101 protein-coding genes (1 of these 101 only partly in view) are annotated in these 115,343 nt (G+C 39.0%); 69 read left to right on the top strand and 32 right to left on the bottom strand.

Going from position 1 to position 115,343, the window contains the following annotated elements; translation table 11 throughout:
* On the bottom strand, positions 1–398 hold the beginning of the coding sequence (gene pcaU, locus F959_RS11445; RefSeq protein WP_004880314.1) for an IclR family transcriptional regulator PcaU. 427 nt of this gene lie to the left of the window's left edge; the window shows 398 of its 825 coding nt (coding positions 1–398); its start codon is at positions 396–398; its stop codon lies beyond the left edge, outside the window.
* A 248-nt stretch (positions 399–646) separates the two neighbouring features.
* On the opposite strand from pcaU, the gene F959_RS11440 reads away from it, so the two are divergent.
* The 18 genes from F959_RS11440 (at position 647) to F959_RS11355 (ending at position 20,765) form a co-directional block, all read left to right on the top strand.
* On the top strand, positions 647–1,330 hold the full coding sequence (locus F959_RS11440; RefSeq protein ID WP_004880311.1) for a 3-oxoacid CoA-transferase subunit A: 684 nt from the start codon (positions 647–649) through the stop codon (positions 1,328–1,330).
* Positions 1,331–1,340: 10 nt separating this feature from the next.
* Positions 1,341–1,994 carry a 3-oxoacid CoA-transferase subunit B gene (locus F959_RS11435; protein ID WP_004880309.1) on the top strand — a complete coding sequence of 218 codons (654 nt, stop codon included), beginning with the start codon at positions 1,341–1,343 and terminating at the stop codon, positions 1,992–1,994.
* Positions 1,995–2,405: 411 nt separating this feature from the next.
* A complete protein-coding gene (gene pcaF, locus F959_RS11430; RefSeq protein WP_004880307.1) occupies positions 2,406–3,614 on the top strand; it encodes a 3-oxoadipyl-CoA thiolase in 1,209 nt (402 codons plus the stop codon).
* Positions 3,615–3,622: 8 nt separating this feature from the next.
* The gene (gene pcaB, locus F959_RS11425; RefSeq protein WP_004880306.1) at positions 3,623–4,978 is read left to right on the top strand and encodes a 3-carboxy-cis,cis-muconate cycloisomerase; all 1,356 of its coding nucleotides are present in this window, start codon (positions 3,623–3,625) and stop codon (positions 4,976–4,978) included.
* Positions 4,975–5,760: a 3-oxoadipate enol-lactonase gene (gene pcaD / locus F959_RS11420; protein WP_004880305.1), complete on the top strand. Its 786-nt coding sequence runs from the start codon at positions 4,975–4,977 to the stop codon at positions 5,758–5,760. The genes pcaB and pcaD overlap by 4 nt, the downstream gene beginning before the upstream one ends.
* A gap of 41 nt (positions 5,761–5,801) precedes the next feature.
* The gene (locus tag F959_RS11415; RefSeq protein ID WP_004880304.1) at positions 5,802–7,154 is read left to right on the top strand and encodes a 4-hydroxybenzoate transporter PcaK; all 1,353 of its coding nucleotides are present in this window, start codon (positions 5,802–5,804) and stop codon (positions 7,152–7,154) included.
* A 31-nt stretch (positions 7,155–7,185) separates the two neighbouring features.
* Positions 7,186–7,599, top strand: a complete 414-nt coding sequence (gene pcaC, locus F959_RS11410) for a 4-carboxymuconolactone decarboxylase (RefSeq protein WP_004880303.1) — start codon at positions 7,186–7,188, stop codon at positions 7,597–7,599.
* 10 nt (positions 7,600–7,609) lie between these two features.
* The gene (pcaH, locus tag F959_RS11405) at positions 7,610–8,335 is read left to right on the top strand and encodes a protocatechuate 3,4-dioxygenase subunit beta (protein WP_004880302.1); all 726 of its coding nucleotides are present in this window, start codon (positions 7,610–7,612) and stop codon (positions 8,333–8,335) included.
* 12 nt (positions 8,336–8,347) lie between these two features.
* Entirely contained in the window at positions 8,348–8,977 is a 630-nt protein-coding gene (gene pcaG / locus F959_RS11400) for a protocatechuate 3,4-dioxygenase subunit alpha (protein WP_004880301.1), read from the top strand.
* Between the two features lie 69 nt (positions 8,978–9,046).
* Positions 9,047–9,880, top strand: a complete 834-nt coding sequence (gene aroD, locus F959_RS11395; RefSeq protein ID WP_162098222.1) for a type I 3-dehydroquinate dehydratase — start codon at positions 9,047–9,049, stop codon at positions 9,878–9,880.
* A 20-nt stretch (positions 9,881–9,900) separates the two neighbouring features.
* Complete coding sequence (locus tag F959_RS11390) at positions 9,901–11,361, top strand: right-handed parallel beta-helix repeat-containing protein (RefSeq protein WP_004880299.1); 1,461 nt, start codon at positions 9,901–9,903, stop codon at positions 11,359–11,361.
* 19 nt (positions 11,362–11,380) lie between these two features.
* On the top strand, positions 11,381–12,709 hold the full coding sequence (locus tag F959_RS11385) for a carbohydrate porin (protein ID WP_004880298.1): 1,329 nt from the start codon (positions 11,381–11,383) through the stop codon (positions 12,707–12,709).
* Between the two features lie 16 nt (positions 12,710–12,725).
* Entirely contained in the window at positions 12,726–15,149 is a 2,424-nt protein-coding gene (locus F959_RS11380) for a glucose/quinate/shikimate family membrane-bound PQQ-dependent dehydrogenase (RefSeq protein WP_004880297.1), read from the top strand.
* 202 nt (positions 15,150–15,351) lie between these two features.
* Entirely contained in the window at positions 15,352–15,852 is a 501-nt protein-coding gene (uraD, locus tag F959_RS11375; RefSeq protein WP_004880296.1) for a 2-oxo-4-hydroxy-4-carboxy-5-ureidoimidazoline decarboxylase, read from the top strand.
* Positions 15,852–16,187 carry a hydroxyisourate hydrolase gene (gene uraH / locus F959_RS11370; protein ID WP_004880295.1) on the top strand — a complete coding sequence of 112 codons (336 nt, stop codon included), beginning with the start codon at positions 15,852–15,854 and terminating at the stop codon, positions 16,185–16,187. The genes uraD and uraH overlap by 1 nt, the downstream gene beginning before the upstream one ends.
* A gap of 52 nt (positions 16,188–16,239) precedes the next feature.
* Positions 16,240–17,613 (top strand): nucleobase:cation symporter-2 family protein, encoded by a 1,374-nt coding sequence (locus tag F959_RS11365; RefSeq protein ID WP_004880293.1) that lies wholly within the window; start codon positions 16,240–16,242, stop codon positions 17,611–17,613.
* 191 nt (positions 17,614–17,804) lie between these two features.
* On the top strand, positions 17,805–19,100 hold the full coding sequence (locus F959_RS11360; RefSeq protein ID WP_004880291.1) for a hypothetical protein: 1,296 nt from the start codon (positions 17,805–17,807) through the stop codon (positions 19,098–19,100).
* A gap of 123 nt (positions 19,101–19,223) precedes the next feature.
* Positions 19,224–20,765, top strand: coding sequence for an RNA-directed DNA polymerase (locus tag F959_RS11355; RefSeq protein ID WP_227499172.1), 1,542 nt, complete (start codon positions 19,224–19,226; stop codon positions 20,763–20,765).
* A gap of 113 nt (positions 20,766–20,878) precedes the next feature.
* Here F959_RS11355 and hpxO read toward each other — a convergent pair whose 3' ends face one another.
* Both hpxO and F959_RS11345 read right to left on the bottom strand, forming a co-directional pair.
* Positions 20,879–22,036 carry an FAD-dependent urate hydroxylase HpxO gene (gene hpxO, locus F959_RS11350; protein WP_004880287.1) on the bottom strand — a complete coding sequence of 386 codons (1,158 nt, stop codon included), beginning with the start codon at positions 22,034–22,036 and terminating at the stop codon, positions 20,879–20,881.
* Positions 22,037–22,262: 226 nt separating this feature from the next.
* A complete protein-coding gene (locus F959_RS11345; protein WP_004880285.1) occupies positions 22,263–22,973 on the bottom strand; it encodes a FadR/GntR family transcriptional regulator in 711 nt (236 codons plus the stop codon).
* Positions 22,974–23,133: 160 nt separating this feature from the next.
* Here F959_RS11345 and alc point away from each other — a divergent pair, with 160 nt between their 5' ends.
* Together alc and F959_RS11335 are read left to right on the top strand one after the other, a co-directional pair.
* Complete coding sequence (alc, locus tag F959_RS11340; protein WP_004880283.1) at positions 23,134–24,138, top strand: allantoicase; 1,005 nt, start codon at positions 23,134–23,136, stop codon at positions 24,136–24,138.
* A 66-nt stretch (positions 24,139–24,204) separates the two neighbouring features.
* Positions 24,205–24,741, top strand: a complete 537-nt coding sequence (locus F959_RS11335) for an ureidoglycolate lyase (RefSeq protein ID WP_004880281.1) — start codon at positions 24,205–24,207, stop codon at positions 24,739–24,741.
* A 12-nt stretch (positions 24,742–24,753) separates the two neighbouring features.
* Here the strand turns inward: F959_RS11335 and F959_RS11330 are convergent, their stop codons facing one another.
* A complete protein-coding gene (locus tag F959_RS11330) occupies positions 24,754–25,767 on the bottom strand; it encodes an isopenicillin N synthase family dioxygenase (RefSeq protein WP_004880280.1) in 1,014 nt (337 codons plus the stop codon).
* Between the two features lie 673 nt (positions 25,768–26,440).
* Here F959_RS11330 and F959_RS11325 point away from each other — a divergent pair.
* Genes F959_RS11325 through F959_RS11310 form a run of 4 tightly spaced genes read left to right on the top strand, consistent with a single transcriptional unit; the run spans position 26,441 to position 30,521 of the window.
* On the top strand, positions 26,441–27,421 hold the full coding sequence (locus F959_RS11325) for an ABC transporter substrate-binding protein (protein ID WP_004880278.1): 981 nt from the start codon (positions 26,441–26,443) through the stop codon (positions 27,419–27,421).
* Between the two features lie 52 nt (positions 27,422–27,473).
* The gene (locus tag F959_RS11320; RefSeq protein ID WP_004880276.1) at positions 27,474–28,295 is read left to right on the top strand and encodes an ABC transporter ATP-binding protein; all 822 of its coding nucleotides are present in this window, start codon (positions 27,474–27,476) and stop codon (positions 28,293–28,295) included.
* Complete coding sequence (locus F959_RS11315) at positions 28,288–29,082, top strand: ABC transporter permease (protein ID WP_004880274.1); 795 nt, start codon at positions 28,288–28,290, stop codon at positions 29,080–29,082. The genes F959_RS11320 and F959_RS11315 overlap by 8 nt, the downstream gene beginning before the upstream one ends.
* Entirely contained in the window at positions 29,079–30,521 is a 1,443-nt protein-coding gene (locus F959_RS11310; protein WP_004880272.1) for an amidohydrolase family protein, read from the top strand. The genes F959_RS11315 and F959_RS11310 overlap by 4 nt, the downstream gene beginning before the upstream one ends.
* Positions 30,522–30,967: 446 nt before the next feature.
* Here F959_RS11310 and puuE read toward each other — a convergent pair whose 3' ends face one another.
* Both puuE and F959_RS11300 read right to left on the bottom strand, forming a co-directional pair.
* Positions 30,968–31,918, bottom strand: coding sequence for an allantoinase PuuE (gene puuE, locus F959_RS11305; RefSeq protein ID WP_004880270.1), 951 nt, complete (start codon positions 31,916–31,918; stop codon positions 30,968–30,970).
* A 133-nt stretch (positions 31,919–32,051) separates the two neighbouring features.
* Positions 32,052–32,981: a LysR family transcriptional regulator gene (locus tag F959_RS11300; RefSeq protein ID WP_004880267.1), complete on the bottom strand. Its 930-nt coding sequence runs from the start codon at positions 32,979–32,981 to the stop codon at positions 32,052–32,054.
* A gap of 178 nt (positions 32,982–33,159) precedes the next feature.
* Between F959_RS11300 and F959_RS11295 the strand changes: the two genes are divergently transcribed.
* From F959_RS11295 to F959_RS11255, 9 genes are all read left to right on the top strand, one after another.
* Positions 33,160–34,215, top strand: coding sequence for an aromatic ring-hydroxylating oxygenase subunit alpha (locus F959_RS11295; protein ID WP_004880264.1), 1,056 nt, complete (start codon positions 33,160–33,162; stop codon positions 34,213–34,215).
* A 200-nt stretch (positions 34,216–34,415) separates the two neighbouring features.
* Positions 34,416–35,168 (top strand): histidine utilization repressor, encoded by a 753-nt coding sequence (gene hutC, locus F959_RS11290; RefSeq protein WP_004880263.1) that lies wholly within the window; start codon positions 34,416–34,418, stop codon positions 35,166–35,168.
* On the top strand, positions 35,165–35,746 hold the full coding sequence (locus F959_RS11285; protein ID WP_004880261.1) for a HutD/Ves family protein: 582 nt from the start codon (positions 35,165–35,167) through the stop codon (positions 35,744–35,746). The genes hutC and F959_RS11285 overlap by 4 nt, the downstream gene beginning before the upstream one ends.
* Positions 35,747–35,994: 248 nt before the next feature.
* Positions 35,995–37,662: a urocanate hydratase gene (gene hutU, locus F959_RS11280; RefSeq protein ID WP_017196716.1), complete on the top strand. Its 1,668-nt coding sequence runs from the start codon at positions 35,995–35,997 to the stop codon at positions 37,660–37,662.
* A gap of 87 nt (positions 37,663–37,749) precedes the next feature.
* A complete protein-coding gene (hutH, locus tag F959_RS11275; RefSeq protein ID WP_004880255.1) occupies positions 37,750–39,282 on the top strand; it encodes a histidine ammonia-lyase in 1,533 nt (510 codons plus the stop codon).
* 74 nt (positions 39,283–39,356) lie between these two features.
* On the top strand, positions 39,357–40,769 hold the full coding sequence (locus tag F959_RS11270) for an amino acid permease (RefSeq protein WP_004880253.1): 1,413 nt from the start codon (positions 39,357–39,359) through the stop codon (positions 40,767–40,769).
* A 52-nt stretch (positions 40,770–40,821) separates the two neighbouring features.
* Complete coding sequence (gene hutI, locus F959_RS11265) at positions 40,822–42,027, top strand: imidazolonepropionase (protein WP_004880252.1); 1,206 nt, start codon at positions 40,822–40,824, stop codon at positions 42,025–42,027.
* A 31-nt stretch (positions 42,028–42,058) separates the two neighbouring features.
* The gene (gene hutG, locus F959_RS11260) at positions 42,059–42,979 is read left to right on the top strand and encodes a formimidoylglutamase (protein WP_004880250.1); all 921 of its coding nucleotides are present in this window, start codon (positions 42,059–42,061) and stop codon (positions 42,977–42,979) included.
* A gap of 48 nt (positions 42,980–43,027) precedes the next feature.
* Complete coding sequence (locus tag F959_RS11255; protein ID WP_004880248.1) at positions 43,028–44,299, top strand: Glu/Leu/Phe/Val family dehydrogenase; 1,272 nt, start codon at positions 43,028–43,030, stop codon at positions 44,297–44,299.
* A 62-nt stretch (positions 44,300–44,361) separates the two neighbouring features.
* Here F959_RS11255 and F959_RS11250 read toward each other — a convergent pair whose 3' ends face one another.
* Positions 44,362–45,189 (bottom strand): SDR family oxidoreductase, encoded by an 828-nt coding sequence (locus F959_RS11250; RefSeq protein WP_004880246.1) that lies wholly within the window; start codon positions 45,187–45,189, stop codon positions 44,362–44,364.
* Positions 45,190–45,224: 35 nt separating this feature from the next.
* Complete coding sequence (locus F959_RS11245; protein WP_004880244.1) at positions 45,225–45,941, bottom strand: enoyl-CoA hydratase/isomerase family protein; 717 nt, start codon at positions 45,939–45,941, stop codon at positions 45,225–45,227.
* Between the two features lie 117 nt (positions 45,942–46,058).
* Here F959_RS11245 and F959_RS11240 point away from each other — a divergent pair, with 117 nt between their 5' ends.
* Positions 46,059–47,117, top strand: a complete 1,059-nt coding sequence (locus F959_RS11240; RefSeq protein WP_004880241.1) for an AraC family transcriptional regulator — start codon at positions 46,059–46,061, stop codon at positions 47,115–47,117.
* A 280-nt stretch (positions 47,118–47,397) separates the two neighbouring features.
* On the opposite strand, the gene F959_RS11235 is transcribed toward F959_RS11240, so the two are convergent.
* A complete protein-coding gene (locus tag F959_RS11235) occupies positions 47,398–48,813 on the bottom strand; it encodes an aminotransferase-like domain-containing protein (RefSeq protein WP_004880239.1) in 1,416 nt (471 codons plus the stop codon).
* Positions 48,814–49,036: 223 nt separating this feature from the next.
* Here F959_RS11235 and F959_RS11230 point away from each other — a divergent pair, with 223 nt between their 5' ends.
* Positions 49,037–49,855: a hypothetical protein gene (locus F959_RS11230; RefSeq protein ID WP_017196715.1), complete on the top strand. Its 819-nt coding sequence runs from the start codon at positions 49,037–49,039 to the stop codon at positions 49,853–49,855.
* 40 nt (positions 49,856–49,895) lie between these two features.
* Complete coding sequence (locus F959_RS16765; protein ID WP_004880235.1) at positions 49,896–50,063, top strand: cbb3-type cytochrome oxidase assembly protein; 168 nt, start codon at positions 49,896–49,898, stop codon at positions 50,061–50,063.
* Positions 50,064–50,139: 76 nt separating this feature from the next.
* Here the strand turns inward: F959_RS16765 and F959_RS11225 are convergent, their stop codons facing one another.
* Positions 50,140–51,144, bottom strand: coding sequence for a helix-turn-helix domain-containing protein (locus tag F959_RS11225; protein WP_004880232.1), 1,005 nt, complete (start codon positions 51,142–51,144; stop codon positions 50,140–50,142).
* A gap of 165 nt (positions 51,145–51,309) precedes the next feature.
* Between F959_RS11225 and F959_RS11220 the strand changes: the two genes are divergently transcribed.
* From F959_RS11220 to F959_RS11195, 6 genes are all read left to right on the top strand, one after another.
* Positions 51,310–52,308 carry a putative solute-binding protein gene (locus tag F959_RS11220; protein WP_004880230.1) on the top strand — a complete coding sequence of 333 codons (999 nt, stop codon included), beginning with the start codon at positions 51,310–51,312 and terminating at the stop codon, positions 52,306–52,308.
* 71 nt (positions 52,309–52,379) lie between these two features.
* A complete protein-coding gene (locus F959_RS11215; RefSeq protein WP_004880228.1) occupies positions 52,380–53,291 on the top strand; it encodes a metal-dependent hydrolase in 912 nt (303 codons plus the stop codon).
* Between the two features lie 141 nt (positions 53,292–53,432).
* Positions 53,433–54,440: a putative solute-binding protein gene (locus F959_RS11210; protein ID WP_004880225.1), complete on the top strand. Its 1,008-nt coding sequence runs from the start codon at positions 53,433–53,435 to the stop codon at positions 54,438–54,440.
* Positions 54,441–54,649: 209 nt separating this feature from the next.
* On the top strand, positions 54,650–57,058 hold the full coding sequence (locus F959_RS11205; protein WP_004880222.1) for an FdhF/YdeP family oxidoreductase: 2,409 nt from the start codon (positions 54,650–54,652) through the stop codon (positions 57,056–57,058).
* Positions 57,059–57,110: 52 nt separating this feature from the next.
* On the top strand, positions 57,111–57,899 hold the full coding sequence (gene fdhD, locus F959_RS11200; RefSeq protein ID WP_004880221.1) for a formate dehydrogenase accessory sulfurtransferase FdhD: 789 nt from the start codon (positions 57,111–57,113) through the stop codon (positions 57,897–57,899).
* An 85-nt stretch (positions 57,900–57,984) separates the two neighbouring features.
* Positions 57,985–58,926 carry a Dyp-type peroxidase gene (locus F959_RS11195; protein WP_004880219.1) on the top strand — a complete coding sequence of 314 codons (942 nt, stop codon included), beginning with the start codon at positions 57,985–57,987 and terminating at the stop codon, positions 58,924–58,926.
* Positions 58,927–58,971: 45 nt separating this feature from the next.
* On the opposite strand, the gene F959_RS11190 is transcribed toward F959_RS11195, so the two are convergent.
* Both F959_RS11190 and F959_RS11185 read right to left on the bottom strand, forming a co-directional pair.
* Positions 58,972–59,367, bottom strand: coding sequence for an acyl-CoA thioesterase (locus tag F959_RS11190; protein ID WP_004880215.1), 396 nt, complete (start codon positions 59,365–59,367; stop codon positions 58,972–58,974).
* A 13-nt stretch (positions 59,368–59,380) separates the two neighbouring features.
* A complete protein-coding gene (locus F959_RS11185; protein WP_004880214.1) occupies positions 59,381–60,019 on the bottom strand; it encodes a TetR/AcrR family transcriptional regulator in 639 nt (212 codons plus the stop codon).
* A 488-nt stretch (positions 60,020–60,507) separates the two neighbouring features.
* Between F959_RS11185 and F959_RS11180 the strand changes: the two genes are divergently transcribed.
* The 8 genes from F959_RS11180 (at position 60,508) to F959_RS11145 (ending at position 70,666) form a co-directional block, all read left to right on the top strand.
* Positions 60,508–61,467, top strand: coding sequence for a metal-dependent hydrolase (locus F959_RS11180; RefSeq protein WP_004880212.1), 960 nt, complete (start codon positions 60,508–60,510; stop codon positions 61,465–61,467).
* Between the two features lie 306 nt (positions 61,468–61,773).
* Positions 61,774–62,748: a metal-dependent hydrolase gene (locus tag F959_RS11175; RefSeq protein ID WP_004880208.1), complete on the top strand. Its 975-nt coding sequence runs from the start codon at positions 61,774–61,776 to the stop codon at positions 62,746–62,748.
* 38 nt (positions 62,749–62,786) lie between these two features.
* Positions 62,787–63,611, top strand: coding sequence for an SDR family NAD(P)-dependent oxidoreductase (locus F959_RS11170; protein WP_004880207.1), 825 nt, complete (start codon positions 62,787–62,789; stop codon positions 63,609–63,611).
* Positions 63,612–63,878: 267 nt separating this feature from the next.
* Positions 63,879–65,399, top strand: coding sequence for a flavin-containing monooxygenase (locus F959_RS11165; protein ID WP_004880205.1), 1,521 nt, complete (start codon positions 63,879–63,881; stop codon positions 65,397–65,399).
* A gap of 98 nt (positions 65,400–65,497) precedes the next feature.
* Positions 65,498–66,373 carry a class I SAM-dependent methyltransferase gene (locus F959_RS11160; protein ID WP_004880203.1) on the top strand — a complete coding sequence of 292 codons (876 nt, stop codon included), beginning with the start codon at positions 65,498–65,500 and terminating at the stop codon, positions 66,371–66,373.
* A gap of 206 nt (positions 66,374–66,579) precedes the next feature.
* Complete coding sequence (locus F959_RS11155; protein ID WP_004880201.1) at positions 66,580–67,347, top strand: LamB/YcsF family protein; 768 nt, start codon at positions 66,580–66,582, stop codon at positions 67,345–67,347.
* A gap of 12 nt (positions 67,348–67,359) precedes the next feature.
* Complete coding sequence (locus tag F959_RS11150) at positions 67,360–68,949, top strand: 5-oxoprolinase subunit B/C family protein (RefSeq protein ID WP_004880200.1); 1,590 nt, start codon at positions 67,360–67,362, stop codon at positions 68,947–68,949.
* On the top strand, positions 68,939–70,666 hold the full coding sequence (locus F959_RS11145) for an acetyl/propionyl/methylcrotonyl-CoA carboxylase subunit alpha (RefSeq protein ID WP_004880199.1): 1,728 nt from the start codon (positions 68,939–68,941) through the stop codon (positions 70,664–70,666). Before F959_RS11150 ends, F959_RS11145 begins: the two co-directional genes overlap by 11 nt.
* Before the next feature lie 47 nt (positions 70,667–70,713).
* Here F959_RS11145 and F959_RS11140 read toward each other — a convergent pair whose 3' ends face one another.
* Together F959_RS11140 and crp are read right to left on the bottom strand one after the other, a co-directional pair.
* Positions 70,714–71,487 (bottom strand): M48 family metallopeptidase, encoded by a 774-nt coding sequence (locus F959_RS11140; protein WP_004880198.1) that lies wholly within the window; start codon positions 71,485–71,487, stop codon positions 70,714–70,716.
* 212 nt (positions 71,488–71,699) lie between these two features.
* Complete coding sequence (crp, locus tag F959_RS11135) at positions 71,700–72,407, bottom strand: cAMP-activated global transcriptional regulator CRP (RefSeq protein ID WP_004880197.1); 708 nt, start codon at positions 72,405–72,407, stop codon at positions 71,700–71,702.
* A 148-nt stretch (positions 72,408–72,555) separates the two neighbouring features.
* Here crp and F959_RS11130 point away from each other — a divergent pair, with 148 nt between their 5' ends.
* Positions 72,556–72,978: an OsmC family protein gene (locus F959_RS11130; protein ID WP_004880196.1), complete on the top strand. Its 423-nt coding sequence runs from the start codon at positions 72,556–72,558 to the stop codon at positions 72,976–72,978.
* A gap of 61 nt (positions 72,979–73,039) precedes the next feature.
* Here the strand turns inward: F959_RS11130 and F959_RS11125 are convergent, their stop codons facing one another.
* Positions 73,040–73,840, bottom strand: coding sequence for a M23 family metallopeptidase (locus F959_RS11125; RefSeq protein WP_029424855.1), 801 nt, complete (start codon positions 73,838–73,840; stop codon positions 73,040–73,042).
* 265 nt (positions 73,841–74,105) lie between these two features.
* On the opposite strand from F959_RS11125, the gene clpB reads away from it, so the two are divergent.
* Together clpB and F959_RS11115 are read left to right on the top strand one after the other, a co-directional pair.
* Positions 74,106–76,685: an ATP-dependent chaperone ClpB gene (gene clpB / locus F959_RS11120; protein WP_004880193.1), complete on the top strand. Its 2,580-nt coding sequence runs from the start codon at positions 74,106–74,108 to the stop codon at positions 76,683–76,685.
* A 169-nt stretch (positions 76,686–76,854) separates the two neighbouring features.
* Positions 76,855–77,274: a hypothetical protein gene (locus F959_RS11115; protein WP_004880191.1), complete on the top strand. Its 420-nt coding sequence runs from the start codon at positions 76,855–76,857 to the stop codon at positions 77,272–77,274.
* A 14-nt stretch (positions 77,275–77,288) separates the two neighbouring features.
* Here the strand turns inward: F959_RS11115 and rlmKL are convergent, their stop codons facing one another.
* The gene (rlmKL, locus tag F959_RS11110; protein ID WP_004880188.1) at positions 77,289–79,496 is read right to left on the bottom strand and encodes a bifunctional 23S rRNA (guanine(2069)-N(7))-methyltransferase RlmK/23S rRNA (guanine(2445)-N(2))-methyltransferase RlmL; all 2,208 of its coding nucleotides are present in this window, start codon (positions 79,494–79,496) and stop codon (positions 77,289–77,291) included.
* 284 nt (positions 79,497–79,780) lie between these two features.
* Here rlmKL and F959_RS11105 point away from each other — a divergent pair, with 284 nt between their 5' ends.
* The 5 genes from F959_RS11105 to F959_RS11085 all read left to right on the top strand — a co-directional run bounded on the left by F959_RS11105 (position 79,781) and on the right by F959_RS11085 (position 84,372).
* On the top strand, positions 79,781–80,152 hold the full coding sequence (locus tag F959_RS11105) for a hypothetical protein (protein ID WP_004880186.1): 372 nt from the start codon (positions 79,781–79,783) through the stop codon (positions 80,150–80,152).
* Between the two features lie 218 nt (positions 80,153–80,370).
* The gene (locus F959_RS11100; RefSeq protein ID WP_004880184.1) at positions 80,371–81,387 is read left to right on the top strand and encodes an aspartate carbamoyltransferase catalytic subunit; all 1,017 of its coding nucleotides are present in this window, start codon (positions 80,371–80,373) and stop codon (positions 81,385–81,387) included.
* A 12-nt stretch (positions 81,388–81,399) separates the two neighbouring features.
* On the top strand, positions 81,400–82,632 hold the full coding sequence (locus tag F959_RS11095) for a dihydroorotase (protein ID WP_004880180.1): 1,233 nt from the start codon (positions 81,400–81,402) through the stop codon (positions 82,630–82,632).
* Between the two features lie 198 nt (positions 82,633–82,830).
* Positions 82,831–83,448, top strand: coding sequence for a hypothetical protein (locus F959_RS11090; protein ID WP_004880178.1), 618 nt, complete (start codon positions 82,831–82,833; stop codon positions 83,446–83,448).
* A 144-nt stretch (positions 83,449–83,592) separates the two neighbouring features.
* Positions 83,593–84,372: a Rossmann-like and DUF2520 domain-containing protein gene (locus F959_RS11085; protein WP_004880176.1), complete on the top strand. Its 780-nt coding sequence runs from the start codon at positions 83,593–83,595 to the stop codon at positions 84,370–84,372.
* Between the two features lies 1 nt (position 84,373).
* On the opposite strand, the gene trmB is transcribed toward F959_RS11085, so the two are convergent.
* Positions 84,374–85,090, bottom strand: coding sequence for a tRNA (guanosine(46)-N7)-methyltransferase TrmB (trmB, locus tag F959_RS11080; RefSeq protein WP_004880173.1), 717 nt, complete (start codon positions 85,088–85,090; stop codon positions 84,374–84,376).
* A gap of 184 nt (positions 85,091–85,274) precedes the next feature.
* Here trmB and F959_RS11075 point away from each other — a divergent pair, with 184 nt between their 5' ends.
* Positions 85,275–87,713 (top strand): ExeM/NucH family extracellular endonuclease, encoded by a 2,439-nt coding sequence (locus tag F959_RS11075; protein ID WP_017196737.1) that lies wholly within the window; start codon positions 85,275–85,277, stop codon positions 87,711–87,713.
* Positions 87,714–87,926: 213 nt separating this feature from the next.
* On the top strand, positions 87,927–88,538 hold the full coding sequence (locus F959_RS11070; RefSeq protein WP_004880171.1) for a glutathione binding-like protein: 612 nt from the start codon (positions 87,927–87,929) through the stop codon (positions 88,536–88,538).
* 60 nt (positions 88,539–88,598) lie between these two features.
* On the opposite strand, the gene F959_RS11065 is transcribed toward F959_RS11070, so the two are convergent.
* On the bottom strand, positions 88,599–88,943 hold the full coding sequence (locus F959_RS11065; protein WP_004880170.1) for a hypothetical protein: 345 nt from the start codon (positions 88,941–88,943) through the stop codon (positions 88,599–88,601).
* A gap of 161 nt (positions 88,944–89,104) precedes the next feature.
* On the bottom strand, positions 89,105–90,670 hold the full coding sequence (gene ahpF / locus F959_RS11060) for an alkyl hydroperoxide reductase subunit F (protein WP_004880169.1): 1,566 nt from the start codon (positions 90,668–90,670) through the stop codon (positions 89,105–89,107).
* A 232-nt stretch (positions 90,671–90,902) separates the two neighbouring features.
* Here ahpF and F959_RS11055 point away from each other — a divergent pair, with 232 nt between their 5' ends.
* The gene (locus F959_RS11055) at positions 90,903–91,121 is read left to right on the top strand and encodes a DUF1653 domain-containing protein (RefSeq protein WP_004880168.1); all 219 of its coding nucleotides are present in this window, start codon (positions 90,903–90,905) and stop codon (positions 91,119–91,121) included.
* 39 nt (positions 91,122–91,160) lie between these two features.
* Positions 91,161–91,748 carry an O-methyltransferase gene (locus tag F959_RS11050; protein ID WP_004880166.1) on the top strand — a complete coding sequence of 196 codons (588 nt, stop codon included), beginning with the start codon at positions 91,161–91,163 and terminating at the stop codon, positions 91,746–91,748.
* On the opposite strand, the gene F959_RS11045 is transcribed toward F959_RS11050, so the two are convergent.
* Positions 91,741–92,772: a helix-turn-helix domain-containing protein gene (locus F959_RS11045; protein WP_004880165.1), complete on the bottom strand. Its 1,032-nt coding sequence runs from the start codon at positions 92,770–92,772 to the stop codon at positions 91,741–91,743. The genes F959_RS11050 and F959_RS11045 overlap by 8 nt on opposite strands.
* A 122-nt stretch (positions 92,773–92,894) precedes the next feature.
* Here F959_RS11045 and F959_RS11040 point away from each other — a divergent pair, with 122 nt between their 5' ends.
* Positions 92,895–94,091: an alkane 1-monooxygenase gene (locus F959_RS11040; RefSeq protein ID WP_004880163.1), complete on the top strand. Its 1,197-nt coding sequence runs from the start codon at positions 92,895–92,897 to the stop codon at positions 94,089–94,091.
* A gap of 16 nt (positions 94,092–94,107) precedes the next feature.
* Here F959_RS11040 and F959_RS11035 read toward each other — a convergent pair whose 3' ends face one another.
* Positions 94,108–94,341 carry a KTSC domain-containing protein gene (locus F959_RS11035; RefSeq protein WP_004880161.1) on the bottom strand — a complete coding sequence of 78 codons (234 nt, stop codon included), beginning with the start codon at positions 94,339–94,341 and terminating at the stop codon, positions 94,108–94,110.
* Positions 94,342–94,594: 253 nt separating this feature from the next.
* On the bottom strand, positions 94,595–95,158 hold the full coding sequence (ahpC, locus tag F959_RS11030) for an alkyl hydroperoxide reductase subunit C (RefSeq protein WP_004880160.1): 564 nt from the start codon (positions 95,156–95,158) through the stop codon (positions 94,595–94,597).
* 590 nt (positions 95,159–95,748) lie between these two features.
* On the opposite strand from ahpC, the gene F959_RS11025 reads away from it, so the two are divergent.
* The 3 genes from F959_RS11025 (at position 95,749) to F959_RS11015 (ending at position 102,017) form a co-directional block, all read left to right on the top strand.
* Entirely contained in the window at positions 95,749–96,909 is a 1,161-nt protein-coding gene (locus F959_RS11025) for a sterol desaturase family protein (RefSeq protein WP_004880158.1), read from the top strand.
* A gap of 100 nt (positions 96,910–97,009) precedes the next feature.
* Positions 97,010–100,864 (top strand): ATP-dependent RNA helicase HrpA, encoded by a 3,855-nt coding sequence (gene hrpA / locus F959_RS11020; protein ID WP_004880157.1) that lies wholly within the window; start codon positions 97,010–97,012, stop codon positions 100,862–100,864.
* A 46-nt stretch (positions 100,865–100,910) separates the two neighbouring features.
* Entirely contained in the window at positions 100,911–102,017 is a 1,107-nt protein-coding gene (locus F959_RS11015) for a beta-ketoacyl-ACP synthase III (protein ID WP_004880155.1), read from the top strand.
* 52 nt (positions 102,018–102,069) lie between these two features.
* On the opposite strand, the gene F959_RS11010 is transcribed toward F959_RS11015, so the two are convergent.
* Together F959_RS11010 and lipA are read right to left on the bottom strand one after the other, a co-directional pair.
* A complete protein-coding gene (locus F959_RS11010; protein ID WP_004880151.1) occupies positions 102,070–103,773 on the bottom strand; it encodes a DUF4394 domain-containing protein in 1,704 nt (567 codons plus the stop codon).
* Between the two features lie 346 nt (positions 103,774–104,119).
* Positions 104,120–105,133: a lipoyl synthase gene (lipA, locus tag F959_RS11005; protein WP_004880149.1), complete on the bottom strand. Its 1,014-nt coding sequence runs from the start codon at positions 105,131–105,133 to the stop codon at positions 104,120–104,122.
* A gap of 191 nt (positions 105,134–105,324) precedes the next feature.
* Here lipA and sthA point away from each other — a divergent pair, with 191 nt between their 5' ends.
* Both sthA and F959_RS10995 read left to right on the top strand, forming a co-directional pair.
* A complete protein-coding gene (gene sthA / locus F959_RS11000; protein ID WP_004880147.1) occupies positions 105,325–106,740 on the top strand; it encodes a Si-specific NAD(P)(+) transhydrogenase in 1,416 nt (471 codons plus the stop codon).
* A gap of 80 nt (positions 106,741–106,820) precedes the next feature.
* On the top strand, positions 106,821–107,291 hold the full coding sequence (locus tag F959_RS10995; protein ID WP_004880146.1) for a DUF3465 domain-containing protein: 471 nt from the start codon (positions 106,821–106,823) through the stop codon (positions 107,289–107,291).
* Positions 107,292–107,330: 39 nt separating this feature from the next.
* On the opposite strand, the gene F959_RS10990 is transcribed toward F959_RS10995, so the two are convergent.
* The 8 genes from F959_RS10990 to F959_RS10955 all read right to left on the bottom strand — a co-directional run bounded on the left by F959_RS10990 (position 107,331) and on the right by F959_RS10955 (position 114,371).
* Positions 107,331–107,783 carry an Mpo1 family 2-hydroxy fatty acid dioxygenase gene (locus F959_RS10990; protein WP_004880144.1) on the bottom strand — a complete coding sequence of 151 codons (453 nt, stop codon included), beginning with the start codon at positions 107,781–107,783 and terminating at the stop codon, positions 107,331–107,333.
* Between the two features lie 148 nt (positions 107,784–107,931).
* Positions 107,932–108,543 carry a septal ring lytic transglycosylase RlpA family protein gene (locus F959_RS10985; protein WP_004880143.1) on the bottom strand — a complete coding sequence of 204 codons (612 nt, stop codon included), beginning with the start codon at positions 108,541–108,543 and terminating at the stop codon, positions 107,932–107,934.
* Between the two features lie 288 nt (positions 108,544–108,831).
* Entirely contained in the window at positions 108,832–109,833 is a 1,002-nt protein-coding gene (gene mltB, locus F959_RS10980) for a lytic murein transglycosylase B (protein WP_004880141.1), read from the bottom strand.
* A gap of 19 nt (positions 109,834–109,852) precedes the next feature.
* Positions 109,853–110,995, bottom strand: a complete 1,143-nt coding sequence (rodA, locus tag F959_RS10975; RefSeq protein ID WP_004880139.1) for a rod shape-determining protein RodA — start codon at positions 110,993–110,995, stop codon at positions 109,853–109,855.
* A 165-nt stretch (positions 110,996–111,160) separates the two neighbouring features.
* Positions 111,161–111,820, bottom strand: a complete 660-nt coding sequence (locus F959_RS10970) for a hypothetical protein (protein WP_004880138.1) — start codon at positions 111,818–111,820, stop codon at positions 111,161–111,163.
* Between the two features lie 33 nt (positions 111,821–111,853).
* Positions 111,854–112,669 carry an NADPH-dependent 7-cyano-7-deazaguanine reductase QueF gene (gene queF, locus F959_RS10965; protein ID WP_004880135.1) on the bottom strand — a complete coding sequence of 272 codons (816 nt, stop codon included), beginning with the start codon at positions 112,667–112,669 and terminating at the stop codon, positions 111,854–111,856.
* A complete protein-coding gene (locus F959_RS10960; RefSeq protein WP_004880132.1) occupies positions 112,666–113,439 on the bottom strand; it encodes an ABC transporter permease in 774 nt (257 codons plus the stop codon). The genes queF and F959_RS10960 overlap by 4 nt, the downstream gene beginning before the upstream one ends.
* On the bottom strand, positions 113,436–114,371 hold the full coding sequence (locus tag F959_RS10955; protein ID WP_004880131.1) for an ABC transporter ATP-binding protein: 936 nt from the start codon (positions 114,369–114,371) through the stop codon (positions 113,436–113,438). Before F959_RS10955 ends, F959_RS10960 begins: the two co-directional genes overlap by 4 nt.
* 377 nt (positions 114,372–114,748) lie before the next feature.
* Between F959_RS10955 and F959_RS10950 the strand changes: the two genes are divergently transcribed.
* Positions 114,749–115,021: a hypothetical protein gene (locus F959_RS10950; protein WP_004880128.1), complete on the top strand. Its 273-nt coding sequence runs from the start codon at positions 114,749–114,751 to the stop codon at positions 115,019–115,021.
* Positions 115,022–115,343 lie beyond the last annotated feature (322 nt).

Below are 115,343 nucleotides of genomic sequence, written 5' to 3'. Positions count from 1 at the left end.
GTAATTGCTTCATAACCATCTAAAACCATAACTGAATAGATGAGTGAGGTTTGATTAGTAAGTAGATTTAATAAAGGCTGGCAAATTTTTGGTAGTGGAGAGCCATCTAAATAAGCACCTGAAAATTTTAGAATTTTAGGGGTTAAATAATAATAATGGCCATCAAAATCCAAATAACCTAAATATTCCAAGGTCAGTAAATGCCGTCTTGCAGCCGCACGTGTCATGCCTGTTTTTTCAGCGGCAGTGCTCATGTTTAAGCGATGTCGTTCAGGTCCAAAACATTCCAAAATCGCCAAGCCTTTTGAGATTCCTGCAATAAAGTCTTCATGACGAATCGTTTTTTTATTTTCAGAATGATGAATCAATTTTGGCTCTTTATTCTGATCATTTTCCATAATGTGCTCTTTCATTCAAAAAATCATTTTCTAAAATTTATTCTAATCTAAACACGACTGTTTTACTTGGATAATGTTCGATCATCGAACATAAAAAATAATAATCGAACAAAATGAACTTTGTGCTGTAGAACTCTAACGAAAACTTATCAAGAATAAATATTAGAAATCCGAACAAAATACTCAGCTTAGTTTCATCGGTTTTCAGGATGAAAAATTGAGTAATTCATAGTACAGGAAGTAGTCAGATGATTGATAAGAGTAACACCTCATTGACCGAGGTTCTATCCCAAATCCAAGATGGCTCAACCATCATGATAGGCGGTTTTGGAACAGCAGGACAACCCGCTGAACTTATCGATGGTCTGATTGAACTGGGCGTAAAAGAGCTTGTGATTGTCAATAACAATGCAGGCAATGGCGATTATGGTTTAGCCAAACTGCTAAAAACAGGTGCAGTCCGTAAAATCATTTGCTCTTTCCCTCGTCAGTCTGATTCATGGGTGTTCGATGAACTCTACCATGCAGGTAAGATCGAATTAGAACTCGTCCCACAAGGCAATCTCGCTTGCCGTATCCAAGCCGCAGGCATGGGTTTAGGTGCCGTATTCACCCCAACGGGTTTCGGTACGTTATTGGCGGAAGGCAAAGAAACTCGTCATATCGATGGCAAAGACTATGTACTGGAATACCCAATCAAAGCCGACTTTGCTTTGATCAAAGCTTATCAAGGCGATCGTTGGGGCAATCTGGTTTTCAATAAATCTGCACGTAACTTTGGACCGATCATGGCGATGGCTGCGGATGTCACCATCGCTCAAGTCTCTGAAGTGGTTGAACTGGGTCAGCTTGATCCTGAGCACATCATTACCCCAGGCATCTTTGTCCAACATGTAGTTGCCGTTGAAGCCACTTCACCTGTATCAGCATAAGGAGAACAACATGAGCTATCAAAAACTCAACCGTGACCAGATTGCTGAACGTGTTGCACAAGATATTCCTGATGGAGCTTATGTCAATTTAGGCATTGGTTTACCGACCAAGATTTCAAAATACTTACCAGCCGATAAAGATGTGTTTCTGCATTCTGAAAATGGTTTGTTGGCCTTTGGCCCCCCTCCAGCCAAAGGTGAAGAAGATCCTGAACTGATTAATGCAGGTAAAGAATACGTGACTATGCTGACTGGTGGGTGCTTTTTCCATCATGGCGATTCATTTGCCATGATGCGCGGTGGACATTTGGATATTGCGGTACTCGGTGCATTCCAAGTTGCAGCCAACGGTGATCTTGCCAATTGGCACACAGGTGCAGCCGATGCCATTCCTGCTGTAGGTGGTGCAATGGATTTAGCTGTTGGTGCTAAGAAAGTCTTTATCACGACTGATCATGTCACCAAACAAGGTGAGCCAAAAATCGTTGAAGAACTCACTTATCCAGCAACAGGATTGAAATGTGTCGATCGTATTTATACCGATCTGTGTGTGATTGATGTGACCACAGAAGGTTTAAAGGTGATTGAAAAAGTGGATGGTCTGAGCTTTGAAGAATTACAAGCTTTGACAGGTGCTCAGTTGATTGATGCGACGCAGGGATAATGTTGACCAGCCACTAATTACGGGTTAAAGCGAAAGTTTTTTGTATAGGCATTGCCTTACTTTTTAAGGATAACAAGTAACAAAAATCCTTTGTTACTCAGACACAACATCCGTGTTGTGCTGAGTAACGAGGCGACATCCATGTCGCCACCGTGAAATATGGATTGGAATGGTTTAAATGCAGTTTTTTACTCACTTATATTTAGATTTTTTCCAGTAACTAACTATCGTGACAGGCGACATGGATGTCGTCCGTTGGACAGGGAGGCAAGGAAGCCTCCTCTGTTCAACAATGGGTTTTGTCACTTTTGCCCTGTCAAAAGTGAGGCATTACTTACGCAAAGGAAGGATGACTGAACCCGCAATTTGTGGCAGTGGTCACAACAGATTGAAATATGGAAGTGTAAGACTATGAAAAACGCTTATATCATTGATGCCATCCGTACTCCATTTGGTCGTTATGCAGGTGGTTTAGCGCCTATACGTGCAGATGATCTTGGTGCGATACCAATCCAAGCCCTAATACAACGAAATCCAACGGTGGATTGGCAACAAGTAGATGATGTGATTTACGGCTGTGCCAATCAAGCGGGTGAAGACAATCGTAACGTGGGGCGTATGTCTGCATTATTGGCTGGCTTACCTTATCAAGTGCCTGCTACTACAGTGAATCGTTTATGTGGCTCATCTTTAGATGCGATTGCCATGGCAGCGCGTGCGATCAAAGCCAATGAAGCAAACCTGATCATTGCAGGTGGTGTGGAAAGCATGAGCCGTGCCCCATACGTGATGGGTAAATCTGAGAGCGCATTTGGACGTAGTCAAAAGATTGAAGACACCACCATGGGTTGGCGTTTTATCAATCCAAAACTCAAACAAATGTATGGTGTAGACACCATGCCACAAACGGCTGAAAACGTGGCAGAACAATTCAATATCAATCGTGCCGATCAAGACCAGTTTGCCTTGGTGAGCCAACAACGTACTGCAGCAGCGCAAGCCAAAGGCTTTTTTAAACAAGAGATCGTGCCCGTTATCATTCCTCAGCGTAAGGGTGATGCGATTGTGGTGGATAGCGATGAACATCCACGCGCATCAACCACGATTGAAGCCTTAACTAAACTCAAAGGTGTGGTAAAGACCGATGGAACCGTTACAGCAGGTAATGCATCAGGGATCAATGATGGTGCAGCAGCACTCTTGATTGCCTCAGATGAAGCGGTTGCTGAATATCAACTGAAACCACGCGCCAAAATTATTGCCGCCACTACAGTGGGTGTTGAACCACGCATTATGGGATTTGCGCCTGCACCTGCAATTAAGAAATTACTGCAACAGACCAATCTGACACTAGGGCAGATGGATGTGATTGAGTTAAACGAAGCCTTTGCAGCTCAGGCATTAGCGGTAACTCGTGATTTAGGTTTAGCAGATGATGATGCACGTATCAATCCGAATGGTGGTGCGATTGCTTTAGGTCATCCGTTAGGAGCGTCAGGCGCACGCTTAGTCACCACCGCATTGAACCAGCTTGAGCAGATTCAAGGACAGTATGCATTGTGTTCGATGTGTATTGGTGTAGGGCAAGGCATTGCGCTCATTATTCAACGTGTTGAGTGAGGTTTGATATGAGCCAGTTATATGCCAGCTTGTTTTATCAGCCTGAAGTCACGGACATTTTTAGTGATCGTGCTTTGTTGAACTACATGATTCAAGTTGAAGTTGCTTTAGCAAAAACTCAGGCGCAGGTTGAAGTCATTCCGATATCTGCTGCAACGATCATCGAGCAAGTTGCAAAAAATGCATTAGAAGCTATTGATTTTGATGATTTAGCCGTTGCGTCAGGTTTGGCTGGAAATATTGCAATTCCTTTTGTGAAGCAATTTACAGCAATCGTAAAACAACAAGATCAAGATGCTTCTCGATATGTGCATTGGGGTGCGACTAGCCAAGATATTATTGATACAGCGATGATTTTGCAGTGCCGTGATGCATTGCTATTGATCGAAAAACAATTGCAATTTGCTTATCGCATTTCGATTAAACAGGCACAGCAATATCGTAATCAAGTCATGATCGGGCGTACATGGTTGCAGCAGGCATTACCTATTACTTTGGGTCATAAATTTGCGCGTTGGGCAGCAGCATTTAAACGTGATTTAGATCGCTTACAAGCTATGAAATCTAGAGTTCTAACAGCTCAGTTAGGTGGCGCAGTGGGTTCATTGGCCTCTTTAGGAAATCAAGGCTCGGCAGTCGTTCAAGCTTTTGCAGCTGAGTTAAATCTAACTGTTCCTGAATGTACGTGGCACGGTGAGCGTGATCGTATAACTGAAATGGCTGCCACGCTCACAATCATTGTTGGGAATACAGGAAAAATGGCTAAAGATTGGTCATTGCTGATGCAAACAGAAATTGCAGAAGTATATGAGCCGACAGCGAAAGGGCGTGGTGGTTCATCGACAATGCCTCACAAACGAAATCCTGTTGCAGCAGCTTCAGTTCTTGCAGCTGCAAATCGCATACCAGCACTGATGGCTAGTGTTTATCAAAGTATGGTGCAAGAGCACGAGCGAGCTCTAGGTGCTTGGCACGCGGAATGGTTGGCAATTCCTGAAATTTTTCAGTTATGTGCAGGTGCATTAGAGCGGACTACTGACGTGCTTGAAAATATGCAAGTCAATCCTGATGCCATGCAGCGCAACCTTGAATGTACCAATGGATTGATTATGGCTGAAGCGGTGATGATGGCACTTGCAACTAAAATCGGGCGATTGAATGCGCACCAACTAGTTGAGCAAGCTTGTCAGCAAGCCGTTAATCAGCAACAGCATTTAAAAATCACATTATCCGAGATGGATGAAGTCAACGTACATTTGAGTCCAAGTGAACTGAATGAGATTTTCAAACCTGAAACTTACTTGGGCAATATCCAATTACAGATTGATGCAGTACTAAAAGCAGCACAAGGAGATTCGGCATGATGATCAAAATAAGCAATCGTCAAGGCCATCAATTGGCTGTTCAAACATCGGGTTTGCAAGATGGACCTGTACTCATGTTCTCAAATTCTTTGGGTACTGATCATGGGATGTGGCAAGCACAAGTTGCAGCTTTTGCTGAGCATTATCAAGTCATTTCTTATGATACGCGTGGGCATGGTGGTAGCGATGTAATTGCCGATACAACTTTGCAAAATCTTGCTGAAGATGTGGTGGATATTTTAGATGCCTTAACAATTGAAAAAGCCCATTTTTGTGGAATTTCAATGGGTGGCATCACAGCGCTTGAATTAGCGATCCATCATGCTGAGCGTTTTCATAGTATTACCGTTGCGAACTCTGCTGCCAAAATTGGTACAGCCGACGCATGGAATATGCGGGCAGATAGTGTTGAACAAACAGGTCTAGCAGACATCGTGAAAACGACACATACCCGTTGGTTTAGTGAACATTTTGATTATGTACATGATGTTCTGGCTCAAAAAACAATTCAGAGCTTAGCGGTTACACCAGCACAGGGATATGCCAACTCTTGTAGAGCATTGGCAAATGCAGATGTGCAATCACAGCTGAGCTTGATTCAAATCCCAACTTTAATTATCGCAGGTCAATTTGATCCTGTTACTACGGTTCATGATGCAGAGTTCATGCATCAGTCTATTGCAAACAGTCAACTTGAAATCTTGGCAGCGTCTCATTTGTCCAATATTGAACAACCCCAAGTTTTCAATCAGGCATTGGCTAAGTTTATTCAAAAAATATAACCGCAAAGGTTAGAAAGGAATTCGCCTACAAGGAGGCAACTATGGCACAGGAATTTGCTGCCCCAAAAAACAGTATGGATGCACAGGCACTGATTAATGATGCACCAGTAAGCAAGTATCAATGGATGATTGCAATCATTTGTTTTCTCATTGTATTTGTAGATGGAATCGATACTGCTGCGATGGGTTTTATTGCACCAGCATTAGCACAGGATTGGGGAATTGATCGTTCTCAACTCGGTCCTGTAATGAGCGCTGCACTTGGCGGGATGATCATTGGTGCATTGGTTTCAGGCCCAACTGCGGATCGTTTTGGTCGCAAAATCGTTTTAACGATTTCAATGTTGATCTTTGGTGGTTTTACTTTGGCGTCTGCTTTTGCAACTGATCTGAATAGTTTAGTTATATTGCGCTTCTTAACGGGTATTGGTTTAGGCGCTGCAATGCCAAATGCAACCACATTATTCTCAGAGTATTGCCCGCAACGAATCCGTTCTTTGCTCGTCACTTGTATGTTCTGTGGTTATAACCTTGGCATGGCGATTGGTGGCTTCATTAGCAGCTGGTTAATTCCAACATTTGGATGGCACAGTCTATTTTTGGTCGGGGGAGTTTCTCCATTAATCCTCATGATATTGGTGATTGTACTTTTGCCAGAATCATATCGTTTCCTAATCGTCAAAGGTAAAGACTCTCAGAAAGTACGTAACATTCTGAATCATATTGCACCTGAAAAAGTACAGCGTGCTGAAAGCTTCCATATTCCAGAAGAGCAATCTGCTGTTGCAGAAAAGAAAAATGTATTTGGCATGCTGTTTTCTAAGCAATATGCCAAAGGCACAGTTTTGTTGTGGTCAACTTATTTCATGGGATTAGTGGTGATTTACCTACTCACCAGTTGGTTGCCAACTTTGATGCGTGAAACAGGTGCGACTATGGAGCGTGCAGCATTTATTGGTGGCTTATTCCAATTTGGTGGCGTGTTGAGTGCCTTGTTTATTGGTTGGGCAATGGATCGCTTTAATCCAAATCGCATTATTTCAGGTTTCTATTTTATTGCTGGATTGTTTGCAGTGGCGGTTGGGCAAAGCCTTAGTAATCCAACATTATTGGCCATTCTCGTATTGTGCGCAGGTATTGCAATCAATGGTGCGCAATCGTCTATGCCTGCCTTAAGTGCTCGCTTTTATCCTACTCAATGCCGTGCAACAGGCGTGGCATGGATGACAGGTATTGGTCGCTTTGGAGCAGTATTTGGAGCTTGGATTGGCGCAGTTTTATTAGGTAATGATTGGTCATTTACCGCGATTTTAAGCCTCTTAATGATCCCTGCAACAGCAGCTGCGGTCGCAATCTTTGTGAAATCTTTAGTTGCTCATACAGATGCAACCTAACTTTAAATCTTTCGATATCAGGACAACGCCAATGAATGATGAGCAGCGTTATCAACAAGGACTCAAAGTCCGTACAGAAGTACTTGGTGAAAAACATGTCGGTCGTTCTTTAGAGAACCTGAATGATTTTAATCAAGATTTCCAGAATTTTATTAGTCGTTTCGCTTGGGGGGAAGTGTGGTCACGTGAAGGTTTACCACGCCACACCCGTAGTTTAGTCACCATCGCCATTTTATTGGCTTTGGGACGAGAAGATGAATTGAGAATGCATTTACGTGCTTGTTTTAACAACGGGGTGACCAAGGATGAGCTTAAAGAACTGATTTTACATAGTTCATTGTATGCAGGCTTACCAGCCGCAAATGCGGCCATGCATATGGCTGAAGAAGTGTTCAAAGAGCTTGGAATAGATGTGCAACCCATTTCAGTACAAGCAAAAGATTAAGGAGACAGTCATGTTAAATCACACATTGGGTGCATATCCGCAACGCGATACAGAGGATCATCCGCCAGCATATACACCGGGCTATAAAACCAGTGTATTACGCTCGCCAAAGAATGCATTGATTTCGATTAATGAAACATTGACTGAGGTGACTTCACCGCATTTTGAGCCAAGTATTTTTGGGCCTAAAGACAATGATTTGATTTTGAATTATGCCAAAGAAGGTCTGCCGATTGGTGAGCGGATTATTGTTCATGGCTACGTGCGTGATCAGTTTGGTCGCCCTGTAAAAAATGCCTTATTAGAAGTTTGGCAGGCCAATGCATCGGGTCGCTATCGTCATCCAAATGACAAGTTTATTGGTGCAATGGACCCGAACTTTGGTGGGTGTGGTCGTACATTAACTGATGAAAATGGATTCTATATTTTCCGTACCATTAAGCCCGGCCCATATCCTTGGCGTAACCGTATCAATGAATGGCGTCCTGCACATATCCATTTTTCTCTTATAGCTGATGGTTGGGCACAACGTTTGATTTCGCAGTTCTATTTTGAAGGCGATACCTTAATTGACTCATGCCCAATTTTAAAAACCATTCCATCTGAGGATCAACGCCGTGCTTTGATCGCGTTGGAAGACAAAAATAATTTCATTGAATCAGATAGCCGTTGCTACCGCTTTGATATTCATCTTCGTGGTCGTCGTGCGACTTATTTTGAAAATGATTTGACTTAATGGAGTGACAGAATGAACGCGTGGAATTTTCAGGAACTTAAAGAAACACCATCACAGACAGGTGGTCCTTATGTTCATATCGGTTTATTACCTCAACAAGCCAATATCGAAGTCTTTGAACATAACTTCAATAATCAGTTGGTAAATGAGCAAACTCAAGGTGAGCGTATTCGTCTTGAAGGTCAAGTGTTTGATGGACTTGGTTTGCCATTAAGAGATGTATTACTGGAAATCTGGCAAGCAGATGCCAATGGGGTTTATCCAAGTCAGGCTGATACGCAAGCAAAAACTGCTGATCCAAATTTTCATGGATGGGGACGCACAGGCGCAAATTTTGAAACTGGTTTCTGGAGTTTTAACACCGTAAAACCGGGTTCAGTTTCAGGACGTAAAGGTACGATCCAAGCACCGCATATCGCAGTGGCTTTATTTGCTCGTGGTATTAACATTGGTTTGCATACGCGTATTTATTTTGAAGATGAAGCAGATGCCAATGCGAACGATCCTGTTTTAAATAGCATCGAGTGGGCCACACGTCGCCAAACACTGATTGCAAAACGCACAGAAGCAGATGGTGAAATTGTTTATCGCTTTGATATCCGTATTCAAGGTGAAGATGAAACTGTGTTTTTTGATATTTAAGAGTTAATAACGAAAGATTGCTTTGTCTTGGGAAAGACGGGCAATCCATTAAGGATGATGAAGATGAAAATGAAAACACTGGCAGCGTTTACGCTGCTTGTAAGCCCTTTTTTTGCGGTTCAAATGACACAGGCACAAGAAAATACGCATAGCCCAGTTCAATTGGCTGAGTTGGCGAAATCCCCTGTTAAAACAATTGTACCGATCACAGCGAAAACGAAAGAACAGGCTTTGGCACAAGCAAAAGTGATTGCGGCAAATCCAGATGTAGATTTGGCTGAGTTTCGTATCGATTTACTTGATTTTGCGAATGAAAATAAACAAGTGATTGCATTGGGTCAGGAGCTAAAACAGATTCTAGGCAATAAGCCTATGATTGCGACGATTCGTACGCATAACGAAGGTGGCAAGCTAACGATTAGCGATGTTGATTATGGAAAAACTTACCAAGCTTATTTAAAACATCCTTTTATGGACATGTTGGATGTTGAAATGTTTCGTGACCAACAGATTGTCAAAAATATCGTGAAATTGGCGCATGATAAAAATGTACTGATCGTCATGTCGAATCATGATTTCCAAAAAACACCAAGTGAAGATGAGATCGTTAAACGCTTATTAAAACAAGATGAACTTGGGGCAGATATTTTAAAAATCGCAGTTATGCCACAAAGCAAACAAGATGTCTTCACTTTGATGAATGCAACTTTAAAAGTGAGCGAGTTGTCCAAGAAACCACTGCTCACAATGTCAATGGGAAGACTTGGAACGATTTCCCGAATTGCAACAGCAAATATGGGCGGTAGCTTTAGTTTTGGCATGATTGGCGAAGCTTCAGCACCAGGTCAAATTGATGTAACTCAACTAAAGCAGTTTTTAAAAACGGTTCAACCGACACAATAATTGAAAAGGATTTGTTAGACATGAAATTGATTTCTTTACGTTTAAGTACTTTGGCGATGGGTTTGGCTATATCTGGTTTGGCTACAGCAGAAACGTATGTGGTTGATCGTTATCAAGATGATTCTGAAAAAGGCTCATTACGTTGGGCGATAGAGCAGGCAAATACTCAGCCGACTGTAAGCAGTGAAATTTTGATCCAAGCGGTAGGAAAAGCACCTTATGCAATTAAGGTCAATAGTCCGCTTCCAGAAATTAAAGCACCCGTAAAAATTATTGGTACACAGTGGGCCAAAACTGGTGAGCATATCGCGATTGATGGTTCAAACTATATTAAAGGCACAGGAGTAGAAGCTTGTCCGGGAGCAGTTGCAGGGCAATTTGGTACTAATGTTCGAACGACAACTTTACCGGGAATTGTTTTACGTGACATTAACGGTGTAACTATCCAAGGTTTAGAGATTCGTCATTTCTGTATTGGTATTTTGATGAATCGTGCGAGTAATAACCTCATTCAAAACAACCGCATTATGCATAACTATGGTGGTGCAGGAGTAATGCTGACGGGTGATGATGGCAAAGGCAATCCAACTGCAACGACGACCAATAACAATAAAGTGCTCGATAACTATTTCCAAGACAATGGTGATGGGCTTGAGTTAACACGTGGTGCGGCATTTAACTTAGTCGCAAATAATCATTTTATTTCAACTTCAGCAAACCCAGAGCCGTCACAAGGCATAGAAATTCTTTGGGGGAATGATAATGCCGTGGTTGGGAATAAATTTGAGAATTATTCAGATGGTTTACAAATCAACTGGGGTAAACGTAACTATATCGCCTACAACGAACTCACCAATAACTCAAATGGTTTTAACTTGACGGGTGATGGCAATATTTTGGATAGCAACAAAGTGCATGGCAATCGTATAGGAATCGCCATTCGTTCAGAAAAAGATGCAAATGCACATATCACACTGACTAAAAATCTAATTTGGGATAACGCCAAAGATATTAAACGCTGTGAGGCAGGTGGGAGTTGTGTTCCAAATCAACGTTTAGGCGCGATAGTTTTTGATGTTCCGGGCTTAGAACATGCACATTTTGTGGGTTCTCGTGGGCATGGTGTGAAGATTGATCCTGCAAATTTACAGAAAACTTGCCAACAGCCAAATGAGCAAGGCTGTAATGCGCAGCCCAACCAAGCAATTCAAGCACCGAAATTGAGTTTCTCGAAAGGACAAGTGAATGTGGTTGTAAAAGGGCAACCAAACCAGCGTTATCAAGTTGAATTATTTGGCAATCGTTTAGCGAGTTCAAATGAGGCAGAAATTTACATAGGTTCAATCGTTGCTACGACTAATGCACAAGGCGAAGCGAATGTTTCATGGAAACCAACAACAAAAGTAGCATCTCTAACTGCAAATGTAACGGATCAACTCGGTGCAACATCTGAACTTAGTACAGCGCTAAAAATGAAATAAGAAAGCACGGAGGCTTTTTATGAACTCAAATAAGTTATTGATTAAATTAAGCTGTTTGGCAGTTGCTATCTGTACAGCGCAAAGCAGCTTTGCGAATGAACCGTGGTCACAAGATCGTCAATGGCTACTTGGTGATTGGAATGGTCAACGCCAACAACTTGAACAAGAGGGTTATAAGTTTACTGCATCGATTATGAGCCAAGGGGCGACCAATCTAGATGGCGGATATAACGATACCAACACATTTAAAAATGCAGCACAGTTAGCGTTAGGTGCAAATTTTGATTTAGAAAAAATTGCAGGATGGAAAGATACAACAGCCAATATTGTCATTACAAAACGTGATGGTAATGCGCTGACTCTTGAGCAGATTAAAGACCCACGCTCAAGTGCATTAGGTAACTCACAAGAAATTTATGGTCGAGGCAAAATCTGGCGTTTAACTCAAGCATGGGTAAAAAAAGGTTTTGCTGATAATACGGTTCAATTCAAGATTGGACGTATGGGCATGTCTGATGACTTTAATAGTTCGCAATGTGAATTCCAAAATCTACTGCTATGCGGTGGTCAGCTTGGAAAATCAATAGGAGCTATTTGGTACAACTGGCCTGTAGGGATTTGGGGAACCAATATCAAGTATCAGTTTTCCCCTGAATGGACGCTTGGAGTCGGTGTCTATGAAGTAAATCCTGACAATGTAAAAACCGAAAAAGACAGTGACGGTTTTAATTTGGATATGGATAACGTGAAAGGCGCAACGATTCCAGTAGAGCTAGTGTGGCGACCTAAACTTACGATATTTAATGGTTTGCCGGGAGAATATAAGGTTGGTGCGTTGTATTCGACTGCTGAAGCAAATGATATTGCGACGACCGATAAAGTCCATGATGGCAAGCATAGTTTTTGGTTGAATACTCAGCAGCAACTCACGCAGAAAGGCGACGATGCAAAACGCGGTTTATACGCCAGTTTTAATGTCGTTGTGAATGATAAAGCCACTACGGCAGTTCAAAGCACTCAGCAACTCGCACTTTGGTACAAAGGGGCTTTTGATAGTCGTCCACATGATTCGATTGGTTTTGGTATTGCCAATTATTTAGTCAATGACCGTTATAAAGATCGTCAAATCGCAACGAATACGAGTCGTGGTTATGACGAATATGATGCATTCGCAACAGATTATGTCCCAGTTCAACGAGATGAACTCAATGTTGAGCTGAACTATAGCTATCAATGGTCACCAGCAGTCATGTTAAGACCAAACCTACAATATATTCATCAACCCGCGGGTGTAAAAGAGGTGGATGATGCTTGGGTTGCTGGATTGAGCATGCGAGTGAATTTCTAATATAGGAGTATGACGTATGTCTGAATCTTCAAGCTCACATACCATACTGAAGATATGGTGTCTGATTTTAGGCTTAGTATTACTGCTCACAGGACTGTTTTTTACAGTCGGTGGCGCTAAGCTAGTAACATTAGGGGGATCATGGTATTTCGTGATCTCTGGTGTATTTACGTTAGCATCAGCAATTTTCATTTTTAAAAAGGAAGCAGTTGGCGTTTGGCTATTCAGCTTAGTGTTCATCGGTACGATTATTTGGTCACTTCTTGATGCGGGTTGGGAATTTTGGCCCTTATTTTCACGGTTGATGTTCCCAGCGGGTTTATTTGCGGCATTGATGTTTACATTACCTTCGATTCGTCGTTATCAAATTCAACCGAGTGCTGATTTAGCTGCTTATGGCTTAGGTGTACTGACTGTTCTAGGCATGTGTGTCGGTCTCTACCAAATGTTCCAACCTCATGCGACTGTTTCAGCTTCAGGTCAGGAACTACCATTAGTTCCAGTTAAAACAGACATGATGCAGACCAATTGGCAGCATTATGGACAGGATTCGGGCGGTAGTCGCTTTGCCGCATTAGATCAAATTTCTCGAGATAATGTTCATCAGTTAAAAGAAGTATGGCGTTTTCGTACAGGTGATTTTACGACGGGTACAGGCAATGGTGCAGAAGATCAAATGACACCTTTACAAGTCGGCAATAAGATTTTCTTGTGTACACCACATAACAATATTTTTGCTTTAGAGGCTGACTCTGGCAAGCAATTGTGGAAAGCAGAAGTTAATTCAAAAGCGGATGCGTGGGAACGTTGTCGTGGTGTTGCTTATTTTGATTCGACTCAACCTTTAGCCCAGCCAACATTAGCTGGTGCGACACCCGTTAAAACGGTTGCAACAGATACAACATGTTTAAGACGTGTGTATACCAATACACCAGATGGGCGATTAATCGCAGTAAATGCGGATACAGGTGAACGCTGCAAAGACTTCGGTGTAAACGGTACGGTGGACTTACTCAAAGGTTTAGGCGAGGGTACTAAAGCACCTCGTTTTGAAGTAACTTCAGCGCCAACGATTGCGGGAACAGTGCTCGTCGTTGGAAGCCGAATTGCAGATAACTTCGCAGCAGATATGCCGGGTGGAGTGATTCGTGCATACGATGTCATTACAGGTGAATTGCGTTGGGTATTTGATCCACGAAATCCTGATCCAAATTACATGCTTAAAGACGGTGAAACATACAAACGTAGTTCGGCGAACTCTTGGGCAGCGATGTCATATGATTCGCAAATGAATACCGTGTTTTTACCGATGGGTAGCTCATCTGTCGATGTTTGGGGTGGCAATCGTCAACCTTTAGATCATAAATACAATTCATCTGTTTTAGCTTTAGATGCGACAACAGGTAAAGAAAAATGGGTTTATCAAACGGTTCATAATGACTTATGGGATTTTGATTTACCGATGCAGCCAAGTTTGGTGAACTTCCCGATGAAAGATGGCAGCAATAAATCTGCTGTTGTAATTGGAACTAAATCAGGTCAATTCTTTGTCTTAGACCGCTTAACAGGTCAGCCTTTGACAAAAGTGATTGAACAACCTGTCAAGCCAGCGGATATCGAAGGTGAACAATATAGCCCAACGCAACCTCGATCAGTTGAAATGCCACAAATTGGTAATGCAACTTTGACTGAGTCTGATATGTGGGGTGCGACACCTTTTGATCAACTGATGTGTCGTATCAATTTTAAATCGATGCGTTACGAAGGCTTATATACTGCACCTGGTAAAGATAAATCTTTGAGTTTCCCAGGCTCCTTGGGTGGTATGAATTGGGGCAGTATTGCGTTTGATCCAAGTCATCAATACATGTTTGTGAATGACATGCGTTTAGGCTTATGGATTCAATTAATTGAACAGACACCTGAAGATTTAGCGCTTGAAGCTAATGGTGGTGAGAAAGTGAATACAGGTATGGGTGCAGTACCAATGAAAGGTACACCATATAAAGTTAACAAAGATCGCTTCTGGTCTAAGTTGAATATTCCATGTCAAAAACCGCCGTATGGAACAATGACTGCAATCGATATGAAAACACGTCAAATTGCATGGCAAGTTCCAATGGGTACTGTAGAAGATACTGGTCCGATGGGAATCAAAATGGGGCTTAAAGCACCAATTGGGATGCCAACGATCGGTGGGCCGATGGCAACGCAAGGTGGTTTAGTCTTCTTTGCTGCGACACAAGATTACTATTTACGTGCCTTAGATTCATCTACAGGTAAAGTCTTATGGAAGTCTCGTTTACCGGTGGGTAGCCAAGCTACACCGATTAGTTATGTTTCCCCTAAATCAGGGAAGCAATATGTATTGATTACCGCTGGTGGTGCACGTCAATCGCCAGATCATGGTGATTATGTGATTGCTTATAGCTTACATTAAGCATTTAATTGATCCGTTCTAAAGCCTGCAAAAGCTTACTTTTGCAGGCTTTTTTATTTAAATCATGCAAGCCATGTATTTTATAAAATCTCATAATCGATAATCAAAAAGATGAAACCAAACTAGAAAATTGGCATATTCATTGCTTAATATAAATACATCTGGTCAGACCAGTCAGACAATGCAATAAATTGGAGCAAAAATGGACTTGGAACAATTCAATCAATTGGATACAGCGCATGCCGAAGCGGTATTAAGCCCATGTGTCCATATTCATTCATGGATTGAGCATTTAGTTCAGCATCGTCCATATTCAACTCGTGATGCATTGTATCAGACTGCCAAAATTCAAGCTCAAACATGGCAATGGTCAGAGATAGCAAATGCTTTAGCGCAGCACCCTCGGATCGGTGAGAAAAAAGCAGCGAGTGCATTGTCTGAAAAAGAACAACGCTTTTCAGCCAAAGAGCAAGGACAACTTGGGGCAGATGAAGACCTTCAACAAGCACTGTATCAGGGCAATTTAGATTACGAATCTAAATTTGGACATATATTTTTAATTCGTGCGGCAGGGCGAACTGGCGCAGAAATGTTAGCTGAGTTACAACGCCGTTTAAACAATAGTGTGGTGCAGGAACAGCAAGAAGTTCAGCAACAATTGGCTGAGATTGCACTTATTCGCTTAGAACAGGAGATTCAATAATGGCTGGTATTAGTACGCACATTCTAAATGCTTCACTCGGAAAACCAGCAGTTGGAGTTACTGTCAAATTATTTCGAGAAGTAGAGCAACAATACGTGCTATCTGATGAGCAACAGACGGATGCTGATGGACGTATTAAAGCATTTGAGTTTGAGTCTTTTACGCAAGGGAATTACCAGCTGATTTTTGAAATTTCAGACTATTTTCAATCGTTAAATACAGAGAGTTTTTATCCGAGAGTGTGCATTGATTTTAAAGTACTTGATATACAACAACATTATCACGTACCGCTATTAATCAGCCCTTTTTCTTATTCAACCTACCGTGGCAGCTAATTTAGAAATTAACCGATGTAGACATGATTAATCTTATTTGAGGAATAACTTCATGCATCAAGACAAAGTGCACAGTGATGTCGATATGGATGTTTCAGCAGAACATCAATATTTGGGGATGAACAAAAATATCATCTATGGTTTGCAACATGTGTTGACCATGTATGGCGGAATTATCGCTCCACCACTGATTATTGGCGCAGCCGCAGGTTTAGACGGTTCGGAAATCGCATTATTAGTTGCTGCAGCACTGTTCGTCGGGGGAATTGCCACAGTTTTACAAACCATTGGTTTTAAACATTTCGGGGCGAAATTACCCATTGTGCAAGGTGTCTCGTTTGCAGGGGTTGCCACGATTCTTGCCATTGTCAGTACGGGTGGTGGGTTACCATCTGCATTTGGTGCCGTCATTGTGGCTTCGATTATCGGATTATTTCTAACTCCTTTTTTTGCCAAAATCATTCGATTCTTTCCGCCAGTCGTGACGGGTTGTGTGATTACCATGATCGGTATATCGCTTACACCTGTAGCGATTCGTTGGATTATGGGGGGAAATCCAAAGGCAGAAAACTGGGGCGATCCAGCAAATGTCGGACTTGCTGTTATGACTTTGGCAATCGTGATCATCTTTAGTATGTTACGCAGCCAAATTCTACGTCGACTGGCAATTTTAATTGCTATCGTATTGGGTACGATTCTGGCTTATTTCGCTGGCTTTGCAGATTTTTCAAAAGTTGCATCAGGTTCTATTTTTGCTTTACCTAGCTTTTTCCATTTTGGTTCTCCAGTTTTTGAATTCTCTGCAATTCTATCTATGACTATCGTGACTTTAGTCATCATGACGGAAACAACAGCGGATATTATTGCGATCGGAGAGATCGTGGGCACTAAAGTTGATTCAAAACGTATCGGCGATGGTTTGCGTGCAGATATGTTGTCGAGTGCAGTTTCACCGATCTTTGGTTCATTTATGCAAACCGCATTTGCCCAAAATGTAGGGCTGGTTGCGATTACAGGCATCAAAAGTCGTTTTGTAGTTGCAACTGCAGGTGGAATCTTAATCGTGTTGGGATTATTGCCAATCGTAGGTCGTTTAGTGGCTTCGATACCAATGCCCGTGTTAGGTGGCGCTGGAATCGTATTATTTGGCACAGTGGCGGCGAGTGGTATTCGTACTTTGGCGAAAGTTGATTACAACGACCACAAGAACTTAATTATTGTGGCGACTTCGTTGGCTATCGGGATGATTCCAATCGTAAATCATGAGTTCTATGCACAGTTTCCGATTTGGGTACAAACACTTCTTCATTCAGGCATTAGCTCCGCTTGCCTCACCGCAATTTTCTTAAATATTGTGTTTAACCACTTACCGTTTACCAAGAAGTCTTCGGAAGTTGCAACATTACCTGTAAATTCAGGTCATTAATTTCAACCTTAACGACCTCAGTTTTTAACAAGCAACGTTTTTAATTTTAATCATCAACCATTTAAAAATCGCTTATTCAATTTTGAATAGGTCTTGGGGAGCTTTTGACTTCAAAAAAGTTAAAAGTTGGGTTTTTGACAACTTAAAAAATGGATTGAGTTGATTTTTAAATGCATCATTCGGGGAACTTTATGAAAAATTTTACTTTGAAATCTGCAACTTTGCTGATTGCAATGGGGAGTATGAATCAGGTTTGGGCTGCGGATACCAGCTTAAATGGACTCTTTAATTTAGGACAGGACTGTAAAGTCCAAGATAATTCAGTGCAATCCGTACAAGCAATGTTGGGATGTGGAACGCTACATGGTGTAGTGAAATCGACCTATTACTCGTTAAATAATGGTTATTTTGTCAATAATTTGAACCAAGATACGGTCGCCATTGGTGGTTATGTTCGATATGAAACAGCGCCATTTCTCGGTGTACAAGCAGCGGTTGGTTATGACTTACAACGTCGTTTAGATGATAAAAATCAAAATGATGAAGTTGACGAGTTAAAAGAAGATCGTGATGGTTTAGCTGAAGCATATTTGACTTGGAAAAATGATCTTGCGCGAGTCACCATTGGTAATCAACGTTTGAATTTACCGTTTATGGGAGATTATGCAGACCGTCGTGTTTTGATGTATTTATACCAAGCCGCAGATGTTCAGGTCGGCAATAATACTGACTTTTTACGTCTAACCAAGGTGAATAAATACAAAAGCTATGGCGAAGATGAATTTACTAAGACATCTCGTCAAAACTCAAATATCGAAACAGATGGTTTATGGTCATTTGGTTTGGGTAAAAGTTTTGATTTAGCCAGTGATAAAAAATTAAAGGCGCAGCTTTGGTATCAAGATTATGATGATTACACGCGTTTGATCTATACCCAAGCCGATCTATCTTTTCCCAAATTAAATTATTCGCCAGAGTTTTCTGTGCAATATATTTCAGGTAAAGATCAAGGCAAAGCATTGGCAGGTGAGGTGAATAGTCAAATTTTTGGTGCACAAGCTGCGTTGAAAGTATTGTCTAAAGCGAGTTTGAAAGTGGCCTATAACTACATCAAACCAGACAGCGAAAGTTATTTAAATGGTGCTTTATTAACGCCGTACGCAACCAAAACTTCTTCAGGGGAAATCTTCGCACAACCATTTTTTACCAGCACACAAGATCTCGGTGCAGGAAATGCATTTATGCTTTCACTTGAAGGTAAAGTAACTGATCAAGTAATCGCAGGGGCACGTTATTCATTTATGGATTTGAAAGAAAAAGAGAATGTAGCAAGTCGAAATCAATCTGAATATATGATTTTTGGGATCTATAATTTTACAGGTGCTTTAAAAGGTTTCAGTGTGAGTAATTTCTTTGGTATCCAAACTTCACCACGTTATGAAAAAGACTTTTTACAAAACCGCTTTACAATGAGTTATAAGTTTTAATTTTTCTGAAATAATAAGAGCCTATTTCAGCTATGAAATGGGCTTTTAGAATTATTAGAAAAGTTAAATTGATTATATTTCTATTAGATTTATTCGAAATTTGATATTTTAAGAACAAATAAATTGAAACAGATTATTTTTATGAGTTCTTTGAGAAGCGAATCAGTTCTTAATTTAGATCATATTGAGGCTAGAAAATTTTTTCTAAAACAAGAAAGTTATTGTAATATTGACTTTCCTAAGTATATATGCTTTGAAAAGCTATTAACTAAAGTCAATAAAATATTAATTGGAAAAAATTTAAAGGATATGCAATCTAAAAATCCTAGAGATTATGATGATGTAAATTACTCTATATTGAATAATAAAGATGGAAGATATGCATGGAGACCATTACAACTTATCCACCCTGCATTGTATGTATCACTTGTACATAAGATAACAGAAGAAGATGTGTGGGATGAGATAAAAGGAAGATTTAACTTTTTTAGAAAAAATGAAAAAATCCAATGCCTAAGTATACCTGTACAATCTTTATCAAATAAAGTAGATAAAGCAGAGCAAATATTAAATTGGTGGCAGGAGATTGAACAGCATTCAATAGAGCAATCTTTAGATTATGAGTATATGTTAGAAACGGACTTAACTGATTGCTATAGCTCTATTTATACTCATTCAATTGCATGGGCATTGCATAAGAAAGAAGTTGCAAAAGCTAAGAGGTTAGACAAAACCTTAATAGGTAATATTATTGATGGTCATATTCAAGACATGCGTCATGGTCAAACCAATGGTATACCTCAGGGTTCTGTATTAATGGATTTTATAGCAGAGATTGTTTTAGGTTTTGCTGATAGTGAGTTAACCGATCGAATTAAAAAAGATGGTAAAGAAATAAAAGATTATTCAATTTTACGTTATAGAGATGATTACCGTATTTTTGTAAATAATCCACAGGATGGTGAAAAAATTGTCAAGTTTTTGACTGAAATAATGATTGATTTAGGTTTGAAATTAAATCAGTCTAAGACAAGGTCAAATGACAATGTTATTTATTCTTCTATAAAGTTAGATAAATTATCATGGATAAAGAAAAAACAGATTGATAAGAATATACAGAAACATTTATTAATTATATATGATCATGCACTTGAATTTCCAAACTCAGGGAGCCTTAGCGCAGCATTAAATTATTTTCATAGTAGACTTGTTAGAACAAAAGTGATACATCAACCTTTAGTGTTGATTTCAATAATCATAGATATTGCATATAAAAACCCCCGTACTTATTCAATAAGTGTCGCAATTTTAAGTCTATTAATTAGTTTCATCAATGATAAAAAAGAAAAGAAAATGTTAATTTTAAAGATACAGGCTAAATTTTCTAAGATTCCAAATACTGGTCACATGGAAATATGGATTCAGAGAGCAACATTACCTATTGATCAGAATATTTCTTATAACGAGCCAATTTGTGATTTAGTTCTAGGAAAGAATAGTATCAAATTATGGAATAATGATTGGATAAGATCACCCAAACTAAAAAAAGCTATGGATGCAATAGCAATCATAGATAACAATGAAGTTAAACGACTAAAACCACTTATTTTAAAAGAAGAAGTCGACTTGTTTGCTTCCAATATATCTTATGATGATGGATATTGAGGTGAAACAGTGAGTAGTTTCTACTTGCGATGGAGTTTTAGTGAAAATGATATTTTAGAATTATTTAGACAAAAAAAGCCCCCATTGAAGGGGGGAGTTAAAACTTGTAGCTATCAATCTAAAGGATTTCCCACAATATTGCTAATAATTCCTTGCATGATGTGTGATCCTTGTTCTGTATAGAGTGATTGATACCATTCTTCAGTCACTTTTTGATCTTTCATATGTGTTACATCGCAACGTTTACGCGCACGTAGTACCATTTCTTTTGTGCGATCATTACGTTTATTTTGATAACGCTCAAGCGCATCATCCAATCCGAAAGTATTTATCTGCAAAGCGCGTGCCAAGTAGATCGCATCTTCCATCGCTTGGCAACCACCTTGACCAATATCAGGGGTGGTACTGTGTGCTGCATCGCCTAATAACACCACGCGACCTTTATAAAAATTCATAAAAGGTTCAATGTCATGAATTTCGACACGATTGGTTCTTTGTTCATCTAAGCAATCAATCAATTGATGCACAGGTGCGCACCAGTCTTGAAAATGCTTTTTCAATTCAGTTTTATATTGATCACGTTGGTTAGGTAAACCGACCTCTATGGGTACATCAAAGAAGAAATAGAATCGATTTTCCGCGACAGGCATGAGAGATACACGTTTTCCTTCACCTACATAAGTTGTCCATTGTTGTGCTGGAGCAATAGCCTCATCAATTTCAACCAAACCATTCCAGTTTACATAGCCTGCGTAGCGGCGTTCCACTTGATAGCCAAGAACAAATTTACGTGTAATTGAATGTGTGCCATCTGCACCAATTAAAAGATCAGCTTTGACTTGAGAACCATCGTGAAAATGCAAACAGACATGATCAGCATGATCTTCAATTGCCGTCATTTTCATACCGAGTTTGATATCTTCCAGACCAAATTGCTGCATCAATAATTGTTGTAAATCAGCACGAGCAACAGGGTAGGCTCGTTGCCCAACTTCTTTATAGAGAGGAGTTAAGCTGAATTGAGTCATGGTGTGCTGATTCAGTCCATCAACATAGGCAAGAGACTCCATCTCTCCGCCCAATGCTTGAATCTGATCAGTCAACCCTAAATAGTTAAGGCACTTTACACCATTTGACCAAAGTGAAATCGCAGCTCCAACAGGTAGAATCTCAGCAGCTTGTTCGTAGATCGTGACTTGATGACCAAACTTTTTTAAAGCGATACCAGCCGTTAAACCGCCCATACCTGCACCAACAATCGCAATATTCATTTTTAGACCCTAAATATTTTATCAATTCATCAAAAATTTCTAAGGAGTATTAAGCGAGAAGCGTGCCAATTTTATAAACTGGTTTTACTGGTCATACCAGTAGTTTTGCATCATTAGAATGCAAGATAGGGTGAGGCGCAATATCATTGTTCAGAAGATGAAATAAAGTGGTGCAACTTGTGCTGATCTTATCGGTTGGATATATTCAAAGTTAATTTGTGTACCTTTAGCTATCATGTCGAGAAAAATAAACACCAGCTCTTTGTGCAGCACCAATAATATGTACACGCATGGCTTTTTCAGCAGCAGGTGCGTCTTGTTGGAAAAGTGCTTGCAATATCAAATCATGTTCTTGAATGGTCTTGAATGCTAAGTTTGGTTGAACAAATGGAAGAATTTGACTCTTTTTAATCCATTCAGTATGCATTTTAAGAGTTTGAATAATAGATTGATTGTGACTCAACTCGATCACATGTTGATGAAACGCATAGTCAAATTCAGAAGCGGCTTGCCAGTCCTGTTCTTTGATTGCATGTGCTAGATTTTCATAATATTGCTGCAATATTGTTTTATCTTGTTCAGTTAAATATTCACATGCAAGTAGGGCACAAAAGCCTTCAAGTACATAGCGTAATTGATAAAAGTCTTTTAATGAAACTCGATGTTCTCCATCCCATTGTTCAGCCGCTTGGCTATGTTGTGAGATGACATAAACGCCTTTACCTGCTTTGATTTCTAAGAGACCTAAGGCTGCAAGACGAGTCAGGGCTTCACGTAAAGAGGCGCGGCTTATGCCGAGTTGTGCCGCTAAATCACGTTGCGAGGGCAAGGCTGATCCAATCGCATAGCTGCCTTGTTGAATGCGTTGATGAATCACTTCCACAGCTTGCTCAGTCACCTGAGATGATTTTCCATTGAGCACAGCTTGTGGGTTCATTGGCGACGCATCCAAAAATAATAAACAGTTTGATTCTACACAAAAATTACGATTTTTTTAGTGACTAAATTAAAAATTAGGAATATTTTTATAACAGGTCAGACCAGTTGGACTGGATTTTGCATAATTGAATTGAAGTAAAAATATTTAGGATTGATCAATGACGGTGCATATAGCGAAAACAGTAACTTTACCAGATCATTTACAGGGTTTAACGAATTTGGCTGATACCCGAATTGGTGCAACCATTGTGTCTTGTTCAGATGATTTTTTCGCAGAAGCCAAAAGAATGCTTCAAACTGAACCAGCCAAATTCATCGAAGGTAAATATGATGACAATGGTAAATGGATGGATGGTTGGGAAACCCGACGTAAACGCGAAGCAGGCTATGACTGGTGTGTTGTCCGTTTAGGAGTTACTGGAACAGTCTCTGGTTTTGACATTGATACTTCATTTTTCACAGGAAATTATCCTGCATCGGCGTCAATTGAAGGATGTTATGCACCAGATGAGCAACTCGATCAAGTGGAGTGGATTTCATTATTAGAAAACTCAGTATTGTCACCCGATCATCATCATTTTTTTAAGTGTCATCCTCAAAAGATTACGCATATCCGTATCAATATTTTCCCAGACGGGGGAATTGCCCGTTTACGTGTCTATGGAAATGTTGTTTTAGAGCATGTAGATACGACTCAGCAAATGGATCTAATTGGATTGAAAAATGGTGGGAGAGTTGTTGCATATAGCGATGCACATTTTGGTCATCCCAATAACTTATTAAGTCCTGAGCGTGGCATCAATATGGGGGATGGCTGGGAAACCAAGCGTCGCCGTGAACCTGGATTTGATTGGTGCATTATTGCTTTAGGGCAGGCAGGGCATGTTGAAAAAATTGAAGTTGATACCGCTTATTTTAAAGGGAATTATCCTGCATTTTGTTCAATCCAAGCTGCATATGTTGAAGATGCGACTGATGCTCAACTGATTCCTCAAAGTATGTTTTGGTCTTTTTTATTGGAGCAGCAACCTTTATCCATGGATGCAATCCATGAATATCTTGCAGAAGTTTTGCAGCATCAAAAAGTGAATTATATCCGTGTAAATATGATTCCTGATGGTGGGATTAGTCGCATTCGTTTATGGGGTAAGGTCGGTATTTAAGCAGCATGGTGTCGGGCGTATTTACTGCGCCCTGATATTGGCTTAGCGATTTAGGATGTTCTAGTAATGAATAAAACCATGATTCCAATACAACCTTTAACCCAAGAGACATTTGCAGCATTTGGCGATGTGATTGAAACTACAGGGCGAGATTTTTTTCCAATTAATCAAGGTTTAACAGAGCGCTATCATGCATTGTCTATTGCACAAGTGTCTGGCGATAATGTTGCTGTGGGGATCAGTGTTTTCCATAATTTGGCGGCAACAACGCTTCCTTTTAGTATTGAAATGTTGGAACGGCATCCTTATGGTTCACAGTCTTTTATTCCATTACAACAACAGAAATTTGTGATTGTGGTGGCATTGCCATTTAATGAAACACAACCTGATGAACAACAGATTTATGCCTTTTTATCCAATGGTCGGCAAGGTGTTACTTACCACCAAGGGGTTTGGCATCATCCACTCATTACTTTAGAAGCTAAAAGTGATTTTTTAGTGGTGGATCGTATCGGTGAGGGCAAAAATTGTGATGTACACCATTTGACTCAGTCATATTCGATTATTGAACAGCAGCTGCAGTCAGAGATAGTGAGTCTCTGACCGCAAATTTACTCAGTATTTTCCTTCAAAATTTGCACTAATTCTTTGTTTTAAATATTCCTTAGCTGTGATCACAGGGTATTTCTTTTTAGGACTTTCAATCACCACATCTTCATTGGCTTGGCAAAAGAATGCCAAACTATATCGTGGACCCTGATATTCATGAGCTTCAGGATTTTTTACACGATGGAAATTAGATGGCAATTGATCATCGCTCCAACGCATCAGCATATCGCCAATATTACAGGTAATCACATCATCTCTTGGTTCAATGCTGGTCCATTGTTGTTGTTCCATATCTTTACCAGGACAGACTTGCAAGCCGCCTTGACCTTTGCGCTGGAACAATAAAGTTAAGCAATCAAAATCAGTGTGTGCACCTGCACGCCATAAACCAAGTTGATCTTTAATGGCTGGATCGATTGCATAGTAGTGCAACATCCGCAGAGTACTTTGATATGTTTCTTGGTCTGGATCATGTGCAAGCGCAAAGAAATTATCTGCAAAGCCAAGTTTGTAGGCGAAGCAAGATAATATTTTCATACCGACTTGCCAGCAAGATTTTTCAAACTCAAGCATGGTTGTTTTAAATGTCGGTAATTCATGTTCGCTTGGATATAAGCCTGCCATGCGAGGACGAGTGATTTGATAAGATTCTTTTTGATCAGGCGTACTGGTTGATGGTCGGATTTGCGCTTTACTTTCCCAGCCTGCATTACGGTTCAATGGGTATTGTGCTTTGATATGTTCAGGAAGATTGAAAAAGTTTTCAGTCATTTCAAAGGCATTTTTGATTTGATCTAAATCAATGCCATGATTTGAAACTTGAAAAAAACCAATATCTGTTGCGGCTGACCAGAGCTGATCTGCTATGTCATACTTACGTTGTTCGAAGTCAGATAAATCAATCACGCGAACTTCACGTTCAAATGTTTCTTGACCTAAAGCGCCCATGCGAGATTCTTTCTGGAGTTCTTCGAGGCTGTAGTTATTTTCTTCAGCTAAGTTGGTCATGTTTGCATTCATATTTCACCTCAATTTTTGGATAGACCATGACCCAATCAAATTGAATGGAAGGTGACTGGGTCATTATTTCAAAAAAGAGCAACACTTTCTAAATCAATAGAAAGTGAGCTTATTTCTGAGCAATGACCCACATATATTTTTAGATATATGCTGAACGCTTCTACTCTGACAAATCTATATAAGCATTTTCTATACCAATGTTTATAAATAAGTCATGAACGAGATTGCTATGTAAAAAGTCTTAGATTTTCGACTGTTTAGCTAAAAATAAATCAATAGGTTTGGTGGCTAATTTAATATTTGATTCTTTTTTGCGCATGGTATGGACTTAAAATGGTGCATTTTATTTTTTTATCTAAAATAATTCAGAATAAAGCGCAGATGTTAGTGAAGAATGAATAGCTAACATTAATATGCAATCTAGTCTGTTAATCTATCTATATGAAAAATATCTATTAAATAAATACTGGCATGGTGTTTGCTAAATCATAAGTGAGTATAAGCGGTTAGTGTGTATTACACATGGGACATTGCTCTACAGCGTTAGCTGTTCCTCTTTTGGGGACAAAGTCATTATTTGGCTTTGAGAGAATCTGTGTGCTTTTATACATTTGGTTTTGATTCCCCTAAAAGAATAGCGAAATGAGTTCATACATATTTAGGGGTCTTACTTATGAAAATTCAGCACTATGTAGGCAAAGGACGATTAACTGTCATTGCAAGCGCATTATTATTCAGTTCATTTACTCAAGCTGCCGATAAATTGGTTCTACAAACCACATGGTATGCACAAGCTGAACAAGGTGGTTACTATCAAGCTTTAGCACAAGGGATTTATAAAAAATATGGTCTAGATGTCGATATTAAAATCGGCGGGCCACAAGTCAACAATATGACTTTATTACTCTCAAAACGTGCAGACATTATTATTAATTACGATTTACAAGTTCTTAAAGGAATTGAAAGCAATTTTCCAATCAAAGCGATTGCTGCACCATTTCAATTTGATCCACAAGGCATACTCACACATAGCGATGTTAAATCTTTAGCAGATCTAAAAGGAAAAACGATTCTTGTCTCGACGAGCGGTCAAGCAAGCTGGTGGCCTTGGTTGAAAGGTAAATATCATTTAAATGCAGCTCAAGCACGTCCGTATACATTTAACATGCAACCATTCCTTGCAGGGAAAAATGTCGCGCAACAAGCCTACGCGACTTCAGAAGTGTTACAAGCGAAAAAAGCTGAACCTTCAAGTAATTTCTTCTTATTTGCCGATGCTGGTTATCCTGCTTATGGCGGTATTTTGGTTACACGCAATGATGTGGTTCAAGCAAAGCCAGATGTGCTGCGCCGTTTTGTTCAAGCCTCGATGGAGGGTTGGAAAAATTATTTAGCAGATCCGAAATTAGGAAATGCAGTAATTAAAAAAGAAAATCCAAATATGAATGATGAGCTACTGGCTTTTGCTGTAGATCAAATGCGTAAACGCAATTTAATTAACGGTGGCGATGCAAAAAAAATGGGTGTTGGTGTGATGACCGATGCCCGTTGGAAAGCAACACGTGACTTTATGGTGGGTGCAGGTTTACTCAATGCCAAAACCAATTGGAAATCGGCTTATACAACACAGTTCGTTAATACTGCGAAGAAATAAGCTGTTTTGAATCGGTTAAGAAAATAGGGCATTTGCACGAAGGGGAAACCATATGAATTCAGCTTTATCTGTTGATATTCCAGTCAAAGAATCATCAAATTTCGTAACGCCAATGATTATGGTCAGAGGCGCAGAAAAAACTTATCCAAATGGCACACATGCATTACAACGTTTAGACCTCAATATTGCGCGTGGTGAAATTGTCTCTTTACTTGGGCCATCGGGGTGCGGCAAAAGTACCTTATTAAAAATGTTTGCCGACCTTGAGCAGCCTTCTGCGGGTCATGTACGTTGGAACGGCAAGGCTGATATTCAGTCACAATGCAAAATGGCAATGGTATTTCAGGAAGCCACTTTAATGCCGTGGTCAAATATTGAAGATAATGTACGTTTACCTTTGGATTTAAGGCAAGTTGCCAAATCAGAAAGTACGCCCAAAGTCCACGAAGCTTTAAAAGCTGTAGGTTTGGATAAATTTGCCAAAGCCTATCCAAGAGAACTATCTGGCGGTATGCAAATGCGTGCTTCACTTGCAAGAGCATTGGTTACAGAACCTGATTTATTGCTGATGGATGAACCCTTTGGCGCATTAGATGAGTTTACGCGGCATAAATTAGATAGTGACATTCGCAAACTTTGGTCAGAGCGTGATCTAACGGTCGTGTTCGTTACCCATAGTATTTATGAAGCGGTCTATTTGTCTTCACGTGTGATTGTGATGGGTGCACGCCCAGGGCGAGTGGTTGCAGATCTACCTGTGGATGGACCGTATCAGCGCGATGAATCCTTTAGAACCTCTGAAGGCTTTATCAAACAATGCTCTCATCTTTCTGAATTATTAGCCGAAGCAAGTGGAGGACATGATCATGATTAAACCTTTATTGCAAAATCCTGCGATCCAGCGTATTGCTGCGCCACTGAGTTTAGGTTTGTTGCTACTTCTAGTTTGGCAACTGAGTTTTCAACAGATGAATATTCCTGTTTATATCGTGCCGAAACCGAGTGACATTGCAATGAGCATGATCAATCAATCTGGTTTGCTATTTGGTAGTTTATGGGTCACTTTGAAAATTACGATGTTGGCGTTTGCGTGTGCAGTCATCATTGGAACTTTGGTTGCTTTTGTATTTGTACAAAGTCGTGTGCTTGAGGCATGTTTTATGCCGTATGCAATTTTATTTCAGGTTACGCCGATTGTTGCAATTGCACCACTAGTAATTATTTGGATTCAAAATACAACTCTGGCACTGGTTGTGTGCGCCATGTTAGTGGCAATTTTTCCAATTTTAACCAATACAACTCTCGGGTTACGCAGCGTAAATAAAGGCTTGCTTAATTTATTTCAGATTAATAAAGCAAGCCGTTGGCAAATTTTAATGCGCTTACGTGTACCAAATGCATTGCCTTATTTCTTTGGTGGTTTACGAATTTCCTGTGGTTTGGCTTTGATCGGTGCAGTGGTATCTGAGTTTGTTGCAGGAGCAGGTGGTACTAGTGCTGGCTTGGCGTATCAAATTTTACAAGCGGGTTTCCAGTTAGATTTACCATTAATGTTTGCCGCTTTATTTTTAATTACTTGTACAGGTCTAGGATTATTTGTCGTCATGTCTTTGTTGAGTCGTATTTTCTTAAATAAATGGCATGAGAGTGAACAAGTATGATGAACCACAGTTATTTAATTAAAAATGCCCATGCGATTTTGACAGGTTTATCCGCGAATGCCGCGCGGTCTTCTGCCACTGATATTCGTATTCAAGATGGTAAAATTAAGGAAATAGGTCAGCTTAGGCAACAACCACATGAACAGGTGGTGAGTGCAAAAGATTGCGTTATTTATCCAGCGTGGGTTAATACACACCATCATTTGTTCCAATCTTTATTGAAAGGTGAGCCGCAAGGCTTAAATCAAAGTTTAACAGCTTGGCTTGCCAGCACCCCATATCGTTTTCGTGGTGCGTTTGATGAAGAAACATTTAGAGTTGCGGTTCGTATTGGCTTAATTGAACTATTACGTTCAGGCTGTGCAACAGTCGCCGATCATCATTATTTATATTGGCCAAAAATGCCGTTTGATGGCGCTGCGATCTTATTTGATGAAGCCGAAAAGCTAGGCATGCGTTTTGTGTTGTGTCGAGGTGGTGCAACGCTCACGCGTGGTTTAGAAAGTGAATTACCACAGGCGTTGCGCCCTGAAAAGTTCGATGACTATATGGCGGATATTGAGCGCTTAGTGCATTTATATCATCAACCAGATGCTTATGCTTTTCGTAAAATTGTGATGGCACCGACATCAACTTTACACTCAACAACAGCTCAACAGTTTCGGGAAAGTGCCAAGATCGCGCGTCAACTAGGTATCCGAATGCATAGTCATTTATCTGAAACAGTAGATTATCTGGATGCGGCAAAAGCCAAATTTAACATGACGCCTGTGCAATATTGTGCCGAAAATGATTGGGTGGGCGATGATGTTTGGTTTGCGCATCTCGTGAAGCTATTACCTGAAGAAATTCAAATCTTGGGGCAAACTCATACAGGTATTGCACATTGCCCACAAAGTAATGCGCGTTTGGGTAGTGGTATTGCTGATTTAGTGACTTTAGAAAAAGCTGGCATGACCATTTCGATTGGTGTTGATGGAGCAGCATCAAATGAGGCTGCTGATATGTTGTCAGAAACACATGCAGCGTGGTTATTGCAACGTGCTCGAAAAGGGATGTTGGCTGTCCCACAGTACGAGGGTGGGCAATTTGAAGGCGGGGCTGATGCTGCGACTATTGAAGATATTGTACGTTGGGGCACAGTTGGAGGCGCTAAAATCTTAGGCTTAGATCAAGTGGGTACGATTGAAGTAGGTCAACAAGCTGATTTAGTGCTGTATCGTTTAGATGATCCTCGTTATTTTGGCTTGCATGATATGGCAATTGCTCCTGTTGCGAGTGGTGGTCGGGCACATATCCAAGCAATGTTTATCGCAGGGAAAATGGTGATGGAAAATGATCAAATTCCTGATTTAGATATGATGGAATTGGCTGGTCAAGCTAAGGATGCAGTAAAACTCTTGCAACAGAGGAGTGTGGGAATGGCGAAAATAGCCTAAGCAGTTATGTAATATTACTAGGCTATGATTTACTTTAGGGTCTGTTGACATTTCAGCCATGCATTGCGTTATAGGTTAAAACGACACAAACAAGGCATGAAACGTAGGCAATGGCATCCCCCTTGTCAAGTTTCATAACGAAGTTTGAGGAAGTTTTAGCCATAACCCTGAGCAAGAGCAAAGCACTGCTTTGATCGCAGCGCAAGGCGAAGCTCGAGGACAGGGGTATTTTTTGCCACTACTGCGTTATGTCTTGCTCATCTAGAATGACTAAATTTCGCAAAACATGCCTTGTATCGTCTAAAAAACACCCACTGTCGCAATGAGAGCTGAAAGCTCGCAAGGTGAAATGCTAACAAACCCTAGTAGAGCTTAAGCTTTTTGAATTTATATCTTTGATTACTATCTTTTGGGGCGGCAAGGATGCCGCCAGTCTAACAATAGATTTACCCTTGATAAGGATGATATTTATACCAATGATCTGCGATTTGCTGACGCGTACATATCCAAACCTGATCATGGCTTTGAACATAATCCAAAAAGCGTTGCAATGCCTTGAAACGCGCAGGACGACCTAAAATACGACAATGCATCCCAATCGATAACATTTTTGGGGATGTTGCGCCTTCTGCATACAACACATCAAAAGCATCTTTTAAATATTCAAAAAAATCCTCACTCCGATTAAAACCAGTTGGAGACGCGAACTTCATATCATTGGTATCAAGAGTATAAGGAATAATAAGATGCGGACGAGTTTCACCATTCTCTTTCGTCAATGATGACCAAAAAGGCAGGTCATCGCCGTAATAGTCACTGTCATATTGCACATGATCATAATCAGCTAACAGCTGACGTGTATTGGGACTATCGCGACCTGTGTACCAACCTGTCGGATACTCACCGAATAAATCTTTTAAAATTTGCATAGCTTCAGCCATGTGCGCTTTCTCTGTTTCAATATCTATATTTTGATAATGAATCCAACGCAAGCCATGAGAAACAACGTCATAGTGATTTTGTTTGATTGCTTCAACCACTAAAGGATTTCGTTGTAATGCCATCGCAACAGCAAAAATCGTCATCGGTAAATGACGTTTAGCAAACTCCTGTTGAATTCGCCAAAACCCGACACGTGAACCATACTCGTAGATGGAATCCATCGAAAGATGACGAGCAGGATAACTATCAGCCCCGCTAATTTCAGAGAGGAACTGCTCTGAGCCATCATCACCATGCAGAATATGTTTTTCACCGCCTTCTTCATAATTTAAAACAAATTGAACCGCAATTTTAGCTTGATTTGGCCACTGCGCATGAGGAGGGTGATTGGCATATCCGAGCATATCCCGAGGGTATTGAGCAGTGAGATGAGGCGATTTTTCTGAGATAGTCATGTGGATGCCTGATGATTCATAGTACGTGAAACTTCACATCAAATTACTCGATGATCTATTTTGGTGTCAAATAATTAATTTATTTAAATCATATGCTTATTTGATTTAATTTGGTGCAAAGATCTTGCTTTATTCAAGTGGAATATTTCATCATGCCCGATTTTAGTGCCTCCATTTCTTCAATGATTTGATTCATCATGATTTGAGAAATTCTTGAAAGTTGTCGTTTTGGTGCAACACATAATGCAAGGGTGATGGGGTGCAATCCATTTTCTTTAATTGTTCTAAACTCAAACTCGCCACTTTCTATAAATGGGTAAACATCAAGATAACTCATGATGCTAATCCCCAAGTTTTGCTTGAGTAAAGAAATCATCATCCGAATATCATTGCATTCAATTTGATGTCTTGGATTAAAGTCATGTTTCTTATATAAAGCAGTGACATGATCATGGATAATTAAAGGTGTAGCTGGAATAATGTGATTAGATTCAAGTGTATCTGAAAAATAGATGTGCTCTTTTGTAGCGAGAGGATGTTGTTTGGACATGACAATCCCAAGTGGCATTTCAATAAATGCATTCACATGTAATTGGTGTTGATGTTTAGGATTTAGGATTAATCCAAAATCAAGTTCGGCATTCATCACCATTTCAGCCACGTGATCGCTATCCAAAATGCGGATATTGAAATTGATCCATGCATATTGTTGATGTATGGATTGAATGACTTGCGTCACAAAGCTTTCACTTAAAGCAGAAATCATTCCAAACTCAATCGTGCCACGCTGTAGCCCCTGAATTTCATTCAAACGCTTTTGTATCATTTGAAAATCTTTTTGCCAACTGCGTAAATCAGCATAGAGAAGCTCACCAGCCAATGTGAGTTTTAAACCACTTGGCAGCCGTTCAAATAATGCAACACCAAGCTCTTCTTCGGCGAGCACAATTTGTCGGTGTACCGCTGAAACTGAAATATAAAGCTGATCGGCAGCTTTTCGCAGGCTTCCTGTTTTAGCGACCGCAATAAAATATTCAGCAAAACGTGAAAATGGTAATGCCATTGCACATTCTCTTTAGATAAAAGCATTGCGGAGATAAAAGCAATTTTAGTGCCGATCTGTTCTAATTTTTAGAATGCTTCATTGAGATCATTCTAATAGACGAAAAATAAGATATCCCCCAAACTATTTTTAGACAAAGAGATCAATGATCTACAGAAAAAAATAGTGTGAGCACAACATGAATGCGATTCCTCTGATTAACCTGCCAAATAAGCCATGCCATAGCCAATTTGATGATCAAGATTGGCAAATCTTGGCGCAACATTGGTATCCAGTTGCGCGTGTTGAAGATGTGACCACGAAGCCTCATCATGTCACACTGCTTGATCTGAATATGGCAATTTATAAAACTGAGTCAGGCAATATCCATTTAGTTCGAGATATTTGCCCACATCGGGGTGTGCCATTAAGTAAAGGCTGGGTGAATGGGGAAACAATTATTTGCCCTTATCATGGACTACATTTCAATGAAGAAGGCAAATGTACCAAGATTCCTGCGCAACCTGATCTCACTAAAATTTCAGATCGTTTCACCCTAACCAAGTTTCCTGTCGTGATCAAATATGGCTTGGTGTGGACGAGCATTTTGGGTCGAGATGAAAGCGCTGCGAATTTCCCAGTACTAGACACGTGGAACAGCGATCAGCATCAAGCGATTTTGCCACCTTATGTTGATATTGCGGGTTCAAGTGGTCGTCAATTAGAGGGTTTTATTGATGTGGCGCATTTTGCATGGGTGCATCATGAAGCTTTTGCAGACCGTGAAAATCCAGTTGTTCCGAAATATTCGACAGAACGTACCGATTATGGTTTACACACTGAATATGTCAGTAATGTCAGTAATTACCCACATGGGATGCAGCATCTCGCACCCGATAATTTTTTATGGGAGCGTATTTTTGACGTGTATCCGCCGTTTTCAGCAGTGCTGACGATTCATTTCCCAAATGATGGTGTATTAAAAATTTTAAATGCTTGTTGCCCGATGTCGCACAACAAAACGCGTTTATTTGTGCCTTTGACCCGTAATTTTGATACGACAGGGGATTTACAAGCCGTCTATGATTTTAATGCACAGATTTTTGCTGAAGATCAAGAAATGGTGGAAGCTCAGAAGCCTGAAGAATTACCTTTAGATATTAGTATGGAAGCACATTTTGAAGCCGATCGTTCATCAACAATGTATCGTCGTATTTTGGCGGAATGGGGGTTAAGCAAACGCTATACGGTTTAACGATCAATCATTTACTTTATAGAAATCATTTTCGATTCGCATCAAAAAGCGCTTATTTATTTGCAACAATCCCTCATTCATCAATGGGAGATTTACGATTTAACACACAATCCAGATGACTTATTTGTATAAGCTTGTATATACAAATATTCAAAAATTCATTTACAATGACTTCGTGTATTTTGTATGAGTTTTAGTCGATGTCAACAGCTTCCAAGCAGACTGATCTGGACTTGTCTTTAGCTGAAGACAGTCCTGTTCCTTTGTATTTACGTGTGAAACAAATGATTTCACAGAAGATCTACGAAGGAACGTGGACGGTAAATAAAAAGATTCCTTCTGAAAGTGAATTGGTAAAGTTACTGGGTTGTAGTCGCATGACAGTCAATCGTGCGTTACGTGAACTCACCAGTGAAGGTTTGCTTGTACGCATCCAAGGCGTAGGTTCTTTTGTTGCCGAAGGGCAAGGACGAACTGCTTTATTTCATGTGAATAATATTGCTGAAGAAATTATTGCGCGTAATCATAAGCATCGTGCAGAGGTTTTGATTTTAGAGCAAATTCAAGCGAATACTGAACAAAGTGTTTTGATGCAAATTCGAGAGGGACAAAAGTTATTCCATTCAATCATTGTGCATTATGAAAACGATGTGCCTGTGCAAATAGAGGATCGTTTAGTCGATCCAGTTTTGATTCCTGAATATTTGGCACAAGATTTTACTGCGATTACGCCTAATGCATATCTCATGTCAAAAGCGCCTGTTACAGAGGGTGAGCATGTAGTCACTGCAATTTTAGCTTCTGCTCAGGAAAGTAAATGGTTAAAGATCAATAAAACCGAACCTTGTTTGTTGATTCGTCGTCGTACATGGTCGAACAAACAACTTATTTCTAGTGCACGATTGATTTATCCAGGTAGCCGCTATTACCTTGAAGGTAAGTTTACCCAATGATTGAGCATCGAGACTTAACTCACTATAAAAAGATGCGATGGAAAAATGGTGCTGGCTATACATTTGAGCTTGCCCGAAGTGCAGGTGATGACTTAGACGCATTTGACTGGCGTATTTCGATGGCTGATGTCAAAACATCGGGTGACTTTTCTAAATTTTCTGGTCTACAACGTATCTTGACGGTGCTAGAGGGTCAGGGACTTGTGTTGCATATTGACGGTGAGGCTAGACAACTCAATACTTTGCAGTCTGTGCAATTCAGCGGAAGTAGTGCCGTGAGTTGTAAGTTAATTGCAGGAACAGTCCGTGATTTTAATTTGATTTATGATCCGCAAAAATTGCTTGCTCGCTATCACTGGATTACTCAAACTTCAACAACTGAGATTTTCAGCTCGGCTGATCTGGTTTTCATTTTTAATCAAAGTCTTGAAGCATTGGAAATTATAATTGATCAACAAATCTTCCATCTTAAACATCAAGAAAGTCTTTTGATTGACCAAGAAAAACGATTGAAAAGTATTGTTTTAACTGAACAGCAATTAAAGCAAACTTGTCTAATCGAACTCACAAAAATTTAACTTTTCCTTACTTTTTTGAAACCCATACAATTTGTAGTTGTATGGGTTTTTTATTGAGATTTAAAAAATAAATCTTTTTATTTCATTGCTTTGAAATTTATTTTTATGAATGGAATGAAATGCATCTTTTCAAGATAAAAGATTTGTGTAGTATATGGATGTATATACAAGTTAATACATTGCTATACAGTAAAAGCAGTTTAATTTGCGGTTTAAATCTCAAAGGAAGGAGTCCGATCGTGACTACAATGACAACAAAATTTCGTGACATAGAAATTCGCGCACCACGCGGTACAAAGCTCAATGCGAAAAGCTGGTTGACCGAAGCACCGTTACGCATGTTGATGAATAATCTTGACCCTGACGTTGCAGAGAATCCGAAAGAGCTTGTTGTTTACGGTGGGATTGGTCGTGCTGCACGTAACTGGGAATGCTTTGACAAGATTGTTGAAACGCTTAAAAACTTAGAAACAGATGAAACCTTATTGGTTCAATCTGGCAAGCCTGTTGGTGTATTTAAAACGCATAAAGACGCGCCACGCGTTTTAATTGCAAACTCGAATTTAGTACCGCATTGGGGGAACTGGGAGCATTTCAACGAATTGGATGCCAAAGGTCTTGCAATGTACGGTCAAATGACGGCGGGTTCTTGGATTTATATTGGTAGTCAAGGCATCGTTCAAGGAACTTACGAGACTTTCGTCGAAGCCGGTCGCCAACATTACAATGGCAATTTAACTGGTCGTTGGGTACTTACTGCTGGTTTAGGTGGTATGGGCGGTGCTCAACCATTGGCTGCAACACTTGCTGGTGCATGTTCACTGAATATCGAATGCCAACAAGCAAGTATCGATTTCCGTTTACGTACCCGTTATGTCGATGAGCAAGCAACTGATTTAGATGATGCTTTAGCGCGTATTGAAAAATATACTAAAGAAGGCAAGGCGATTTCGATTGCACTGCATGGCAATGCTGCTGAAATTTTACCTGAGCTGGTTCGTCGTGGTGTCCATCCTGATATGGTCACAGATCAAACCAGCGCACATGATCCATTGAATGGTTATCTGCCAATTGGCTGGACATGGGAAGAATATCGTCAACGCGCGAAAACTGAGCCTGAAGCAGTTGTTAAAGCTGCTAAACAATCTATGGCGAAGCATGTTCAGGCAATGCTTGATTTCCAAAAAATGGGTGTACCTACATTTGATTATGGCAACAACATTCGTCAAATGGCGCAAGAAGAAAGCGTGGAAAACGCATTTGATTTCCCAGGCTTTGTTCCTGCTTATATTCGCCCATTATTTTGTCGCGGTGTAGGTCCATTCCGTTGGGTTGCACTTTCAGGTGATCCAGAAGACATCTATAAAACAGATGCAAAAGTAAAAGAGTTAATTCCTGATGATGAGCATTTGCATCGTTGGTTAGATATGGCACGTGAACGTATTAGCTTCCAAGGTCTACCAGCGCGTATTTGCTGGGTTGGTCTAGGATTACGTGCAAAATTAGGTTTAGCATTCAATGAAATGGTACGTAGTGGTGAACTTTCGGCACCAATCGTGATCGGTCGTGACCACTTGGATTCAGGTTCGGTTGCGAGTCCTAACCGTGAAACAGAGTCAATGCAAGATGGTTCAGATGCCGTTTCGGATTGGCCATTACTCAATGCCTTATTAAATACAGCTGGCGGTGCAACTTGGGTGTCATTACATCACGGTGGTGGTGTAGGTATGGGCTTTTCTCAACACTCTGGTGTTGTGATCGTATGTGATGGTACAGATGAAGCAGCAGCGCGTATTGCTCGTGTACTCACCAATGATCCAGCAACAGGGGTCATGCGTCATGCTGATGCAGGTTATGACATCGCGATTGATTGCGCGAAAGAGCAAGGTTTGAACTTGCCAATGATCACGCAATAAAAATACATGGATAACGATTACGGTGCTTTTTGCAATTGTGCAAGCAGCATCGTAAGAGAACAATAGAGTGCAAAACAGGACGCCAACATGGAACTTCTTATTCAACCCGGCAAACTTACGCTAGCTGATCTCCGCAAAGCATATTTAAATCCGATCAAAGTTAAGTTAGATGACAGCGCATCGGATGCGATCAATGCCAGTGTCGCTTGCGTCGAAAAAATCGTAAATGAAGGGCGTACTGCCTACGGTATCAACACTGGTTTTGGTTTACTTGCATCGACTAAAATTGCACCTGAAGATTTAGAAAAATTACAACGCTCTTTGGTTCTTTCGCATGCAGCTGGTGTTGGTGAAGCACTGGATGATGCGATGGTACGTTTAATTATGCTGCTCAAAGCAAATAGTTTGGCGCGTGGTTTTTCAGGCATTCGCCGTAAAGTGATTGATGCCATTCTTGCATTGATTAATGCAGAAGTTTATCCGCATATCCCATTAAAAGGTTCTGTTGGTGCTTCTGGTGATTTAGCACCTTTGGCGCATATGTCTTTGGTATTACTTGGTGAAAGTAAAGCACGTTACAAAGGTGAATGGTTGCCTGCGGTTGAAGCTTTGAAAAAAGCAGGTTTAGAGCCGATTTCACTTGCAGCAAAAGAAGGCTTAGCTTTACTTAACGGTACGCAAGTTTCTACTGCTTATGCATTACGTGGTCTATTTGAATCAGAAGATCTATTTGCTGCTGCGACAGTATGTGGCGGCTTAAGTGTAGAAGCAATGTTGGGTTCACGCGCGCCATTTGATGCACGTATCCATGCAGTCCGTGGTCAACGTGGTCAAATTGATGTGGCAGCTGCTTATCGTGACTTACTTACTGAGTCTAGTGAGATTGCACATTCACATGAAGACTGTAGCAAAGTTCAAGACCCTTATTCATTACGTTGCCAACCACAAGTGATGGGTGCTTGTTTAACTCAAATTCGTCAAGCCGCAGAAGTATTGGAAATCGAAGCCAATGCTGTATCAGATAACCCATTGGTATTTGCAGCTGAAGGCGATGTGATTTCAGGTGGTAACTTCCACGCTGAACCTGTCGCAATGGCAGCGGATAACTTGGCTTTGGCTTTGGCTGAAATTGGTTCTTTATCTGAGCGTCGTATCTCAATGATGATGGATCGCCATATGTCACAACTTCCACCATTCTTGGTGGCAAATGGTGGTGTGAATTCAGGCTTTATGATTGCGCAAGTGACAGCGGCAGCTTTGGCAAGTGATAACAAAGCACTGGCGCATCCAGCAAGTGTTGACAGCTTACCAACTTCTGCAAACCAAGAAGATCATGTTTCGATGGCGCCGAATGCGGGTAAACGCTTGTGGTACATGGCTGATAATGTGCGCGGTATTTTAGCGGTAGAGTGGCTTGGTGCATGCCAAGGTCTAGATTTCCGTGAAGGTTTAAAAAGCTCTCCTAAACTTGAACGTGCGCGCAAAGTGCTACGTGATCAAGTTCCTTACTACAGTGAAGATCGTTTCTTTGCACCTGATATTGAGCAAGCAAGTGAATTGTTAGCTAGTGGCTGCTTAAACGAATTACTGATCGAAAAGCTACTGCCAAGCCTAGCTTAACTGAAATGTGATCTATAAAACGACCACTAGGAGTGGTCGTATCTAACTAAATTTCCTAAGGATTGGAGATAATAATGTCACAGAGCTCCACATTACAGCGGGGTTTAAACACCCGTCATATCCGTTTCTTGGCTTTAGGTTCAGCGATTGGAACGGGACTTTTTTACGGTTCTGCAACAGCAATAAAAATGGCAGGCCCTTCAGTTTTGCTCGCATATATCGTTGCAGGGATTGCAATTTATATCGTGATGCGTGCATTAGGTGAAATGGCTGTTCAAAATCCAGTTTCTGGTTCATTTAGTGAATATGCTTCTCAATACATTGGCCCATTGGCAGGTTTTACCACAGGCTGGACTTATGTTTTTGAAATGATCATTGTTGCTTTAGCTGATGTCACTGCTTTCGGGATTTATATGGGATTCTGGTATCCCGATGTACCTCGATGGATTTGGATTTTATCGCTGATTATGTTCTTGGGTGCGATCAATCTTATACACGTCAAAGTATTTGGTGAACTCGAGTTTTGGTTATCAATTGTCAAAGTCACTGCGATTGTTGCGATGATTTTAGGCGGTTTGGGACTCATGTTCTACGGATTTCATGCGGATCACAGTGGTTTCACCACTGGCATTCAAAACTTATGGGTACATGAAGGCTTTATGCCGAATGGTATTGCAGGTTTAGTTGCGTGTTTATCAGTCGTGGTGTTTGCATTCGGTGGTATTGAAATCATTGGGATTACTGCTGGTGAATCTCAAGATCCGAAAACCTCTATTCCTAAAGCGATCAATGCCGTTCCAGTACGTATCTTATTGTTCTATGTACTAACAATTTTTGTATTGATGTCGATTTTCCCGTGGAATCAAATTGGTAGCCAAGGCAGCCCATTTGTACAAATTTTTGAAAATTTAGGGATTGGTTCAGCGGCAACGATTTTAAATATTGTGGTGATTACAGCAGCTGTATCTGCCATTAACAGTGATGTGTTTGGTGCAGGTCGTATGCTGTTTGGTATGGCAAATCGTGGTCAAGCGCCACAAGTTTTCCAAAAGCTTTCTCGTAATGGTGTGCCTTGGATGACTGTTGTGGTGATGGCAGGTGTGTTGTTGATTGGCGTGGTATTGAACTATCTGATCCCAGAAAATGTATTCATCATCATTGCCTCAATCGCTACATTTGCCACAGTTTGGGTATGGCTGATGATCTTACTTTCACAAGTTGCGATGCGCCGTAAATTATCACCTGCTCAAATCAAAGCGCTCGATTTCCCAGTGATTGGTTGGCCATATGCGCCTGCATTTGCAATTGCATTTATGGTGTTTATCTTGGCAATGATGGGATATTTCCCTGATTCACGACCAGCAATTTATGTGGGCATTACGTGGTTAATCTTACTTTGTATTGCATACAACATTTGGGTCAAACCTAAACCGAATGCTGTCAAAGTTGATGATCATCTATCACCAAGTATCAAAATGGAAAGCTAATAACAGAATGACTTGAGCGCAGATTGCGCTTGAGTCATTTGAGGAATAGTTAATGAAAAAGCTTTGGAAAAACTGTCATATTGCAACCATGCAAAATGGACAATATTCCAGTATCGAAAATGCTGCAATCGTTACTGATAGTGAAATCATTCACTGGGTTGGTTCGCAACAAGACATTCCATCTGATGATTATGTAGAGATAGTAGATTTAGGTGGTGCTTGGGTAACACCGGGTTTTATTGATTGCCATACGCATAGTGTCTTTGGTGGCAATCGTAGCGTTGAATTTGAAAAACGCTTACAAGGTGTGAGCTATGCTGAAATTGCAGCGAGTGGGGGCGGGATTGCCAGTACAGTGCGTGCGACGCGCGAGGCGAGCGAAGAACAACTACTTGCGTCAGCATTGAAACGAATTCGCTGTTTACTTCAAGATGGTGTAACAACTATCGAAATTAAATCCGGTTACGGTTTGGATTATACCAACGAGCGAAAAATGCTCCGTGTGATTCGCCAAATCGCTGATACGCTGCCGATGACAGTGAAAAGTACTTGTTTGGCTGCACATGCTTTACCGCCTGAATATAAAGATCAGAGTGATGCATATATTGAGCATATCTGTACTGAAATGCTGCCTAAACTGCATCAGGAAGATTTAGTTGATGCGGTAGATGCATTCTGTGAACATCTGGCATTTTCTCCAGCGCAAGTTGAACGTGTATTTCAGACAGCTCAAGCGCTTCATTTACCTGTGAAGTTGCATGCCGAACAACTTTCATCGTTAGGTGGTTCGAGCCTAGCTGCGCGTTATCATGCATTGTCAGCCGATCATTTGGAATATATGACAGAAGATGATGTCAAGGCGATGGCTGCTGCGGGTACAGTTGCGGTGTTATTACCAGGCGCATTTTATTTATTACGCGAAACGCAATTTCCACCATTAGATCTTTTGCATCAGCATGGGGTACGTATTGCACTATCAACGGATTTAAATCCGGGGACTTCGCCAACACTATCGCTGCGTCTTATGTTGAATATGGGCAGCACTTTATTTCGTTTAACGCCTGAACAAGCCTTAGCTGGTGTCACGCTTCATGCTGCATATGCGCTTGGATTGCAAAACACGCATGGTTCGTTGGAACAGGGTAAGGTCGCTGATTTTATTGCTTGGGATATTGAACATCCTTCAGAGGTTGTTTATTGGCTCGGTGGCGATTTATCTAAGCGTATTGTTCGTCATGGCAATGAAATTTCAGTTTAAGGTCTAACACAATTTAAAATAGTGAAGCATTATGAATCATTCATTTAAGTGGCAAGGTCGAAATGATGGTGAGGGTGAAGCTCACTTACGCCTACATCAAGTGGTCAATACAAGCCAGCATCCTTCATATGCATTGATTGGCTTTAGTTCGGATGAAGGGGTGAAGCGTAACAAAGGGCGAATCGGTGCGGCAGATGCGCCTGATATGATTCGTGCACAACTCGCTAATCTTCCAGTTCATCAGTCGATTAGTATTGCTGATCTGGGCACAGTAGTTTGTGATCAGGGTAAATTAGAACAAGCTCAAGCTGAATTAGCTGATTGCGTAGAAAGAACGCTGCAACAAGGCATTAAACCTGTGGTGTTAGGTGGTGGTCATGAAGTTGCATTTGGAAGTTTCTCAGGATTGTTTCAATATATTCGTAACAACGAGCCAAATGCAAAAATTGGAATTATCAACTTTGATGCGCATTTTGATTTACGTGAAGCTGAACAAGTTACTTCAGGTACACCATTCTTAAACGCTGCAAAATTGTCCGAACAACATCAGCAAGATTTTCATTATTTATGTATCGGTGTAGCAAAACATTCAAACACAAAAGTGCTGTTTGAAACCGCTGATCGACTGAATTGCGAATATATATACGATCAGCAACTTCACTTACTAAATATTGATCATTTGAACAAAAAAATTAACAGTTTTATAGAAAAAATCGACCACTTATACATTACAGTAGATATGGATGTATTTAGTGCCTGCATTGCTCCCGGTGTCAGTGCGCCAGCGGTCAAAGGAATTGATCTAACAGTCTTTGAACCATTGTTACAAGCCATTAAGAAAACAGGAAAAATTCGTGTTTTTGATGTGGCTGAATGCAATCCACGGTTTGATTTGGACAATCGTACAGCCAAATTAGCCGCGTATATTATTTTTAATTACTTATTCGATTGATGGATCGGCTGCGTTGATCCATCAATTTTAGTTTTATAAGGATAGACAATGTCTAATTTATCTTATGTCTCCCAAAATGACGGTCCATGGCAAACTTACCTCGAACAAATCGATCGTGTTGCGCCATATTTAGATGATCTCAAAGACTACATTGACACACTGAAACGTCCTAAGCGTGCTTTAATCGTTGATGTGCCAATCGTAATGGATGATGGTTCGATTCGTCATTTTGAAGGTTATCGTGTTCAGCACAACTTATCTCGTGGTCCGGGTAAAGGCGGTATTCGCTACCACCCTGATGTGGATTTAAATGAAGTCATGGCGCTTTCTGCGTGGATGACGATTAAAACCGCTGTTGTAAACTTACCATTTGGTGGTGCTAAAGGCGGTATTCGTGTTGACCCACGTCAACTATCTCCTCGTGAGTTAGAGCGTTTAACACGTCGTTATACTAGTGAAATTGGTCATATTATTGGCCCTCAAAAAGATATTCCAGCACCAGACGTAGGTACAAATCCAAACGTAATGGGTTGGATCATGGATACTTATTCATCTGGTCAAGGTCACACTGTGACTGGCGTTGTAACAGGTAAACCAGTTCATTTAGGTGGTTCTTTAGGCCGTATTAAAGCGACTGGTCGTGGTGTATTTATCACGGGTCAACAAGTTGCTGAAAAAATTAAATTGCCTTTAGAAGGTGCTAAGGTTGCAGTTCAAGGTTTTGGTAACGTAGGTAGTGAAGCAGCTTATTTATTTGCTGATTCAAAATCTAAAATTGTTGCGATCCAAGATCATACGGGTACGATTTCAAACCCTGAAGGCATTGATGTAGCTGCATTGAAAACCTATCTTGAAAGCAATCCTGGTGTTGGTGGATTTGCTGGTGCGCAAGCAATCAGTGATGAAGCATTCTGGGATGTGGAGATGGATATCTTAATTCCAGCTGCATTAGAAGGTCAGATTACTGTAGAGCGCGCTCAAAAATTAACTGCGAAGTTAGTCCTTGAGGGTGCAAATGGTCCAACTTACCCTGAAGCTGACGATATTTTAGTTCAACGTGGCGTAACGATTGTTCCAGACGTAATCTGTAATGCTGGTGGTGTAACTGTATCTTACTTCGAGTGGGTACAAGATATGTCGAGCTACTTCTGGTCTGAAGAAGAAATTAACGAAAGACTTGATAAGTTAATGATCCAAGCGATCAATGATGTATGGCACACTTCAAGTGAAAAAGCTTGTACGTTGAGAACCGCAGCCTTCATTTTAGGTTGTGAGCGTATCTTAAAAGCGCGTAAAGAACGTGGTATTTTCCCAGGTTAATTGATTTAATCTGAACACGATCCGACGACCTTAAAACTAGTGTTTTAAGGTCGTTTTTTATTTTAATCAAGGAAAAAATCTTTTTGCAAATAGGTGTTTCCCTCGATACAAGCATAATCTTCAAAATCAGTGATACCGACTCTAGATAATGCTTGTTCGTCAGTCAAACTATGTCCACTAAGCTCACCTTTTGCAGTGGTGTAAATTGTATAGGCTGCATCAGCCATGATTTCGGGTTTACGACTGACGTGTTGTGTATTTTCCTCGCCTAAATTCTTTGATACAGCTGCCGTTGCAATATAGGTTTCTGGCCATAAGGTATTACAAGAAATCCCATAATGGCGAAATTCCTCGGCCATACCTAAAGTAAGAATCGTCATTCCATATTTAGACAGTGCATAAGGGGATAAAATACCTAACCATTTGGGTGACATATTTACGGGTGGAGATAGACTAAGAATATGTGGATTTTCCGATTGTTTTAAGAAGGGCAAAGCCGCTTGCGCACAAATGAATGTCGCGCGATGGTTAATATTCTGAATTAGATCATATTGTTTTAACGAAGTTGATTCGATACCAGTGAGTGCAATTGCACCTGCATTATTGATGAGTACGTCAATACCACCGAAATTTGATGCTGCTTGTTGGATGGCGAGCTGAACTTGTTGTTCATGACGTACATCTAAAATTAAGGGAAGCGCATTGCCGCCTGCTGCTTCGATTTCTTCAGCAACACTATAAATTGTTCCAGATAGCTTTGTCGTTTCCACTGCTGTTTTAGCCGCGATCACAACATTTGCTCCCGCTTGAGCAGCTTTTAAGGCAATCGCTCTGCCGATTCCACGGCTACCACCTGTAATAAAAACTGTTCTTCCTTGCATATTTTTCATCATCATTCCTCATTGTATTTTTATAAAAAAGCGAATTAAATCATAAATGGATGTGCATACTTTTCTTGATCAAAAATTTGGCGTTGTTTTGCTATCTGTACAAGACGATTGCGTAGTTGTGTTTTTATCACAGCATAAGTTAAACGATGCTTTTGTGCCATTTCCTCAGCAAATTTCAAAGTTTCTGCTTGTAATGATTCAACGGGGTGAATTTGACTGACAACTTGAGATTGTAAACATTCAAGACCCGTCATGGTTTTACTGGTTAATGCCATTTCCCATGTTGCATGACGATTTGGCAGCAATTGCACGATTTCAGCAATTGTATCGGTGAATGGAATAGTGAGGTTGACCTCTGGGAAGCAGAAACGACCTTTATCTGCACGCATAAATCTAAAATCACATGCTGAAGCCAAGATTGCGCCACCAGCATAGGCATTACCGTTGATTTCAGCAATCACAGGTAAATTGAGCAGCGCTAGTCGAAGCAACATATTTTCAAGTTGAACTGTAAAGGCTTTTTTCTCTTCGATTGATTGCTGCATGAGCCAAGCTAAATCTAAACCATTGCAAAAAGTCTTGGCGTGATCACTTCGAATAATGAGGCTAGCATTATTTTGATTACTTTCGATTTCATCAAAAATTTCTAGATATTCTTCTAAGACTACTTTATTCAATGCATTTTCATGATCACCATTGTGTAATGTCAAAATGTAAATTGATTGTTGTTTATCGAGAGACATGGTTGCCATTTCAGCAACTCCTGAGCTTATATTCATCATTCGTTGACTGATTATTTCGAATATAAGACTCGCTCAATAGGTGAGACTATGCCATATTAATGATCATTTTAGGACATGAGTAACTTTATGCGTGATCCTTTTGGGTTATTCCAAGAAACAATTTCAGTGTCATATGCGCACATATTATTAGAAATCACTCATGAGTATGGTATTGATTATCCAACTGTTTTATACAACAGCGGTCTTGTCCTCTCAGAAATGAAACATGCTGATGCCAAGATGAGCGCGCATCAATGGTCTAAATTGGTAGTTAACGCATTACAACTCACGGGTAATCATCGTCTTGGAATTGAATATGGGCAGAAGTTGCGCCCAACGTCTCATGGCGCTTTAGGATTTGCTTTTTTGAGCTGTGCTGATGTTGAAACTGCTTTGAATCTCTGCCAACAGTATTTCTGTACACGCATTCAAAATTTCGTACCCGAATGGCGAGTTGAAGAGGACTTTGTCTATGTCTATTTAGATGATGTTCATCCTGTAAAATTAGGCAATGAACAACAATCAGCTCAATTAAGAGCTTTTCTCGTTGAAAGTTTAATTTTTGGAGCAATTCATTTTCTAGCTTTATTTTCACAAGAACTAGCCGAAGAGTGTGATGTGTATTTAGATTGGCTACAATCACAAGATTATGTTGCTATTTCATTTGCATCTATTTCTCTGAATTTTAATCAAAAACGTAATGGTTTTAGATTTCCCAAAAAATACCTAGATTGTAAAAATCAAAATGCAGATCAAATGTCTTTTCAACAGGCACTTTTATACTGTGAAAATGATAAAGGCAAACTGATTAAGGAAACGCATCGAGACCTACAAAAAAGTATTCGTTTAGAGTTACTCTACAATGCAAGCAATGGTTATCCAACATTACCGATGATCGCTGAACGTATGAATATGTCTGAAAGAACGATCAAAAGACATTTGCAAGCTCAAGGGACAAGTTTTCTTCAAATATTATCTGAAGTACGATTTAGCGAAGCAAAAAAGCTATTACAACAACAGCAATATAGTATTCAGGATATTGCAGGAATTGTGGGCTATGAAGAAGCCACCAACTTTATTCGTGCTTTTAAAAAGAATTTTGGAGAGACACCAAGTCAGTATCGAAAAAGGTTTTTATTACAATGAATTGATATTATTTTTAAGGCTGTTTAAATAGTAATAAGTGAGTTGAACAGAGTCTTGTCGAGTCCTCATTTTGTTTCAGTATAAACCTGCGGTTCGTTCTACCTTACGATACGTTGTTTCTCGTTCGGCAAAAGTAAGCAAAACCATTGTCATCCACAAAACCTATTTAATTTTTCACCTACTTTAACTTTGTTGATAAACACTATCTTTTTAATCGCTCGCAGCTTTGGGATGACGTTTCGGTGGATCAAAATTTAAGTATCATTCAAAGAAATTAGTTTCATTCATCTGACATAGAATGCTGAATCGTTTGAATAAACAATTCCAGCGAATGCTTAATCTGCTCGCTCCATTCAAAAGAACAATTCATACGAATATAGTGCTGATGTGATGGCAAGACATTAAAAAGAGGACTAGGTGCAACACCTATTTGCTGTTGAATCAATTTTTCATAGACTTGCATACTACTGACTTTTTCAGGGAGTTGAATCCATAGGAAATAACCACTTGGATAATTATAAACTTGGCAATCAGCAGGTAAATGTTGTTTCAGGTAATTAAAAAATTGTTTCTTATTCTTCTCCAAAGCGCGTCTTAATACTCTTAAATGCTTTTCATAATGATGATGCGCTAAAAACTCAACCAGCACGTTTTGAATCAATGCATTTGCAGAAATCGTGCTCATGAGCTGTAGGTGTTGAATATGTTCAGAAAATTTACCCGCATAAACCCAGCCAACTCGAAAACCTGAACCCAAAGTTTTAGAAAATGATGAGCAGTGCAGTACTAAATTTTGCTGATCGTAATATTTCATTGGCAATGGTTTTTTAGAGCCATAAAACAATTCTTCATAGACATCATCTTCAATTAAATGGATTTGATGTTCATGCAAAAGTTTCGCGATTTTATATTTCATTTCATCGCTGACGGTAAAGCCGATTGGATTATGTGCATTCAACATGAACCAGCATACTTTGATTGGATAAGTTTTTATAACCTGCTCAAAAGCTTCAAAATCAAAACCATGTTGAGGATGTTCAGGAATAGTAATAACTTTCAAACCTAAGCGTTCCGCAGCCTGCCATGCGCCATAAAAAATGGTCTGTTGTAATAAAATATAATCGCCCGGCTGCGTAATTGCTTGTAATGAAAGATTAAGTGCATCTAAGCCGCCTGATGTGATCACAATGTCATCAGCATCGGTCGGAATTCCTTGCATACAATAACGTTGGGCAATCAGCTTTCTTAATTCAAGATTGCCGGGTGGCAGATTGGTGGTCTGATCATAACTATGTCTATTTCGAGACAGTTGTCCCATGATTTGAATTAATTTGGGTGGATAGAGTAATTGGCTATCAGGAAAAGCAGAGCCTAAAGGAACAATCTGTTTTGGCTGAATCGATTTGAGATATTTAAATACAAGTGAGTTAATTTCAATTTTAGGGTTCAAAGAAACCACAGAATAAGCCTGTGGAATTTGCGATGCAATTTGTTCGGCAACGAAATAACCCGATTTTTCTTTGGAATAAATCAGTCCTTGTGCTTCCAATTCTTGATAAGCATTCATCACGGTAATTAAGCTAAAACCTGAACGTTGCACTTGCTCACGAAGAGAAGGCAATTTCGTATGTGGTTGCCATGTACCATTTTCAATCAGTAATTTCAGGTTTTGCGCTAGCTGTTCTGATTTATACATAAAATTTAGAGTCTAAACCTAATCTGTAGTTGTTAGAATTCATAAATAATTATTATTTTATAACAGATTTTTGGTGAGTCATGCATCTGTTATATTTTTTTAGTGTAATTCTGTAGCTATTCAATAACTTTCCAGACGCTCAAAATAACAGCATGAACTCAGAGCATGATTTGAAGGTTTTCATGCTCTAGAAATGATGATTTAGGTTGAATGGTGTATCACAATGTTTATCACAAAAGAACTCAATTCGATCATGCAACTGTTCAATGGCGTAGCACCATCACAAGCTGTACAAGAGCAGTTGCAGTTTGAGTATGTGAATCTTGAAGCGACATTGTTACGAGCAAAGGTGCTGAGGGATTTTTCTAAAGATCAGGTTGTATATATTGCTCAAGCGAAAATCGATGAAAATGATAATAATCTTGGTTATTTATTCGCACCATTTATCATTGCCAATCTAAATCAACCTGTGATCTATAGCACGCCTGTTTCAATGTCTGTTTTAAGCATTTTGAATCAATATTATCAGGCTGAGAAAAATCTAAACCTGAGAATCGAAGAGGTGATTCAGAGTTTAAAACTTCATATTGATTTGGTTGATCAAGTAAACACCGAGCAAGACTTTTTATTCAATCGTTTGATTAAAGCGCTTTGTCGAGCAGATGTTTCACAGATTTTTTTAATCACGCATTTAACTTTGGATATACAGCAACTGAAACAGCTTGAAAATTACTTGAATATCCAAATTTTTGTGATTGATGCAGACCAATCTGAGAACCTAATTCAAGATGAAATGATTCAACTTAGAAAACTACTGTTCAAGAACAAAGATGAGATGCACAAAGAAGTGTGCGGTTTGTATTCAAACTTAAACGCAAATTTGGTCTCTCAAACTGGAAATTTTAATCATTCACAAGCCAAGCATTTGATCGAAGATATGTTTTATTCAGAGCATATCTTTGAAAAATTGTCGGTTTATGCCGAGTACCTACAAACCCGTATTCAAAATGGTGCAAGTTATAAAGCCTTATCCATTGCCTGAATTGAATAACTGAATTTTGTATATTTTAGGAGTAAAGCTCATGTCACAAGAGCAATCAAAATTTCCATATTTAGCAGTTGGCATCAGTATCTTATTAGGTTGTTTGTTTCTCGTTTTTTTCTTTCTCGCCGTCAGTCACCAACCTGATTATATGCCTTCACAACAGCAGAAACAGACTACTGTAGAGGTTAAAAATTCAACTCAATAAGCCTGTCGAAGTTTTAGATCAGTTTCTCTCTTACTGGCAATCTGAGCGCTTGCCAGTAATTTTTTTATACTAAAAATTAGTATCGTCTTGGTGATTTTCCTGTCCAGCGTTTAAAGGCTCGTGAAAAATTTTTGGTATTGGTGTATCCGAGGTGATTGGCAATATTTTCAAGAGATAAGCTAGGATTTTTGATCAGTTGAATGGCTTTTTCACAACGGATTTTGTCCACTAATTCTCGAAAATTTGTACCTTCACTTTCTAACTTGCGTTGTAAGGAGCGTTCAGAGATTCCGATTTTTTCTAAAATGTCAGATAGAGGACTGATGCCCATTGCCTCGTCATAGATAAGATCTTGTATTGAGCTACTAAAGCTGTTTTGTCTTAATAACTTACGCAATTGAGACTTACATTCTTCTCGTGATAAGCGCTCTGCAATTGCATCTGCATGGAGTAATGGAAAATCTAAAATTTCTTTATTAAATTCTAAGCGCGTCATTGGACGATTAAATCTGACCTCGCCGGGAATTAAGGGGAGTAATTTATCAAAATAATCTGGTTTACTAAATTGTACGTCTGCTAACCCGCTTAACTCTTGTCCTGAAATGCTTTTTCCCATCTGTGCAAATCCAAGCAATAAAGCAATTTGGATAACTTCATCTAAATAATAGCTCTCGGTTTGTTCGAAGAGGATTGCAGCATGATTATCAAAAACTTCGAGCTTTATTTTATGAATGCTAGATTGAAGTGAAATAAACTCTTGAGCAATATTCAGTGCTTGCTTGACATTCCCAGCGAGCATTGCAGTCATACCCATCAACCCATGACAGGTAATTGTCATTTGCATACCTAAATAAAATCCAAATTCTAAATTTGGAACTTTTGTTAAATCTAATGCGCGTTTCAATATCCCCATGACGATTTTGGCATCTGCACGCCACAACGGTTGTAGTAATTGATCCGTATTAAGACCTGATCCAGCTAATAATTCTTCTGCTGAAATATTCCAACGAGAAACCACGTCGACCATTAATGCGATATAAGTTCCGGGAACAGTCTTTTCAATTTTTGTATTTATTGCCATAAAAACCCATGTCGGAAAATGATACTAAAATGGCTTATTCAGAACTATTACAACATTTTCTTTTATTGAAAAATAGCCATGTCAGCAAAGTCTAGTTGACTTTAATCAACGTAAATTACTGCCGTGATGCAGAAAAATACATTCCAAATATTGCTAGGGTGGGAAATGAAAAAAGGAATTTTGATTACCGCGATAACAATTTTTTCAACGACTGTACAAGGCAAAGTCGATGTCTGCGTATTTGATCTGCTCGGTAAATCAGGTGAGGCTTATAAATCAGTAGAAGAATGGGCACTTGCTGCAAAAGCTTGGAATGCAGACTTAAATTTAATTCCTTATCAAGATGAAGCCAAAGCACAAAATGATTTTGATACAGGCAGGTGCGATGGTGTTGCGATGACATCTATGCGCGCAAGAAAATACAACAAGTTTGCAGGTTCGATTGATGCATTGGGAGCAGTGACAAATAATTCTATTGCACAAAAAGCAATTACCTATGCTTTAGATCCTCGTAATAAGCACCGTTTGGTAACTAAATTAAATGGTGATGAATTTGAGGTCGCTGCAATTGCTCAAATTGGTCTGGCGTATGTTTATGTGCGCGATAAAACGATTAATACAATTGAAAAGGGCAAGGGCAAAAAATTTGCTTATTTACATTACGATCAAGCACAAAAAATGATTGTAGAGCGTTTGGAGTTGGTTGGTGTCCCATCAGAGATTTCGGACTTTGCTAAGAAATTTAATAACGGCCAAGTCGATGTGATTGCAGCCCCAGCTTATGCCTATAAACCCTTAGAGATTTCCAAAGGTTTAGGAAGCAATGGAGCAATATTTGATTTTCCTGTTATTAACTTAACCGCTGACATCATTCTCCGACCTAATAAATTTCCTAAAGGTTTTGGACTGAAATCACGGGCATGGGCAATTAAGCAGCTTCCAAAGAATTTTTCCACGATTGCACGTTTAGAAGCGGATATTCCTGCGAAATATAAACAAGCTCTTTCTTCCGAAGATAGACATCGTTACCAAAAGATGATGCGAGATGGCCGCATTGAACTTACACAACTTGGTGTGTATGACCCTGTCATGATGAGGGTTTTAAAACGTGCGCGTTGTGCTGTAGAACGAACCAATTTTGAATGTTCTTTAAGTGGAGAGTGAGCAATGTCATATCCAGTTAAAAGATATTTTCAAGAAGTTAGAAATTTATTAGTTTACAAGTTGAGATCAATATGAACGCACAAACGCAACACCACAAATTGGTTGCACGATCTGTAAAATTTGATTTTTCAAATTCACCAGTACAGTGGATTCCAAATGATCCTATATGCTCACATTTAATTAATGGGATTAACCTAATTTTGCCTGCGGGAGAGTTCTGGTTTTGTCGTGTTTACAATAAGACTCTCCCATATCTGAATAATTCGATATTGATGGATGATGTCAAAGGATTCATTCGTCAGGAAGCGACCCACGCTCGTGCTCATCAAACTGCTCAAGAATTCCTGAAGCAACATGATTATGATCTAGAACCTGCTTTTAAAAAAATTAATTGGATATTCACGATTTTGTTAGGTGATCGTCCACTAGGTATTAAAGCATTAGAAAAGAAGTCTTTAGAGCATTTCTGGTTAGTTACTCGGGTAGGTGTTGTTGCTGCGATTGAGCACTTTACTGGTGTGCTTGGACAGTGGTGTATGGACAATACTTCGTGGGATAAAGCAGACCCAGTGATTGCTGATATGTTCCGTTGGCATTTAGCTGAGGAAGTGGAACATCGTTGTGTCGCGTTTGATCTATTTAAAGAAATGATACCGAACCCTGTCTTATTTTATCTTTATCGTCAGTTTTTGATGATGCTTGTTTTTCCTATTTTTATTTACATGCTAGCTGATATCGCGCGTGATTTAGGTAAACAAGATCCAGATACAAAGATACAAAAGATTTTTAATCGCAACTTTTTCAGATTATTACCGATTTATCAGAAACAAGCGAAAGCAACAGACAATGCTCCGACATTAACGTTTATCACGAAAGCAATTGTTCGTTGGATTTCACCAAACTTTCATCCTGAAACTGAAGGGAATACAGAACAGGCTTTAGATTATTTAGCGCGTTCCCCAGCTGTTCAAGCAAACAGATGAAGGTGTTTTCTTTATTAAGAATAAACACGGTGATTTATCTGTGTGAGTTTAAAAATGATCTGGATGATCATTTTTAATTAAAAAAAGTTTTAACTATTGAATGTATAAAAACAAACATTATGTTTGTGAAAGGAAGTAAAAATGAAAAAAATGGCTCTTACGCTCGCAACGACTTCAATTTTAGCGATATCTGCTTCAACTCAAGCAGCTGTTGATGTATGCGTGTTTGACTTATTAGGCAAGTCAGGCGAAGCATATAAAGGAATGCAAGACTGGGCTTTAGCCGCGAAAGGTTGGGGCGCAGATATAAATCTCGTGGCACTTACAGATGAACAGGTTGCTGACAATAATTTTAAAGCAGGTAAATGTGATGCAGTTGCGATGACTTCTATGCGCGCACGACCATATAATAAGTTTGTTGGATCAATTGATTCTTTAGGTGGTGTTCCGAGTGATGAAATTGCAAAACGAGCGATTACATTTGTTTCCGATCCACGTAATGCGGCGAAAATGACGACCAATCTCAGCGGCAATAAATATGAGGTTGCAGGTATTTCTCCACTAGGTTCAGCATTTATTTTTGTTCGTGACAAAAGCATTAATTCGATCGAAAAAGCTGCAGGCAAAAAATTTGCTGTTTTAGGTTATGACGATGCCCAAAAATTAATAGTTCAGCGCGTAGGTGCTCAAGCTGTACTTTCAGATATTTCGAACTTCGCTGCCAAGTTTAATAATGGTCAGGTCGATATGATTGGTGCGCCAGCATACGCTTATAAACCATTAGAGTTAAGTAAGGGTTTAGGCACAAATGGGGTGATGTATAATTTCCCTGTATTACAAGTGACAGCAAATCTTGTTTTACGTCCTGAGAAATTCCCAGCAGGTTTTGGGCAGAAATCTCGAGATTGGTTTGTCAAACAACTACCTAAAACTTTTGCTACCATCAAAAAGCTAGAAGCTGAAATTCCTGCAAAATATAAAATGAATTTAACAGCAGAAGATAAACTCAAATATCAAAAAATGATGCGTGATGGACGTATTGAGTTAACACAACGTGGGATCTACGATGCCAGTATGATGAGTGTTTTAAAGAAAGCTCGGTGTTCAGTCGATAAAGCCAATTTTGAATGTTCTTTGTCGGGTGAATAGTAGAATTTTAATGAACTGTTTTTAAGCAGCTGAATCAAATTTTTACATAGCATAATGAACGAAGAATTTATCATAAAAGCTTGGTTTAACTAGGCTTTTTTCTATTTTATAGATGAATGATCACACAAAACAAAAATAGAAAATAACCTCATTTCATGTTAAGTGTAATAACCATAGACACAAATGACAGCTCAGATGAGGGCGATTCCATGGATAATTCAGAACAGACCATAAATACGCAAGAAAATAATGGCTACGCTCGAATTGAGCCATATACTCAACCAGCTGGTGGATGGGGTGCATTGCTGAGTGTCGCTCGAAACCTTAAACGGCAAGATATCTTAAAAAAAGGTTCTATTACCTTACTCAATATTAATCAACCAACAGGCTTTGACTGTCCAGGTTGCGCATGGCCGGAGAAAAAAGATGCACATGCATTTAATTTCTGTGAAAACGGAGCTAAAGCAGTCGCATTTGAAGCAACAAGCAAAACAGTTACACCTGAGTTTTTTGCTGAACATACAGTAAGTTGGCTTGCTGAACAAAGCGATTTTTATTTGGAAGACCTCGGACGTTTGACTGATCCGATGCGCTATGATGCTGCGACAGATAAATATGTTCCGATTTCTTGGGATGAAGCATTTCAGCTGATTGCAAAACATTTACAAGCTTTAGAACATCCAGATCAAGCTGCTTTTTATACCTCTGGCCGCGCAAGTAATGAAGCTGCATTTTTATACCAGCTGTTTGTCAGAAGCTTTGGAACGAATAATTTTCCTGATTGTTCGAATATGTGCCATGAAACCACAAGTGTCGGTTTAAAAGATTCGATTGGTTTAGGTAAAGGCACGGTTATCCTCGACGATTTTGACGAGGCTGATGCTATTTTTAGCTTTGGTCATAATCCCGGAACAAATCATCCACGAATGCTTGCAACACTAAGAGAAGTATCCAAACGTGGTGGCAATATTATTGCAATTAACCCAATTAAAGAGCGTGGTTTAGAACGATTCCAAGACCCTCAAGCGCCTTTAGAAATGATGACCAATGGTAGTACACCAATCAGCCGATATTATTTTCAACCAAAAATTGGTGGAGATTATGCATTACTGTTTGGCGTAATGAAGCATTTGTTGGAATGGGATAAAAAAGCCATTGCGAAAGGCAAAGCAAGCGTATTTGATCGAAGTTTTATCGAGATGAATACCGTTGGCTTTGATGAAATGCTTGCTGAAATTGATCGTACAGAATGGTCGAAAATTCATAAGTACACAGGGTTGTCACCCGAACATTTAGAATCGATTGCCAAAATGTTCCTCGACTCTAAAAAAGCGATTTTCTGTTGGGGAATGGGAATTACTCAACATCGTCATGGAACAGCCAATATCCATATGCTCGCAAATCTGTTGTTAGCTAGAGGACATATTGGTCGTCCGGGTGCAGGTTTATGCCCAGTTCGTGGCCATAGTAATGTGCAAGGTGACCGAACAATGGGGATTAACGAAAATCCTAGTGAGCAAATGTTAGATAGTATTGATCGTGTATTCGGCATTAAATCACCTCGTAAACATGGTCATGGTGTGGTTGATACGATTAAAGCAATGTATGAAGGCGATGTTAAAGTCTTTATTGGGCTAGGCGGTAACTTTGCGGTTGCAACACCTGATACGCCTTATACGCAAGAGGCATTGCGTCGTTGCGCTTTGACGACACATATTACAACTAAACTTAATCGAAGCCATTTGGTCTGTGGTCAAGATGCCTTAATGTTGCCTTGTTTAGGTCGTACTGAAATTGATATGCAAGTTCATGGTCCGCAAGCGATTTCGGTTGAGGATTCGATGAGTAACGTACATTTATCGGCAGGGCGTAATCCTCCAATTTCTGAAAATATTTTGTCCGAGCCTGATATTGTTGCACGTATGGCAGAAGCGGCATTGCCTGAAACAAATGTCAAATGGCGTTGGTATATCGAAAGTTATGATCGTATTCGTGACTCTATTGCCGATGTTTTTGACGAGTTCCATGATTTTAATCAGCGTGTATATCAACCGGGTGGTTTTCATCTAGAACATCCTGCTAATCAGCACGTTTGGCATACGCCAAGTGGTAAAGCACAATTCTTGATTACGCCAATAGATGAAGTCTACGAAGATCAAGAAAATCAATATGCTGCGGCATATAGTGAACAGAAAGTTTATACCTTAATGACTACGCGCTCACATGATCAGTACAACACCACTTTATATGGTTTAGATGATCGTTATAGAGGTGTATTTGGGCAGCGCCGTGTATTGTTCATGAACCAAACAGATATTGATGAAGCTGGATTTGTAGCAGATCAGTGGGTTGATATTGAGAGTGTATTCTCTGATGGTGTGAAGCGAATTGTGCATAGTTTCCGTATTGTGCCATACAACATTCCTCAAGGAAGCTTAGCGGCATATTATCCTGAAACAAACCCACTGGTTGCTTTAGGTAGCCATGATAAATATGCAAAAATTCCTGCTTCGAAAAGTGTTCCTGTGGTTCTGCACGCAGGTAAAGCACCTGAACATTTTAATTTGGCTATCGCAGTTGATCCTGAACATGCCAATGAGCGAGTGAGTAATACATAGAACTATTCAGGTAAATAATTGAATAGATTGGATGTAAATTTTAGAGGTCAATGTGGATACACAAACACTGGGCTATGAAACGATGCAAGTGCATCGTTTCCATCGAGATATCTCTGAAAATGAATTGGATTATATTGTTCAAGAATATCCTGTTGCACTGATCTATAACGGTATTTCACATGCTGTCATGATGGCAACGCCATCTGATATAGAGGTATTTGCGAAAGGTTTTAGTCTGTCAGAAGGTATTTTAACAAACCTAAACGAGCTTTACTCACTTGAAATCAGTCAGAATGAACTGGGTGTACAAGTCGATATGACGATTGCATCGCGTGCATTTACAGCTTTGAAAGAACATCGTCGAATGATGGTGGGCAGAACTGGGTGCGGATTATGTGGTATAGAAAGTCTGAAACAACTTTATACAAACCTACCAACTGTAAATACTACAGTGCCTTCTAAATGGTTGGGTCAAATTCCAGATGCAATCGCGCAGTTAAAAGTACGACAAAAAATCAGTGAATTAACAGGTGGCGCGCATGCTGCCGCTTGGGTGGTCAAAGGACAAATTATCGCTTTATTTGAAGATGTTGGCCGTCATAATGCTTTAGATAAATTGCTAGGTTACTTAGCTGAGCAAAAATTAAATGTTGCAGATGGATTTGTGGTGATGACCAGTCGTGCCAGTTATGAGCTGATTCGAAAATGCGCACAATATAATATTGGTTTATTGGCAACTATTTCTGCGCCAACCAGCATGGCAATTGAAATGGCTAAAAAGTTAAATTTGACTTTGGCTAGTTTTTGCCGTGGAGAAAGTTTCGTTATTTACACCGAATAATAGTAAAAATTTGTGATTATCTCGCTAACTTATTCTGTGACTTGTGTAGGATAGGTTATTAATTTCTATCCCATTATTAACATTTATGAATACAACATTAAGACCACAGCCAGTGATTAATAATCTTTCTGGTGAAAATGCTTTATTTATTGTTCTCGGAATTCAAGATCAGGCAGATACTTCTGAAATTATTGACTTTTTAGCGAACTTTTCAGCATTGGTCAGAAGTTTGACCAATCGTTTTCCAAATGGAAATTTTAGTGCGTCTGTGGGGATTGGTTCAAAAGTGTGGGATCTTCTATTTCCAAGTTTGAATAAACCTAAAGAGTTGTATGAATTTCAGGAAATCAAAGGTGAGAAGCACACAGCCGTAGCAACTGCGGGTGATTTATTCTTTCATATACGTGCCAATCAAATGGCGATTTGTTTTGAACTTGCTTCTATTCTGCACGATCAACTCAAAGAAACAACCTATCCAATTAGTGAAACTAAAGGTTTTAGATACTTTGATGGGCGTGCAATTCTTGGTTTTGTTGATGGAACTGAAAACCCTGAACATGAAATTGCTAAAGAAATTGCCTATGTGGGACAAGAGGATGCTGAGTTCCTTGGTGGTAGTTATGTTTTTATCCAAAAATATTTACATAACATGGAAATGTGGAAAAGCTTAACTACTGAACAACAGGAAAAAGTCATTGGTCGTAAGAAGTATGATGATGTTGAATTAGGTGATGATGTTAAGCCACAGAATGCACACAACGTAGTTAGCAAAGCACATGATGCAGAGGGCAATGAGCTAAAAATTCTTAGAGCCAATATGCCATTCTCTAATCCAACGGAAGGTGAGTATGGCACTTTCTTTATTGGTTATTCTCGTTCATTTAACATCACGAAAACTATGCTTGAGAATATGTTCCTTGGTAAAGAAAATGGTCACGTTGACCGTATCCTTGATTTCAGTACTGCTGTTTCAGGGAGTTTATTCTTTGTTCCAACATTCGATTTTCTTGAAGATTTAGGCGAATAAATTTGATCCGCTGAAATAATTAAAGTTGTTCCAGCGGAAATATATTTATTGGCTCACTAGATATTCTTGTAACTGGACGCGGAATTGATCGGGAATACGATCTGATTTTTGAGTACTAAAATCAAAATAGACCTGAACGGCTTTGCCGCGTGCAACGCATTGATCATTCTGCCACGCTTCATGTGCAACGACGAAAGATGAATTTCCGATGTGTTCAATCCATGTTTTGATTTCGATGTTTGCGCCATAATAGATTTGAGCAACAAAATCGACTTCAACTCGTGCAAGAATCAAAGGCAGATTTTTGATTTCCATACTTGGGTTAAATAATCGGAAAATTGGTTCTCGTGCTGTTTCAAACCAACCTGTGATTACTGTATTGTTTATATGTCCGAAAGCATCTGTTTCATAGAATCTTGGCGTAATTGAAAGGCTAAACATTGTTTTTACTCTGTTATACATGTGTTAAGGTCGTTTCTCTTTCAGCTTTAGCAAGTTCTGTTTCAATGTAGCTGATGATCATTGTACTTAACCCTTTCACCATTTCATCGAAGCTAATTTGTGGATTTGGTAAGATTAAATGACGCGCGACATTGAAAATACTACTATTAATACTGATATATGCTGTCACGCTGAGGTTATTCACTTTTAAATAACGTGGATGACGAATCATATATTTCATTAATACTTCCATCAGCGCCATTTCGATCTGACCAATGTATTTTTCGTATTTCAGCTCGGTCGCGTAACGCAGACAAATCAGATAACGATCATCATCGCGTGTGAGTAAGTCTCTGAATGTATAAAAGATCATTTGAAACAATGGTTCTAGTTCTTGCTCAATGATAATCGGAGTAAGCTCTTTTACCATATCCAAGACTTCTTTGACGAAGGTTTTTGCCATAGCGTCATATATCTCTTCCTTATTCTTAAAATACTCATATAGCGAGCCGACACTCACTCCAGCTATATCAGCAATGTGTCTTGTGGTTGTGCCGCTAGTACCGTTAGTTGCAACTGCAATAAAGCCAGCTTCAATAATCGTGTCTACAGTCACTTTTGAACGTGACTGACGTGGTTTTCGAGTTGCCATAATATCTTATTATTAAAATCCGAACATAACGTCAGATTAACATAACCGTCATAAGCATGAAAGATAGGCTTAAATAATCCGAACAAATAAAATTACATGTTTTTTATTTTATGAGATTTAACTGTAATGAATCTGTGTAAACCAATTAAAATTTAAGGTCTATAAATTACGAAAAATAAAATTTAAATTTAATAATATATTGATATTTATTAATTAAATATATTTTGTATATGGGCTTTTTATCTGATAAAAATCATAAAAAGTTATTTCAATAAAATTAAAAGATGACTGTTTAAGTGAAGAATTTACCCGAATTGAATCCGAACATAAGATCGGTTTACATTGGTTTTAGTGAAGAGTTAGGTTCACAAAAATCTCCCGAATATTTTTTCGTAACTTAGCAAGTTATTGAGTTAGACGAAAAGAGATAATCCTGAACCAAATGTAAAAGGGCAAATGACGCTCAAGTGAAGTAGGTAGGTGTAGCCATGGTTACTAGCACATTAAAGAAAGGTTTAAGTTTATTTAAATCTAACCCAATAACTGAGCAAATTGATTTTGCGAGTAAAAAAAGTATTCCAATTCGTCACTTAGCAATCGGATTTGATGGCAAACAAATTGATCTTTCATTCTATATGAACAATCAGTTTGCTACGATTTTTTTCGCGACACTTTCAGTGTTTTTGACATACGGCGAAGACTTAGTTATTGAGACTGCACGTCATCATCGCGATATGTTGAAAGATCCAATTTTAAAGCAACGTGTAACATCATTAATTGGTCAAGAAGCAATTCATTCTAAATTGCACAATGAATTTAATGACGCAATTGTTGATCTTGATTATCCAGTTAGGTTGTATCGCTTCCTTGGCGAACAATTTTTCGATCATATTTTCCTCAGATTCCCTCAACCCTTAAAACTTTCACTCATGGCTGGGATTGAACATTTTACTGCCGTTTTAGCCGAATATATGATGGCGCATGAGCAGAACTTCTATTTCTCTGATGACGCTAAAACTCGTGCTTTGTGGATGTGGCATATGTTGGAAGAGTCGGAGCATAAAGATGTGGCCTATGACGTTTATCAAACTTTAAATGGTAATTATGCATTACGTGTTGGAGGTTTCTTCCTTGCATATTTCACCATTCTTGGCTTGATTCCATTCTCCGCAACGATGGTTCCTTTACTACGTAAACCACAAGAATTGTTTACATCAAAATTCTGGCGTGACGCACGTCGTGGCGTAAAGCTTATTTTTAGTCCGAAAGACGGTGTATTTGGTAGTACGCAAGGTCGAATTTTTGACTATTTACGTCCTGATTTCCATCCAAATGATCATGATGCAACTGAGTATTTTGAATACTACGAGAAAAAGTTGTTGTCTGAAGGTGGTGCGTTACATCCATTCTTTGTTAAAGAATTTACGCCAAAAGTCCAAGCGGCTTGATTTCTAGTACATTTTTAATCGTTAGTGTGCAATGAAATTTAATCATTTGAATTGGCAAAAGTGTTCATGGCGTAATGAGCAATTTGGTTCTTGTTGGTCATATTTTGTTAGCGCACTATGCGGTGAGATTACTTAGAAAAATTCAATTTGAAATGACTTTTGATAAGTATTCATAAGCCCGTGATCTAACGTGATTTTCAGCATCGAATTGTTAAAGTTTCAGAAATAATCTTATAGACAATTTTACGATTCAAATTGATTTGCTGTGCATCGATTTTACTTTTTACTCTCAGTGGGGATCAAACCATGGTCGCTCAAGTTTTACGAAATGTTTTCTCAGACAAATTGAGTACTAAATATCAGGGAATTATTCAAAATTTTGCGAATAAGTCTCCGATTCCGATTCGCCATTTTGATTTTAAATTTAATCCAGATGAATTGGATGAGAGGTTCTTTTTAAATAAAGAATTAGCGACATCATACTTTCATGCATTGTCTATTTTTCTGACTTTTGGTGAAGATGTTGTTATTGAAACCGCGCGTCATCATCGTGAGTTTATCCAAGATCCGATTTTAAAACAAAGACTGACTTCGCTGATCGGGCAGGAAGCAATTCACTCCAAAATCCATAATCAATTCAATGATGAAGTATTGAAAGAAAATGGTTATCCAGTGGATTTACTTCGTGCAATCGCAGATAAGGTGTTTGAGTACGGAATTTATAAGTTACCAAATGCTATGCAGCTGTCATTGATGGCAGGTATCGAACATTACACGGCTGTTTTAGCTGAGTTCATGATGCAACATGAAGATTACTTGCTGGGTTCACAAGATGAAAGACAGCGTGCGATGTGGATGTGGCACATGTTGGAAGAGTCTGAACATAAAGATATTGCCTATGATGTGTTTTTAGAGCTGTCAGGTGACTACTGGGTTCGAATCACAGGTTTCTTATTAGCAAGTTTAACCATTTTAGGCGGGGTGTCTTTAGGTGGTTATTTGATGCCATTTGTTCGTAAACCAAGCAATTTAATCAATCCTCGCTACATGAAAGATATTGTTGAAAGTACAGCTTTACTTTTCGGTAGTAAGCGTGGGGTATTCGGCAGTAGTTTCATGCATATTCTTGAATATCTACGTCCTAGTTTCCATCCAAATGACCATGATACGACAGCGTATATGGAATATTACAAAGAGCGCTTATTAAATCCTGAGACAGGTTTATTAAGCCCTTATTTCCTTAAAGAGTTTGTGCCACCTGTTCGTGCAGCATCTGCATAACTTGGTCAATGTAAATACAAGATTGTTGGAAAACAAATATGAGATTATTTGGTAAAAAAATAAAGCCTAGCCAAAATGCTTTTGCAGTAGTGACAGGTGCGGGTAGTGGCATTGGTCGTAGTTTTGCACTTGAATTGGCAAAACGTGGTGGCACAGTTGTTTGTTCTGATATTGATTTAGACGCCGCAAAAGAAACAGTGGCTTTGATTGAGGAACTTGGTGCAAAGGCATTCGCAGTCAAATGCGATGTGGGCAATGCTAAGCAAGTTGAGAAACTCGCTGAGCAAGCTGAACAGTTGATGCAACATCCTACGACGCTAGTGATTAATAATGCGGGTGTCGGTCTCGGTGGCAAGTTTGATGAAATGACATTAGATGATTGGAAATGGGTCGCGAATGTAAACCTATGGGGAGTTGTCCATGGTTGTCACTATTTTGTACCTAAATTTAAGCAGTTAGGTCGCGGTGCAATTATCAATGTAGCATCTGCCGCATCGTATACCGCAGCGCCTGAAATGACGGCTTATAACGTGACCAAAGCTGGTGTTCGTGCTTTATCAGAAACACTTTCAGCTGAACTGAGAAAACATAACATCAAAGTAAATGTGTTGTGCCCAACCTTAGTTCCAACCAACATTATTAAAAATGGCAAAGTTCCGCATAAAGGTCTTTTGGATTATGCATTGACCAATCTGGCATTCACGACGAGCGATAAAGTAGCAAAACTTACTTTAGATCGTTTGGACAAAGATCAGCTTTATACCATTCCACAAATTGATGCCAAGTTGTTCTGGTTAATGAAGCGTACTGCGCCAAATTTATACGCAAAATTCTTAGGTACATCATACCGATTAATGAAATAGCCTAACCAAATGTAAAATCTCTATCGAGTTTTGATACGCGTGATGTTCATCCGCAACCTGTATGGTATCAAAAAGATAATAAGGTTTTATATTCAAGAAAGTATTAAATAAATGAAAGTGGTGAACAGGTTTTGCGGATGAAAATGGTTTTGCCTACTTTTCCTGAAAGAAAAGTAGGTCGAGCCGAAGGCTAATGATGAAATTTAGATGAGAATTCGGTAAGACACCGTTATTGACATCTGTTTTTAGATGAAAGGATATTTTGAAATGACAGCTCAAGCAAAAAAATTAGATTCAGCTGAAGGAAAGGCTTTACCATCACATATCTACGATACATTCATCGTCGGTGCTGGTATCTCTGGTATTGCAACTGCAATTCGTTTAGATCAAGTGGGTTATACAAACTATAAGATCATTGAAAAAGCAACGCGCGTAGGTGGTACATGGCGTGAGAACACCTATCCAGGTTGCGGATGTGATGTCCCTTCAGCGCTGTATTCATACTCATTTGCACCGAGTGCGAAATGGAGTCACTTATTTGCACGTCAACCTGAAATTCTAAATTACTTAGAAGAAGTAAGTGAAAACTTTGGTATTAATTCAAAAATTGAATTCGGTACGGAACTACTCAAAGCAGCTTGGGACAATGAACGTAATCTATGGGTTATGGACACAAGCAAAGGTCAATTCTTAGCGCGTACTGCAATTTTTGCAACAGGTCCAATTACTGAAGCTCAAATCCCTAAATTGGAAGGCTTAGAGACGTTTAAAGGTGAAATGTTCCATTCAGCGAAATGGAATCATGATTATGATTTAACAGGTAAGCGTATTGCAGTTATTGGCACAGGTGCATCAGCAATCCAGTTTGTACCTCAAATTCAGCCAAAAGCAAAAGAGCTTTACGTATTCCAACGTACTGCACCTTGGGTTGTACCAAAGCCTGATACTGATTTAGGTGATGTGAGTAAAGCACTTATTGAGAAATTCCCGCTCATTCAAAAAACATGGCGCAAAACAGTTGCCCAATCACTAAATGCAATTAACTTCGGTTTACGTAATCCTGCTGTATTAAAACCAGTAGGTGAACTTGCAAAATTGATTTTACGTTTCCAAATTGAAGATGCTGAATTACGTAAAAATGTAACGCCAAACTTTACCATTGGCTGTAAGCGTTTATTATTCGCTAACAACTATTACCCAGCATTACAACAACCAAATACTAAGCTTATTCCTCACGGTTTGGTCAAAGTTGAAGGAAATACAGTTGTTTCTGCAAATGGCGAACGTCACGAAGTAGATGTGATTATTTGGGGTACAGGTTTTGAGGTATCGCATCCACCTATTGGTAAGCGCGTTCAAAACGAGAAAGGCGAAATCTTAAATGATTTATGGAAAAATAGTTCTCCAGAAGCATATTTAGGTACGAGTATTGAGAATGTACCAAATGGATTCTTAGTTTTAGGGCCAAACGTCCTTGTTTACGATTCATTCATTGGTTTAGCAGAGGCACAACTTGATTATATTGTTGATGGTTTACTCAAAATCAAAGAGAAGGGTATTGCTAAGTTAAATATCAAGCCTGAAGTGATCAAGAAGCATAATGATTTAGTACAAAAACATCTGAAAACGACTGTATTTAATGCAGGCGGTTGTAAGAGCTATTACTTGGATGCAAATGGTCGTAACTTTGCAGCTTGGCCGTGGTCATTAAAAGCATTGAAAAAGCGTTTAAAACGTATGGACTTAAATGATTATCAAGTGACGTATCAAACTGAAAAAACTAAATAATAAGTCATTTATCGAATGATTAAAGAGCAGTAAATTTTATCTAAGGATGAAATTTGCTGCTTATTTTTTCCGAGATAGAAATAAATTAGGAATGATATATGAAAGAAGGACAATCAAGTCGTACGGCTGAAGCGGCAGCGGCATTACGCGCGAACCATTTTCAACATGCAGAAAATCCAGTATTTTCAGATCCATTTGCATTTGAGCTGACCAGCAAAGGTTGGAAAAAGCTCCTTACGACGTCACTTACTGTTAAAGTGATGAATTCCCCTGTATTTAACCGAACACTGGGTCTATTGACAGGACAAGTTGTAGGACGTTCGAGTTATGCTGAAGATCAATTGTATGAAGCAATTGAACGTGGCGTAAAACAGTATGTATTAGTCGGTGCGGGCTTAGATTCATTTATTTTGAGACAAGCTCAACATTATCCAGCATTAAAAATTTTTGAAGTTGACCATCCTGATACACAAGCAGCCAAACAAAAAAAACTAAAAGAATTTGGTGAGATTCCTGCCAATGTAGAGTTCGTCTCTATTGATTTTGAAAAAGAGTCAATCGCTGATGCTCTAGCACGTAGTGGCTTTCAGCAAGATCAACCCGCATTTTACTCATGGTTAGGTACGACGCATTACCTTGAGCCTCAAACTACACTCAAAACTTTGGAAAGTATTGCTAATTTTGCTGCGAAAGGAAGTGAAGTGGTCTTAGATTATTCGATTGATTATCGAGAGTTAGCGGGTATTGAACGTTTTGGGAGTCTATTCGTCTCACAATTTACTCGTTTTTTAAAAGAACCTTTAAAAGGACAGTTTAGACCAAAGGATTTACATCAATCTGTAGAGAATATGGGCTATGTCGTAGCTGAAGATCTATCTGGGGATGGATTAAGTGAAAGGTATTTTTATAAGCGCCCTGATCATATCCGTCACACTAGTGCGACACACATGCTGTATTTACGATTAATGAAATAAGTGATTAAAAATTTCTTCTAACTCAAAAGAGCCTTGGGTTAGAAGTTCTATTCTATATAAAAATATAATGTGGCCTAAATTGATTCTATGTTAAAGCTATGATGTTGATTTATAAAATGCATAAAAATCAGTGTTGTTAAACTGAGCGTTTCGAGTATATTGCTAAAATACGTATGTGAAATGAAAAAAAGCAATTGGAAGGCTATATGTATATTGATCTAAATAGCGACTTAGGTGAGAGCTATGGCTCATGGAAAATGGGCAATGATGAACAGATTCTTCCGATTGTCAGTAGTGCGAATATTGCCTGCGGTTTCCATGCAGGTGATCCACAAAGTATCCTAAAAACATTAAAGCAAGCTGCTCAATTCAATGTATCTGTTGGGGCACATGTCTCTTATCCCGATCTTGTCGGTTTTGGTCGTCGTAATATGGATGTTGCTTATGATGAGTTATTTGCCGATGTGTTATATCAAATCTCAGCGTTGCAAGGTTTAGCTAAAATTGCAGGAACAACGGTTCGTTATGTAAAACCACATGGCGCACTTTATAACACCATTGCAACTAATTTGAATCAGGCTCAAGCAGTTATCGATGCATTACTTGCTTATGATGCTTCCTTGGCATTAGTTGCTTTAGCAGGCTCACCTTTCATTGAGTTTGCGCGTCAACAAGGTGTTAATGTCGTTTCAGAGGCATTTGCAGATCGTGCCTATCATCGTGATGGTGGATTAGTGTCTCGTCGCCAAGATGACGCTGTTTTACATGATGCCGATCAAATTGCACAACGTGTATTAGATATGATTCAAAAGGGTGGAGTCATGTCTATTGAAGGTGTATTTACACCAATTCAGGCAGATACGATTTGTTTACATGGTGATACATTTGGCGCAGTAGAAATTGCGAAGGTGATAAAACAGACCCTAACTCAGCATCAAATTCAAGTACGTTCTTTTACTGACTCAATGGCATAAATGAGAGCTGATATGAGATTTCTATCGGTCAATGCAAATGCTTTTTTAATTGAGTTTTCAAGCTTACAAGATACGATGGCTGCATATCGAACACTACAACATGCACAACATCCTTATATTCGAGAGCTTGTTCCAGCTGCACGGACGATTTTGGTTTATTTTGATCCTATATTTATCAATTCACAGACCCTAATTAAGTGGATTAATGCACAGAAAATATTAGATGGTGCGGTACTTATTGGTAAAGAATTGGTAATTCCAGTGTGTTATAACGGTGAGGATATTGAGCATGTTGCAGATCTTGTTGGGTTAAGTGTTTCGGAGCTTATTTACAAACATAGCCAAACCTTATGGCGTGCTGCGTTCATTGGTTTTGCGCCAGGCTTTGCTTATTTAGTGAGTGATGAGCCTCCCTTTGGAAGCATTCCACGCTTGGCTTCACCCCGTAAAAAAATTATTTCAGGTTCAGTCGGCTTGGCGGGTGAATATAGTGGCATTTATCCCAAAGATAGTCCTGGTGGATGGCAACTGATTGGGAAAACTGATCTGAAAATGTGGGATGTTCAACGAGAGCAACCTGCTTTGTTGCTGCCGAATGATCAAGTAATTTTCAAAGATATTACACATCAACCCACACAAATCTCTGTTCCAAATATATCCTCATTCCCTAAAAAGCAATCTACTGAAAGTGAAGTAGTTTTACGTGTTAAAAAAGTTGGTTTACAGGTACTTATACAGGATGTTGGCCGCCTAAACATGGCAGAAATGGGCGTAGGTAGAGCTGGTGCAATGGATCAGACTTCTTTTCAAAGTGCCAATTTGGCTGTAGGTAATCCTCAAAATGCCGCTGCCTTGGAAATACTCAATGGTGGCCTTGTTCTCAGTATTTTAAAACCGACAGTGATTGCTGTTACTGGCGCCGATGCGGAACTTTCGGTGCAATATGCACAGGGAGAAAAAGTTAGAGTCTCTCTATATCAACCGATTGCACTTGATCAGGGGGATGAGGTTTATTTGGCAGTCCCTAAAGTTGGGGTGAGAAATTATCTAGCAGTGCGGGGTGGCTTGGCGGTTGAAAACATTCTAGGAAGTGCTAGTTATGACAGTTTAGCTGAGTTAGGGGCATTACCTTTAAAGATTGGCGATGAGCTTGCATCGGCACAATTGAAAACTCATTCTGTGGATTTGAGCCAGAGCTCTATCGCTATGCCAAAACAGGGTGATGTGATTGTGATAGATCTCCATTTAGGGCCAAGAACGGATTGGTTTAAAACTTCTAGTTTGGAGTTACTTTTCCAACAAAAATGGCTCGTAACCACAGAAAGCAATAGGATTGGTTTGAGGTTGCATGGGGAACATGCTTTGCAACGAGAAATTGAGCATGAACTTTCTAGTGAAGGATGTAGCATCGGTGCTTTGCAAATCCCTCCAAATGGTCAGCCTGTTTTGTTTATGCGTGACCATCCGATTACAGGAGGGTATCCCGTCATCGCGACAGTAGCTGCTTATCATCTCGATTTAGTTGCACAAATTCCTTCATGCAGTTTCATCCAGTTCCGCAAAATCACAGAATTTATGGACATCCAAGATCATGAAAAATAAACAACATAAATTACTGATTGCCAATCGAGGTGAGATTGCGGTTCGAATTATTCAAGCATGTAAAGATTTAGGTATTCATTCCGTTGCGGTATATGCAGATGATGATATACACAGCTTACACGTTAAACTCGCAGACGAAGCATGGGCATTGTCTGGGGTAACTGCGAAAGAAAGCTATCTTGATATAGATAAAATGCTAGCAATAGCAAAAAAATCACAAACGACCATGATCCATCCTGGTTATGGCTTTTTGTCTGAGCGTGCAGAATTTGCACAAGCTGTAATAGATGCAGGTTTGATTTGGATCGGCCCATCACCTGAGTCAATTCAAAAACTCGGCGATAAAATTGAAGCACGAAAAATCGCCCAATCAGTTGGAGCACCGTTGGTACATGGTACAGCACAACCACTTCAATCAGCAGATGAAGCCATTGAGTTCGTGAAAACATATGGTCTTCCGATTGCAATTAAGGCAGCTTATGGTGGAGGCGGGCGTGGATTAAAAGTGGTTTGGCATTTAGAGGATGTTGCTCGCTCGTATGAGTCAGCTGTACGCGAAGCTCAGGCAGCATTTGGGCGGGGTGAGTGCTTTGTTGAACAATATTTAGATCGACCGCGCCATATTGAAGCGCAAGTTATTGCTGATCAACATGGTAATGTTGTGGTGGTGGGAACTCGCGATTGTTCCTTACAGCGCCGTAATCAAAAATTGGTTGAAGAAGCACCAGCGCCGTTTCTTGGTCGGAAGATAGAGCAACAGCTACAGCAAGCATCGATTGATATCTGTAGAGCTGCTTCTTATGTAGGCGCGGGTACTGTGGAGTATTTATTAAGCCAAGATGGCAAGCTTTCATTTTTAGAGGTAAATACGCGTTTACAAGTGGAGCATCCTGTCACTGAGCAAACAACTGACATGGATTTAGTTGTTGAGCAAATCAACATTGCGTTAGGTGCAACATTATCGATTGTTGAAATGCCAAAAGCCCAAGGACACGCAATTGAATTTCGGATTAATGCAGAAGATCCTGCAAGAGGCTTCATTCCGTCATTTGGTCAAATAACTTGTTTTAATCCACCATCAGGCATTGGTATTCGCCTTGAAACTGGAGTTGTGACAGGTAGCGCTGTTTCAAGCCAATTTGATTCATTAATGGCAAAACTAATCGTGACTGGCGCAACCAGAGATATTGCAATTCAACGTGCCAAAAGGGCATTAGAACAGTTTGAAATTGAAGGGGTTGCTTCTGTATTGCCATTTCATCAATTGATCTTGTCTGAGCCAGATTTTGTGAATGAGTTCAAGGTGCATACGCGTTGGATTGAGCAAGCAGACCATTTGCAATATCCAACTCAAGATCGGGCGAGGATAACATCATCCTCTATGTTGCAACGACATGATATTGAGATTGATGGGAAAATACATCAAATAGGCTTGCCAACATCATTATTTAATTTAACAGCTTCACCGCAAATCCATAAGTCTGAAGAAACTTTTCAGGCTTACCAAGAAAATGATGTTTTAGCACCTATCAGTGGCGTCGTAATGCAATGGAAAGTTACTGAAAATACATTCGTAAATGAGGGGGATGTAATCGGGGTGATGGAAGCGATGAAAATGGAAGTGCAGATTATTGCTCATCGAACTGGTCTAATCTGTAGCTTGGTACAGCCTAATAAAACTGTAACTGCGGATGAAAGAATTGCTGAAATAAATTAGCCATTAAGATCAATGTCGAACTTAATGGCTTCAGTATTAATATTAGATTAGCGGCGGTTATACACTGCTAAAGCAGCAGGTAGGTTCTTACGCATGTCGTTAATACGTTGTTCATTTGATGGGTGAGTGGATAAGAATGATGAACCACTTGCACCGTCATTGCGAGCCATTTTTTCCCACAACGTAATTGCTGAATTAGGGTTGTAACCTGCTTTAGCCATCAACATCAAGCCACCATAATCGGCACGGCTTTCGAGATTACGTGAATAAGGTAAACCAACACCAACTTGACTTCCTAGATCAATTGCTGCTGAACCTAGGCTACCAATACTGTCGCCTGCATATGATTTGCCAATTCCAATGGCAAGGTTAGTAAGAGCTTGCGCACCAATTTTACTTTTCGCATGTTCTTCGAGTGCATGGGTCATTTCATGTCCCATGATCGCAGCAATCTCATCATTTGTCAGATTTAGTTTATTGACAATACCTGTATAGAAAACAACTTTACCCCCTGGGGCAACATAAGCATTCACGGTATCTGATTTTAATACAGCAAGTTGCCAATCAAATCGTTGACCTGTTTGGTTCATTTGATCTGCGTAAGGTTTTAAACGTAAAAACACAGCATTAATACGTTTGTATGTGCTTGAGCTGGTATCAAGCTGATTCTTCGAACGTGCTTCTTGTGTCATTTTTGCAAAGCTTTGTGCTGACTGAGCATTTAAAGTTGCACTATCTGCACCCGCCATATCGGCAAAAGAAGCGCAACCTGAGATAGTCATTACAGTTGCGGCACAAAGGCTTAAAGCCAATTTTTTCATACTTATTTGCTCCAAATCAGTATCTTATGAGTTTCATCGTAATATTGTAAATTATAAAAAATGTTGGAGGCGCTTTACATTCTGAATATCTCTATAATCATTGTAATTATGTAATCAAATTTCTGTGAATTTATAATTATCTGTACTAAACAATAAAAATTAAAGCCAGTGAAGAACACTGGCTTTGTTGAGTATCACAACGTTAGTAAGATTTATTCTTCGTCGTCAAACTCATCTTCAGAAAAGCTATTCTCTTCTAAAGAAGTATCAAAAATTAAAATAGCTTTACCATCTGTTTGAATCATGCCTTGATCTTCAAGTGTTTTAAGTACACGACCAACCATTTCACGAGAACAACCAACGATACGGCCGATTTCTTGACGCGTAATACGAATCTGACGACCATTCGGTAGGATCATTGCCTCAGGTTGAGCAGATAAGTCAATTAAACAGCGAGCAATACGTCCAGAAACATCAATAAATGCAAGGTCTGTTACTTTACGTGTCGTGTTTTTGAGGCGACGAACAAGCTGAGCAAATACCGCATAACTCAAATCAGGGTATTGTTTGCTTAGCTCATGGAAGTTGTCATATGAAATTTCTGCAATTTCACAAACGTCACGAGTGCGTACTTCTGCGGTACGTTGTGGATTCTTTTCAAAAAGACCCATCTCACCAAAGAAATCACCAGGGTTTAAGTATGCAACCACGATCTCACGTTCATCATCTTCACGTAAGATAATTGACACTGAACCTTTTAATATTAAATACAGTGATTTTGATTCCATTCCAGCGTCAATAATCGTGGTGCGTTTAGGGTATCTGTTAATATGAGCACGTTTTAGCAGAGCTTTAACTGATTCAGGTAACTGACCTGGAGATAAAGCATCAGTGCTAAGTTGTGAAAAATTTGAAGTCATGCTTAAAATTTCCGAATTTGGATAAAACCGATCGCACAGACCCTTAAAAGAGCCTTTTCTACACAGAAGAGATGAAATTCCTTATCAACTCATTTTATGTTAGTGTACAAGAACAGAGTAAATTTATAACGTTTTTTGGGTAGTTGCAATGCAAACAAGTGTACATTGGTTAGAGAATGTTGCTTTTGAGGCAAAATCGGAAAGTGGCCACACTGTGGTTATGGATGGTTCTGCTGAATATGGGGGTGAAAACCGTGGCCCACGTCCTATGGAATTGATTTTAATGGGACTTGGTGGTTGTGCTTCGTTTGATATTGTGACTATTTTAAAGAAATCTCGCCAAGATGTGACGAATGTCGTATGTCAGCTTAACGCAGAAAGAGCTGATTCAATTCCAGCCGTGTTTACCAAAATCCATTTACACTTCGTTGTAACAGGAAAATCTGTAAAAGAGAAGCAGGTTGAAAAGGCTGTCGAGCTTTCAGCAGAAAAATACTGTTCTGCAAGTAAGATGCTTTCTGATGGCGGTGTAGAAATTACGCATGACTTTGAGATTATTGAAGCGGCTTAAATCTTTTTATTATTAAGTTTTTCTAAAAAGTGATCTATTGAATAGATCACTTTTTTTATGCTTATTTTAAAAATAATTGAGGATCTACACGTACATTATTTAAACTCATTCCCCAATGTAAATGCGGTCCTGTTACACGTCCCGTCTTGCCGACCAAGCCTAAAACTTCACCTTGAGTAATATGTTGACCTTTTTCAACATTAATTTTACTCAAATGGCAAAATATACTAATTAAGCCTTGGCCATGATCAATCAAGACTGTATTACCATTAAAGAAATAATTGCCAGTCCCTACAACTAGACCATCTGCTGGTGCAACGACTTTTTGTCCAATCGGCGCTGGAATGTCTAGACCTGAATGTGGTGCACGTTCTTCACCATTAAAAAAACGTTTACGACCAAAAGAGTTGCTAAATTTTCCAGAAGTAGGTCTGATGAAATTTGGGAATTGTGTCCATGAACTCTGACTGAAAGAACTGTAAATATCATTTTGTTCTTTTGCCTCACGCGCGTAGCGGTCTAGTTGCTCCTGATTTGGATTGACATAGTCTTTATTTTTAACATTTAAGCGTTGTTCCGCGTATCGATAAGGTTTGATTTCAATCTGAATAGGATTCTTGTTGGTATTAAGAGTTAGTGTTCCGACTTGAGCAGAGAGAGGTATACCAAACACAGCATAAGGTTGTTCATTCTCCTTACTGATGAGTACCGCTTTACCTTCATAAGAGACTTGAGTGATGCCCGTTGATAAAGGGATCACTGCAATGCCACCAGCACGACGAGAGTCTTGAGGAAGTTGAGCAAAAAGTAATTGAATTGGAATCATACATGTTGCTGCGAGAATAATTTTTTTAAAGTACATCATCATCTTTTTTTAGCTTGAAGCAAAACAATAAGCTAAAACCTTATTGATTAAAGAACAAGAATGGTTTTGTGCGAATATGCAAAGACTGAAAAATTATACAAAATATACTTGAAATAGATTATTTATATACCCATATTATTACTGAGTTTTATTTGGTTAAAATATTTTAAAACTTTGAAAAATATATAAAATTTATTTGAAATTTAAAAAATAGTTCCCATCTAAGTGTTAAGTTAAAAATTTGTTGTGAGGAATAACAAGAATGCGTTTTGAAAAATTTACAAACCGCTTACAGCAAGCACTCTCTGATGCTCAATCTTTGGCAATGGGTAAAGATCATACTGCGATTGCAGGTATTCATATTCTGTCGACTTTACTTGAAGAACCAGCCAATCTAAGTTTGTTGCAACAATCAGGTGCTCGCTTACCAGAGCTGAAGCAAAAACTTGAACAGGCATTGCAAAATGCCCCGACTATAGCAAATCCAACGGGTGATATTAATCTAAATCCTGAAGCGGTAAAGGCACTGAATTTAGCTGACCGCTATGCACAGAAAGCAGGTGATGAGTTTCTATCGACAGATTGGGTGATGTTAGGGTTGGCTGAAACTGGTGAAACCAAAACGATATTGAACAGTGTTGGTGTAACGCCAGAAAGCTTACGTAAAGTAATTGAAAATATTCGAGGAAATGACAAAGTCATGAGCAATAATCATGAAGATCAACGTGACTCATTGAATAAATATACGATTGATTTAACTGAGCGCGCACTTGCAGGAAAGCTTGACCCAGTGATTGGTCGCGATGATGAAATTCGCCGCACGATTCAGGTGTTATCTCGTCGTACCAAAAATAACCCTGTCCTAATTGGTGAACCTGGTGTGGGTAAAACTGCGATCGTTGAAGGTTTAGCGCAACGTATCATTAATGGTGAAGTCCCTGAAAGTTTGAAGAATAAGCGTGTGTTGTCTTTGGATTTGGGTTCATTACTTGCAGGTGCAAAATATCGTGGTGAATTTGAAGAGCGCCTAAAAGCTGTCCTTAAAGATCTTGCAAAACATGAAGGGGAAATCATTCTGTTCATCGATGAGTTACATACACTCGTAGGTGCAGGTAAAGGCGATGGTGCGATGGACGCAGGTAATATGTTAAAACCCGCCTTGGCGCGTGGTGAATTACGCTGTGTTGGTGCAACGACTTTAGATGAATACCGTCAATATATTGAGAAAGATGCAGCGCTTGAACGTCGATTCCAAAAAGTGTTGGTCGATGAGCCAAGTGTTGAAGATACCATTGCCATTTTGCGTGGGCTAAAAGAGAAGTATGCAACCCATCATGGAGTGCAGATTTTAGACTCGGCAATTATTGCTGCTGCAAAAATGTCACATCGATATATTACAGACCGTCAGTTACCCGATAAGGCGATTGATTTGATCGATGAAGCAGCATCGCGTATCAAAATGGAAATTGATTCCAAGCCAGAAGCTTTAGATAAATTGGATCGCCGCTTGATTCAGTTAAAAATGCAACTTGAAGCAGTGAAAAAAGATGAGGATTCGGGCAGTAAGGCTGAAGTCAATCATCTTGAACAGCAAATTGCTGAAAAGCAAAAAGAGTACAATGATCTTGAAGAAATTTGGAAAGCTGAAAAAACACTGGTTGAAGGTGATAAAAAAGCACAAGTTGAGCTGGATCAAGCACGTGGTGCATTAGAAAAGGCAAAACGTGAAGGTGATTTGGCTGAAGCTGCACGTTTACAATACGGCGTGATTCCAGAGTTACAAAAGCGTTTGGAACAAGCAGAAGTTGCTGAGGAAAACGAAGAGCCTAAACTGATTCGTACCAAAGTAACTGAGAACGAAATTGCCGAAGTGGTGAGTGCTGCTACAGGTATTCCTGTGTCTAAGATGTTGCAAGGTGAGCGTGAGAAACTGCTTAATATGGAAGAGTTCTTACATAACCGAGTTGTCGGTCAGGATGAGGCTGTCGTTGCTGTATCTAATGCAGTACGCCGTTCGCGTGCAGGTTTATCTGATCCAAACCGTCCAAGTGGCTCTTTCTTATTTCTTGGGCCAACAGGTGTCGGTAAAACTGAGTTAACCAAAGCATTAGCGAACTTCTTATTTGATAGTGACGATGCCATGATCCGTATCGATATGTCAGAATTCATGGAAAAACATTCTGTGAGCCGCTTAGTTGGTGCTCCTCCGGGTTACGTCGGCTATGAGGAAGGCGGTGTCTTAACTGAAGCAGTACGCCGTAAACCATATAGTGTAGTGTTGTTTGATGAAGTCGAAAAAGCACATCCTGATGTATTCAATATCTTACTACAAGTATTGGATGATGGGCGTTTAACAGATTCACAAGGTCGTGTTGTCGACTTTAAAAATACGGTTATTGTCATGACTTCGAACTTAGGTTCACAAGATGTACGTGAATTAGGTGAGGGTGCAACTGATGATGAAGTAAGAGCTGTCGTAATGAATGCAGTTGGTCAGCACTTCCGTCCTGAGTTTATTAACCGTATAGATGAGTTAGTGGTTTTCCATTCGCTCCAAAAAGCACAGATTCGTGGAATCGCTGATATTCAGTTAGATCGTTTACGTTCTCGCTTGAGTGATCGCGATATGGGCTTAACTGTAGATGATACAGCCTTTGATCTATTAATTGATGCTGGTTTTGATCCTGTATATGGTGCTCGCCCACTTAAACGTGCGATTCAGCAACAGGTAGAGAACAGCTTAGCTCAGAAAATTCTAGCGGCTGAGTTCCAACCAGGCGATAACATCTTGATTAAAGGTGAAAATGGTCATCTTGTTTTCGATAAAATGAAACTGAGTTAAGTTTAAATTTTAACGAATGATTAAAAAAGATGGTGATGAAAGTCACCATCTTTTTTTATAGACATGCAATTTATCTGATTTTTTCTGGAATATTACCAATGACATTGCGATTTTGTGAAAAGGTTGGTAGTTTCGATACAAATAAGAAAAAAATTCAGGATGAATTGGAATGGAAAATAAGCAACATTATTGCACAGGTATCGGTGTGATTTTGTTCATGGCTGTCTTGCCATCTACAGGGTGGTCTGCTCAAGCAATGACGGAAGGAAGTTTGGCACTTCAGACTGCATTACTGAATAATGCCTTACCAAGTATCATCCAAAAAGCAAAACAAGATGCGCTTAAACCCGATGAAGAACGCTGGCGTTCACAGCGTGTATTGAGTGATCGTAATTTACGTGAAATTCGTATCAGTATGCTAGCAGAAGGAGCATTATCTCCTTATGAAGAGGCTAAGAAAACATCTGTTTTAGATGTTCGAGAAAAGAAAAAAGCGACCATGAAACCCCATGATGAGGCTCCTGATCGCTATATGATTTATGAGTTTGAATCACCCAATATTAAAAGATATAACGTAACGATTAAGTGATCCAAAGTTAAAATTTATGACATTCCTAAGTGTTGGATTTTCCAAGCACGGTGGATTTTTTGATTACGTTTAAAGTCTAAACCAATTGTTTCAGACGTAATTTCTTCAACTTTATAGAGTGCTTCGATTTCTTCATCTAACTCAAAACCACGATAGTTGTTTGAGAAATAGAGTGTGCCATCACTTGTTAAGCGATTCATTGCTCGTTTAAGAAGAGATACATGATCACGCTGTACATCGAATGTTCCATAGAACTTTTTCGAATTTGAGAAAGTTGGTGGATCAATAAAAATTAAGTCATATTGTTCATGACCTTCTTTTAGCCATTCAAAACAATCACTTGCAAAGAACATATGTTGTTCATCTGCATGGTCTACGGTTAAACCATTTAAAACAAAGTTTTCTTTGGACCAACCGAGGTAGGTGTTTGATAAGTCGACACTTGTTGTGCTTGCTGCACCACCAAGCGCAGCATGTAAGCTTGCGGTAGAAGTATAGCTATATAAATTCAAGAAATGTTTGCCACGAGCTTCTTTAGCAATTTTCAAACGAATTTGACGGTGATCTAAGAATAAACCTGTATCCAGATAATCGGTCAGATTCACCAAGATACGTGCATTGCCTTCTTGTACAATAAAACGTTTAGATGCAGTACTTTGTTTGGTGTACTGATTTGTTCCAGCTTGACGGGCACGGGTTTTAATAAAGATGGCATCACGATTTAGACCTGTTACTGCACGGATTGCAGCAAGGCCAAGGTTAAAACGTTTTTTTGCTTTCTCTGGATCAATCTTCTTAGGTGGCGCATATTCTTGAACGTGTAGCTTATCGCCATATAAATCAACTGCTAGATTAAAATCTGGCAAATCTGCATCATATAAACGTAAACAGTAAACATTCTCTTTAACAGCCCATTTTTTCAAGGCTTGCATATTTTTCTGCAAACGATTGGTAAAGTCTTCAGCACCTTCGATTGGGTCAAATTGTTGTGGTTGCCAATTTGCCAAGAATGGTTGAGTGACAGTCGCAGGCTTCACTGTGCCAAAACGAATGTAAATTGGTAACTTACCATTCATCAAACGTAGGGTTTGCGGGTCATTAAAAGCAAGTACATCTGCTTGTTCAACTTGTGCGGCAATAATTGCAGCACGTTGATTTGGGAAATTCTTTTGTAAAAGGGCAGAAAGACCTAGATATAAAGAACGATTAGATGCTTTATCTCCTAGACGCTCACCATAAGGAGGATTCGTTACGATAAATGCTTTTTTACCGTCAGCATGGAAATCATCCCAATCAGCTAAAGTACGTTCTTCAATCTGGATTTGATCAAGAAGTTTTTCAAAGCCAGCAGCAATGATATTTTGACGCGTTGCTTTGACCGCTTCCCAATCAGCATCGTAAGCATAAAATTTAGGTAATGGTTGTTCTAATGCTTTTTCATGACGTTCTGCGGCTTCAGCTTTCAGTGATAACCATAATTCACGATCATGTCCATGCCAGCCATTAAAACCAAAACGACGGACTAAACCAGGCGCACGATCTGTCAAGATCAATAAAGACTCAATAATAAATGTGCCTGAACCACACATTGGGTCAAGAATAATATCCGGCTGATATTGGCTGAGTTGTGCTTTTTGTAAGATTGCAGCAGCTAAGTTTTCTTTAATTGGTGCATCTGTCATATAACGACGATAGCCGCGTTTATGCAAAGAATCACCAGATAAGTCTAAGCAATAGGTATGTTCTGTTTTACCAGCTAAAACATATAAAGTAATTTCAGGTTGTTTAATATCAATACTTGGTCGCTTACCAACTGCTTCCATAAATGAATCAACAACGCCGTCTTTTACACGTAAAGTGGCGAATTGGGTATTTACTTTAATCTCACGTTCGACGTGTAAACGAACTGCAAAGGTACTTTGTGGTGCAAAAATAAGTGACCAATCAAAGCTGATTGCACCTTCATAGAGTTCTTCTGCGACATCTCGTGCATCGTGGGTAAATTCCAGTTCATGTGTATGAATAGGTAACAGTACACGAGATGCAAGACGTGACCACATGCAAACGCGATAAGCATTTTCGAGAGTGCCTTTAAATACTAAACGTCCAGCAAAGCGTTGGATATTTTGAATGCCTAAATCTTCGAGTTCTTGTTGTAATAAGGTTTCAAGCCCGTCTGCACAGGTCACCCAATAGTCTGTTAGACGTGGTTTAGCGTTCATTCAAATTTCCAAAGCAATTCAGCAATCGGCTATTTTAACTGATTTTTGTTTGTTCTGTCGGTGCATATTTGTGTGATTGTCAGCTTTATCATCAATTAAACGCCATTATTTTATCAATGAAATGATGAATCACTGAGATTAGATTATGTGACCATAGTCATTTTTTCTCATTATTTTTAATTATTGGTACATATTTTGCTTTTTAGTTTGCAGATTATCAGTGAGTTATTTAATTCAAAGCTGGTGAAACTTAAGAATTTTAATTGAATGGCTGTGGGGTTGTTATGAAAGAGAACATGAATAGTGAAGTGCTAGTAAATGCTGAAGCTTTTGCAATTGCAACGCAAATGTATGTACGTTTAAGACGTGTATGTGGACGTGTAATTGATGTGATGTATCTCGTGAATAATAAAGATTATGCAAAGCATATTGTTGATATCGCTTTATCGACTGAAGATGAAGAGTTAGAAAAACAAGTGACACGTTTGCGCCCATTAATTGATTTGTATCCTGAACCAGCTGTAGTGATCGAAGAGTCGGAAGTTGAGACTAAAAAACAAAAAGAAGTACAGCAAGAAACATATTCGATGGACGTGACAGCAGAGGAAATTTATCAAGCGCAAGTTCACCATCACTATATTGGTGCATTAAGGTAAATTATAAGTCATTAAAAAATAGGAAATTAAAAGGATGTAGTACAGATGTTTACATCCTTATCTTTCTTTTAGAATATTCAGAATGGACGCTCTCATGTTGAATAAAAATAAGATCATGAAAAAGATCTAGAGATTTTTACTTAAGTGCTGAAAAGTTCAACTGCGAATGAAATCCAAAATCTGTATAATGCGTTAACTTAACGTGTTAGGAATCTCTTATGCACTTGGCGGCATTGCATACTTTGAGTCAGATCCAGCTCAATCAACAAGGAAATCTCAAGCACTTTTTAACTATTGAAGGCCTTTCCAAAGAAAGCCTTACCAAGATTTTAGATACAGCGCAAAGCTTTTTAGATGAAAATAATAATTTGATCAATCGTCCTTTATTAGAAGGACTCACGGTGATGAATCTTTTCTTTGAAAACTCAACTCGTACACGTACAACATTTGAGGCTGCGGCAAAACGTTTGTCAGCCAATGTCTTAAATATTGATATTGCACGTTCAAGTACATCGAAAGGTGAAACGTTACGAGATACGCTTTGGAATTTAGAAGCGATGGCTGCGGATATTTTTGTGGTTCGTCATTCATCTTCTGGGGCAGCACATTTTATTGCTAAAGATGTTTGTCCTAATGTCGCAATCATTAATGCAGGCGATGGTCGACATGCACATCCGACTCAAGCCATGTTAGATATGTTGACGATTCGTCGTGAAACCAACAAGCCATTTGAACAACTTTCTGTCGCGATTATCGGTGATATCAAACACTCGCGTGTTGCACGTTCAAACGTGGCGGCATTGCAAACACTCGGTTGCAAAGATATTCGCGTGATTGCACCGAACACTTTATTACCAGTTGGCTTCAATGAATATGGTGAGCATGTTCGTCTATTTAACAAAATGGATGAGGGTGTGACGGATTGTGACGTGATCATCGCGCTACGTATTCAGAATGAACGTATTGATTCTCCAGCACTGTCTTCACAATCTGAATTTTACAAAATGTATGGTTTAAATAAAGAACGTCTCGCTTTAGCTAAACCTGATTGTATTGTGATGCATCCTGGACCAATGAATCGCGGTGTAGAAATTGATTCAAGTGTTGCTGATGGTAATCAATCTGTGATTCTTAGGCAGGTGACTAACGGTATTGCTGTACGTATGGCAGTACTGGCATTAGCAATGCAAGGACAGCTCCAAGAGCAAGGTTTAATTGAAGCGATTTCACTATAAAGGATAGATCACATGAGTATTGTAAAAATTGAAAATGTCCGTGTGCTCGATCCGATTGAAAAGACTGATCAAGTGAAAACGGTTTATCTTGAAAATGGCAAGTTGATCAATGCTGTAGATCAAGTTGATGAAACGATCGATGGTCAAGATAAATGGCTAATGCCGACAATGGTCGATCTCTGTGCACGTCTGCGTGAACCGGGCCAACAACAACATGGGACCCTAAAGTCAGAAGGTAAAGCGGCACTCGCAAATGGTATTTTGCATGTCATAACACCACCAGATTCCAAGCCAATTGTTCAAGATAATGGTGCGCTTATTCATGGCTTAATTGAAAAAGCAAAACTGGATGGTGGTATTTATTTACAAATCATTGGTGCACAAACCCAAGGTTTAAATGGAAAACAACCTGCAAACATGGCGGGTTTAAAGAAGGGTGGTTGTACGGCTGTTTCAAATGCTAATGCTGCTTTTGAAAATGATGATGTTGTGATTCGTACATTAGAGTATGCAGCAGGTTTGGGTTTAACCGTAGTTTTCTATGCAGAAGAGCCACAAATTGCCAAAGATGGATGTGCGCATGAGGGCTTTATTGCCTCACGTCAAGGTTTGCCAATGATTCCAGCAATTGCTGAAACAGTGGCAATTGCGAAGTATCTTTTAATGATTGAAGCAACAGGCGTGAGAGCACATTTTGGTTTGTTGTCTTCTGGTGCTTCTGTTGAGTTGATCCGCGCTGCAAAAAATAAAGGCTTACCTGTGACTGCTGATGTCGCAATGCATCAACTGCATTTAACCGAAGAGTTAACAGATGGCTTTAACTCACTTGCACATGTTCGTCCGCCATTACGTTCAATTCAAGATAAAGAGTTATTGCGTGAAGGTGTAAAAAACGGTGTGATTGATGCGATTTGTACACATCATGAACCATTAAGCAGTTCTGCGAAGATGGCACCGTTTGCTGAGACCCAATCTGGAATTACAGCTTTTGACACTTATGTTGGTTTAGGCATCCAGCTTATTCAAGAAGGTGTTTTTGAACCTTTAGAATGGGTTGAAAAAGTTACCTCTACTCCAGCAGCAGTGGCGAATATGACGGCACGCTGGCAGCAAGAATCTGGTTGGGTTTTAGTTGATCCTACGCTGACATGGACAGTTTCTAAAGACACGATTATTTCTCAAGGTAAAAATACACCATTACTCGGTCAGCAACTGACTGGTAAAGTGCTTAGTACCTTTGTATAAGTTTGTTTGGAACAAGGCAGAATAAGACTTATCGGCTTATTCTGCTTTGTAAACCAAAATATGAATATTGTATTTATATGATATAAAAAACGAATAAAAACAAGATAATTAGCTACAATAAGAAAAACTTTAGAAGCTTTGAAACAATAATTAAATAAGCGGTCTAAATGGAAAATTATATTTATTGGAGCGATTACCATGTCGACAAATCCGATGGAATTGTTAAAGAAAAAAGTGACTTCCGAGCTTATTCAAGAGCAAGATGGTTTATCTAACGAAAAAAGTGCGTTGCTTTCTAAGTTTTATCCCATATTTTTATCTATCTTAACGGCTAAACCTGAATTTATTCAGAAGCTGAAAGAAATTATTATGCCTTCATTATCAGATTTACTTGGTCATAATGAGCAAATTAAAACGGTATTTTTAGCTAATATCTCAACAGCCAAACTTATTCCATTTGAAACTGAACAAATTATCAATAAAGCAATTCCAAAATGTTTAACAGCATTAACAAACGAAGCAGGAAATGATAGCTCTAGTATTTTGAAATATCTAAAACAACATAAAGATTCTATTCAGTCGCTATTACCTACTTGGGTAATGAGTTTGTTAACACCAGTTGGCTTGATCTTAAATCAACAAAATTTGAACACTGAATCAAATCATTCATCTGTTAACTTCGGTCGTAAGATGGGTATTTTTCCAATCATTGGCTTTTTGATTCTGGGTTTGCTAATCGTTTGGTTGTGGCAGTCTTGTCACCATCAGCAGCTTGAAGTTCCTGTAGATGATTTGGATGCATCTGTTGCTCAATAATTATTTTGAACTTGGTGGAGGAAGTCTTTTGATTAAATTGGGAAATATTGTATTCAATGTATAAATTATAAAAGCACAAATTGATTCATCCGTTTTTTATTGGCATGCTTAGCTTTGTGCAAATAAAGATTCTAGATTGAGATGATGCGAATTACATTGATTGGTGCTGGACGTGTAGCAAACCATTTGGCTTTAGTTTTAGAAAAAAAGCATAGAATTGTTCAAGTTTTTAGTCGTGATAAGCAAAACGCACAAAACTTAGCAGATCGAGTAAATGCAGAAGCAATCAATCAAATAGAGCAGTTAAATCGCCAGACTGATTTAGTCATCATTGCTGTAAGTGATCAAGCAATTTCTGAGTTAATTAAGAACGTGTCTCAATATGTTCCAGATAGCCTAATTGTTCATACCTCTGGCAGTACGAGTTTATCAGTCCTTACTGAATCACATCTTCGAGCAGGTGTATTTTATCCATTACAAACATTCAGTTTTGAGCGAGAAGTCAACTGGTCAGATACACCTTTATTTGTTGAGGCAACCAACACACAAGATCTAAACGTATTAACTGAATTAGCAAATGAATTAAGTGATTGTGTTTATCAATATAGTTCTAAGCAGCGCCAAACATTGCATTTAGCTGCTGTGTTTGCTTGTAACTTTAGTAATTATTGTTATGACATGGCCAAACAAATTGTAGATGCCGAAAGCGTTGATTTTAATTTGTTATTCCCTTTGATTATGGAAACAGCAAATAAAGCAACGCAGAATGATCCTCAAAAAATGCAGACTGGGCCAGCAATGCGTGGTGATCAAAATATATTAAGTAAGCATCGTAATCTATTAATAAATGCGCATCGTGCTGATTTAGAAAATATTTATAAAATTATGAGTGATGGGATTTTCAATACGCATCACTCCAAATAATTTACTTCATTTTCTTAAAGATAAAATCATTAATCTTATGACCAGATTCAAGACCACGACGTTCAAATTTGGTGATTGGACGCCATTCTGGACGAGGGTAGCTATTGCCTTTACCTGCTAGGTTTTCCATATCTGGACGATTGTCTAAGATATCAAGCATCCACTCTGCATACGGTTCCCAGTCAGTTGCTGAGTGGAAAGTACCACCCAATTCAAGCTTCTGTTCAACCAGTTGCATACGCTCATGGATTACGAAACGACGTTTAAAGTGACGCTTCTTCTGCCATGGGTCTGGGAAATAAAGCTGTACGCAGTTAATGCTGTTGTCTGGCATTTCACGTAATACTTGAATTGCATCAGCATCCAGTACAAACAGGTTCTTTAAACCTGCCATACCTGCTTCATAGACACACTGTGCGATACCAGGAACATGAACTTCAATCCCGACAAAATTGCGCTCAGGATTTGCTTTGGCCATTAATACCAAAGAACGGCCCATACCAAAACCAATTTCAACGGTCAAAGGACGTTCAGGATGTTCAAAATGCTGGCGTAAATCACCAACAGGGTATTCCAAAATTAAATCACGATAATCTTCTAAAGCAGTACGTTGCGAAGTATTGAGCGGAGCTGAACGACGCATAAACGTCACAATCTCACGGTGCTCAGGTAAATTGTCGAGTTCCGTAATTTGCGTTTCTAACTGATCGTTTGACATGATTCTGGAGATATAAATATAGAAAGGCCGTATTTTAAGTGTTCAGGGGATCAAGTCAAATTTTTAAGGCATTTTATTTAAGAGAAAATTTCTAAAATTGCTTAAAAGTTGTAAAGAAAACTTCATGTGGATGTCACAGTAATTGCATAGCCTATTGTCGATTTGAACATAAAGTAAAAAAGCTATGAAAACATTTAAATTTCACTCGATCGCAATGTGTTTAAGCCTATTAGGTGCATCATCTATATTTTCAGTTGCACATGCACAACTTATGTTTAGCCAATATGTAGATGGCAGTAGTAATCGTAAGGGTTTAGAAATCTATAACCCTGACGGAACAACTGTGAATTTGGCTGATTATGAAATCCAACAATTCAACAATGGTGGAACAGCCAAAACTGCAACATTCCAGTTGCAGGGGACTTTAGCGAGCAAGCAAAAATATTTAATTGGTCGTTCTGAATTACAAGCACAGCTTGGCAGTAAGGTAAATCAAGTTGCAGGTTTGTCATTCAATGGTGATGATGCGATTGTCTTGGTTTATCGTGGTACGCCTGTAGATCGTTTTGGTCGTATCGGTGAACGTCCAACTTCAGGTTGGGGGACAACTGCCTATAGTATTGCGAATAGTTTTAAGCGTATTCAAGCAGAAAATCCTGTTTTGAGTGTTGATCCAACAAGTCCTTTTGATTTAGATCAATCTTGGCAAGCTTGGACTGATCGCAATGATTTCTCAAATTTAACTGGATCAACGACGACACCACCAACGACAGAAACTGTTTCATGTAGCAGTAGCGATACGCCAATTGCAGATTTAGCTCAAGCAACACAAAATCAAACTTATACGATTCGAGGCATCATTACCGCGGATTATCGCTATAGCAATGGTTTCTCAGGTTTCTATGTTCAAACTACAGATAGCAAAGCTAAGGCAAATGTGAGCAATGCGATTTTTGTATATATCCCAGCGAGTAGTGCGATAAAAGGTGGGCAAGTGGGTGAAGAAGTGATCTTAAAAGGTCGTCTCACCAGTTATCAAAATCAATTGCAAATTGATCAACTGCAACAAGATATTCAAACCTGTAATCTGAATATGGCTGATCAAGTACAACCACTTGCAATCAACCTGCCATTTTCAAGTTTAAGTGATAGTTCAGAAAATTCAGCAAAACGCTATCAAGGGATGTTGGTTAAACTTCCTCAAACTTTAACAGTCAGTGAAAATTATAACTTTGGTCGTTATGGCGAGTTATCGTTGAGTTTAGGACGCTTATTTATTCCAACTAATCTCTATCCAGCATTATCAAATGAAGCAAAAGCATTAGCACAACAAAACTTACTTTCAAAAATCATTTTTGATGATGGTTATAACAATCAGAATAGAACGCCTTGGTTGCCACAAAACTTTAGTGCATTGAATACATTACGTTCAGGCTATCAACTTAAAAATGCTGAAGGGATTTTAGAATATCGTTTTAATAACTGGCGTGTACAGCCCGTGGTTGGACGTAATTTGCCAGAGTTGGTTGCAAATACCAATCCACGTCAAACAATTGCAGCAAAACAAAGCCAATATATCCGTGCAGCTGCTTTCAATGTCTTGAATTATGACAATGGTAAAAATGGTTTCCCAACTGAGCGCGGTGCGACAAGCCAAGCTGAGTTTGATAAGCAACATCGTAAAATTGTGAGTGCGCTAAAAACAATTGATGCTGATGTTTATGGACTCATGGAAATTGCAAACAATGGCTATGGGGGTGACAGTGCAGTCGCCTATTTAACGAAAGCATTGGGCAATGATTGGAAGTATGTTATTCCAGAGGGACAAGATAAATTAGGTACAGACGTGATTGCAGTCGCGATTATCTATAACAGTAAACGCGTTAAACCTGTCAATAAAGCAGCAGTGCTAGATTTAGGTGATAAAAACCGTAGCACAATCGCACAATCTTTCCAGCCAGTTCAAGGTGGGAAAATTTTTACAGTGATTCCGAATCACTTAAAATCAAAAGGCTGTTCAGGTGTTGATACAACATCTTTGGATGCAGATCAAAATGATGGACAAGGTTGTTGGAATCCTACACGTGTGAAAGCAGTTGAACAATTAACACAATGGATTGCTAAGAATCCAACCCAAGTTAAAAACCCGAACATTTTGCTGCTCGGAGACATGAATAGCTATGCCAAAGAAGATCCAATTTTGACCTTTGAAAAAGCAAATTATAAAGTTCTGTTAAACGACGTAAAAGTGGGAGAGGGTGCAAACGCCTATAGCTATGTATTCGGTGTTTCAAGTAATGCAGAAGGTTATGGTGGTGCAGGCAACCTTGATCATGCGATTGCAGATTCTGAACTGTACAAACGTGTTGTCAAAGCTTTTGCTTGGCATATCAATGCCGACGAGCCAACAGTCCTTGATTACAACGAAGAATATAAGACAAAGGAGCAAAAGGAACTATTCTACTCTGCTGATCCATATCGTTCATCTGACCATGACCCCGTGATCGTGGATTTGGATATGAAAGGTTCTGCTACGCAGCCTGATCAGAATCCTAAGAATATCATTTCAGAGTTCTTGAACGCTTTATTCTCATGGTTAAGCCAATTATTTGGTCGAGCATAAAAAATGAAATCCGTGACATTGAGTAATCTGTTCTTTCATATTTTAATCAATCGTCACGGAATATAACTTGCAAGGCAGAAAAAAATTCATTAATAGTAAGTGTGTAGATATTTTTAGCTTTAAAGTTATTTTAAATGTGAGTCTATATCTGTCTCTCGGGTTTCGTTTGAATGTTCAAGAGCATAAATAGTTATTAGAAAACAAGGATTAGATATGAAGTTGTATTATTCACCAGGCGCATGTTCTTTAGCAGCACATATTATCTTAAATGAAATAAACGTAGATTTTGATTTAGAAAAAGTTGACTTAAAGACTCATAAAACTTCAAAAGGTTCAGATTATTATGAGATTAATCCAAAAGGTTACGTGCCTGCTCTAGAGATTAATCCGGGTTTGATTTTGACTGAAAACGTTGCGATTTTACCATTTCTTGCTCAGCATGATCCTAAACAGGATCTTATCCCGCCATCTGGAATGGGGCGTGCTAAAGTTCTGGAATGGTTAGGTTATTTAAATTCTGAATTGCACGATGCTTATGCGGTGTTCTTTGGTGGTCATTTAACTGATGACGAGAAAACCAAAGCTTATGCTGGGGTAGATCGTTTATTGAAATATATTGATAATCATCTGGCTGAGTCTGAATATGATTATTTAGTTGACGATAACTTTGGGCCAGCGGATGCTTACTTGTTTGTGTTGACGAATTGGTCAAATCATATTGAGCATGACCTTATGCCATATATCAACATCATTGCATTACGTAATAAAGTTGCTGAGCGTCAGTCTGTTCAAATTGCAATGCGTGACGAAGGTTTATTAGCTTAATCTAATACGCCATTAAAAAAGCCTCTGTTTCCAGAGGCTTTTTTAATGATCAACAATAAATTATTGTTGAGCTTTTTCTTTAACATCAGCAGCAGTAGATTCTACTGCACCAGCTACGTCAGCAGTTGCATCACGTGCAGCAGCTTCAGTTTTAGCAGCAGCTTCAGCTGTAGCGTGAGCTGTGTGATCAGCAGCAGCATCGATTTGATCAGCAGCATTGTCCGCAGCAGTTGCGATGTTGTCAGTTGCAGTAGCAGTCGCGTTTTGGATATCAGCGCTTGCTTGTTCTGCAGCATTTTCTAAGTGCTCACCCGTAGTTGCACCAGTTTCAGGCGCTTTATCTTTATTACAGCCCACAAGCGCAACAGTAGCAGCGAGACCAAATGCAACAAGTAATTTATTCATTTTCATATTTCCTTTTCGTTGTGGCATCCAACAAGTATGGATAGCGAAAATATAAACATAAAAACGTTGACGAATAAAGTTGAAAATTTGTTGATAACTTGTAAAAACACGCACTTACATCTAGAAATGTAAATGCGTGCACATGTTTTTTGAGTGTTCTGTTATGAACCCGAACGAATCATGTAATCAAAAGCAGAGAGAGAAGCCTTCGCACCTTCACCTGTCGCAATGATAATTTGCTTGTAAGGTACAGTCGTACAGTCACCTGCAGCAAACACACCTTTAACATTGGTTTCGTTACGATCATTAATCACGATCTCACCACGATTGCTGAGTTCAACTGCACTGTTCTTTAAGAAATCTGTATTTGGTAATAAACCAATTTGTACAAAGATTCCTGCAAGCTCGACAGTGTGTTCTACATCAGTCGCACGGTCTTTATATTTTAATGCTGTGACTTGAGTACCATCACCAACCACTTCTGTGCTTAAAGCATTCATGATCACAGTGGTGTTTGGTAAGCTATTTAACTTGTCTTGTAACACTTGGTCTGCACGAAGTTTGGTATCAAACTCAACCAAAGTCACGTGCTCAACAATCCCAGCTAGGTCAATCGCAGCTTCGACACCAGAGTTACCACCACCAATCACGGCAACACGTTTGCCTTTGAATAATGGGCCATCACAGTGTGGGCAGTAAGCAACACCACGGGTACGGTATTCCGCTTCACCCGGCACATTCATCTCTCTCCAACGTGCACCTGTTGAAAGAATGATGGTTTTTGATTCAAGCTTAGCACCATTCTCAAGTTCCACTTCAACCAAACCATTGGCTGTTTGATCTGCACCAGTGATCTTGCTGACGCGTTGCAAGTTCATGATGTCAACGCCATATTCACGTACATGCGCTTCCATATCTTGCGCAAACTTCGGACCAACCGTTTTTTGAACCGTGGTAAAGTTTTCAATATCCATGGTATCCATCACCTGACCACCAAAGCGCTCAGCAACGATACCTGTTTTGATGCCCTTACGTGCTGCATAGATCGCTGCTGTACCACCTGCAGGACCACCACCAATCACCAATACATCAAATGCATCCTTGGCATTGATTACAGCAGCATCTTTCTCAGCAGAGTTAGTATCTAACTTAGCCACGATTTCTTCCAAAGTCATACGACCTTGACCGATATGCTGATTGTCTTGGAATACCATGGGCACTGCCAAGATTTTGCGTTCTTCAACTTCATCTTGGAAGAAAGCACCATCAATCATGGTCGCCGTGGTATTTGGATTATTAATCGCAATTAGGTTTAATGCTTGCACCACATCTGGACAGTTATGACAGCTTAAAGATACAAACACATCAAAGTTTGCAGTTAAATTTAAGCCTTTGATTTGAGTTAAAACTTCATCAGAGACTTTTGGGGCATAACCTGATACTTGTAATAAAGCCAAGATTAAAGAGGTAAACTCATGTCCCATTGGTAAGCCAGCAAAGAACACTCGAGGTTGTTCGCCTGCTTTAGCCACACCAAAACTAGGACGGCGAGCGTTTGAACCGTCAAAACGCGCCGTAACTTGATCAGAAAGTTCAGCAATCTCAGTTACCAGCTCTTTGATTTTTTCTGCTTTATCCGAGTCATCTAAAGCAGCAACCAACTCGATTGGACTTTCTAAACGTTCTAAGTAAGCTTTTAATTGAGTTTTAATATTTTGATCTAACATGTATTTCTCCAAATGCTAAGACTTTAAAATTAGTTAAATTCATTCAATGAGGCTATAGTACGCAAAAGCGTTAAATAGGTAAAACAGTATGTTTTTATGAGTTTAATCGGTTTTTTGGATTTATATGGCAATGGATAAATTTATGATCATTTGTGTGTATGAAAATTTGATTAGATTGAAAGTTGTTATATAACTGCAATCATTTCATGGCATAAATTTAAGGGTAAACAACATGGCACTACAGCGTGGAATCTATCAACATTACAAAGGGCAGCTTTATCAAGTTTTCAATGTGGCTCGACACAGCGAAACTGAAGAAGAGTTAGTTGTATATCAGTGCTTATATAGTGATTATTCAATGTGGGTACGTCCATTAACCATGTTTACAGAAACCGTTCAGCTTGAAGATGGACAGACTGTTCCTCGTTTTAAGTTAATTCAAACGACCTAGATTCAGTGTTTTAAATAAGAGCATCATGGAGAGTCAGATATGACCAGCACAGTATTTTTACAACGTATTGCTGATTTATATGATGAGTTTAAACAACATGATGCTCGGCAATCAGACCGTCTTAGACGCTATCGCAACATTGAGGCTGAATCGGCGAAGCTGCTTGGAATGTTAGTGCGTACTCAGCATTCACAACATATTTTAGAAATCGGAACATCGACAGGCTATTCAACCTTATGGTTGGCCGAAGCAGCAAAATCTGTCTCGGCAAAAGTTCAAACCTTAGAAATAAATGCATTTCGCAGTGCCCAAGCTAAAAAATATGCCGAAGAATTTGACTTAGAAGCATATATTGATTTTTGGGTAGGTGATGCTGCCGACTATTTGACAGAAAGTGTTGAGCAGTTTGATTTAATTTTGTTGGATGCGGAACGCGGTAGCTATGTGAGCTACTGGCATGATTTAAAAAGATTATTAAAGCCCACTGGGGGCACACTGATTATTGATAATGTAATTTCACATACTGCCGAAGTGAAACCCTTACTTGAATTGATTAAACAAGATGAAAATTTTATGAGCACAATTCTACCCGTGGGTGCTGGATTGTGTATGGTCGTGGTTAAGTAGCCTTTCTTTCTTGTGATTTTAGACGGTAAGCTTGAGGACTACAGTCCATCACTTTGTTGAATGCACGCGTGAAATTGGCAGGATTGGTATAACCTAACTCATAAGCAATATGCGTAATCGTGTAGTTCGAGTTTTCAAGTAAATCAATCGCTCTTTCTGTACTAATTTGCTGTTTCAAAGTTTGGAACTCCACACCTTGTTGTTGTAAATAACGCTGTAAGGTTTTGGTGGAAATATTCAGAACCTTCGCACATTCAGTCAGAGTCGGTACTTGATTGGCTTGACGAAGCATCATGCTTATCCATTCTACAATTTCACCTTGATGATAAATTTTTTGTAGTTGTTCCTGACAACGTTGCTCGACCACTTTCAAGCTGTGCGCATCGGCGAGGGGCAAGGGCAGAGCCAATTGCAGTCGATCAATAATGACACGGATACCTGTAAGCCATGTGTAGTTAAAATGGAAATGTGCTCTGACTAAATGTAGATAACGTTCTTGGTAAATCGGCTCGGGAATATTCAAGTAAATTTGATAGCGTTGTAATTGTTGTCCAGCCAGCTCAAACAGACTGTAATAAAACGCCACAGCAATCGCTTCAGTATGAAAATCAAGGCATTGTTTATTCATTTGTAAGATGGGTTCAAACAATAATTCAATCTTTTGAGGGTCTGTCGCTGAATGTATAGAAAGTTTGAAACTCGGCATGATTAAACGGAAATACTGTGCGATTAAGCGTAAAGCATGTTCTAAGTTAGGGCTGGTCATCAGTGCATAGCCGACCAAGCTATGCGAACTCAGCTTGAGATTTTTCCCAAGTTCAAAGGCTAAGTCTTCGGTATTCGGTAGGCTTAACCCCATTGCAATAAACTGTTCAATTTGTTGAATAGACAAAAGTTCAGTTTGAGATAATTCATCTCTAAAAGCACAAAGGAGTTGGTTATCATACTGATTTGTATTGATTAAAATTTCAATCAAACGTAGATAGTAACGTGCTGGAATAACGGGTATTTGCTGCTTTTGCACAATATAAACTCAGTAAAGTCTTAAAATGATAATATCAAGTCTTAAAATGATAATATATAGTCATCTGAAAAGAACAAAATAAACTCAAGCAAAACATAGTGTGTTTGATTGAGGAAATTCTAATGAATATGCTAACTGAACTGGATGTAGAACAAGTAACAACACCCTTTAAAGATAAAAAGCGTCATTTATGGTTATTAGGATTGGCAGTACCAGCAATTGCGATGAGCGGTTTAGCGGGTTATCAGTTTGGTCCAAAGAAAACTAAGAAATTCTTTGCATCTTTTGGCCCAATGTTTTTACACGGTGTGATCCCAGCACTAGATAAACTGATCGGTGAAGACACAGAAAATCCACCAATTAGTGCCATCGCTGATTTAGAAGCTGATCCTTATTATGCACGTATTGTAAAACTATATATCCCGTTGCAATATGCTGCCAACCTATATGGAACATATCTTGCGAGTCGCAAAGGAACTTCACTGGCTGACCAAGTTTTATTAGGAACAACGATTGGAATGGTAAATGGTATTGCAATCAATACTGCACATGAGTTGAGCCATAAGACTGGAAAATTAGAACAATATTTATCTCATTTAGCATTAGCACCTTCAGGTTATAACCATTTCCGTATTGAGCATCCTTATGGTCATCATCGCCGCGTAGCGACACCTGAAGATCCAGCATCATCACGGTTAGGTGAAACCTTTTGGAAATTCTTGCCGCGTACTGTCATTGGTAGCTTTAAGTCCGCGATTGAAATTGAAAAGAAACGTCTAGAACGTAAAAAATTACCATTCTTCTGCATGGAAAATGAGCTTATTCATGGCTGGGCAATGTCTGCTATTTATCATTCAGGAATGTTGACTAAATTTGGTGCGCGCTCATTACCTTTCCAAGTCACACAAGCTGCTTATGCGATAACCTTGTTTGAATCGGTCAATTATATTGAACACTATGGTTTAAAACGTCAGAAAAAAGCCAATGGGCAATATGAGCGTACGTTGCCAGAGCACAGTTGGAATAATAATAACGTTGTAACGAATTTATTTTTATATCAGTTGCAGCGTCATTCAGACCATCATGCAAATCCAACACGTAGTTTCCAAACGTTGAGACACTTTGAAGATGCGCCACAGTTGCCATCAGGTTATGGTGCACTGATTCTGCCAGCCTTTATTCCTTCTTGGTGGTCGAAAATTATGGATGATCGAGTCGTTGAGCATTATAAAGGTGATCTGCAACGGATTAATATTCATCCAGAAGCCAAAGAACAGATATTAGAAAAGTATGCAACAGAGCAGATTGAAGCTGCGTAAGCGAATAAAAACAGCCCTATAGAAGGGCTGTTTTTTGTTGAGTAGTTGATATACACAGTCGTTTAAAATGAAGATCAAACTCAAGGTATTTATGCACAAATGCTGCTTTGTCTGTAGAACGAAGCAAATTGTCATAAATAAACTCTGGAACAGGGTGGTATAGCTCTCCTGAGCCATTGTTATAAAATATTTTTAGATAACGAGAAGAAACATCGTATTTCCAAGAGGTTACAACTACAGCTTTGTCCATATATTTACCCCCATCTGAGTTTGATCACTGACTACATATTAAGAACTCTTTTGTTTCATAATTTGACAGTACTCCAACTTTTATAGGCTGACAATTAATAAATGAATTTAGCTATAAATTTATAAGTATAAGAATTGTAAAAAATTTGCTATGAAATAGACGACGAAAAAGGCATGGATTAGTAAAAATATCAGACAAAAAAGAAGCCACTCTAAAAAAAGTGGCTTCTTTGGAAATTGGTTAATCTAAATGATTAGATTTTACCAACTAAGTCGATAGATGGAGCAAGAGTCGCTTCACCTTCTTTCCATTTAGCTGGGCATACTTCACCTGGGTGAGCGTGAACGTATTGAGCAGCTTTTACTTTACGAAGAAGTTCAGAAGCATCACGGCCGATACCACCAGCGTTGATTTCAACGATTTGGATTTTGCCTTCTGGATCGATTACGAAAGTACCACGGTCAGCAAGACCAGCAGCTTCGATTAATACTTCGAAGTTTTTAGAAAGAGTCCAAGTTGGATCGCCGATTAATGGGTATTGAATTTTACCAATTACGTCAGAAGTGTCATGCCAAGCTTTGTGCGTGAAGTGAGTGTCAGTAGAAACACCGTAGATTTCAACGCCTAATTTTTGGAATTCAGCGTAGTTGTCAGCAAGGTCGCCTAACTCAGTTGGACATACGAAAGTGAAGTCAGCTGGATAGAAGAATACAACAGACCATTTACCTTTAAGATCAGCTTCAGTTACGTCAACAAATTGACCGTTGTGGTATGCAGTCGCTTTAAATGGTTTAACTTCAGTATTAATTAAGCTCATCATTGTCTCCATGATTGAGGTTTTATTGAGAGGCTAGTGCCTTACTTGTTTACGAAAGCAAGAATAAATAATTTTTAGTTATTGGGGAAATAGTATTTTTACATGACTAAAATCGGAAAATTGAATAACTCAATAAAGTTCGACTTTCACCCAAGGATATTTCACTATTTGACTTCATCGAGATGAAGCAAAAATGACAAAACATCCGAAAACTAACTCGCATAACAACATGCAGCCTGAACCATTAAAATTCAAGGGTAAAATTGAAAAAATATAAAAATAGATAAAAAACCGAGATATACGATTAAAAATTCTGCGATATATGTTGTTAAGAGATGACGGTCAATAAATTGTGATGATTGCAATAAATTTTGTTCAATTATTTTGATTGTTTAGTTGAATGAGTTGCGCATAAGTCATTTTGGTCGCATTTGAATCGCCTTGTTATTTTTTAATCATGTACATGATTGGCTGTTTATCTTAGAATAAATTTAAATCATTGAAATGATGAATAGTATTTGTCATCAGTGAAACAATAAGGTGATGAGCGAATAAATATATCTCGCATAAATAGTGAATTTATACCAAACATGACTGATCAATTAAGAGAAAAATTCGAAAACTTAGCGCTGAATGCTGGACTTGGAAAAATCAGTGCTTTTATTTCAATGTCACTCGGCCTATTAAGCCTATTTGGAGCACTGTGTTTTCTGTTTCCGACGGTATTGACGATGCCTGAATTACGTCCAGTTTACGTTCAACACTACAAAGTTTTTTATTTTAGTTTAATGCTAGGTATTGTTCTGAGTGTAGGTTTTGGGGCATTTAGCTCAATTATTCGTCAAAATCGTTATGGTTTTTATGGTATTTGTTTTGCACTATTCGCCGCAATATTAGGCTGTGGTCTAATTAAAGCACCGACGCTACCTAATTTACCTTTTTACGCTGGGATTGATTATTTCGTTCTTACTTTAGTGATTTTGGCAGTGGTATTTATTCCATTAGAAGGTTTTTTTGCCAAGAATCCAGAGCAGAAGATTTTAAGAGTAGGCTGGGTGACGGATATGAAATATTTCATGTTTAGTCATATTGGGATTCAATTATTTACCTTTCTTACAGTGATGCCAATTCAGTATTGGATTACCCATCTACCGAATAATCCTATCGTGCCTTATGTACAAGCACAGCCGATTTGGTTGCAATTCATTGAATTATTGATTGTTGTTGATTTCGTCGTGTATTGGTTGCATCGGGCAATGCATGAAGTTAACTTTTTATGGCGTTTTCATGCGATTCATCATTCAACTGAATATATGGATTGGCTTGCATCGTCACGGTTACATATCGTTGAAGTATTAATGACGCGCTTTATTGCGACTTTACCAATTTTCCTGCTTGGTTTTCATACCTCTGCGGTATTTGCTTATCTAATTTTTATTTCATTCCATGCAATATTTATTCACTCAAATGTGCGTTTTCGTTTTCCTTATATACGTTGGTTGATTGCGACACCTGAGTTTCATCACTGGCATCATTCTTCAGAAAAACCTGCGATTGATAAAAATTATGCTGCATTTATTCCGCTTTATGATGTCATTTTTAAAAGTGTGTATATGCCAAATCATTTGGCAAGTGTTTATGGAACTGTTGGATATAAGATTCCAAACAGCTTTGTGAAGCAGTTTACTTGGCCATTTAAAAGGTACATCAAACGTTTCCGAGGTCGTTTTGATCGTATACCCAAGCCATAAAAAGGGTGATTGATTTAATTCAATTGCTGTACTTGCTTTGCATAGCAAGGGTTTAAGGCGTAAAATAGCCGATTATTTTATTTTTCAGGAAAGCTGTTCAGTGCAGAGTCATTTAAATGTAGATCAATTGGTTATGGCACGTGACCGTCACCGTTTAAATAGACTGCGTAAAGATAAGAAAACAGAAACAGCTGAAATCGAAAAATTCTTTGAAAAGTCGAACCATAAAGTTAAGCAGCGTTTAGCACGTTTGCCTAAAATTAAACTGAATCAAGACTTACCTGTGAAGCAATATGCAGATCGTTTAATTGAGGCGATTCAGCAGCATCAGGTCATTATTGTCGCAGGTGAAACGGGTTCGGGTAAAACCACACAGCTTCCACAAATTGCCATGTTGGCAGGGCGTGGATTAACGGGGATGATTGGGCATACTCAACCACGACGTTTGGCTGCACGTAGTGTTTCGCAACGTATTGCGGAAGAAGTCGGTGAAAAGCTAGGTGAGTCGATTGGTTTTAAGGTTCGTTTCAATGAACAAGGTTCACAAGATTCTATTGTCCGATTAATGACGGATGGTATCTTGTTAGCAGAGTTAACCAATGACCGCTTTTTATCTAAATATGACACGATCATTATTGATGAGGCACATGAGCGCTCACTCAATATTGACTTTATCATGGGTTATCTCAAACAGCTTTTACCTAAGCGCCCAGATTTGAAAGTGATTGTGACTTCGGCGACTTTAGATGTTAATCGCTTTAGTCAGTATTTTAATGACGCGCCTATTTTTGAAGTTGAAGGGCGTAGTTTTCCTGTAGAAGTACGTTATCGTCCGATTTCAGAACTCAGCATCGTGGGTAGTGATGATGATGAGTTCGATGATTTTGAAGAAAACCTACCCCGAGCAGTGGTTCAAGCAGTAGAAGAATGTTTTGCTGACGCAGAAGGAAAAGGTCATCCTGAGCATGCTGATATCTTGATTTTTGCCAGTACGGAACAAGAGATCAGAGAGCTACAAGAAACCTTGCAAAAGTATGGGCCAAGACATACCGAAGTACTACCTTTGTATGCTCGTCTAGCACTAGCTGAACAACAAAAGATTTTCAATCCAAGTGGTAAAGGTCGACGTATCATCATTGCGACGAACGTAGCAGAGACCGCTTTAACTGTACCGAATATTCGTTATGTGATTGATAGCGGTTTTGCTCGTATTTCTCGCTATAACTATCGTTCGCGTGTACAACGGTTACCAATTGAAGCCATTTCTCAAGCCGCTGCTAATCAACGAAAAGGTCGTTGTGGTCGTATTGCAGCAGGTGTGTGTATTCGCTTGTATAGCGAAGAAGACTTTATGAGTCGACCAGAGTTTACTGAACCTGAGATTAAGCGAACGAATTTAGCATCAGTGATTTTACAGATGCAAAGTTTAGGTTTAGGTAGCTTAGAAGACTTTGATTTTATTGAACCACCGGATTTTCGCTTAGTCAATGATGGTCGTAAATTACTGATCGAGTTAGGTGCACTGAATGATCGTAAAAACGAGCTAACAAAAGTCGGACAAATGATGGCACGCATGCCAATTGATCCTCGTTTAGCACGGATGATTATTGGTGGTGCACACTTTGGTGTACTCAAAGAAGCTTTGATTATTGTGAGTGCTTTGGCGATTCAAGATCCGCGGGAGCGCCCAGCTGATAAGCAAATGCAAGCAGATCAAAAGCATGCACTATTTAAAGAAGCTGATTCAGACTTTTTATTCTATTTAAAACTTTGGAATACGTTGCAAACTAGCCCAGATACGCAATCTGAGAATAAGCGTCGTCAGTTTGCACGTCAGCACTTTTTGAGCTGGTTACGTTTGCGAGAGTGGAAACAAACACATCAACAACTCGTTGAGCTCGCTGAAAGTTTGAAGTTGAGTTTTAATGAAAAAGGTGCAAATTATGAAAATCTGCATCGTGCATTATTAACAGGTTTGCTTTCATTCATCGCCAATAAAACCGATGAGCGTAATACCTTTATGGCAGTACGTCAGCAAAAAGCTAAAGTCTTCCCAGCCAGTACCTTGCATAAGACAAATACCTCTTGGATCATGGCATTTGAGATGGTAGAAACTTCGCAAGTTTATCTGCGTACCTTGGCAAAAATTGATCCTGAATGGATTTTATTAGCTGCGCGAGATTTGTTGAAGTATCACTACTTTGAACCGCATTGGTCAAAGAAAACAGGCGTGGTCAATGCTTATGCGCAGATTTCATTATTTGGTCTGATTATTGAACCGAAGCGTTTAATCAATTTTGAAAAAGTAGATCAACCAGCAGCGCACGAAATCTTTTTGCGCGATGCACTCACGACTGGGAATCTAGGAATAACGCCACCGTTTTTAAAACATAACTTGCTCAAGCTAGAAGAAGTTGAGCGAGTTGAAGATAAATTACGTCGCCGTGATTTGGTGGTAGATGAGGAAACCATTTACCAATTTTATGCCGCAAAAGTGCCCACTGATGTTGCGAGTCGTCATAGCTTTGAAGATTGGCGTGCTACAGTTGAATCTAAAGAGCCACGTTATCTTTTCGTTGAAGATGATGCGCTGTGGCTCAATGATCGACCAACAACACAACAATTTCCTGATTATCTACATAATGGTCAGCTGCGTTTGGCTGCAAGCTATCGCTTCGATCCAAGCCATGATGAAGATGGAGCAACGGTTAAGATTCCAGTGCAAGCACTACCACAAGTTGATGAGAAACAGTGGTCGTGGGGCATACCCGGCTGGAGACAAGATTTAATCGAAGCATTGCTCAAAGCATTACCAAAAGATAAGCGTCGCAATCTCGTGCCTATTCCAGACACAGCTAGAAAATTAATCAAAGGTATAGATGCAATCCATTTACGTGAGCATTTATTCACTTATCTAGCTTTTGCTTTACGTGGTGAGCAGATTACAGAAAAAGATTTTTCATTTGAGCGTATTGACCAATATCTTGTGCCTTTTATTAAGGTGGTTGATGAAAAAGGCAAGCTGATTGCACAAGGTCGTGATTTAGATGAATTAAAAGCACGTTGTCGAGTTGAAACACATCGACCTGTCAAGCAGCAACAAGGTGAATTTCAAACATTCCCTGAAAGTTTTATTTTTGAGGCTTCACAAAAGGTCACAGGGGTTGTTGTTAAGCAGTATCAAGCTTTAGTTCCAACTAAATCATTTGCTGAACTTGAGAGCAAAGATGAATCTGGCGTGGTGGTTCAAACATTCAATGATCAAGAAGAAGCGATTAAACAACATCGAGAGGGGATTATTCGCCTAATTCATATGCAATTGGGAGATCTAATCCGCCAGTTGAAAAAGCAAATTTCTAAACCATTGGCACTCTCATACTCACCATTAGGTGAACGCGCAAAGCTTGAACAATTGTTGGTTTATGCAACTTTACAGCTGTCGATTACAGTGCTTCCTAAAAATGCAGATGAGTTTGAAAAGCTGTTGCAAGATACTAAAAAGCAATTTTTAGCCAATGGACAGCAAGCATTAAGTGATCTCACCGAGATCTTTACACAGTGGCAGCAAATTCGTCGAGAATTACTTGTGCTAGATCAAACTATCTTTGGTCGGAGTGTAGATGACATTGAGGACCAACTTGATTTAATGTCTTTAGCTAACTTTGTTTATACGCGACCTACTGAAATTTGGCAGGAATACCCGCGTTATTTGAAAGCACTGCTATTGCGTTTAGATCGTTTGCCAAATAATCTACAACGTGACCTTGCTGCAATTGATGATGTCGATCCTTGGATGGACAAAGTGTTTAAATTTAAAAATGATCCTAAAATCAAAGAATTGTATTTGATGTTGGAAGAGCTTCGTATTTCTTTATTTTCTCAACCGATGAAAACAAAGATGCCAATTTCGCCAAATAGATTACAAAAACTATGGGATTGTTTAGCAATCGGTTAAACTGAGCAATGATGAAAGCTAGAACCATTCTTTACAGGAGTTTTACATGGGCATCCGTATAACAGGTACAGGTCTATTTCACCCGACCGAATCTATTTCCAATGAAGAATTGGTAGAAAGTTTAAATGCTTATGTAGAACAATATAATCAAGAAAATGCAGATAAAATTGAAGCAGGCGAGCTAGAAGCTCTACGTGGTTCAAGTCCTGAATTTATTGAAAAAGCATCTGGCATCAAAAGCCGTTATGTCGTAGAAAAATCAGGGATTTTAGATCCAAAGCGTTTGCGTCCACATTTACAAGAACGTAGCAATGAAGAACTTTCCCTGCAAGCAGAGTGGGGTGTTATCGCCGCGAAACAAGCAATGGAAAATGCAGGCGTAACAGCGGAAGATATTGATGTAGTTATTTTGGCTTGTTCCAATATGCAACGTGCCTATCCAGCAGTTGCGATTGAAATTCAGTCTGCACTTGGTATTCAGGGTTATGCTTACGATATGAATGTAGCCTGTTCTGCTGCAACATTTGGTTTAAAGCAAGCTTATGATGCTGTGAAATGTGGTGCTCGCCGTGTTTTATTGCTAAATGTCGAAATTACATCAGGTCACTTAGATTATCGTACTCGTGATGCTCACTTTATTTTTGGTGATGTTGCGACAGCTTCGATTATTGAAGAAACTGAAACAAAATCAGGTTATGAAATCTTAGATATTCATTTATTTACCCAATTCTCAAATAACATTCGCAATAACTTTGGTTTCTTAAACCGTAGTGAGGATGCAGTGGTTGACGATAAATTGTTCCGTCAAGATGGACGTAAGGTATTTAAAGAAGTTTGTCCGCTAGTTGCAAAAATTATTACTGCGCAATTAGAGAAATTAGAATTAACACCTGAACAGGTGAAACGTTTCTGGTTGCATCAAGCCAATGCCAATATGAATGAACTGATTTTAAAATTGGTGGTTGGTAAAGATGCTGATTTAGATCGTGCACCAATTATTTTAGATGAGTTTGCTAATACTTCTTCTGCTGGTGTAATCATTGCAATGCACCGTACAGGTGAGCAAGTCAACAATGGTGAATATGCAGTGATTTCATCATTTGGTGCGGGTTATTCGGTTGGTTCAATCGTAGTACAAAAGCATATTGCTTAAGCATTTATAAATAAAAAACACCACATGTAATCATGTGGTGTTTTTTTATGTCTTATTTTAAAAGAATCGCTAAATCAATGAGTGGAGGAGTTGTGCTATTACCGATTGTAGAGGCTGCTGAGCTTGGCATACCATCGGCACTCAATGCAAATCTTGCTCGTGGAGTGGTAATAGTGGTGTCGCTATTCAAATCAATTCGATAGAGAATAGATGGACCTGTACTACCTGAAACCGTTGCAAGAGCATAGCCATTGTCACCGCCCGCAATATCAAAACCATTATCAGTTCCGAGGTTAATACCAAGATTACCAATACTATTTAGTGTACCGTCGTTTGGTGGGCTTTGTTTAAGAAGCATTTGACTCATCTGATCTAAATCAAACAATTCTGTACCTAAACCTGTCACTGAAGTCTTGAAGCTATTAGTATAAGCCGCCGCTGTAACTTTGGCGTTCATTACGCCATTTAAATCACCGTCTTTAATGGTGTCTCCAGTATCGACATTGATTCTTAAATTCTGCCCAGTATTGCTTATCACACGTAAACGATCAGCCGCTGGATTAAAGTCTACAGCGAAGCTTGTACCATCTAAAGTTGTATAGCTACTTCCCATTGCTGCTTTTAGAGAAGAAACCAAGGTGCTAACACCTGAATCTGTATTAATTGTATAAATATTGGCTTTATTGGTCAGACCATACAATTTTCCTGAATGGTCTGTCATCGTTCTAAGGCGATAATCAATCCCGATAAACTTCTCATCAACTAATAGACCTGTAATATTTTTTTCTGTCACCATATTTGGGTTATTTAAAGCAAAACTTACTAATTTATTATTTTGAGTAAGACCAAAACCTTGTGCCCTTGCATCGTTGGCCCGTTTTAGTGCAATACCTCGAACACCGATTGAATTAAAGCTTGTTGCCAAATCACCCATTGCAAAAATAGCAGCATTGCTTGTTCCGACATTGGCAAGATTAAGTTGATAAAATTTATAATTCCCAGTGTTGAGTTTTAATGCTGCAAATCCAACATTATTGACTGGATCAATGTCGAAGCCACCGCCACCATTTGTATTTACATCGTCACCCAGCATGGTAGATATACCAAGTGTGCCTGCATTGGCATTTTGTAGATAAATTCGATCAGAGTTTTGGTCAATACTATAGAGCTTAGTTGAGCCAGTACCGTCAAATGCATTGGTGTATGCTCCTGCAATGACTGCTGGGCTACTACCCGTTAAACTAAGAGTACCATCTGTAATTGTGGCACCAGTATCAACATTTATTCGTAAGTTTTGTCCTGTGTTGGTCATGACCCGTAGTCGATCCGCGACTGGGTTGAAGTTCACTGTAATTAAATTGGCATCACCCATAATTTTACTAAAAGGCGCATTTCCGTCAGTCGTATCATTTGGATCAGCAACGAGCTTTTTAACAAAAGTAGCAACACCCGTTGATGGGTTAAGGGTATAGATATTTCCTAATAATCCTACTGCATAGAGCATACTATTTTTAGGTCTGTAATCTATACCTACAAGCTCATCACCTGATAGAAGACCTTTAACTTTCATGTTGGATACGATTTTATTTGGCATCATACGGTCAACTGAACTAATCATACCGTTGCTGGTGAGAATTAAGGTATCACCAGTATTGGAGCTTGATGATTCAGTATCATTGTTTGAGTCACTGTTACAGCCGAATAGTGCCAGACTCGTGAGTGCGGTTACGGTCAGTGTAGCAAGTTGTTTATTCATTATTTTCATCCTGATATTGTTTGCTAAGAAAGCGTTAACTGATCCAATAACGCAATTAAAGTTTTCGCTTCTTGTGTTGTTTTATGCTCAGTAAAAAGTTTTGAATAAAAAAACTGAAAATTTTCTAGCTTTTTATTTTCAATGATCTTTTTTCTTGTAAATAGGTTATTCGTGGGGGAGCAATAAGTAAAACAATGTTTTTATGTGATTTTTCTGTATTTGAGTTCTATGTTGTAATTATTCACGCCGAATTCACGGGCGCTAAGAAACATTGGATTTATAATCAATGTAAATTTTTGGAAATAAAAAGAGAACACTTATGTCCTCTTTTTATCAGTTTCAAAGCTTAGGCTTCTACAGTTTGAACTGCGATCTTTTTAGCTAGGTCAACTTTACGACGTACTGCTGGAACTGGTTCGCCGTGATATTGACGATCAGCAAAGTAACTTGAGCGAACCATTGGCGCAGACCAAATGTTACGGAAACCGAGTTTACGACCATGTTCAGCATAGCGCTCAAACTCTTCTGGTGTCACAAAACGGTCAATTGGAGCATGTTGCTTCGATGGTTGTAGATATTGACCAATGGTCACGTAATCTACATCGTGCGCACGAAGATCATCGAGTAATGCAATAACTTCTTCTTCAGTTTCACCAATGCCGACCATCAAACCACATTTAGTTGGGACATCAGGGCAGTATTCTTTAAACATTTTTAATAGATTTAAAGAGTGCTGATAGTCTGAACCAGGACGCATTGCCTTATACAGACGAGGAACAGTTTCAATATTATGATTGAAAACGTCTGGTGGGCATTCAGTCATGATACGTAAGGCAATATCCATACGACCACGGAAATCAGGAACCAAAATTTCTAATAATGTTTTTGGGCTTAACTCACGAGCTTCTTTAATACAGTCAACAAAATGTTGAGCACCACCATCTAGCAAATCATCACGGTCTACAGAGGTAATCACTGCGTATTTAAGACCTAGATTAGAAATGGTTTCTGCCATGTGACGTGGCTCATCAGGATCGAGAGCATTTGGTCGACCATGTGCAACATCACAGAACGGACAACGGCGAGTACAAATATCGCCCATAATCATAAAAGTCGCAGTACCACCACCAAAACACTCAGGTAGGTTAGGGCAGGCAGCTTCTTCACAAACAGTATGGAGTTTTTGCGAACGTAGAGTTGTTTTTATACGCTGAACCTCTTCAGGTGCAGTCATTTTGACGCGAATCCAGTCTGGTTTACGAGGTACTTCAACCGTAGGAATAACTTTAACAGGAATTCTTGCGACTTTTTCTGCGCCACGAAGTTTTATACCCTGTTCAGGTTTACGGTGTTCAGACATATATTTTCCACAACCTTTGACTTGAAATACTGGAATATTATAGTCAAATTTATAGGTTTTTAGGTTGAAAACAGGTATTCATTTTGAAAATGTGAATATATAAAAATATATGGTTGAGAAATACATCAACCCGCTGCATATTAGTTATCATATATTAAGCAATAAACGGTTAGAAATTAAAGGAGCTTTGAATGCCACGTAAGAAAGAGGTCGTTGGTGGGAACATTGTTAAATTTGATGCAGTAGTTCTCGGTTCTGGCCCAGCTGGTGAAGGCGCGGCAATGAAGCTAGCTAAAGCAGGTAGACGTGTTGCAATTGTTGATGTTCGTGATCAACTCGGTGGTAACTGTGCACACGTAGGTACAATCCCAAGTAAGGCATTGCGTCAAACAGTATCAAGTATTATCCGTTATCAACGTGATCCAATGTTTCAAAAAGTAGGTGAATGGAAACAATTCACTATGAAACAAGTATTACGTAATGCTCATAAAGTGATTCAACAACAAGTAGATACGCATACTCGTTTCTATGATCGCAACAAAATTGATGTATTTCACGGTCGTGCATACATCCAAGATAAAAATACTGTTTTGATCTTTGGACCAGATGGAATCAAAGACACGATCATTTGCAAGCAAATTGTGATCGCAACAGGAAGTCGCCCTTATCAACCTCAAGGTTTAGATTTTACGCATCCACGTGTTTTTGATTCGGACAAAATCCTTGATTTGGATTTCGCAATTCAAAAAATCATCATTTATGGTGCAGGCGTTATTGGTTGTGAATACGCGTCAATTTTTATCGGTTTAGATCACAAAGTTGATTTGATCAATACTCAGCAAAAATTATTAAGTTATTTAGATGATGAAATCGCAGATGCGCTTTCTTATCACTTACGTGAACAAGGTGTATTGATTCGCCATAATGAGCAAATTGATCGACTTGAAACTTTTGATGATCATGTCGTTCTGCATTTATTAAGTGGTAAGAAAATCAAAGCGGATGCGATCCTATGGTGTAATGGTCGTTCAGGAAATACCGATGGTCTAGGTTTGGAAAATGTTGGTTTAGTGCCGAACAGCCGTGGTCAATTAACGGTAAATGATCAATATCAAACTGAAGCAGAAAATATTTTTGCTGCAGGTGATGTAATCGGTTGGCCATCACTTGCTTCAGCAGCATATGACCAAGGGCGCTGTGCTGGTGCTAACATGGTTGGCGAAAAGAATGTTAAACCAATCAAAGATGTGCCGACTGGAATTTATACCATTCCAGAAATTTCTTCGATCGGTAAAACTGAACAAGAGCTAACTGAAGAAAAAGTACCATATGAAGTAGGTCAGGCATCTTTCCGTCATTTAGCGCGTGCGCAAATTACGGGGGATACTGTTGGCGAATTAAAAATCTTATTCCACCGCGATACATTAGAGGTGTTAGGTATTCACTGCTTTGGTAACAATGCGGCTGAGATTATTCACATTGGTCAGGTCGTTATGCATAGCCCAAACAATACCTTAAAATATTTTGTAGAAACCACATTTAACTACCCAACCATGGCTGAGGCATATCGTGTGGCTGCTTTGAATGGTATGAATCGACTATTCTAAGCGATACAGACATTGTAAGATTAAAATGCCAATCTATATGATTGGCATTTTGCTATTTGTTTTGGATAAAAAAGGTTGATATGAAAACTCAAAAAAATAATTTAGTAATCGTTGCAATTATAGTTCTACTTATTGCCACATATTTCGGTATAGATTTAAAACAAAACGCATTAAATAATTCTGATCTTCAGGATTCTGCGCAACAACTTAGCATAGATGATCAGCAAAAGATCATGCAAGCTTATCAGCAGCAACGCAGCAATATTCAAGCTCAATCCAGAGGTGAAGTAAAAGCAATCTTGGCTGATGATAATGAAGGTTCAAGACATCAAAAAATGATTCTTAAACTAGAAAATGGTTTAACCGTTCTGATTGCGCACAATATTGATTTAGCGCCAAGAATAGAGGGGCTTAAAAAAGGAGATATCGTTGAGTTCTACGGTGAATATGAATATAGCGAAAAAGGTGGTGTTATTCATTGGACTCATCATGATCCACGCGGAAAACATATTGATGGATGGCTGAAATATAAAGGAAAGGTATATCAATAATACCTTCCCTAAATTTTAATTTTTTAAATATGCGCTAAATTAGCTTGTAAGCGCCAATTTTTGACGAGATTTCCATTTAGGTAGGATTTTAGCTAAATAAGCATCCATACACCATACAGGGCCGATCAGGAGGAACTGGAGGTCTTTGAAGAATGAAGGTTTCTTGCCTTCAACTTTGTGACCATAAAATTGTCCAATCCAAGCAATCACAAAAACGCCGATATAAAATCCAACACCTACAGGTAAAATCACAATCAACCAAGCCATTACAGCAAGTAAAGCTGCCATAGCAACAGCTAAAACGATATCTAAACGAGCATAGAATACTAAAGTAAGTACAAGCAATAATGCGGTAAGTAGCATACTAAAATGGGAGAGAATACCAATTATTGAAAATAGAATAGCAGGGACGCATACCCAGTGAATTTTCTTATTGGTTTGATTTTGGTGACTATCGCTATACTCATCAAACCATTCATCTATTGATTTCACAGCACGCACTCCTTGCAATAATGACAATGTGTTATGTCATCAATATACCGAAGAATTTAATAGCGGTCAAAAATAAAACAAGAAGCTGAAAAACATAAAAGCCACTTTAATAAGTGGCTTTTATTGGTTGAGTATCCAAACTTAAAAATTAAGAGTTTGGACCATCGACACGTTCAATACTTACATTACCTGTACCTGCACTAGACATACCTAGTTGCTTCGCAGCGGCATAAGAAAGATCTAACACACGATTACCATGGAATGGCCCGCGATCATTTACTTTTACAACTACGCTTTTACCATTGTCTTTATTTGTTACGCGGATGTAACAGTTTAAAGGAAGGCTACGGTGCGCAGCAGTCATTGCATTCATATCGAATGTTTCACCACTTGCAGTTTTACGACCATGGAATTGACGACCATACCAAGATGCAACGCCATTTTGGGTAAATTTACGAACGGTGTTTGAAGCAACAGTATTCAGTTTTTCAATCACTGAAGGCTCTTCTTCAGGGATATCGATCTTTGCAGCAATCGTCTGGCGACGGACTTTGTCACCTGAACTCTCAGTGATTGAAAGACTATTAACGTTAGAGAAACGAGAATTAAAATTTTGAGAATCTTTGCTTAGAACGCGTGCAGCTAGGTTGGAACCTTCCACATCATTAGTTAATGATGAAGATTGTACCATTTCTGCATGTAACGGGCTTAAACTTAAGCCTGCCGTCAGCGCTAGAATATATTTTAGCGAAAACTGCATTGTATAAACTCCTAGAGATCATGCTTTTCTATTTCAAAAAACCACCTTGAAATATAGTGCACATGTCTAATTATTCACTTTTGCAATTACTTTAACTTGTGGCGATAATATTCAGCGCTTACGAAGTGTGTCTAGTCTTTAACGATAAATAGTTACAAAAAGGGCAAAAACTTACAGTTTTGGATTAAAAAATAACCAATATTGTAACAAAATATGAATTTTGCTGATTGTTTAAACTTTTTTAATTAAAAATTTATTGACTTTTCAGAATGTTGTGAAAAAGCTAGTCTATCGACTAGCTACTTCTGTGCCTAATAACCATACTGCAGTTGCATACATACGGCTTTTGTTGTAGGTCGTTATCACTTGGAAATTAGGATAAGTAATATAGTAAATTGGACCAAATTGATCTTGCAGTTGGATGACATTTACCAAATCTAAATCATCAATTTTTACAAGTGGATCAATAGGCGCAATACCTAATCTTTTCAACTCTCCGTAAGGAGTTGGTTGAGTTAAATCCTTTGCAATTATACTATCTGGGTTATTGCCTAAGTAGCGTGCTTGAAAGCCAATTGGTCGATCACGTTGCCAACCATGTTGAGCTAAATAGTTTGCAATAGAACCAATTGCATCAACGGCAGAGTTTCTTAGATCAATATGACCATTTCCATCATAGTCGACACCAAGCTTCTGAATATTACTAGGCATAAACTGTGGATAGCCAATCGCACCAGCGTATGAACCTACAATACTATTTGTTGGATAGCCTTCTTTATAAGTCCAAGAGATAAGCGCAGCTAATTCATCACCAAAATACTCAGCACGGCGTGGGTAGCCAAAAGCAAGTGTTGCAAGTGCATCTCGAGTAATGAAAGAGCCTTTATTTGCACCGTATCCAGTTTCTACACCTAAAATACCCAATATGACTGCTTTAGGGACACCAAATTGCTGTTCTGCGCGATTGAGCGCATCTTCATACTGACCTTTAAAGCGAGCACCACGTTGAATTGTACCTTCAACTAAAAACATAGAGCGATATTCATACCAAGGTTTACTTTCACCTGGGCGAGTCATAATATTTAAAATATTAGGTAAGTTGCGAGCACCACTCATTGCTGCATCAACTTGCTCACTACTCAAGCCATATGTTGTCATCGCTTTTTGTTTAAAAGCTGGATAATTCGGATTAGTATAAAACTCGTTTGCTTGTGCCCAATTACTGCTCAAAAATAAGCTGGCACCTAAAGTCAAAAATTTAAAAGTTTTATTGAAAGTTTGATGAAACATATGTTTTTTAAGTTCCTCATTATCGGTGTGTATGAATAGACATAACCAGTCCAAAAGTAGACATCAGTGTGATGATTGCAGTACCGCCATAGCTCATAAAGGGTAAAGGCACACCTACAACAGGTAAAATACCACTGACCATACCTGCATTTACAAATACATAAACAAAAAACGACAAACCAAATGCACCCGCAACTAAGCGACCATAGTTATGGAAGCTTTGTAAACCGATTTGGAAAGTTCTAATAATAATCGCACAATAAAGCAGAATAAGTAGGGTAACACCAATCAAGCCAAACTCTTCAGAATAAGCTGCAATAATAAAGTCGGTATGTCCTTCTGGTAAGAAGTGAAGATGTGATTGCGTACCTTCTAAGAAACCTTTGCCTGAAAAACCACCTGAACCAATAGCGGTTTTCGATTGGATAATATTCCAACCTGTACCTAGTGCATCCGCCTCAGGGTTAAAAAGCGTTAAAACACGTTGACGTTGATAATCATGTAGTAAAAATTCCCAAGCGATCGGAATAATTATGCCTGCAGCGCCCGCGGCAGCAGCGATCAATTTCCATGAAAGTCCACTTAAAAACAGGACAAAGATTCCACTTGCAAGTACAAGTAATGAAGTTCCTAAGTCAGGTTGTTCAGCGATTAATAAAAACGGAACAACAATCAGCATTAAAGAAAGGATGACCTGAGAAAAGCTCGGTGGTAATGCTTTACGTGAAAGAAACCATGCAATCATCATTGGCATGCCGATTTTCATGAATTCACTGGGTTGTACACTACCAAAACCAGGAATATCAATCCAACGTTGAGCGCCCATGCGGACTTCACCAAATATCATCACAGCCAGTAATGATAAAACCCCAAAGATATAAAAGTAGGGGGAAAATGCCTGATAAACTTTTGGGGGGATCTGAGCCAAGCTAAACATCACGACAAAGCCAATAGCGAAACTAATTGCTTGTTTAGTGACTAGTCCAACGTCTTGGGCGGAAGCACTGTATAAAACAGTCAAACCAAGCATTGCATTTAGAATCAAAAATAGACAAAGCCAAGGATCAATATGTAGCTGTTGCCATCGGGAAGGCTGGGTGGCTGTACTTAAACCATCACGAGGGGCTTGACGTAAAAATTTGTATTGTGAACTTGGTGCCATGCGATTCTAAATCTAGTCAATCAACGCTTCGCGAATGCTAACATAAACGCTGATTTAGACAATGCAAATTTAGAAATTGTGACATTTATATCGACTTTATTCTTATAAAAATTGCTACAAAAAAGGCGACCATTTTACAATGACCGCCTCTTTATAAATCACAGCTTATTTTTGAACCAATAACTGATCAAAGTGCTTTGTGAATACATCAAGTTCAGCTTGGCTGAGGCTTGGAATTAATTTCTTAATCACAATATGAACAGCTGTTTCAACACCACTTGTTGCAACGCTTGCTACACCACGTTTTACCATGCCGAGACCCAATGTTTTATTGAAGTCTGTCATAAAGTGTTGAATTAAAGCATCAGCAAAAGCTTTAAACTGCTTTGTTAAAGCTTCACGTTGTTCTTTGCCATTTCCAGCTGCAACTTCCGCAAAACTTTTCTTCATGTCTGCCACAAGGCTATCAGGAAGAACTGCACCGATACGTTGCTGACCTTCATTGTCAACGAACAAGCTTTTTTCCATGAATGCTAATGATTCTAGAACTTGCTCATTTGATGCTTTGCCTAAAAGCTGTTTCATCAAAGTTTCAACAATGCCACGAATTTTAATCGCAAGTCCTTCAGTCGTATCTCGTTTTTCGCTTGGTGGAAATTGTTGCACCAAATGAACGAGCATCGTGTCAATTAACTCATCTGTAAGTTGAAGAGAAATTTTGTCACGTAAAGGGTATTGTGGCTCTTTACTATCACGATTTGCTTGCGCAAGTTGAATATCCTGACTCAAACTTGCTGACGGAAGAATACCGAAATAACTGGTCATTGAAGAACGTCCTCTATATCAAATTTATTCGTTTTATTGTCGCGCCAAGCGAATTGGCTCGGGCATCCATGACAAATCAGATACTCGACAAGGATTAATATCTAAACCACCACGTCGAGTATAAGTTGCATAGACCATAAGCTTTTCAGGTTTCAAAAGTTGCCAAATATCAGAGAATATTTGTTCAACGCATTGTTCGTGGAAACCATTATGCTGACGGTACGAGATAATATAAGCTAAAATGCTGCGATAACAAGGTTTTTTACCTTGAAAACGAATAAAAACAGTCCCCCAGTCGGGTTGACCAGTAACTGGACAGTTACTTCTTAACAGATGTGAATATAGCTCAATTTCAACATGATCATCTGTTGTTTGATCAAGTTGTAATAATGTTGAATCTGGATGCTCAGATAAACGCTCAGGAATCAAATCATCAATACAAATACCTTTAGGTTTAGAAATTTCTAAATCATCGACTTGAAATAAATCTAATTTGATTTGAGCACCGGCAGCATTTGATAAATCACGTTCAACTGTTTCGATGAATATTTGTTTTGACTCGAATTGTGTGAAGTTTAAACTGTTAAAATACAGCTTAAGTGATTTAGATTCGATTAAGTTGGGCGAACTTGCAGGCAGTGTTATCCGACCAATCGCAACTTGAGGTAGTCCAAGTTGATTGAGCCATGAAATTTCAAAAACATGCCACCAGTCTTTACCTTGGGTGATACCCTCAATATGTGCATATTGCTTGCGCGATTCTGCACGGGCGATTGGAAATAAAACCTCTGGCTGATATTGAGTAGGGTATTGGGTGTCTTTCCCCAATAAAGAATGTTCAACACTCATTCACGCATTCCTGAACCACGAGCTAATAAATGATATGCAACTGCATAGAGGACAACACAACAAAGGGTCACAACACCTAGAGAGAATGCAACATTCACGTCACTGTGACCTAGAATGCCAAAACGGAAGGCATTGACCATATACACAATTGGATTAATTAAAGAGACATTTTGCCAAAAAGGGCTTAAAGCACTGATGGCATAAAAAACTCCACCTAAATAGGTAAGTGGTGTCAATACGAATGTCGGGATAATCGAAATATCATCAAACGATTTCGCATAAACAGCATTAATAAAGCCACCAAGCGAAAATAATAATGAAGTAATAATGACTGTATATATAGTCACAAAGAGGTTGTAAATTTCTAAATGAGTAAAGAATAGACTCATGATGGTTACGATTAAGCCAACCAACACACCTCGACAAACACCACCTATAACATAACCCCAAAGAATTAAATGTAATGGTACGGGGCTCATGATCAGTTCTTCAATGCTCTTTTGAAATTTTGCACTAAAGAAGCTGGAAGAAACATTAGCATAACTATTGGTAATCACTGCCATCATAATTAAGCCAGGTACAATGAATTGCATGTAGCTAAAGCCACCCATTTCACCGATGCGAGAACCAACTAAATTACCAAAGATCACAAAGTACAAACTCATCGTGATCGCTGGTGGAAGTAATGTTTGAGGCCAGATTCGCATAAAGCGACGAATTTCTTTAACAACTAGAGTCCACAGTGCTGTTTTTAATTGATTGAAGTTCATTGATCTGCTCCAGCAAGATTTTTCTCAACCATTTTTACGAACAATTCTTCTAAACGGTTCGACTTATTACGCATACTGCTAACTTGGATATTTTGTGATTGAAGTAATAAGAATAAGTCATTCATGCTATGAGCCTTATCCATTGTAACTTCTAATGTCACTGGGTCGATGAGATTAAATTTAAAACCAATAATGTTGAAATTGATGGATGTAATTGGATCTGCTAGGTCAAATATAAATGTTTCTTCATTGAGCTGATTGAGGAAACCTTTCATAGTGGTATCTTCTTTAATGACGCCACGATCAATGATCGCAATACGGCGACATAGCATTTCAGCTTCTTCTAAATAATGCGTTGTGAGAATAATGGATGTCCCTTTTTCATTCATTTCGATGAGGAAATCCCACATTGAACGACGTAACTCAATATCTACACCAGCGGTAGGCTCATCAAGAATAAGAAGTTTTGGTTCATGCATCATTGCGCGTGCAATCATCAGACGGCGTTTCATACCACCAGATAACATACGTGATTGGATATTACGCTTATCCCATAAACCTAATTTTTCTAAGTATAGTTCAGCACGTTGTTCTGCTAACTTTTTAGGAATTCCGTAATATCCAGCTTGGGTCACTAAAATATCGAATGTTTTTTCGAATTGACCAAAGTTAAATTCCTGAGGAACAACACCAAGACATTGTTTTGCATGAGAGGGGTGGGTATCTAAGTTATGACCAAAAATCTCAACTGAACCAGATGTTTTTTTAGTTAAAGAACTGATGATACTAATCGTAGTCGACTTTCCTGCACCATTGGGCCCCAATAAGGCATAAAACTCACCTTCAGGTACAGTTAGATCAATACCTTTTAACGCCTGAAAACCATTACGATAAGTTTTGGACAAATCACTCAATACCAAAGCATCAGTCATGAACGTCTCACGTTGTTAAATATGATGGGTATTTTGAGTGATATAAAAAAATAAACCAAGTAGAAAAATAGGTTTATGGCGTGTTAAAAACAGAACGATTACAGAGATGGGCAAACCATCTATTTTATTTATCTTAGTTGACCAAATCTGGATAGTCATCTGTGGTAAGCACTTTGAAAGAAAATTTGAGATATTTAGCCTAAGCGATTATTAATAATCAAAAGTGTGACATTTTTTGCCATATCGAGACTTGTGTGGTTATTTATGTTTTAAATGTGGTTTAACTTATTAATAATTATGAAAAATTAATTGAAATCACATCAATTATCTACAATGATAAATATTGATCATTTATTATTCATTCTAGGGGGTAGATCATGATTGATGTGCAATATTCTGAAAATGTCTCGATTCACCAGTTATCTGATAACACATTCTTATTAAAAATTAATGATGTAAAGGTTTATCAGTATTTACTGATGCAATGCGGAAAGGAATTTGGTTGGGAGCGTTCGATACAGAAATCACAAAGTTTTTTAAATGGTGATATTGAATATCAAATTAATGTTTCGGAAATTCCTTTAGAAAATTTTGGGAAAGATTTTTTTATGCTAGAGCCAGAGTTTCTTAATAATATTGCTAAAAGCTAACTATTTGTTTTAAAAGTACTTAGCTAAAACATTTGATATTAGACAAGTCAGATGAATCATCTAAACGATGACAAACGTTATCATATCGCATTAATTAATACTGTAAAATTTCTAAATCATCTAAACGATGACAAACTAAATTAAATTAATTCACCTAGAATAGTGTATTTTCTAAATCATCTAAACGATGACAAACTTTAGAGCTGATAATAATGGATGTCGGATGCTTTTCTAAATCATCTAAACGATGACAAACTGATTACTCAACAAGCGGGAACTGTTCCTGCATTTCTAAATCATCTAAACGATGACAAACTCAGCA

This window comes from Acinetobacter venetianus RAG-1 = CIP 110063 (assembly GCF_000368585.1).
Lineage (GTDB): Bacteria > Pseudomonadota > Gammaproteobacteria > Pseudomonadales > Moraxellaceae > Acinetobacter > Acinetobacter venetianus.
This window is presented reverse-complemented; position numbering and strand designations above follow the sequence as displayed.

Bases quoted from the DNA above. Each gene is read 5' to 3' on its own strand.
- F959_RS11440 (WP_004880311.1), top strand. From the start codon at position 647: ATGATTGATAAGAGTAACACCTCATTGACCGAGGTTCTATCCCAAATC.
- F959_RS11435 (WP_004880309.1), top strand. From the start codon at position 1,341: ATGAGCTATCAAAAACTCAACCGTGACCAGATTGCTGAACGTGTTGCA.
- pcaF (WP_004880307.1), top strand. From the start codon at position 2,406: ATGAAAAACGCTTATATCATTGATGCCATCCGTACTCCATTTGGTCGT.
- pcaB (WP_004880306.1), top strand. From the start codon at position 3,623: ATGAGCCAGTTATATGCCAGCTTGTTTTATCAGCCTGAAGTCACGGAC.
- pcaD (WP_004880305.1), top strand. From the start codon at position 4,975: ATGATGATCAAAATAAGCAATCGTCAAGGCCATCAATTGGCTGTTCAA.
- F959_RS11415 (WP_004880304.1), top strand. From the start codon at position 5,802: ATGGCACAGGAATTTGCTGCCCCAAAAAACAGTATGGATGCACAGGCA.
- pcaC (WP_004880303.1), top strand. From the start codon at position 7,186: ATGAATGATGAGCAGCGTTATCAACAAGGACTCAAAGTCCGTACAGAA.
- pcaH (WP_004880302.1), top strand. From the start codon at position 7,610: ATGTTAAATCACACATTGGGTGCATATCCGCAACGCGATACAGAGGAT.
- pcaG (WP_004880301.1), top strand. From the start codon at position 8,348: ATGAACGCGTGGAATTTTCAGGAACTTAAAGAAACACCATCACAGACA.
- aroD (WP_162098222.1), top strand. From the start codon at position 9,047: ATGAAAACACTGGCAGCGTTTACGCTGCTTGTAAGCCCTTTTTTTGCG.
- F959_RS11390 (WP_004880299.1), top strand. From the start codon at position 9,901: ATGAAATTGATTTCTTTACGTTTAAGTACTTTGGCGATGGGTTTGGCT.
- F959_RS11385 (WP_004880298.1), top strand. From the start codon at position 11,381: ATGAACTCAAATAAGTTATTGATTAAATTAAGCTGTTTGGCAGTTGCT.
- F959_RS11380 (WP_004880297.1), top strand. From the start codon at position 12,726: ATGTCTGAATCTTCAAGCTCACATACCATACTGAAGATATGGTGTCTG.
- uraD (WP_004880296.1), top strand. From the start codon at position 15,352: ATGGACTTGGAACAATTCAATCAATTGGATACAGCGCATGCCGAAGCG.
- uraH (WP_004880295.1), top strand. From the start codon at position 15,852: ATGGCTGGTATTAGTACGCACATTCTAAATGCTTCACTCGGAAAACCA.
- F959_RS11365 (WP_004880293.1), top strand. From the start codon at position 16,240: ATGCATCAAGACAAAGTGCACAGTGATGTCGATATGGATGTTTCAGCA.
- F959_RS11360 (WP_004880291.1), top strand. From the start codon at position 17,805: ATGAAAAATTTTACTTTGAAATCTGCAACTTTGCTGATTGCAATGGGG.
- hpxO (WP_004880287.1), bottom strand. From the start codon at position 22,036: ATGAATATTGCGATTGTTGGTGCAGGTATGGGCGGTTTAACGGCTGGT.
- F959_RS11345 (WP_004880285.1), bottom strand. From the start codon at position 22,973: ATGAACCCACAAGCTGTGCTCAATGGAAAATCATCTCAGGTGACTGAG.
- alc (WP_004880283.1), top strand. From the start codon at position 23,134: ATGACGGTGCATATAGCGAAAACAGTAACTTTACCAGATCATTTACAG.
- F959_RS11335 (WP_004880281.1), top strand. From the start codon at position 24,205: ATGAATAAAACCATGATTCCAATACAACCTTTAACCCAAGAGACATTT.
- F959_RS11330 (WP_004880280.1), bottom strand. From the start codon at position 25,767: ATGAATGCAAACATGACCAACTTAGCTGAAGAAAATAACTACAGCCTC.
- F959_RS11325 (WP_004880278.1), top strand. From the start codon at position 26,441: ATGAAAATTCAGCACTATGTAGGCAAAGGACGATTAACTGTCATTGCA.
- F959_RS11320 (WP_004880276.1), top strand. From the start codon at position 27,474: ATGAATTCAGCTTTATCTGTTGATATTCCAGTCAAAGAATCATCAAAT.
- F959_RS11315 (WP_004880274.1), top strand. From the start codon at position 28,288: ATGATTAAACCTTTATTGCAAAATCCTGCGATCCAGCGTATTGCTGCG.
- F959_RS11310 (WP_004880272.1), top strand. From the start codon at position 29,079: ATGATGAACCACAGTTATTTAATTAAAAATGCCCATGCGATTTTGACA.
- puuE (WP_004880270.1), bottom strand. From the start codon at position 31,918: ATGACTATCTCAGAAAAATCGCCTCATCTCACTGCTCAATACCCTCGG.
- F959_RS11300 (WP_004880267.1), bottom strand. From the start codon at position 32,981: ATGGCATTACCATTTTCACGTTTTGCTGAATATTTTATTGCGGTCGCT.
- F959_RS11295 (WP_004880264.1), top strand. From the start codon at position 33,160: ATGAATGCGATTCCTCTGATTAACCTGCCAAATAAGCCATGCCATAGC.
- hutC (WP_004880263.1), top strand. From the start codon at position 34,416: ATGTCAACAGCTTCCAAGCAGACTGATCTGGACTTGTCTTTAGCTGAA.
- F959_RS11285 (WP_004880261.1), top strand. From the start codon at position 35,165: ATGATTGAGCATCGAGACTTAACTCACTATAAAAAGATGCGATGGAAA.
- hutU (WP_017196716.1), top strand. From the start codon at position 35,995: ATGACAACAAAATTTCGTGACATAGAAATTCGCGCACCACGCGGTACA.
- hutH (WP_004880255.1), top strand. From the start codon at position 37,750: ATGGAACTTCTTATTCAACCCGGCAAACTTACGCTAGCTGATCTCCGC.
- F959_RS11270 (WP_004880253.1), top strand. From the start codon at position 39,357: ATGTCACAGAGCTCCACATTACAGCGGGGTTTAAACACCCGTCATATC.
- hutI (WP_004880252.1), top strand. From the start codon at position 40,822: ATGAAAAAGCTTTGGAAAAACTGTCATATTGCAACCATGCAAAATGGA.
- hutG (WP_004880250.1), top strand. From the start codon at position 42,059: ATGAATCATTCATTTAAGTGGCAAGGTCGAAATGATGGTGAGGGTGAA.
- F959_RS11255 (WP_004880248.1), top strand. From the start codon at position 43,028: ATGTCTAATTTATCTTATGTCTCCCAAAATGACGGTCCATGGCAAACT.
- F959_RS11250 (WP_004880246.1), bottom strand. From the start codon at position 45,189: ATGAAAAATATGCAAGGAAGAACAGTTTTTATTACAGGTGGTAGCCGT.
- F959_RS11245 (WP_004880244.1), bottom strand. From the start codon at position 45,941: ATGGCAACCATGTCTCTCGATAAACAACAATCAATTTACATTTTGACA.
- F959_RS11240 (WP_004880241.1), top strand. From the start codon at position 46,059: ATGCGTGATCCTTTTGGGTTATTCCAAGAAACAATTTCAGTGTCATAT.
- F959_RS11235 (WP_004880239.1), bottom strand. From the start codon at position 48,813: ATGTATAAATCAGAACAGCTAGCGCAAAACCTGAAATTACTGATTGAA.
- F959_RS11230 (WP_017196715.1), top strand. From the start codon at position 49,037: ATGTTTATCACAAAAGAACTCAATTCGATCATGCAACTGTTCAATGGC.
- F959_RS16765 (WP_004880235.1), top strand. From the start codon at position 49,896: ATGTCACAAGAGCAATCAAAATTTCCATATTTAGCAGTTGGCATCAGT.
- F959_RS11225 (WP_004880232.1), bottom strand. From the start codon at position 51,144: ATGGCAATAAATACAAAAATTGAAAAGACTGTTCCCGGAACTTATATC.
- F959_RS11220 (WP_004880230.1), top strand. From the start codon at position 51,310: ATGAAAAAAGGAATTTTGATTACCGCGATAACAATTTTTTCAACGACT.
- F959_RS11215 (WP_004880228.1), top strand. From the start codon at position 52,380: ATGAACGCACAAACGCAACACCACAAATTGGTTGCACGATCTGTAAAA.
- F959_RS11210 (WP_004880225.1), top strand. From the start codon at position 53,433: ATGAAAAAAATGGCTCTTACGCTCGCAACGACTTCAATTTTAGCGATA.
- F959_RS11205 (WP_004880222.1), top strand. From the start codon at position 54,650: ATGGATAATTCAGAACAGACCATAAATACGCAAGAAAATAATGGCTAC.
- F959_RS11195 (WP_004880219.1), top strand. From the start codon at position 57,985: ATGAATACAACATTAAGACCACAGCCAGTGATTAATAATCTTTCTGGT.
- F959_RS11190 (WP_004880215.1), bottom strand. From the start codon at position 59,367: ATGTTTAGCCTTTCAATTACGCCAAGATTCTATGAAACAGATGCTTTC.
- F959_RS11185 (WP_004880214.1), bottom strand. From the start codon at position 60,019: ATGGCAACTCGAAAACCACGTCAGTCACGTTCAAAAGTGACTGTAGAC.
- F959_RS11180 (WP_004880212.1), top strand. From the start codon at position 60,508: ATGGTTACTAGCACATTAAAGAAAGGTTTAAGTTTATTTAAATCTAAC.
- F959_RS11175 (WP_004880208.1), top strand. From the start codon at position 61,774: ATGGTCGCTCAAGTTTTACGAAATGTTTTCTCAGACAAATTGAGTACT.
- F959_RS11170 (WP_004880207.1), top strand. From the start codon at position 62,787: ATGAGATTATTTGGTAAAAAAATAAAGCCTAGCCAAAATGCTTTTGCA.
- F959_RS11165 (WP_004880205.1), top strand. From the start codon at position 63,879: ATGACAGCTCAAGCAAAAAAATTAGATTCAGCTGAAGGAAAGGCTTTA.
- F959_RS11160 (WP_004880203.1), top strand. From the start codon at position 65,498: ATGAAAGAAGGACAATCAAGTCGTACGGCTGAAGCGGCAGCGGCATTA.
- F959_RS11155 (WP_004880201.1), top strand. From the start codon at position 66,580: ATGTATATTGATCTAAATAGCGACTTAGGTGAGAGCTATGGCTCATGG.
- F959_RS11150 (WP_004880200.1), top strand. From the start codon at position 67,360: ATGAGATTTCTATCGGTCAATGCAAATGCTTTTTTAATTGAGTTTTCA.
- F959_RS11145 (WP_004880199.1), top strand. From the start codon at position 68,939: ATGAAAAATAAACAACATAAATTACTGATTGCCAATCGAGGTGAGATT.
- F959_RS11140 (WP_004880198.1), bottom strand. From the start codon at position 71,487: ATGAAAAAATTGGCTTTAAGCCTTTGTGCCGCAACTGTAATGACTATC.
- crp (WP_004880197.1), bottom strand. From the start codon at position 72,407: ATGACTTCAAATTTTTCACAACTTAGCACTGATGCTTTATCTCCAGGT.
- F959_RS11130 (WP_004880196.1), top strand. From the start codon at position 72,556: ATGCAAACAAGTGTACATTGGTTAGAGAATGTTGCTTTTGAGGCAAAA.
- F959_RS11125 (WP_029424855.1), bottom strand. From the start codon at position 73,840: ATGTACTTTAAAAAAATTATTCTCGCAGCAACATGTATGATTCCAATT.
- clpB (WP_004880193.1), top strand. From the start codon at position 74,106: ATGCGTTTTGAAAAATTTACAAACCGCTTACAGCAAGCACTCTCTGAT.
- F959_RS11115 (WP_004880191.1), top strand. From the start codon at position 76,855: ATGGAAAATAAGCAACATTATTGCACAGGTATCGGTGTGATTTTGTTC.
- rlmKL (WP_004880188.1), bottom strand. From the start codon at position 79,496: ATGAACGCTAAACCACGTCTAACAGACTATTGGGTGACCTGTGCAGAC.
- F959_RS11105 (WP_004880186.1), top strand. From the start codon at position 79,781: ATGAAAGAGAACATGAATAGTGAAGTGCTAGTAAATGCTGAAGCTTTT.
- F959_RS11100 (WP_004880184.1), top strand. From the start codon at position 80,371: ATGCACTTGGCGGCATTGCATACTTTGAGTCAGATCCAGCTCAATCAA.
- F959_RS11095 (WP_004880180.1), top strand. From the start codon at position 81,400: ATGAGTATTGTAAAAATTGAAAATGTCCGTGTGCTCGATCCGATTGAA.
- F959_RS11090 (WP_004880178.1), top strand. From the start codon at position 82,831: ATGTCGACAAATCCGATGGAATTGTTAAAGAAAAAAGTGACTTCCGAG.
- F959_RS11085 (WP_004880176.1), top strand. From the start codon at position 83,593: ATGCGAATTACATTGATTGGTGCTGGACGTGTAGCAAACCATTTGGCT.
- trmB (WP_004880173.1), bottom strand. From the start codon at position 85,090: ATGTCAAACGATCAGTTAGAAACGCAAATTACGGAACTCGACAATTTA.
- F959_RS11075 (WP_017196737.1), top strand. From the start codon at position 85,275: ATGAAAACATTTAAATTTCACTCGATCGCAATGTGTTTAAGCCTATTA.
- F959_RS11070 (WP_004880171.1), top strand. From the start codon at position 87,927: ATGAAGTTGTATTATTCACCAGGCGCATGTTCTTTAGCAGCACATATT.
- F959_RS11065 (WP_004880170.1), bottom strand. From the start codon at position 88,943: ATGAATAAATTACTTGTTGCATTTGGTCTCGCTGCTACTGTTGCGCTT.
- ahpF (WP_004880169.1), bottom strand. From the start codon at position 90,670: ATGTTAGATCAAAATATTAAAACTCAATTAAAAGCTTACTTAGAACGT.
- F959_RS11055 (WP_004880168.1), top strand. From the start codon at position 90,903: ATGGCACTACAGCGTGGAATCTATCAACATTACAAAGGGCAGCTTTAT.
- F959_RS11050 (WP_004880166.1), top strand. From the start codon at position 91,161: ATGACCAGCACAGTATTTTTACAACGTATTGCTGATTTATATGATGAG.
- F959_RS11040 (WP_004880163.1), top strand. From the start codon at position 92,895: ATGAATATGCTAACTGAACTGGATGTAGAACAAGTAACAACACCCTTT.
- F959_RS11035 (WP_004880161.1), bottom strand. From the start codon at position 94,341: ATGGACAAAGCTGTAGTTGTAACCTCTTGGAAATACGATGTTTCTTCT.
- ahpC (WP_004880160.1), bottom strand. From the start codon at position 95,158: ATGAGCTTAATTAATACTGAAGTTAAACCATTTAAAGCGACTGCATAC.
- F959_RS11025 (WP_004880158.1), top strand. From the start codon at position 95,749: ATGACTGATCAATTAAGAGAAAAATTCGAAAACTTAGCGCTGAATGCT.
- F959_RS11015 (WP_004880155.1), top strand. From the start codon at position 100,911: ATGGGCATCCGTATAACAGGTACAGGTCTATTTCACCCGACCGAATCT.
- F959_RS11010 (WP_004880151.1), bottom strand. From the start codon at position 103,773: ATGAATAAACAACTTGCTACACTGACCGTAACCGCACTCACGAGTCTG.
- lipA (WP_004880149.1), bottom strand. From the start codon at position 105,133: ATGTCTGAACACCGTAAACCTGAACAGGGTATAAAACTTCGTGGCGCA.
- sthA (WP_004880147.1), top strand. From the start codon at position 105,325: ATGCCACGTAAGAAAGAGGTCGTTGGTGGGAACATTGTTAAATTTGAT.
- F959_RS10995 (WP_004880146.1), top strand. From the start codon at position 106,821: ATGAAAACTCAAAAAAATAATTTAGTAATCGTTGCAATTATAGTTCTA.
- F959_RS10985 (WP_004880143.1), bottom strand. From the start codon at position 108,543: ATGCAGTTTTCGCTAAAATATATTCTAGCGCTGACGGCAGGCTTAAGT.
- mltB (WP_004880141.1), bottom strand. From the start codon at position 109,833: ATGTTTCATCAAACTTTCAATAAAACTTTTAAATTTTTGACTTTAGGT.
- rodA (WP_004880139.1), bottom strand. From the start codon at position 110,995: ATGGCACCAAGTTCACAATACAAATTTTTACGTCAAGCCCCTCGTGAT.
- F959_RS10970 (WP_004880138.1), bottom strand. From the start codon at position 111,820: ATGACCAGTTATTTCGGTATTCTTCCGTCAGCAAGTTTGAGTCAGGAT.
- queF (WP_004880135.1), bottom strand. From the start codon at position 112,669: ATGAGTGTTGAACATTCTTTATTGGGGAAAGACACCCAATACCCTACT.
- F959_RS10960 (WP_004880132.1), bottom strand. From the start codon at position 113,439: ATGAACTTCAATCAATTAAAAACAGCACTGTGGACTCTAGTTGTTAAA.
- F959_RS10955 (WP_004880131.1), bottom strand. From the start codon at position 114,371: ATGACTGATGCTTTGGTATTGAGTGATTTGTCCAAAACTTATCGTAAT.
- F959_RS10950 (WP_004880128.1), top strand. From the start codon at position 114,749: ATGATTGATGTGCAATATTCTGAAAATGTCTCGATTCACCAGTTATCT.